This is a genomic window from bacterium (assembly GCA_013360195.1).
Classification (GTDB): Bacteria; Electryoneota; RPQS01; order RPQS01; family RPQS01; genus JABWCQ01.
In genome coordinates this window covers 57672-167035 of the sequence record JABWCQ010000006.1, presented here as the reverse complement: position 1 = coordinate 167035, position 109364 = coordinate 57672, and the positions used below count along the sequence as shown (strand labels likewise).

87 protein-coding genes (1 of these 87 only partly in view) are annotated in these 109364 nt (G+C 54.1%); 40 read left to right on the top strand and 47 right to left on the bottom strand.

Features of this window, described 5'->3' with window-relative positions; all coding sequences use genetic code 11:
- From HUU59_06435 to HUU59_06420, 4 genes are all read right to left on the bottom strand, one after another.
- A partial coding sequence (locus HUU59_06435) for a hypothetical protein (GenBank protein ID NUO19072.1) occupies window positions 1-252 on the bottom strand: 252 nt, incomplete at its 3' end.
- Window positions 253-345: 93 nt separating this feature from the next.
- Window positions 346-1947 carry a CHRD domain-containing protein gene (locus HUU59_06430; protein ID NUO19071.1) on the bottom strand — a complete coding sequence of 534 codons (1602 nt, stop codon included), beginning with the start codon at window positions 1945-1947 and terminating at the stop codon, window positions 346-348.
- Between the two features lie 277 nt (window positions 1948-2224).
- Window positions 2225-4240, bottom strand: coding sequence for a T9SS type A sorting domain-containing protein (locus HUU59_06425; GenBank protein ID NUO19070.1), 2016 nt, complete (start codon window positions 4238-4240; stop codon window positions 2225-2227).
- Window positions 4241-4354: 114 nt separating this feature from the next.
- Window positions 4355-4960 (bottom strand): T9SS type A sorting domain-containing protein, encoded by a 606-nt coding sequence (locus HUU59_06420; protein NUO19069.1) that lies wholly within the window; start codon window positions 4958-4960, stop codon window positions 4355-4357.
- A gap of 350 nt (window positions 4961-5310) precedes the next feature.
- On the opposite strand from HUU59_06420, the gene HUU59_06415 reads away from it, so the two are divergent.
- Window positions 5311-7896, top strand: a complete 2586-nt coding sequence (locus HUU59_06415; GenBank protein NUO19068.1) for a SpoIIE family protein phosphatase — start codon at window positions 5311-5313, stop codon at window positions 7894-7896.
- A 72-nt stretch (window positions 7897-7968) separates the two neighbouring features.
- Here the strand turns inward: HUU59_06415 and HUU59_06410 are convergent, their stop codons facing one another.
- The 9 genes from HUU59_06410 to HUU59_06370 form a co-directional block, all read right to left on the bottom strand.
- Window positions 7969-8484 carry a T9SS type A sorting domain-containing protein gene (locus HUU59_06410; protein ID NUO19067.1) on the bottom strand — a complete coding sequence of 172 codons (516 nt, stop codon included), beginning with the start codon at window positions 8482-8484 and terminating at the stop codon, window positions 7969-7971.
- A gap of 10 nt (window positions 8485-8494) precedes the next feature.
- Window positions 8495-12073: a hypothetical protein gene (locus HUU59_06405; GenBank protein NUO19066.1), complete on the bottom strand. Its 3579-nt coding sequence runs from the start codon at window positions 12071-12073 to the stop codon at window positions 8495-8497.
- Window positions 12074-12257: 184 nt separating this feature from the next.
- Window positions 12258-13046 carry an acyltransferase gene (locus HUU59_06400; GenBank protein ID NUO19065.1) on the bottom strand — a complete coding sequence of 263 codons (789 nt, stop codon included), beginning with the start codon at window positions 13044-13046 and terminating at the stop codon, window positions 12258-12260.
- An 86-nt stretch (window positions 13047-13132) separates the two neighbouring features.
- Complete coding sequence (locus HUU59_06395) at window positions 13133-13687, bottom strand: hypothetical protein (GenBank protein ID NUO19064.1); 555 nt, start codon at window positions 13685-13687, stop codon at window positions 13133-13135.
- Between the two features lie 14 nt (window positions 13688-13701).
- A complete protein-coding gene (locus tag HUU59_06390) occupies window positions 13702-15240 on the bottom strand; it encodes a hypothetical protein (GenBank protein ID NUO19063.1) in 1539 nt (512 codons plus the stop codon).
- Window positions 15241-15289: 49 nt separating this feature from the next.
- Window positions 15290-15901: a TIGR04282 family arsenosugar biosynthesis glycosyltransferase gene (locus HUU59_06385; protein ID NUO19062.1), complete on the bottom strand. Its 612-nt coding sequence runs from the start codon at window positions 15899-15901 to the stop codon at window positions 15290-15292.
- 41 nt (window positions 15902-15942) lie between these two features.
- Entirely contained in the window at window positions 15943-16974 is a 1032-nt protein-coding gene (arsS, locus tag HUU59_06380) for an arsenosugar biosynthesis radical SAM protein ArsS (GenBank protein NUO19061.1), read from the bottom strand.
- Complete coding sequence (locus HUU59_06375) at window positions 16971-17687, bottom strand: DUF547 domain-containing protein (GenBank protein ID NUO19060.1); 717 nt, start codon at window positions 17685-17687, stop codon at window positions 16971-16973. Before HUU59_06375 ends, arsS begins: the two co-directional genes overlap by 4 nt.
- Window positions 17680-18429, bottom strand: coding sequence for a TIGR04283 family arsenosugar biosynthesis glycosyltransferase (locus HUU59_06370; protein ID NUO19059.1), 750 nt, complete (start codon window positions 18427-18429; stop codon window positions 17680-17682). Before HUU59_06370 ends, HUU59_06375 begins: the two co-directional genes overlap by 8 nt.
- A gap of 85 nt (window positions 18430-18514) precedes the next feature.
- Here HUU59_06370 and HUU59_06365 point away from each other — a divergent pair, with 85 nt between their 5' ends.
- Window positions 18515-19198 carry a TVP38/TMEM64 family protein gene (locus HUU59_06365; GenBank protein ID NUO19058.1) on the top strand — a complete coding sequence of 228 codons (684 nt, stop codon included), beginning with the start codon at window positions 18515-18517 and terminating at the stop codon, window positions 19196-19198.
- Window positions 19195-20700 carry a mercuric reductase gene (locus HUU59_06360; protein NUO19057.1) on the top strand — a complete coding sequence of 502 codons (1506 nt, stop codon included), beginning with the start codon at window positions 19195-19197 and terminating at the stop codon, window positions 20698-20700. Before HUU59_06365 ends, HUU59_06360 begins: the two co-directional genes overlap by 4 nt.
- On the opposite strand, the gene HUU59_06355 is transcribed toward HUU59_06360, so the two are convergent.
- Window positions 20677-22053, bottom strand: coding sequence for an MFS transporter (locus HUU59_06355; protein NUO19056.1), 1377 nt, complete (start codon window positions 22051-22053; stop codon window positions 20677-20679). The two genes, HUU59_06360 and HUU59_06355, sit on opposite strands and share 24 nt — an antisense overlap.
- Window positions 22054-22156: 103 nt before the next feature.
- Entirely contained in the window at window positions 22157-22600 is a 444-nt protein-coding gene (locus tag HUU59_06350) for a MarR family transcriptional regulator (protein NUO19055.1), read from the bottom strand.
- Between the two features lie 723 nt (window positions 22601-23323).
- Here HUU59_06350 and HUU59_06345 point away from each other — a divergent pair.
- On the top strand, window positions 23324-25609 hold the full coding sequence (locus tag HUU59_06345) for a lamin tail domain-containing protein (GenBank protein ID NUO19054.1): 2286 nt from the start codon (window positions 23324-23326) through the stop codon (window positions 25607-25609).
- A gap of 78 nt (window positions 25610-25687) precedes the next feature.
- Here the strand turns inward: HUU59_06345 and HUU59_06340 are convergent, their stop codons facing one another.
- The gene (locus HUU59_06340) at window positions 25688-26716 is read right to left on the bottom strand and encodes an Ig-like domain-containing protein (protein NUO19053.1); all 1029 of its coding nucleotides are present in this window, start codon (window positions 26714-26716) and stop codon (window positions 25688-25690) included.
- Window positions 26717-26954: 238 nt separating this feature from the next.
- On the opposite strand from HUU59_06340, the gene HUU59_06335 reads away from it, so the two are divergent.
- A complete protein-coding gene (locus HUU59_06335) occupies window positions 26955-27647 on the top strand; it encodes a Crp/Fnr family transcriptional regulator (protein NUO19052.1) in 693 nt (230 codons plus the stop codon).
- A 95-nt stretch (window positions 27648-27742) separates the two neighbouring features.
- On the opposite strand, the gene HUU59_06330 is transcribed toward HUU59_06335, so the two are convergent.
- The 9 genes from HUU59_06330 to HUU59_06290 all read right to left on the bottom strand — a co-directional run bounded on the left by HUU59_06330 (window position 27743) and on the right by HUU59_06290 (window position 39910).
- Window positions 27743-28267: a hypothetical protein gene (locus tag HUU59_06330; protein ID NUO19051.1), complete on the bottom strand. Its 525-nt coding sequence runs from the start codon at window positions 28265-28267 to the stop codon at window positions 27743-27745.
- Between the two features lie 337 nt (window positions 28268-28604).
- The gene (locus tag HUU59_06325) at window positions 28605-29363 is read right to left on the bottom strand and encodes a hypothetical protein (GenBank protein NUO19050.1); all 759 of its coding nucleotides are present in this window, start codon (window positions 29361-29363) and stop codon (window positions 28605-28607) included.
- A gap of 353 nt (window positions 29364-29716) precedes the next feature.
- Window positions 29717-30583: a 3-hydroxybutyryl-CoA dehydrogenase gene (locus HUU59_06320; protein NUO19049.1), complete on the bottom strand. Its 867-nt coding sequence runs from the start codon at window positions 30581-30583 to the stop codon at window positions 29717-29719.
- Between the two features lie 15 nt (window positions 30584-30598).
- Window positions 30599-31141: an ankyrin repeat domain-containing protein gene (locus HUU59_06315; protein NUO19048.1), complete on the bottom strand. Its 543-nt coding sequence runs from the start codon at window positions 31139-31141 to the stop codon at window positions 30599-30601.
- Window positions 31142-31414: 273 nt separating this feature from the next.
- Window positions 31415-32890, bottom strand: coding sequence for a redoxin family protein (locus HUU59_06310; GenBank protein ID NUO19047.1), 1476 nt, complete (start codon window positions 32888-32890; stop codon window positions 31415-31417).
- A 35-nt stretch (window positions 32891-32925) separates the two neighbouring features.
- Entirely contained in the window at window positions 32926-33711 is a 786-nt protein-coding gene (locus HUU59_06305; protein NUO19046.1) for a hypothetical protein, read from the bottom strand.
- Window positions 33712-33766: 55 nt separating this feature from the next.
- Complete coding sequence (locus tag HUU59_06300; GenBank protein NUO19045.1) at window positions 33767-35755, bottom strand: T9SS type A sorting domain-containing protein; 1989 nt, start codon at window positions 35753-35755, stop codon at window positions 33767-33769.
- A 123-nt stretch (window positions 35756-35878) separates the two neighbouring features.
- Window positions 35879-37870: a carboxypeptidase regulatory-like domain-containing protein gene (locus tag HUU59_06295; GenBank protein NUO19044.1), complete on the bottom strand. Its 1992-nt coding sequence runs from the start codon at window positions 37868-37870 to the stop codon at window positions 35879-35881.
- Between the two features lie 39 nt (window positions 37871-37909).
- On the bottom strand, window positions 37910-39910 hold the full coding sequence (locus HUU59_06290; protein ID NUO19043.1) for a T9SS type A sorting domain-containing protein: 2001 nt from the start codon (window positions 39908-39910) through the stop codon (window positions 37910-37912).
- A 246-nt stretch (window positions 39911-40156) separates the two neighbouring features.
- Here HUU59_06290 and HUU59_06285 point away from each other — a divergent pair, with 246 nt between their 5' ends.
- From HUU59_06285 to HUU59_06165, 25 genes are all read left to right on the top strand, one after another.
- The gene (locus HUU59_06285) at window positions 40157-41131 is read left to right on the top strand and encodes a hypothetical protein (protein ID NUO19042.1); all 975 of its coding nucleotides are present in this window, start codon (window positions 40157-40159) and stop codon (window positions 41129-41131) included.
- Between the two features lie 5 nt (window positions 41132-41136).
- On the top strand, window positions 41137-44763 hold the full coding sequence (locus HUU59_06280; GenBank protein NUO19041.1) for a right-handed parallel beta-helix repeat-containing protein: 3627 nt from the start codon (window positions 41137-41139) through the stop codon (window positions 44761-44763).
- A gap of 9 nt (window positions 44764-44772) precedes the next feature.
- Window positions 44773-46068 carry a dicarboxylate/amino acid:cation symporter gene (locus tag HUU59_06275; protein NUO19040.1) on the top strand — a complete coding sequence of 432 codons (1296 nt, stop codon included), beginning with the start codon at window positions 44773-44775 and terminating at the stop codon, window positions 46066-46068.
- Window positions 46069-46322: 254 nt separating this feature from the next.
- Complete coding sequence (locus HUU59_06270; protein NUO19039.1) at window positions 46323-49643, top strand: hypothetical protein; 3321 nt, start codon at window positions 46323-46325, stop codon at window positions 49641-49643.
- 225 nt (window positions 49644-49868) lie between these two features.
- On the top strand, window positions 49869-52628 hold the full coding sequence (locus HUU59_06265) for a hypothetical protein (protein NUO19038.1): 2760 nt from the start codon (window positions 49869-49871) through the stop codon (window positions 52626-52628).
- Between the two features lie 253 nt (window positions 52629-52881).
- Window positions 52882-54420: an aldehyde dehydrogenase family protein gene (locus HUU59_06260; GenBank protein ID NUO19037.1), complete on the top strand. Its 1539-nt coding sequence runs from the start codon at window positions 52882-52884 to the stop codon at window positions 54418-54420.
- A 79-nt stretch (window positions 54421-54499) separates the two neighbouring features.
- Complete coding sequence (locus tag HUU59_06255) at window positions 54500-54976, top strand: hypothetical protein (GenBank protein ID NUO19036.1); 477 nt, start codon at window positions 54500-54502, stop codon at window positions 54974-54976.
- Window positions 54973-55443: a hypothetical protein gene (locus tag HUU59_06250; protein NUO19035.1), complete on the top strand. Its 471-nt coding sequence runs from the start codon at window positions 54973-54975 to the stop codon at window positions 55441-55443. Before HUU59_06255 ends, HUU59_06250 begins: the two co-directional genes overlap by 4 nt.
- Window positions 55444-55458: 15 nt before the next feature.
- Entirely contained in the window at window positions 55459-55878 is a 420-nt protein-coding gene (locus HUU59_06245) for a DUF937 domain-containing protein (GenBank protein NUO19034.1), read from the top strand.
- 81 nt (window positions 55879-55959) lie between these two features.
- Window positions 55960-57303: a hypothetical protein gene (locus tag HUU59_06240; GenBank protein NUO19033.1), complete on the top strand. Its 1344-nt coding sequence runs from the start codon at window positions 55960-55962 to the stop codon at window positions 57301-57303.
- Between the two features lie 2 nt (window positions 57304-57305).
- Window positions 57306-57794, top strand: a complete 489-nt coding sequence (locus HUU59_06235; GenBank protein NUO19032.1) for a DinB family protein — start codon at window positions 57306-57308, stop codon at window positions 57792-57794.
- Between the two features lie 4 nt (window positions 57795-57798).
- Window positions 57799-58272 carry a DinB family protein gene (locus tag HUU59_06230; GenBank protein NUO19031.1) on the top strand — a complete coding sequence of 158 codons (474 nt, stop codon included), beginning with the start codon at window positions 57799-57801 and terminating at the stop codon, window positions 58270-58272.
- A 4-nt stretch (window positions 58273-58276) separates the two neighbouring features.
- A complete protein-coding gene (locus HUU59_06225) occupies window positions 58277-58561 on the top strand; it encodes a helix-turn-helix domain-containing protein (protein NUO19030.1) in 285 nt (94 codons plus the stop codon).
- 38 nt (window positions 58562-58599) lie between these two features.
- Complete coding sequence (locus tag HUU59_06220) at window positions 58600-59049, top strand: hypothetical protein (protein NUO19029.1); 450 nt, start codon at window positions 58600-58602, stop codon at window positions 59047-59049.
- Between the two features lie 8 nt (window positions 59050-59057).
- Window positions 59058-59876, top strand: a complete 819-nt coding sequence (locus HUU59_06215; protein NUO19028.1) for an alpha/beta hydrolase — start codon at window positions 59058-59060, stop codon at window positions 59874-59876.
- 128 nt (window positions 59877-60004) lie between these two features.
- Window positions 60005-61354 carry an L-lysine 6-transaminase gene (locus HUU59_06210; GenBank protein ID NUO19027.1) on the top strand — a complete coding sequence of 450 codons (1350 nt, stop codon included), beginning with the start codon at window positions 60005-60007 and terminating at the stop codon, window positions 61352-61354.
- An 88-nt stretch (window positions 61355-61442) separates the two neighbouring features.
- On the top strand, window positions 61443-62159 hold the full coding sequence (gene rsmI / locus HUU59_06205) for a 16S rRNA (cytidine(1402)-2'-O)-methyltransferase (GenBank protein ID NUO19026.1): 717 nt from the start codon (window positions 61443-61445) through the stop codon (window positions 62157-62159).
- Between the two features lie 22 nt (window positions 62160-62181).
- Window positions 62182-62925 carry a TIGR04255 family protein gene (locus HUU59_06200; protein ID NUO19025.1) on the top strand — a complete coding sequence of 248 codons (744 nt, stop codon included), beginning with the start codon at window positions 62182-62184 and terminating at the stop codon, window positions 62923-62925.
- Between the two features lie 79 nt (window positions 62926-63004).
- Complete coding sequence (locus HUU59_06195; GenBank protein NUO19024.1) at window positions 63005-63412, top strand: hypothetical protein; 408 nt, start codon at window positions 63005-63007, stop codon at window positions 63410-63412.
- A complete protein-coding gene (locus HUU59_06190) occupies window positions 63412-63783 on the top strand; it encodes a HEPN domain-containing protein (GenBank protein ID NUO19023.1) in 372 nt (123 codons plus the stop codon). Before HUU59_06195 ends, HUU59_06190 begins: the two co-directional genes overlap by 1 nt.
- A 12-nt stretch (window positions 63784-63795) precedes the next feature.
- Window positions 63796-64614: a prolipoprotein diacylglyceryl transferase gene (gene lgt / locus HUU59_06185; GenBank protein ID NUO19022.1), complete on the top strand. Its 819-nt coding sequence runs from the start codon at window positions 63796-63798 to the stop codon at window positions 64612-64614.
- Entirely contained in the window at window positions 64604-65221 is a 618-nt protein-coding gene (tmk, locus tag HUU59_06180) for a dTMP kinase (protein NUO19021.1), read from the top strand. The genes lgt and tmk overlap by 11 nt, the downstream gene beginning before the upstream one ends.
- A gap of 24 nt (window positions 65222-65245) precedes the next feature.
- Window positions 65246-66925, top strand: a complete 1680-nt coding sequence (locus HUU59_06175; protein ID NUO19020.1) for a S41 family peptidase — start codon at window positions 65246-65248, stop codon at window positions 66923-66925.
- 6 nt (window positions 66926-66931) lie between these two features.
- Window positions 66932-67729: a sulfite exporter TauE/SafE family protein gene (locus HUU59_06170; protein ID NUO19019.1), complete on the top strand. Its 798-nt coding sequence runs from the start codon at window positions 66932-66934 to the stop codon at window positions 67727-67729.
- Between the two features lie 44 nt (window positions 67730-67773).
- Window positions 67774-68637 carry a phosphoribosylaminoimidazolesuccinocarboxamide synthase gene (locus HUU59_06165; GenBank protein ID NUO19018.1) on the top strand — a complete coding sequence of 288 codons (864 nt, stop codon included), beginning with the start codon at window positions 67774-67776 and terminating at the stop codon, window positions 68635-68637.
- A 51-nt stretch (window positions 68638-68688) separates the two neighbouring features.
- On the opposite strand, the gene HUU59_06160 is transcribed toward HUU59_06165, so the two are convergent.
- Both HUU59_06160 and HUU59_06155 read right to left on the bottom strand, forming a co-directional pair.
- Window positions 68689-69093, bottom strand: coding sequence for a DUF1569 domain-containing protein (locus tag HUU59_06160; GenBank protein NUO19017.1), 405 nt, complete (start codon window positions 69091-69093; stop codon window positions 68689-68691).
- Window positions 69094-69144: 51 nt separating this feature from the next.
- The gene (locus HUU59_06155; GenBank protein ID NUO19016.1) at window positions 69145-69582 is read right to left on the bottom strand and encodes a DUF1569 domain-containing protein; all 438 of its coding nucleotides are present in this window, start codon (window positions 69580-69582) and stop codon (window positions 69145-69147) included.
- Window positions 69583-69747: 165 nt separating this feature from the next.
- Between HUU59_06155 and HUU59_06150 the strand changes: the two genes are divergently transcribed.
- A complete protein-coding gene (locus HUU59_06150; protein NUO19015.1) occupies window positions 69748-73068 on the top strand; it encodes a VWA domain-containing protein in 3321 nt (1106 codons plus the stop codon).
- 201 nt (window positions 73069-73269) lie between these two features.
- Here the strand turns inward: HUU59_06150 and HUU59_06145 are convergent, their stop codons facing one another.
- Window positions 73270-73707: an Hsp20/alpha crystallin family protein gene (locus HUU59_06145; protein NUO19014.1), complete on the bottom strand. Its 438-nt coding sequence runs from the start codon at window positions 73705-73707 to the stop codon at window positions 73270-73272.
- A gap of 396 nt (window positions 73708-74103) precedes the next feature.
- Between HUU59_06145 and HUU59_06140 the strand changes: the two genes are divergently transcribed.
- The 6 genes from HUU59_06140 to typA all read left to right on the top strand — a co-directional run bounded on the left by HUU59_06140 (window position 74104) and on the right by typA (window position 81152).
- On the top strand, window positions 74104-74871 hold the full coding sequence (locus tag HUU59_06140; protein ID NUO19013.1) for a hypothetical protein: 768 nt from the start codon (window positions 74104-74106) through the stop codon (window positions 74869-74871).
- 9 nt (window positions 74872-74880) lie between these two features.
- Window positions 74881-75975, top strand: a complete 1095-nt coding sequence (gene corA, locus HUU59_06135) for a magnesium/cobalt transporter CorA (GenBank protein ID NUO19012.1) — start codon at window positions 74881-74883, stop codon at window positions 75973-75975.
- A gap of 77 nt (window positions 75976-76052) precedes the next feature.
- Window positions 76053-78080: a S9 family peptidase gene (locus HUU59_06130; GenBank protein NUO19011.1), complete on the top strand. Its 2028-nt coding sequence runs from the start codon at window positions 76053-76055 to the stop codon at window positions 78078-78080.
- A 45-nt stretch (window positions 78081-78125) separates the two neighbouring features.
- Complete coding sequence (locus tag HUU59_06125; protein NUO19010.1) at window positions 78126-78719, top strand: DNA-3-methyladenine glycosylase I; 594 nt, start codon at window positions 78126-78128, stop codon at window positions 78717-78719.
- Between the two features lie 25 nt (window positions 78720-78744).
- Window positions 78745-79308, top strand: coding sequence for an NAD(P)H-dependent oxidoreductase (locus HUU59_06120; protein NUO19009.1), 564 nt, complete (start codon window positions 78745-78747; stop codon window positions 79306-79308).
- Between the two features lie 2 nt (window positions 79309-79310).
- A complete protein-coding gene (typA, locus tag HUU59_06115) occupies window positions 79311-81152 on the top strand; it encodes a translational GTPase TypA (protein NUO19008.1) in 1842 nt (613 codons plus the stop codon).
- A 76-nt stretch (window positions 81153-81228) separates the two neighbouring features.
- Here typA and HUU59_06110 read toward each other — a convergent pair whose 3' ends face one another.
- Genes HUU59_06110 through HUU59_06095 form a run of 4 tightly spaced genes read right to left on the bottom strand, consistent with a single transcriptional unit; the run spans window position 81229 to window position 86041 of the window.
- On the bottom strand, window positions 81229-82563 hold the full coding sequence (locus HUU59_06110; GenBank protein ID NUO19007.1) for an ABC transporter permease: 1335 nt from the start codon (window positions 82561-82563) through the stop codon (window positions 81229-81231).
- Window positions 82560-83489 (bottom strand): ABC transporter ATP-binding protein, encoded by a 930-nt coding sequence (locus HUU59_06105; GenBank protein NUO19006.1) that lies wholly within the window; start codon window positions 83487-83489, stop codon window positions 82560-82562. The genes HUU59_06110 and HUU59_06105 overlap by 4 nt, the downstream gene beginning before the upstream one ends.
- On the bottom strand, window positions 83473-84918 hold the full coding sequence (locus tag HUU59_06100; GenBank protein ID NUO19005.1) for a DUF853 family protein: 1446 nt from the start codon (window positions 84916-84918) through the stop codon (window positions 83473-83475). Before HUU59_06100 ends, HUU59_06105 begins: the two co-directional genes overlap by 17 nt.
- 13 nt (window positions 84919-84931) lie before the next feature.
- Window positions 84932-86041 (bottom strand): WG repeat-containing protein, encoded by a 1110-nt coding sequence (locus HUU59_06095; protein NUO19004.1) that lies wholly within the window; start codon window positions 86039-86041, stop codon window positions 84932-84934.
- A gap of 285 nt (window positions 86042-86326) precedes the next feature.
- Here HUU59_06095 and HUU59_06090 point away from each other — a divergent pair, with 285 nt between their 5' ends.
- Window positions 86327-88987: a T9SS type A sorting domain-containing protein gene (locus HUU59_06090; GenBank protein ID NUO19003.1), complete on the top strand. Its 2661-nt coding sequence runs from the start codon at window positions 86327-86329 to the stop codon at window positions 88985-88987.
- 278 nt (window positions 88988-89265) lie between these two features.
- Window positions 89266-91023 carry a VCBS repeat-containing protein gene (locus HUU59_06085; protein NUO19002.1) on the top strand — a complete coding sequence of 586 codons (1758 nt, stop codon included), beginning with the start codon at window positions 89266-89268 and terminating at the stop codon, window positions 91021-91023.
- 72 nt (window positions 91024-91095) lie between these two features.
- Here the strand turns inward: HUU59_06085 and HUU59_06080 are convergent, their stop codons facing one another.
- The 15 genes from HUU59_06080 to hemC all read right to left on the bottom strand — a co-directional run bounded on the left by HUU59_06080 (window position 91096) and on the right by hemC (window position 108107).
- Window positions 91096-92619, bottom strand: coding sequence for a cytochrome c biogenesis protein ResB (locus tag HUU59_06080; GenBank protein NUO19001.1), 1524 nt, complete (start codon window positions 92617-92619; stop codon window positions 91096-91098).
- Between the two features lie 77 nt (window positions 92620-92696).
- Window positions 92697-93938, bottom strand: a complete 1242-nt coding sequence (gene ccsA, locus HUU59_06075) for a cytochrome c biogenesis protein CcsA (GenBank protein NUO19000.1) — start codon at window positions 93936-93938, stop codon at window positions 92697-92699.
- Window positions 93939-94272: 334 nt separating this feature from the next.
- Window positions 94273-95415 carry a hypothetical protein gene (locus tag HUU59_06070; GenBank protein NUO18999.1) on the bottom strand — a complete coding sequence of 381 codons (1143 nt, stop codon included), beginning with the start codon at window positions 95413-95415 and terminating at the stop codon, window positions 94273-94275.
- Between the two features lie 2 nt (window positions 95416-95417).
- A complete protein-coding gene (locus tag HUU59_06065) occupies window positions 95418-96125 on the bottom strand; it encodes a response regulator transcription factor (protein NUO18998.1) in 708 nt (235 codons plus the stop codon).
- Window positions 96118-97245 carry a HAMP domain-containing histidine kinase gene (locus HUU59_06060; protein ID NUO18997.1) on the bottom strand — a complete coding sequence of 376 codons (1128 nt, stop codon included), beginning with the start codon at window positions 97243-97245 and terminating at the stop codon, window positions 96118-96120. Before HUU59_06060 ends, HUU59_06065 begins: the two co-directional genes overlap by 8 nt.
- Window positions 97246-97266: 21 nt before the next feature.
- Window positions 97267-98586 (bottom strand): glutamate-1-semialdehyde 2,1-aminomutase, encoded by a 1320-nt coding sequence (gene hemL, locus HUU59_06055; GenBank protein ID NUO18996.1) that lies wholly within the window; start codon window positions 98584-98586, stop codon window positions 97267-97269.
- On the bottom strand, window positions 98579-99565 hold the full coding sequence (gene hemB, locus HUU59_06050) for a porphobilinogen synthase (protein NUO18995.1): 987 nt from the start codon (window positions 99563-99565) through the stop codon (window positions 98579-98581). The genes hemL and hemB overlap by 8 nt, the downstream gene beginning before the upstream one ends.
- Window positions 99549-100847 (bottom strand): glutamyl-tRNA reductase, encoded by a 1299-nt coding sequence (locus tag HUU59_06045; protein NUO18994.1) that lies wholly within the window; start codon window positions 100845-100847, stop codon window positions 99549-99551. The genes hemB and HUU59_06045 overlap by 17 nt, the downstream gene beginning before the upstream one ends.
- The gene (locus HUU59_06040; GenBank protein ID NUO18993.1) at window positions 100844-101662 is read right to left on the bottom strand and encodes a hypothetical protein; all 819 of its coding nucleotides are present in this window, start codon (window positions 101660-101662) and stop codon (window positions 100844-100846) included. The genes HUU59_06045 and HUU59_06040 overlap by 4 nt, the downstream gene beginning before the upstream one ends.
- 1 nt (window position 101663) lies before the next feature.
- The gene (gene hemG, locus HUU59_06035) at window positions 101664-103082 is read right to left on the bottom strand and encodes a protoporphyrinogen oxidase (GenBank protein ID NUO18992.1); all 1419 of its coding nucleotides are present in this window, start codon (window positions 103080-103082) and stop codon (window positions 101664-101666) included.
- Window positions 103066-104019: a ferrochelatase gene (gene hemH, locus HUU59_06030; GenBank protein NUO18991.1), complete on the bottom strand. Its 954-nt coding sequence runs from the start codon at window positions 104017-104019 to the stop codon at window positions 103066-103068. Before hemH ends, hemG begins: the two co-directional genes overlap by 17 nt.
- A gap of 9 nt (window positions 104020-104028) precedes the next feature.
- A complete protein-coding gene (gene hemN / locus HUU59_06025; protein NUO18990.1) occupies window positions 104029-105423 on the bottom strand; it encodes an oxygen-independent coproporphyrinogen III oxidase in 1395 nt (464 codons plus the stop codon).
- Entirely contained in the window at window positions 105420-106484 is a 1065-nt protein-coding gene (hemE, locus tag HUU59_06020) for a uroporphyrinogen decarboxylase (protein NUO18989.1), read from the bottom strand. Before hemE ends, hemN begins: the two co-directional genes overlap by 4 nt.
- Window positions 106477-107184, bottom strand: a complete 708-nt coding sequence (locus HUU59_06015; protein ID NUO18988.1) for a uroporphyrinogen-III synthase — start codon at window positions 107182-107184, stop codon at window positions 106477-106479. The genes hemE and HUU59_06015 overlap by 8 nt, the downstream gene beginning before the upstream one ends.
- A gap of 17 nt (window positions 107185-107201) precedes the next feature.
- Window positions 107202-108107 carry a hydroxymethylbilane synthase gene (gene hemC, locus HUU59_06010; protein NUO18987.1) on the bottom strand — a complete coding sequence of 302 codons (906 nt, stop codon included), beginning with the start codon at window positions 108105-108107 and terminating at the stop codon, window positions 107202-107204.
- Between the two features lie 662 nt (window positions 108108-108769).
- On the opposite strand from hemC, the gene HUU59_06005 reads away from it, so the two are divergent.
- Window positions 108770-109364 carry the 5' portion of a hypothetical protein gene (locus HUU59_06005; GenBank protein NUO18986.1) on the top strand. Its footprint extends 281 nt past the window's final position, so only the first 595 of its 876 coding nucleotides appear in the window; its start codon is at window positions 108770-108772; the stop codon falls past the right edge of the window.

The window sequence follows — 109364 nt, the reverse complement described above, 5'->3', positions numbered from 1 at the left end:
CAGAGGCATCAACTGCATTTCAGTTGTATCGCGCTTCGCCACTCCGGCAATTTGACTTATCGTCTCTGAATCGACCAACAGCCACTCTTTCGGCGCATGAAAGCGAACTCCGCCTGTCTCAACAACTTCACCCAATTTACTTGAGTCCACTTTGAATTCGAGTTTCTCGAACATGGTTTCGCGCGGTGCCTTCTGCTTGGAGCATGAGACCACAGTTGTGAGTAAAATCAGCATTACTACGACAGTTTTCATATTCAGATTATACAAAGTTCCGGCAACTCATGCAAATACAAAGCGGGGCGAACCGTTCGGTCCGCCCCGTCTGATTTTCGAGAGACTTGGAGCTTACTTGATCAAGACCATCTTCTGCTGTGCCGTGAAACCATTGGCTTCCAGTCTATACAGGTAAACACCGGAGGCCAATCCACTGCCGTCGAAATTCACCACATGGCGGCCGGCGGCAAAATTACCGCTTGCCACCACTGCGATTTCCTGTCCGGCCACGTTGAATACCTTCAGGTTGACCAAAGCGGCTTCCGCAAGGTCGAACGTAATGTTAGTTGTCGGGTTGAACGGGTTGGGATAGTTCTGATAGAGCTCATAGCTTGTCGCCACACCCGCCGCCTGCGGAGTCGCCGACTCAGTCACAAGAGTCTCGCGCGAACCGTCCAGGTTTACGGCCACGAGAGTGTAGCTGTAAGTCGTGCCGTTGGTCACACCGTTATCCACCCAGGAATAGGCAGCGCCGCCTGCGTTGTTCTCAGCCACTACCTGAGTCATCGTTTGGCCGTCGCGCAAAATTTCGAATCGGTCGAGATTCGTTTCCGACGCTGTGCTCCAATTGACGGTAACCATGCCGTCTCCGGCAATCGCGTCAAACTCGTTGAGTTCGACCGGCAATATGTCGTCGAACGTCACGCAGATGCATCCGTCCCCGCGCACTTCGAGCCAGAACACGCCGTTGGTGTATTGCCATTCGCCGCCGAAGAACTCTTGAATGTAAGTCGCCGGATCGCAATCAAAGTTACAGGGTGTCAAACAGCCAAGTCTCTTGGTCACCACCGGGAACAAGCCTTCGGGAATGTTGGTCACACGAATCCGTGAGGACTGCGTCGGACACAGCGCAATACACTGCGACGTGCCGGCATCGGTGAGCGCATTGAATGTCGCATTCTCAGGAATGCACACACAGATAATCTGACCGCGAATTTCGCCGCCGGGGAAGGTCGAGCTGTGCACGTTCACATAGAGACTCTCTGCTTCAAGCTGAATCAAGTTCTGTGCCGTCAGCGGTCCCCAGACACCATTTGCCGAGTTCGGAGTCAGATTCTGCAGTCCGTGTACCACTGGACCGTTGACTCCGGCAACCGCACGATGAATATGTGCAGCGGTCAGCGGTGCAACAAGATTGCTCCATGTGATTGCATACTGAAGCGTGTCATCATTCGCGTCCAAGCGGAACCAGCCAAATCCTTGCGACGGCGACGCGTTCGGCGGAACTTCGTTTGCTCCTCTCAAGTGAGCAATGCAGGTCCCGCGCGTCAAAACCTGACCGCGAATCTCGCCGCCGGGAATCGCCGACGTGTGAATATTGATGTAAAAGCCGTGTGCCTGCAGGGTCGCCAATTGCGCGGGGGTCAAATCCGACCACACACCGAATGCGCCAGTGCCGGACAGGTTTTGCAGGCCATGAACAACGCCGCCGTTCTGCCCGATATTGGCCATGTGAAAATGACCTGCGGTCACCGCAGCCGACAACCCTGAAAATGAGACGCTGTAGTGAAGGTCATCGCCAACCAATTCGATGACGGCCAGTCCTGAACCGGTTGTGCCGTTCGGTGGGACTTCCTGATTCGGAGTCAGAACCGCAAAGTGCGTGTACGGCCCGGCGTGAGCGGCCAGTACAATTACCGCAAGAGAAAATAAAATCAATAACTTACGCGACATGTTCTCTTCCTCTTTGTAGACAGTGTCAAAACTTTACCATTTCAGTCAACTTATTATAACATGACCACAGTCAGTTGTCAACACACCCCCGCACAGCCAAACGAGATTTGTTGATAATGAATTCGACCTAAACTTAGTCAAAACAACCCTACAATGCTGTGCAATTGAAGAAGGAGGTATTACGGGAAGAGTATAGTGAGTTTGTCACTATAATAAGTATAAAGCAAGCGGGCTGGTCCATGACCAGCCCGCTTGTTAGAGGAATACTAAGATGTGGCTATTTGATAAGCAGCATCTTCTTCTGAGCCGAGAATTCGCCGGCCTTTATCGAGTAGAAATAGATACCCGATGTCAAGCCGCTTCCGTCAAACGTCACCGAATGCAATCCGGCCTCAAACGTGCCCTTCGTAACCACTGCAACTTCCTGGCCGACTGCATTGAATACTCTTACCTCAACATTGGCCATTTCCGGCAAAGTAAACGAAATCGTCGTTTGTGGATTGAACGGGTTCGGGTAATTCTGCAACAGTGCGAACTCATTCACAACGCCTGCCCCTTCCACCGGAGTGGCGGACTGGGTTGCCAGCACTGACCGCGAACCGTCCATGTCCACCAATACCAACGAATAGCTGTACGTGGTGCCGTTGTCCAGCGCCCGATCGACCCATGCGTAAGTTCCACCAGTCGCGCTATTTGTCGCACTGACTTGGGCAATCGTCGCGCCATCGCGGACTAACTCGAAGCGGTTTGCATTGGACTCTGAGGCCGTGCTCCATTCCAATGCTACCTGTCCGTCTCCGGCAACTGCTGTGAAGCTGTTCAGCTCGACCGGCAACACCCGTTCGACGCAGAAACAGTAGCAGCCGCCGTCATAGGAGTAAAGATCAAGACACCAGAGCTGACGGTCCGGCAGATAAACCCAATCCATATAGAGTTCCGGATAGGCTGGTGAGCACTGCGCTTCGCAGCCTTCCTGCGGAAACTCACCTGCAGTGCCGCAACCGTTTGACCAAACAGCCACCGGGCGCTGTGCTTCGCTGGCCGGTCCCACAAAAATCTTCTGAATCTGATCTTCGCATATCGTGAGACACTGACAGAAGGGAACCTGTTCGAGTGTGAAGTAGTAATCCGTTACTTCGCACGGTGTGCAGGGTTCGCCGGAATCCTCAACCGTCAGCCCGAAGCATCCGGTAGACCCGTCATAACCGCTGACAAAGATGTAGTAATCCTCGCCTTCAACCGAGCACCACTCCACATACGAGGCAAGATGGTACAGAGTGCAGAAGGATTCCCACTGGCCTGTTTCTTCGTTATAGACGTACGGACCGTCATCGTTCGAGGTCACACACGTAAGGTCCGTGCAGCTTCCGGTGAATACAAAGAGCTTTGTGTCAAAATTCGTGAGCTCATCGCAGGTCGTCGCGGACATAGTGTTTCCTGTTCCCGTCACGTGATACCACACACCGCAGGCTTCGATATCGTCTTCGCACAATGTCTCAAGATCAAAAGGGAAACTGCCGTCAGAGGTGCAGCCGGAAGCGAATGCCGCGTCGCCGTCGAAGATCAGCGATGCTGCCGTCTCACAATACGAATTCTCAGACAGACCGCTGCAATCGGTCGAGATTAGGCCGCAGCCGTCGCCCGAATGCATACTCAACTCGTATTCACCGTAATCTCCGCAGTATCCATCGAGAACGATATAGTACGTTCCCGGGACGGTAAGCGACAGGCTGATGCAGCTCGAATATCCGTAATCGTCGCCGCAAACATAGTCATCGTCATCATTATAAGCATCGTCATTGCAATCCACGAAGGATGCTTCCTCGCTGTCCGGGCAGTTGCGCCACAGGTGTATCACCGTGTCGAACCAGGAGCCGCACGTCGAAATCGTATAGATACCTCCCGGCAACCCGTTCTCACCGATCGTGAAAGTATAGACGACGTCTCCTCCGTTGCAGCCGCAGTAGATGAGGTCATCGCCGTAATCATCTTCCGCTTCGTCCGACAGCACTCCCGAATCATGAAACGGCAGTGATGCGATTGTCGTCGCGCCGGCGCAAGTTTCCCCTCCGTCATCAAGCCTCGGTGCGCCGTTCCGCGCGTCAAACTTGCGCAATTCAGCGGCCAGCCTGGCCAGCTCGCTTTTGAGTGCGCTCACGTCCCCATTCTGCGTGCGTCCCAGCTCGATAGCCGCACGTTTCGCCTGAATCTCCGACTTGATCTCTTGCGGACTGCGTGCCAAAGCCGCCCCCGCGAAGACACACAAACACAACAACACGATAAATCTCTTCATGCACATTCTCTCCCTTGTTCTGTAAGAATTGATCGTTTCTTGGTCAAACTCCTGTTCATGAAACAGGGCGGATTTGTTAATCTGCCCGCGTATAGACTCATTCCCGACTGTCTGTTACTTCAACAGCACCATTTTCTTCTGATCAACAAAACCTCCTGCCCGCAGCTGATAGAAGTACACACCCGACGGCAGGTCACGGCCGTCAAACAGCACACTGTAACGTCCCCGCGCATAGTTTCCGCTAAGAGGCGTTGCCACAATCTGTCCCAGCACATCAAACACGGTCAATTCCGCCAACCCGGTTTCGGCAAGGTCAACTTCAATTGTCGTTTCCGGGTTAAACGGATTGGGGAAATTCTGGTGCAATCTGTACTCCTGCACCACGGTGGCGTCATACGCCGGAGTAGCCGTGACCGTACCGAAGTCGCGCCGGGAACCATCGTTCATCACAGCAATTAAAGAGTAACTGTACTCCCGGTCATTCTGAACCTCATTGTCCACCCATTCGAACGTCCGGTCGCCGAGTGTCACCGGAATTTTGTAGGCCACCAGTCCATTCCTCAGCACATCAAACCGGGCAACGGGCTCGTCCGATGTAAGTACCCATCGCACAAAGACCTGCCTCGACTGCCCAACCGCCGAGAATGACATCAGAGGAACGGCTTGAGTTACGGCAGCAAAAGTTAGCGTAAAAACAGTGGCAGATATCAGCTTTTTCATTCGCAGCTCCGTGCAAAATCATCTCTCCCACAGGGAGACTCTTCTTAATTCGTGCTCAAAGATAAGTGCAGAGGGATGCAATTTCAACGAATATGTCTAGTCTCATGAAAGTTTAAGTGGAGTATTTGCCTGTCTTTAGGTGTAGTAAGTATAGTTGCGGAACGGCAACCGGGTCAATAATAAGAAACGGCTCGTCCGAAAGGGAGAACGAGCCGTTCGCGCGATTGCAGATCCCCGGGACCCACAACCTGCAAAATGAGATTTTATAATCAGAAAACTAAGAGATTCCTTGCCAAAAGCAAGAGCTTTTCATTGATTCTCCGGGTCGGGTTGGTTATTTTAGGTAAGTAATGGAAACGCTGTCTCAAGCGAAAGCACCTCCTGAAAAGCCGTCCAACTGGGACGCCTTCGCACGGGCCGCCGCCGGTGTGGCAGGGTTGACTCTGCTCATAATCCTGACCTTGTTAATCATTCAGGAACATTCGGCCATCAAAGCCTACCGAAGTTCGGGCGTGATTCAATCCGAATTCCAGACGGTCGTTGCACCGTCCGGCGACTCGCTTCGGGTGTTCAACGTGGTGCAGGAACAAGACTTCCCCGGCGGAGCCATGCCTCTCCGCGGCGACACGGTCATTCTGCTCGGCCTTGACACCGCCCGTGCGGAATTCTGGCGGCAGACTTTCCATCGCGTTCTTCCTCCCGATACCCAGTTCTATATCCGCGTGAGCGGCGAACAGGGTGTACATGATTTCGTCATGCAGGCGCGTCCCGAGGCTTCGTCAAGTCTCTTGATGCTGTTGTTGATTGACGTCTTGCGCTTTCTCATCGCGCTCGGCTTCATCGGTGTCGGCCTCTGGGCCTTCTTCGCGCAGCCGAACTCCGTACAGGTTCGTGTCTTTGCATGGTTCTGTTTCGCCATGACCTCCGTTATGATTTCCGGGGTCAGAATCATGCCCACGTATTACGCGTCCATTCAGATTCCCTATCTGGATTCGATTCGGAATAACCTCGGCATCTTTGCCATCGGACTAAGTGTCTTCTGGCTGCATCTCCAGCTTCTCTTTCCCCGTCCGCTTCCATTCCTGCAGCGGCATAAGCGCTGGCTTTTGCCGCTTATCTATCTCCCGTGGCTGATTTTTGTCCTTGCGGCCACTGCCACTGCCGTCGGACTGCTGGACACGGCGATTGCCGAGCGGCTTTCTGCTCTTGTTGTGATACCAATGGGGCTGTCCCTGCTCATCGGTTTTGTCATTCTGAGCCGGCGCTTCGCTCGCGCGGAAGACCGGCTCGAAAAACGTCAGCTCCGTCTTGTCTTCTGGGGAACGGCAACGGGATTGGGCGGTTTCGTCGTCCTGCTCATCGCCCTGAATCTCTTCCGCGAGTACTTCGCCAGTACCATGATGCAGCTCGGTGCGATAGTTGCCTGTTTCTCTTTGCTGCTCATGACTCCGGTGACGTTCGCCTATGCCTTTGGCCGCTACCGGCTGCTCGAAGTGCAAGGCAAATTGCGTCGCGGCACGCGCTATATTCTCATGAGCGGCGCGGTGTTTGTCGTCTTTCTTGGTCTGATCTATGTCACGGGTGAGTTCGCGCTCGCTAAACTCGGCATCACGGGCAACATGCCCACCATGGCACTCGCCCTGCTGATTGCGTTGGGAATCGGTCCGGCACGCAAGAAGTTGCAGGCCGAAGTCGAGCGCAGATTCTATCCTGAACGGCAGCAGTTGCGCTCGCGACTTGAAACCGCTCTCGAGCGCTCTTCGTCCGTGGGTGACTGCAAGGAATTCTGGCGGCAAATCACCGAAGATTTCCGGCAGGGGCTGAGTATTCAAACCGTTCACCCTGTGCTTGCAGGGAGCAACGGTCACCGCTTCGCCCTGCACAATGAGCAGGAGACTCCCTTCTCTCACTCCAGCGAATTCGTCGGTCGCTTAAGCCGTGAACGCCGCCCGATTCTCGTGGACGAGTTGGTTGCCAGCGGTCGTGCACATATCTCCGATGAAGAGATGCAATGGCTCTCGGGAAACAACGTCGCTCTTGTGCTTCCCTTGATGACTCAGCAGCGCATGACCGGATTTCTTGCACTGGGCTTCAAAACAGAAGAGGAAGACTACGCACCTGAAGAGCTGAGCGTCCTGACCATGCTCGCTCCGCAGGTCGCCATGGCAAGCGAGAATCTCCGCTTGCTTGAGGAGAACGTGGAAAAACGGCGGCTCGAAGAACAAATGCAAATGGCACGGCGCATTCAGGAGGGTTTTCTCCCGCGTGAGTTGCCGCACACGATAGGACTCGAAGTGGCCACCCACAACCGTTTTTCATTGGAAGTCGCGGGCGATTACTTTGATATCCTTCCGCTTCCCGACGGTGAAACGCTCATTGCTATCGCCGACGTCTCCGGCAAGGGTGCGGGCGCCGCGCTGCTGATGGCCAATTTGCAGGCCTCCTTACGCACGGCCGTCGAAGTCGGCATTCCGCTTCCCCGCGCCATCGCACAGGTGAACAACCTGATTCACCGCAACACGCCGCCCGAGCAATACATCACCTTTGTGGCCGCACTTTTTGACCCGCGCACGTCGAAACTGACTTTCGTAAATGCCGGTCACAATCCGCCGCAGCTGATTCGCGGCAACGGTGACGTCTGTGAATTGCCTCCGACCGGATTGATTCTTGGCGCACTTCCGAATGTCAGCTACGAGGAACAGTCGATCGAATTTCGCTCAGGCGATACGCTGGTGCTCTATACTGACGGTGTCAGCGAAGCCATGAACGACAGCGAAGAAGAGTACGGGGAAACCCGCATCAAGGAGCTTGCAACCCGGCTGCGGCACGAGCCCGCCATCTGTATCATTGAGGCTATCGAGAAGGATGTTGAGCGCTTTTGCGGTCGCATTCCCATGGAGGACGATTCCACCATGGTCATCGCCAAACGCCTCTAAGCGTCCTCACCCTGAGAATACGCGGGGCGAACCGAATGGTTCGCCCCGTTTACTTTGGTCATGTCGAGAACTCTATTTCATCAGCAGCATCTTTCGCACCTGTTGAAATTCTCCCGCGCGAAATACGGCAAAATAGATTCCGCTCGACATGTGCGCTGGCGAATTGAACTGCACGGAATGCGTTCCTGCGGCAAGTTCACGCTCGAACACCGTCCCGACTGTTCTGCCCAGTTCGTCATATATCACCAGACTCGCCAGTGCCGTTCGCGGAAGAGAGAATCTGAATGTTGTGGAGGGATTGAACGGATTGGGGTAGTTTTGTTCGAACGCGAACTCGGTCGGGAGTGAGACCGCCTCTTCCGGAACATCAAGTGAAATGACAGTCTCTTCAAAAATGGACATCATCCCTCCGCGCGTGCCGAATGCACCGCCGGAAGCGTCGCCCACCACCGGTTGTCCGGCCAGCGCAGTTGAGGACAACACCGGAGAACTTGCGCTTCCCGCGACCGAGCCGCTCGAACCGGAGAGTTGCCTGAACTGTGCGCATGCGCAGCTCGCCGACAACAGGAGTACGATGAGAGTTTTCATGGGTCACCTACTATTGTAATGTGACCATAACTTTGATTTCACCCGTTCCGCTCTCCAGCGATTCGAGTGCCTTGCCGACAATCGTTCCCAACTTCGGTTCATTTGCAACCATCGCGTGGCCTTCCGTCGGTGATGTCGTCAGCAAGTCTCCTCTGCGAATCGCACCGTACTTCGCGTCCGCTTTGACACGCACAGGAACTTCTAATGGACGTTGGCTGCCGTTGCTAACCCATGCGGTCGCGCCGTATGTAACGGTCATCACTTCTCCATCTGAGTTGACGGTATCGGCAGGCGATACAATTCCTATTACGGACGTCTGATATTCCGCGAAACACGGAACAAAATCATCTGAGTTCGGATCGATTACAAGCAACGTGCCCGGCGCAGGACGGCCGGTGCCGCCGGAAGGAAGAAAGTCGCCAACTAAGCCCGGAGCTCCTGGGAAGTTGTCTGCGCTAAAGAAACCGTTAACCATCAGATTACCAGCCAACTGCACATAATCCGGGTCAAATGACCAAAGGAAGTTTCCCATTGCCATACATGTGTAAAGACGCAGGTAAGTATCAGCAGCAATGCCAAGTATCTGGGCGCCGTTCATTCGTGCGGTCATTTGACCGTTATTTAGAAACGTCCAGCCGGCGTTTGGTGTACCATTGATCAGCGTTTGCGTCCGCATGTAACCCGGTGCAAGATCAGAGGCTAACTGCGTGTTCCCGCTCACGCTGCTGGAATACACCGTCGTTGCGCCAAACACATTCGCTGCCGACACCGTTCCGCTTGGCAGCGTGATTTTGCCGACTCCGCCTTCGATGTACAAGTGGCCTTTTATCGGGCCGCCCGCCGAATCACGCACTTCAAACGACTTCGCATGGATTTCTCCATTGGGCTGAAGTCCTGCGACGGTGACACCGTTCTGTCCCGCTTGCCATGTGCCGTCTTGACTCAAGGAAACACCGCTGTTCCCGCCGCTGACGGACAGATCGCCTGCGGCAATCGATGTTGTGCCGTCGCCGTCAAACACGGCAACGCCGCCCGCGTTCATCAGCGTGTTCAGATTATCATCCGTGAAGTGTATCTCGTCTCCGATACCTCCTCCGCCAATCGGCACACCCCCAACAGTGATTTGCGCTCCGTCAGGCAATGCAAGATTACCGTCGTTGTCAAGATGAGCCACCATGTTGCCATCGCCGTCAATCGTATAAAACGACTTCGCGAAAATTTCTCCGGTTGAATCAAGGCCGGCAACCGTTACACAGTCCTGCGTGGCAGTCCAGGTCCCTTCCGTATCAAACAAATGTCCGTCGGTCTGCGCAAAGGCATCCCCTTTGGAGATTTGAAATTCTCCGTCGGTAAGCACTGCGCTGCCGTCAGGCCCTTCTAAGATGACATAGCTCGAACTGATGGTTGACCGATCACCGAAGACTTGATCGATCATCTCTATTTGTCCATTGCTTTTCAAGTGTATCAGCGTATCACCTGTAGAGGGATTCCACACATAAAACGACTTAGCGAAAATCTCGCCTGCCGAGTCAACTCCTGCTACCTTCTGCCCGTTCTGAAAAGACTCAAAGCAACCGTCTGCTCGCAGCACAGCCCGGTCCTGACCGTCTCTCGAACCTGTCCCCAGACTCTCAGCAGATGCCCAGCCTTCAAACAGGCCATCAAAGATGTTCGCACCAAAACTGCCGAACAAACTCGAATCTCCTCCGTTTGCGCGTCGAATTGTATCGCCTTCGCCACCCCCAATCGGAACTCCGCCGACGGTGATAGAAGCGCCCGCAGGCAACTCGAGATTACCGTCATTTGACAGGTGTGCCTTCAACTCGCCTGTCAATGAGTCGCGGACTTCAAAGGATTGGGCGTACATTTCACCATTGAAGCCGTTTAGTCCTGCGAGCGCGGTGCCGCCGGATAGTAAGGCGACGTTTCCAAAGTAATCAACCACGACACCGCTTTGCCCTGCGGAGTCACCGACAAACAGGCCGCCTGGACTGAGGTCTGCAACGAAGGCCCCATCCCGCATGTATAAACCACCATCGCTGTCCAAGTGCGACAGCGTGTCCCCTGTTTCCGGATCAATCACCATAAACGATTTGGCCGCGAATTCACCGTTTGGGTCGAATCCGCCAACGACTTCACCGTTCTGCACCATAACCATGGTTCCGTTTGGATTTAGATATATGCCGCCGTCCTCACCCAACAACTCAAGACCGCCTTGATTGTTCAAGTGTGAGAGCGTGTCTCCCGTCTCCGGATCGATCACCATGAATGACTTGGCGTAATACTCGCCGTTCGCGTCGAATCCACCCACAGGAACGCCATCCTGCACGACGACCATGGTTCCGTTCGGATTGATATACACTTCATTGCCCTCACCATCCCGCATTTCCAAACCGCCGTCGTTACGCAAATGCGCCGCCGGATCTTCCACCGTTCCGTCACCGATAACCACGAACGACTCTGCATAAATCTCCGTGTCATAAATCGAGTCCACACAGGCTGGATCTACGCTGACCGTCCAGTCACAGGAGACATCGTCATACTCTACTTCAATGCAGTTGCCTGCAAAGACATCAAGATCGCTGGAAAGCTGATAGGAGCATGTGGCGGGATCATACACGACGCGGATACACGAATCTCCGGCGGTCAATGTCATGGTGTTGTTGATAACCGTTCCTGCAAGCTCGATGCACCTCCCGGCGCTGTATCCTCCTCCCCCGCCCGTTGCCGCGAACGTAATGGTATTGGCCGAATCGTTGGGAACGATTACAATGTTCTCGCCTGCGATAAGGTCAATATTCCCGCCGTCATTGACCACTCCGTCGACACTCGAAACAATATTCGTCAAAGCATCCGCAGCGGTCAGCGTGTTATCCTGAACCTTTGCGGAGTTAACGGCATCGTTCGCAATCTTAGGCGACGTCACGGCATTGTCTTCAATTTCGGCGGTTGCGATTGATGTGCCAAGCGTCGCACTCACCTGATCCGCGCTCACCGTAATACCGGTACCCGCTCCAACGTTAATGGTCAATCGCTCATCCAGCGAGTTTCGTCCGCGCTGCTCCGGAGCCGCCGGAGTTCCCGTCAATCCCTGCCCCGCGATAATTGAATCCAACGTAAACGGCAACACCGACTCCGGAAACTTCCCGTCCGCACCCAGCGGCACAAGATGATTTGGTGTCGGCGTCGCCCGCGCTGCGATGTGATTCACCGAGTCCGCATTCTGTGCGTGACGCGCCTCAATTGCCCTGAAGTCCGCAGTAATCGGAAGTCGCGGAGTCAGTACCGTTCCCTCGACAGTAATTTGCAGCCAGTTGCTCGCTCCGATTGAGTCCGGCAACGGAGTAGTCTCTCCCAGCAAGACCGAATACACTCCGTTCTCCACCGCCACATCATTGTGTCCTTCCGTCCAGCGTGCCGTTCCGCCCGTTGCTGCCGGAAAAATCGAAAATGAAAAATCATAACTCCCTGTCAGCAGGCTGTCACCGCCCGCATTAGTCAGAATTCCCTGATAACTCACCTGGTTCGCCCATGCTGCCATTCCGAACCAGAGGCACGCCGTTGCCAGAACACTTACGAATCGTCTCATGGTCTCCCTCGTTTCTTGAGTCGATGCTCAGTTAAACTAACGACTTATAACAAATGTGAATTTTCAGAAATATGACTCCTTTTGTAATAATACGATGAAATCAGATTGTCAATAGCAACGCCTGACAAAAAAGAACCCGGGTCGGCGCCCGGGCTTTCGCAAATTCGCAGGTTACGTCCGGATTTTACATCTCATAAAACTCGGTTCGCCGCGTTCCAAATGTGTCGTTGTACTTGTTAATCGTCTTGTCGTCCGCAAGCTTCGGATCAATCTCCACCGTCATCACATCCGTTGCCGTCATTGCTCCCGAAGCGAGCAGCTCACCCTGCGTGCCCATGATAACGCTTCGTCCGGTGAACGATACCTTGCGGCCGTCGCGTTCTTCCACGCCGATACGGTTCGCTGTAGCGGCAAAAACATTATTCTCAAACGTGCGGGTCACCATCGCCGCCTGACAGAACGGCAGCACGAGATTAGACGGATGCGCTATGACCTGCGCTCCTCGCAGCGCCATGGTTCGCATCACCTCCGGAAATCTCCAGTCAAAACAGATCATCACACCGACCCGCGCAATTCCAATATCATACACATTGAACGGAATATCGCCCGGATCGAATCGTTCAACTTCTTTATCATACAAATGCACTTTCCGGTATCGCCCCACAATCCCCTTTGGCCCCATGAAGACGGAACCGTTATACACCTTCTTCCCTTCGCGCTCCACCATTCCCATGACCATGTAGCAGTTCCGGTCGCGGCAGAGTTGCGCCAGCCATTTCGTCGTCGGCCCCGCCGGCAATTCTTCCGACAGCTGCAGACTCTCTTCACGGCCGCGCATTTCATATCCCGTCAATGCCAATTCCGGCAATACCCATAAATCAGCGTGCCGGTCACCCATCAAATCCTCGATTTGCTTTTGATTGCGAGCGATTTCCCCGAATGCGGGGTGTGTTTGCACAATTCCAAGTACCATGATTTTACTATCCAAATCAGTTTACAATCCCGATATGACAAACAGAACCGAACCCCTATCGTCGAGTGTCCGGCTTCTATAAATAACTATCCTCGTGCCTTCCCGGCGTTCTCTGCGATATACTTCGTCAGCTCCGGCGGCGATTTCAAACTCCACGTCGTCCGGCCTGCTTCAAGCAGCTCTACTCCCTCCAATGAGCCATCTTTGTTCAAGATAGGACTTCCGCGCAACAACAGCAACTCTCCCGCGTTCAGCTTGACCGGCTTGCTGATGCCTCCGGCATAAGGCGAATTCTTGCGCACCCACGCCTTCGCATCCACCGTATACTCTCCCGGCGGTATGTTGAGCACCGTGACCGAATGTGAACTCGCTAACGGAATTCGCGGGAGCAGTTCCGTTTCTCCCGGCCCGTGCAGCGTCACCATCGATAGCCAGTCTCCCGCTGCAGCCGGTTCCGGAAACGCCACGAGCAGCGCTGCGTAGCCAGCCTGCAGCAGCACTCCCTTCGTATCCAGCTTCGGCACCTCTTTGGGAGTCTCGGCTGTGCCTTCAGCGGTGGCCGTGCCGCCCGGTTTGTCGGTTTTCGAACAGCCGAACATTACCGTCATGCAGCATAGCGCCGCGAGAATGCGAAAAGTCATGTGTCTTTTGCCTGTCAGTAGTAATATTGAATCTGCGAATAGCTGCGCGGATAATAAAGGTCACTTACCCGCATACCGCTTCTCGGAATGTATCGGCTGGAGCTGTACCACGGATTCGAACCCGAGAAAATGTAGGAAAGTCCCATGCGCAGCGAGTACGACGTCGAGTGCCGCTGATAGTGCGAAAGACCGTCGTTCGGCACAAAATCCCAAGCCCGGCTCTGATAGTGCGACATCGACAAGCTCGCTTCAATGTTGTCCTCAATATAATAGGCCAGCGACGCGCTGTGATACAAATTCCACATCTGCCCGTTATGCAGATTCCTGTCCTTTGGGTCGTGTATCCACCGCTCGTGAATAAATGTGTAGGCCAGCTTCCACCGGTCGTGCACCGCATACTGGCCGTTCAAGAGCGTCGTCCAGAAAAATCCGTCGTCCGCCGGGTCGACTCGATGTTCAAGTCGCATGTCGCCCGTCAACTGCACATGCCAGTTCAAAGGAATATTCACCTCCACTCTCGGCCCGAACAGCATCTGTTCCCAATGCGTGCGACCGGAGTATGACCCGACGGACGAAGTGTCTGTGCTCGAAGTGTCCGTTACTTCATGCCGCGTCCATTCGCTGTGCGTCTTGTAAATATCGTTCTCGTGCACACCTGCGATATTCATGGACACTCTCCAGCCGCTCCATCTCGCCATCGTGGACGGCACCACCTCTTCGTTGATGCGGTAGAGTGCGAACGCGTCCAGCTCGCCCGTCATCGCGGCATCACTCTTCAATATCGCTTCAACATCTCTCCAGAATAACCGCGCACTCCGCTCATTTCGTTTCTCATAGGCCGAACGCTGATACAGCAGCTCGGCCAGCTTCTGCCGCGTCTCCTGAGACAATTCACCGCTTAGCCTCCCCATTTCCGCCAGCCGTGCTTCCAGTATGTACGCGTCGTACACCGCCGACGCATTGCGGATTCTCCCCCACCCGAGTCCCGCCTCACCTCGCGCATAATACCTGAAACTGCTCGTACGCATCTCCGACTCACCGTTTGACCGCAGCGTATCGCTATCGCGTCTCCACTCGCTTTCACGGTGAGATTGCCCGATATCGGCACTGCCGCTTCCCGAAAACTGCACGGAAAATGCCGTTTGGGTCGGGAAACAAACTCCGCTCACAACAGCGTCTGCACTCTCATACTGGTTCAAATAATTTTGCTTCGAAAAGCTGTAATAGCTGGAACCGTCGCGGTCCCTGTCTTTGCTTCCGTTCGCCGCCTCACTGTAACCCGCCTGAATCGCCGTCTCAATGCCCAGTCGTTCGCTGTCATACAGCCAGTAACCGCTGCCGCCGATATCGCCATGCCGGTACCAGTCGCGGTCATGTGAGTCATCATCCACGAACGAACCGCCGTAAATATCCATTCCGCCGTCTCCGACCAGTGCATACACGCTGTACGTCGGAATCCTGAAGGCGCTTAACTCAAACCCATAAGACCAATAATTAACCGTCAATAAGCTCGTCAATAAACAAATCGCGCGCATGGCCAGTCTCCTTTTCAAGTTTACTCTCAATGCCAAACTGTGCGCGTGTAAGGATAAATGTAATTGTTTATGCCGTTGCCTGTCTCCTGCTGAACTCCTCCCAGTCTTCAATCGTATCAATATCACCAAGCTCAGGCAATAGTCCGTGCGGTATGCCTGCTTCCGTCAATCGTGCAATCGTCTGCTCAAGCAGTTCGCTCGTGCTCCACGGCAGTTCTGCGAACAGTTCGGGCACCACCCGCGTCATGCCAAGCAAATAATATCCCCCGTCCTTCGCCTTCCCGAACACAACCGGAACTTCATCCAGAATCCGGAATGCCTGCTTCACATATTCCGCGGGCAGCTCCGGACAATCACTTCCAATCAGCACCACCTTGCGCGCACCGCTTTGAAATCCTCGAATCGCCGCGACACACATCCGTTGACCCAAATCCCCGCCCGCCTGCTGCGAAAAAAACGGCCGCGTCCCGAAAAATGTCTGCCCTTTCACAAAGTCAAACGGCTCCGCAAACGACACTTCCACCTCGGTCGAATCATCCAGCGACTCCAGCAGCGCCCGGCACCGTTTCACAAGCTCCACATAGATTTCATAGGCGCGCGCATGCCCCGCCGCGTCGGCAATCCGTGTTTTCACCTTCCCCGGTTCCGGCATCCTCGCCAGACAAATCAATGTGTTCATCTCTGGTCAATTCCCGTCAATACCGCTCACGACCGCGGCGTTCAGGCAAGACTGCCTCCGCACGAACTCCCCGCGCCTGCCGTGCAGCCGTAGCAATGATTTCTCGTCACGATTTCCCGTGTATGCAATCCCGCCTGCCACTCCGAAATGTGCTTCGGCATGCCGTGATTCACCCGCAAGTCAAGCATCTGATTGAAATCACAATCGTACAAATACCCTTGCCAGTCCACCGATATCAGCGTCTTGCACATCACTCCCGCCGCCGCATGCGGATTGAATGCGGTCACCAGCTTCTGCATATACTCCTCGTATCGCCCGCTCGTCAGCAGAAAGTCCAGAAATCTACCGATAGGCATATTGGTAATGCAATACAATTCGTCAAACACGATGCCGTGCTCGCGCAGCAATATCTCCTTGTATTGCTCCTGCAACACAGACTGGTTCGGCGCAATGGACGGTCCTCCCGGATTGTAAACCAGATTCAGCTTCAGCCGCCCCCCATTGCCGTAGCCCAGTGAGTTCAATAGCTTCAGCGCCGTGATGGATTTCTGAAACACTCCCTCCCCGCGCTGCTTGTCTGTGTTTTCCTGTGTGTAGCACGGCAGCGAAGCGATGATTTCCACCTCATGCTGCGCCAGAAAACCCGCCAGCTCTTCCTGCGGCCGTGTCAACAGTATCGTCAGATTACATCGGTCCATCACGTGCCGTCCGCGCACCCTGCACTCCTCGACAAACCACCGGAAATGCGGATTCAGCTCCGGCGCGCCGCCCGTGATGTCCACCGTTCCGATTTCCTGCGTCTCATCCAGCACCCGCAAACATTGCTCGAATACCTCCCGCGGCATCACCTCTTTCCGGTCCGGCCCCGCGTCCACATGACAATGTTCGCACGTCTGATTGCACAGCCTCCCCACATTGACCTGCAGCGTGGTTATCCCGCTCGCCCGCAACTTCCCGTCACCGAGCACCGCCAGCCGCCGCTCAAACCGCTCCCAAGGCACATTCTCTTCCAGAATGCGCAGTTGCTCTCTTGTGTCCGCAAGCGGATTCTTGACAGCCAGCATACTCTTCATTGCCCGTTCAAACTCCAATCATAATTCGTGTACTCAATCCTCGTATCCTTCTTCACCTCCGGATAATACATCTGAAACAGCGTCCGCACCCCGTCGTTGTCGTCAAAATCCTCCTTGAACCACTTGAAGATGGGAGACACATGCAGCACACCCTCCTCAATTCGATTCTCGTCCGGACGCTGCGTCAAAAACTGCCGCTCCTGCTCGGCCAGCTGCTGATTCAATCTCATATCCACGTACACCTCCTGCCGCAGCGTCGGACATCCCTTCGCCGCGCACACAATCGCAAAATGGATTCGCGGCTCCTTGAAATCCGCCCGCAGGATGTCGTGCTCAATCATCCCCAGCGAAGCCTCATGCTCGAACAGTCTCACGAATTTCTTGTTCCACGGACTCGAGAACAACCCACCGATATCCTGGATACTCTCCACCGGCCAATGATTCAAAATGAGCTGGATCGCCGCTGCGTTATAGAGATTGATCATCAGCGCCAGCTTCTCGTTCTTCGTGAACGCGCGATACTGCTCAAAACTCACTTCGCCGATAGACTCAATGTATGCGTCCAAATCCTCCCTGTCCTTCACCAACTCCGAATAATTCACCCGCCCGTCTTTCACATATTGGTCATACACCCCCTGCAGCCGGGAATGCGTATGGTCAAATGCAAACGCCTGCGCGCAGATGAGCACAACCATGCACACCAGCCTACACATCCGCTCCGCCTCCCTGCTCCTCCAGCGGACGGAATTTCTTCTGCATCTCCTCCGCGCTCTTTCCCCGGTAATACCACCACAGCGTGTTAAAGTTCATCGCCATCGCCTTCATCGTGCCCAGCTTCTCATATCGCCGCGCCGACGTGACCAGCGGCTCTTTCATCAACGTTGTCTTGCCGTGCTTGGCAAGCTTCCTCTGAAACGCGAAATCCTCCATTACCGGCCAATCCGGAAATCCTCCCAACTCCATGAACACCGGTTTCCGAACAAAAAGACCCTGGTCACCCCAGGGCATCGAAAACACTCGCGACCGGATGTTCGCTCCGTATGCAATCGCCCGCAAACTCAAACTCGAACGGTCGAATTTCAACCGGAACGCTCCGCCCGACAGCTCCGGACGATTGTGCATCACCTCAAGAATCTTCGCCACACTGTGCCGCGGCGGCTCGCTGTCCGCATGCAAGAACCACAATATGTCCCCCCGTGCATGCTCCGCACCCAGATTCAACTGCCTGCCCCGTCCCGCACCCGTCACAAGCACCTTGTCCGCCCAAATCTCCGCCTTGTCTCGCGTATGGTCCAAACTTCCCCCGTCCACGACAATCACCTCCGGACGCGGCTGCTCCAACGCCAGAAACTCCAGCAGCTTCGGCAGCCGCTTCTCCTCGTTCAGCGTCGGAATGATTACACTCACCGACTCACTGAACGGCATCGCAGTGACATTTATCCTTGCAGCGGCCATTTCGGTTCACTATCTTGCATAGACAAGTAATATACCCAAACGCAAACGAAAGCTCAAACGTATTATCGTGCACAATCGCCGCCGAATGACTTATGTGAGATGGTTACTCACCGCTCTGGTAATAACCTCCTTAATCTATGTTTTCACGGCATTTCCCGTTGGCGATTGGTTGAAACATGAGCTCGACAAAATCTCCCGGTTGGGTCCACTGGGCTACCTCTGGTTTACCCTGTTGTATATTCTCGCGACCGTCGCCGGATTTCCCGGCTCCATTCTCACACTCGGTGCCGGTGCCGCCTACGGGGTTCTCATCGGCTCCGTCTTGGTTTCCGTCGCCGCCACCCTCGGCGCCGCAGCCGCATTTCTGGTCGGCCGCTATCTTGCCCGCTCCGTCGTCGAACGTCGCGTCGCCCAAAACCCCCGCTTCCGTGCCGTGGACAAAGCCGTCGGCCACAAAGGTTTCAAAATCGTCTTTCTCACCAGACTCTCGCCCGTCTTCCCCTTTGTGCTGCTCAACTACATGTTCGGAATCACGCGCGTTAAATTTTCCGACTACGTTCTCGCGAGCTTCCTCGGCATGATTCCCGGCACAATTCTCTATGTCTATCTCGGCTCCATTGCCGGCTCCCTTGCCACCGGAACTCTCCCGGAGTCGCCCGTGCGCAAAGTGTTTACCTTCGCCGGATTGTTCGTCACCCTGCTTGTCACGTTTTACGTCACCAAAGTCGCGCGCACCGCCCTGCGCGGCGTGGAAGGACCTGCCTCATGAACTCCACCGCACAACTTGTGTCTCCTGCCGATACACACAACCTCGAGCTGCTCGCCCACCTCCGGCCTGAAACCTACCTCAATCCCGTTCCGCAGAGCAAATACAATCTCGTCGTCATCGGCGGCGGCACTGCAGGCTTGGTCACCGCCGTCGGAGCCGCTGGTCTCGGAGCTAAAGTTGCGCTCGTCGAAAAACATCTGCTCGGCGGTGATTGCCTGAATGTCGGTTGCGTCCCGTCGAAAGCTCTCTTGCGCTCCGCTAAAGCCGCTTACGAAGCTCGCCGCGCCGCCGAGTTTGGTGTGAAAGTTTTTTCACACCAGATTGACTTCCCCGCCGTCATGGAGCGTGTCCGCAGACTCCGCGCGCACATTGCTCCCCTCGACGGAATTCACTCCCTCACCCAAAAGGGAGTGGATGTCTTTCTCGGTGAAGCGAGATTCCTTGACTCCTCAACCGTTGAGGTCGCGGACCGCAAACTCACCTTTGCCCGCGCCGTCATTGCCACCGGAACCAGCCCCGCGATCCCCGATATTCCCGGCCTGAAAGATTGCTCTCCACTCACCAATGAGTCGCTCTTCGATCTCACCGAACTTCCACCCTCTTTGGCTGTCCTCGGTGCGGGTCCCGTGGGCTGCGAAATGGCTCAAGCCTTCGCCCGTCTCGGCAGTAAAGTCACTCTCTTTGAATTGAAAGACCGTCTGCTCCCGGCGGAAGACCCCGAAGCGTCGGCTCGGCTGCTCGAGTCCTTCACCCGCGACGGCATCACCTGTCATCTGGGCTGCGCCAATCTCTCCTTCTCTCGCGCTGAAACCGGAATCGTTGCGGCGTGTGTTCTGAACGGTCAAAAAATTACCGTCGAAGTCAATCAAGTTCTCGTTGCCGCCGGACGGACACCCAACACCGGTCACATGCAGTTGGACAAGGTCGGAGTCCACACGACTCGCGATGGCATTGCAGTCAATGAGCAGCTGCGCACCACCAACTCCCGGATTTTCGCCTGCGGTGATGTCTGCTCGCAATACAAATTCACACATGCCGCCGATGCGCTCGCGCGCTTGGTCATTGGCAATGCGCTCTTTTTCAGCAGTGCCAAACTCTCGGACCTCAACATTCCCTATTCCGTTTACACCTCTCCCGAGGTCGCGCACGTCGGACGTCATGCGCACACTGCCGGAAACGAATGCTCCGTCATTCGCTTTGAGTTAACTCACCTTGACCGCGCGCTTCTCGATGGCTCACCGGAGGGTTTTGTCAAGATTCTGCACGACAAGCAGGGGCGGATTCTCGGTGCGACCATTGTCAGCGAACATGCGGGCGAGCACATCGCGGAATTCGTCCTGGCCATGAATCACAATATTTCTCTGTCTAAACTCGCATCCGACATTCACCCCTATCCCACGTACTCTGAAATGATAAAAAAATGCGGTGACCTCTATCGCCGCACTCTGCTCACTCCCACCGTAGCCAATTTGCTCTCCTCAATTCTTAAGTGGCGCCGCTAACTCGCGGTTCATGCTTCCCTCGCCTCGCCGCCACCTGTGCGCGTAAACGATAAAAATCGCGATTGGCATCAATGCTCCCGCGACCGCAAACGTGACCCGCATGCCGCGTGCAACCGCGTCAGGTGCTGTTGCGATCGAGTCCTGTATTCCCGAGGCCAGCGCGAAGACAGCACCTATCATCGAAGCTCCCGTGATAAGACCGAGATTGCGCGACAAGTTGAGCATTCCGGACGTAACTCCCCGCACATCTTCCGCCGCGTCCTTCATCACAGCGGTCGTGTTCGCCGTCTGAAACAGCGCGTATCCAAGAGTAACGACGATGATGCCGCCGATAAATCCGCTTACCCCGAACGTCATCGGAAGCAGAGACAAAATCAAGCAGCCCGCCGCGATTCCTGCAAGCCCGGTAACCGTCAGCAAATGTGTACCGGCTTGGTCAACAAGCCGTCCGGCCGGCACACTGCATAGCGAAACAACGATGGGCCCGACTGTCATGGCCAAACCGACTTGCCCCGCCTGAAGTCCGAGCGCCAGCGAAAGGTAAAAGGGTCCAACCACGAGCGTGGCCATTAATACCGTAGACACCAGCGCGCTGGTCGCGAGTGCTGCGCTTAACTGAGAGCCTCGGAGAAGGGATAGGTTGATGAGCGGCTTTTCTGCCCTCTTCTCTGCGAGCAGGAAGAGACCGGCTCCCAATACCGTGCAAATCACAAGCGCCAAGCCGAACACGATGTCCTTGCCCGTGCCGATTGTCATCGCCAGCGCATAAGCGGCAAGAGTGAACGCAAGCAGTGAGCTTCCCAAAACATCAACTCGCATGCGCGATTTGGATTCTCTTCTGCTGTCTGCGGGCAGATTGCGATAGGTGAGAAACAAGGCTAAAGTTGCTCCGGCTGCGGTGACATGAAATATCGCCCGCCATCCGAGTCCGCTGATCAAGACTCCTCCCAAAGTTGGGCCAAGTGCGGTGCCAAGCGCGGACATCGTGCCGAGCAAGCCTATCGCACTTCCGGTTTTCTCTTTCGCGATACTTCCTCCTGCAAGTGCAAGCGAGACTGCCATCATGATGGCAGCACCAAGTCCCTGCAATCCTCGAGCTGCTATTAAGATCCATAGCGAAGTCGCGGCACTGCATAGCACTGAGGCCACCGCGTAGAGGCACAGTCCGGCCAGAAGTAATCGTCTGTGACCGAACATATCTCCCAACCGCCCAACACTGACGATGAGAACCGTAATCGCGAGGAGATAGGCCAGAACAACCCATTGGATTCCCTGAAACGTCGCACCGAACGATTCGGCAAGGGTAGGCAAGGCAACATTGGCCACGCTGGTACCAAGTGAGGAAAGCAGCATTGAAAGGGACAGGCTCGCGAGTGCCCGTCGGTTGGTTTGTGTCCCATCAACCTGCAAGTCTCCGTTGACACTTCCGCGCGCGCTGCTCGCATTTATGCCGATGTTACTTCGGTTTGTTTTCAAGCGCCTTTCTCAGCAGGGTCACCGCTTGTGTTGCTTCTTCTATCGTGAGGCTGCCAAAGAAACTCTCCGTCATCTTCTCCCGCAGAGCGTGAATCTCACCGGCCTTCTTCTCTCCCTTCTCTGTCATTTTTACACCGTTCCTGCGTTTGTCAGACCCGCCTCGCTGCCGTTCAATGTAGCCTTCCAGCTCGAGCCGTTTCAACCCTCTGCCTGCATTGCTTCTGTCAACATGAAGGTAAGATGAGAGCCGCTCCTGCTCGCAGACTCCTTCCTCTTCATACAGCGCGTTAAGCAATCGCGCCTCAGTATGATTCAGTCCGATGGTGGAGAACAAGCGTTCGCCGTCCTGGTATTTTCGCCGGGCCAATTCGCTGATAAGCTCGAAGAGTTGAGAAAAGCTGTTCACGTCCGATTGCGTTTTCATATCAAGTGAATGATTTGCTGTCTAAATTAAATGCGTGCGCACGCATATATTATAAGAATTCGAATCGTCAAATGCAAATGTCATTAATTATAAATTATTAATATGCTTACGCCAATTGTGTTTTCCAATCGCTTCGGACTTCCCCCTTCCTATTCCGTACCATGCCTCTTCAGATTTCCTTACCACTTCCTAAGTCCAATGCCACTTTCTCGTATCTTATAATTGCACATATGTTTACAACAATTGCGTTTTTGAGACACAATGACTTGACAGATGAAAGAATATATCTTATATTATGCACAGCTAAACACAAGCCCCTTCCCTCGGAACCCGACGGACATCGCGAACCGTGGCCGGCCCATCAATGAGCTGGGGAGGAGTGTTTCTCCGCAACCAACTGGCCTCTTCGCCTATATCAAGTAACCCCGAACGGGTGAACATGATCCACTGCGCGTACAGCCACCGGTTTATTGTTTTGCCGGACTATCGGGGGAAACTTCCTGCATCCCGAACAAAACAATTCGCTCTGCACCAGCTGCCAGCCTCTTACAATCGCTCACAATGTGAGTTAGTTGTAGGCTCATTCCGAAAACTTTCGAGAATTCAATTAGTTGACCTAACGGGTCAATTATGATGATGTTCTCACAACGGTTGTCACTCAGCAACGGTTTAACTATATTTAACCGACTTGCTATGGTTTTATCCCTGACAACCGGAGGTAACATGTCCCGTTTCTGGATGATTTTGGCGGCCCTGTGTTTGACCGCATCGCTCTCGTTCGCACAAGTCCCCGGCTCCGTCGTCATCACCGAAGTGATGTACGATGATACGGCCTCGACCGACTTCGAATGGGTTGAAATTCACAATACGACCGGCGCACCAATCAATCTCACGGATTGGGTGCTCCTCGATGACAGCGTCTATCCCGCCGACGGCGGCGAAGGCGCCATCATGATTCCCGTCGGCACGACGATCGGCGCGGGAGATTACATGGTTCTCGCCCGCGATAACACCGGAATTCCCGGTGCCGTCGTCTGCGTTCAAATTTCCAATACGTGGACTCTTGGCAATAGCGGCGACAATCTCGCTCTTTATTCCGCAGCTACGAATGGAACTTTGATTGACGGTTCTTTGACAGTCCAATTCCCCGATCTTGCCGGAACCAATCTCGGCAACTCGATTGAAAAGTGTGATCCCAATGCCATGTGGACCGGCGATGCCGCCGCTTGGCACGAATCCACAAACATCTATTCCGCCACCGGCCGCTACCGCAAGTGCACTCCCGGTTTCGCCAACAGCGCGTGCGCCGACGCGATTCCGCCTACGGTAGTTTCCTGTGTGTCCGTGACCAACACCACGATTGACGTGCTGTTCAGCGAGTCGGTGGAAATCACCTCCGCTGAAACCGAAGCCAATTACGATATTACTCCGGGAATCGGCGCGCCGCTCTCTGCTCTTCGTGACGGAACAAATCACGCCTTGGTTCATCTGACTGTTGCTCCGATGCCGAACAACAATTACACCGTGACGGTGAATGATGTCGCGGATTTGTGGGGCAATCTGACGGTGGACGGAATCTGCCAATTCACGGTGAACGTGACCGTGAATCCCGGTGATGTCGTCATCACTGAAGTCATGTATGATGACACCGCTTCAACCGATGCTGAATGGGTGGAAATTCTGAATCAGACCAGCACAACGCTCGATATTTCGGGCTGGGTGCTTTCCGATGACGATGTTTATCCCGGCAATGGCGGTGAAGGTGTCATTCAAGTTCCGGCGGGAACATTCCTTGCCGCCGGTGCGCGCGCGATTCTCAGCCGGGTCGATTTGCCCGTTATCACTGGAGAAATCATTTGCGCACCGGTGATTGGCTCCTGGACTCTCGGCAACAGCGGCGACAACCTCGCTCTGTTCACCGCGGCCACAGGCGGTCAGTTGGTGGATGGTTCGTTGACGGTTTTCTATCCCGACCTTGCGTTCGGCAATGCGGGCAACTCCATTGAGAAGTGCAATCCGGATGAAGGCTGGACGGGCGACCCGGCAGCATGGACGGAGACTCAAGTTTCTTTCGCACTTGTTGGCCAGTATCGTCATTGCACTCCATATGATCAAGGTTTCTGCTGCCCGGATCCGGCAGCGGGAACGATTTCTGTTTCCACGTTTGGTCCGCCGTGGTGGGAATACACTCTGACTCATGTCAGCGGCTGTATTGACGAAGTTGTCTTCACCAATTTCTGTGCGGGCACGGTTGGTTCTGTGACGGGCGAAGCGACGACTTTCTGGTCGGTGCTTCCGGGTGGAGACGGCAATGACGGTGATTCGATAATTTTCGTCGCGGCTCAACCGCTCAATTACGGCACGGTGACAGGTTTTGTTCTGTATCATCCGTGGTGCGATGACATTGTGAATTGGACGGCAGGCGGAAATTCGGGTTCGGTGGACGGCCCGCTGCCGGTTGAGTTCGGCAATTTCAGCGCAGTGGCCGGAAACGGTGAAGTGCTGCTAAACTGGAACACGATTTCGGAGTCAGAGCTTGAGAAGTTTGAAATTCGCCGTGACGGCATGCTGATTGCCAATGTGAATGCCCGGAACAGCGAAACCGGAGCGACCTACAGCTACACGGACGAAACCGTTGTCAACGATGTTGATTATACCTATGAGCTGTCGGTCGTTGGTTTGAACGGCGAGCGCAATGTGCTGGCCACGCAGTCGGCGACTCCGCGCAGCGGAAATTCGATTGTGACGGAATTTGCATTGCATCAGAACTATCCGAATCCGTTCAATCCGGAAACTTCGATTCGCTTTGACCTGGTTGAGAATTCGCTTGTGAACCTGACCATTTACAACGTCGCCGGACAGGAAGTCGCCACGCTGGTGAACGGCAACTTGACTGCCGGTTCGCACACCGTGAATTTCGACGGCGCGAATCTGACGAGCGGAGTGTATCTCTACCGCTTGACCGCAGGCGAGTTCACTTCGACGATGAAAATGGTGCTGCTGAAGTAATCAGCGAAGCTGTTAAATGAGCGGGGCGAACCGAAGTGGTTCGCCCCGTTTTTTGTTGCGGGCATTTTCCTCGGGAAGTCAGGGGAGATATTCGACGGTCACTTGCGCGGAATCCGTGGCCGTGATGCCGTGATGCTCGATTTCGGCAGCAAGCATGAATGTGCCGAATTCATTGAAGAAGTCCCAGTTGAGGGAGGTTTCGCCGTGCATGTCTGTGGGTAAGGGTTCGGTGAGAACGCCGCCGGAAAAGGAGAGTACGGGAAGAGTTCCGAGGATGGGTTGACCGAAACCGTCGCGCGCGATGAGAGTAACTCTGGTCATGCAGCTTTCATTGCTGTCCGCCCAGAGAACCGCGGGTTCAAGATAGACATGCAGTAAAGGCGGTTCGAGATAGGGAAACACTTCCACGTTGACGGAATCGCGGAGAACTCCGGAATTGGCGACGAGCCAGAAGGAGCCGAAATGGTCATGGAATGACCAGTTGAATTGAATCAGTCCGGTTGAGTCGGTTAGCGGAATCGCAGGAAGCACACCGGCATTTACGGAGATGTTTATGGATTGATTCGGGATGCCGCGATTGGCATTATCGACAAGCCGGACGGTTATCGAGCTGTAAACGGTTTCATCGGCGTATGCCTCAAGCTGCTGAGGAACAGCAGTGAGACTGAGAGCGGTACCTTGAGGCGGAGCCTGCCGGATGGAAAGGAATCGAGTCGCGGAGATATTGCCGACCGAGGCAAAAATGAACTGGTCGCCGACTTCACCGAAGGACCGGAAAATGAGATAGACACGCCCGAGGAAGTCAGTCGTGTTCAGAAGCAGCGAGTCGGAAAATTCCAAAACACCTAAAGTCGGGTCGTGGAGTGAGATGTCCACGGCTACACCGGACATGGCCGTTCCATTGTTACTCGATAAGATGATGATGACGGGAGTTGAAGGCAGCAATTCCGGGCCGATGAAAAGTGTATCATTCGGCACTCCGGTAATAATTTGAATGGAGCCGGGAAACGGAGCGGGGTCGCCGCAATCACAGGTCTGCGGATCTTCGCAGCCGATGAAACAGGTCAAGACGAGGAAAAGCGGGGCAAGCAGAAAGCGGGCAGTCATGATTCCCTCCAGAATCTGAATTGTCAAGCACTCTCAGGAACAGTGTGGCCACTACAAGTGAGGGGGCTCGGCTGATTTCAGGCGGAATCAAATACAAAGTATCGTTTTTGAATTTGAGTCACAAGTGCTTGTCCGGGTCAACGAAAGTGCGGGCTGCACCGAACTTGCAGGTCGAATCAGGAGTGCTATATTGATAGTGTAATTGAAGATGGCTATCCAATGTGCAGGATTGGAGACAATGGAAAAGAATACAATGCAGTTTGATGAGAGGTGCCGGATATGCAAGGGGCTTGCAGGCGAGCCGCTTTGTCAGGGATTTCTGGCGGAATCAGAACGAAGCCGTCAGCCGCGAGTGCACCGGCAGTATGCGGCGAGGCAGAAGCTGTTTATTGAGGGTGATCCGTCCATCTATGTGTTTTACATTCACGCGGGAACGGTGAAGCTTTCAAAGATGGGACTGGGAGAAAAGCCCGTGGTGCTGCGGCTGCTGGGTGCGGGTGACATGCTTGGCTACCGGGCTGTAATCACAAATGAGGAGTATGCGGCGACCGCAGAGGCGCTGCAGGATTGCACGGTTTGTGCGATACCGCGGGAGAGTTTTCTTGCCGCGCTGGAAACAAATCAGCGTCTTGCTTTGCACTTCGTCAAGCTATTGTGTTCGGAGCTTCGGGAGTCTGAGGAGTTGTGGCTGCACGATTCACAGGAGACGGCCCAGAAGCGGACGATGCGAGTGCTGGAGCGGCTTGCGGATGGCAACGGTGAAATCGTTACGGGCGGGAACAACCATACCAAACCTCTGCAGCGGTCGGAGATTGCGGAAGTGATCGGAATATCGAGCGAGACTTTCTCACGGATGCTGAAGAAACTTTCCGACCGAGGAATTGTGACGGTGGATAGAAATGTTATCCGGTTTGCGAAACCGTTGAAGTAAGCGAAGGGATATCAAATGCAAGCGGGGCGAACCGAAATGGTTCGCCCCGCTTTTTACTTCATGCGAACGGGCACAACATGTTGCGCCCCTATGAATCACTTTTTGGATTTCTTCCAGTTGTTGTATTGTTCGACTAAGTTACGAACATTTTCAACGTCTGAAGTGACTTCCGTCTTGTAGGTGATCTCCTTGGTGTCGGCAGTCCATTCGATGACTTCGGCATCACCGAGGGCCACGCCGGTGCCGTTGTGTTCCACGAGGGTTTCGTCAATGGCACCGGGAAGCAGGAGAATCGGCGCGGCGCCCATGTTGCTGAACGTGAACTCGACTTTGCCGCAGAGAACGCCGTCCTGCTCGAAGAGATCTTTCTTCGTGATGGTCCAATCGGGATTTTCACCTTCAAACGTTTGGCCTTCGAGGTAGTCGGTCACGAGTGTGCCGAAGTCTTTGAAAGAGACATCGCGCTCTTCTTCATCACTCGAATGAATGTTGTAGAAGAAGATGGAGCCTGAGCCGGTGCCGTCAGCATTGAGCTTGAAGGTGTAGGTTTTGTTCTGCACGTTCAGGCAGCCGACGGAGAATGCGGCAATCAGGAGAAGGATGGGGAGAAGTTTCTTCATAGGACCTCGGTATCTAAAATTGGAAAAAGGAAATTTGAAAGAGGAAAAGGGGCACCCGCGGCGGGTGCCGCCGCGGAGAATTCATAACTCCCTCCGGAATCTTGGTGAAGTGCTCTCGTCAAGGGCAAGGGTTTGCCGTTGGTGAGGGGGCTTCTTGGGGGAGGAAGTCAGAAGTCAAAGATCAGAAGTCAGAAAGCAGATTCCGGTCGGGTTGCGGCGGACCTTAACCCGACTCGGCGAGATTACTCTTGATGTTGTCAAGTTACTTGGGAGTTTACCCCCCTTTGTCCCCCCAGAGGACTGGGGGAAATCGGAACGGGCGGATTGCCATCCGCCCCTACATTCTTGCTGCGCGGCGTAACAGCGGGGTGGCTCGGTAGCGGTCTTCGTGGAACCAGTTATAGAGGCCGTCCATGATGGCTTCTACACGGGCAAGGCCGATTTTTTGTCCCCACGCAATCGGGCCATGAGGGTAGTTGACACCGAGCTTCATGGCGGTGTCAATGTCTGCGGCCGGGGCGACGCCTTCTTGCAAAGCATTATAGGATTCGTTGACCAAACATGCAACCGCTCGCACCAAAACTCCGGCAGGAGCATCTCCGACGGTGGCAATTTTGAGGCCGATGGACTCGAAGAGCGATTCGATTGTCGCGAATACTGCGGGATCGGTGCTGTCGAGCTTGACGAGTTCGGCTAAAGTGGTTTCGGAGAACGGCGGCAGCATCGACACGCCGACAAAGCGCTCGGGCGCGACGGCATCCGTGAGTAAATCACATAACGCGCTGGTTAACGTGAGGGTGACAATCGGAGCGTCACCGGGGAAGGCATCTTCGAGATATTGAATTGCCTCGTATTTCGAGGTGACGTCCGTGGTGTAGCACTCGAAGGCGATGTCGAACTGTTCGGCGTCGGCGTGCTCTTCGGCGGCAAGAATGCGAATCTTCGTGCGCTTACGGCCTTCTTCAATTTCAGCGGGCGCGAGCAGCAACGTCGGAGTGTGTCCGGCTTGTTTGGCACGCTCGGCTAAGGGGAGCACGTCATCGAGCGGGCCGACGAAGAGAATTTTTTCGATGGGATAGAGTTCGAGTTCGGACATCGCGGAAAATTAGAAATAGGAAATTGGAAAGCGGAAGCAGATTCCGGCGGGGAACCGCTTCGCTTGCGGGGAACCGCTTCGCTTAATCCCCGCTCGGCGAAGCTCCTCTCAGATTCCGGCGGGGAACCGCTTCGCTTAATCCCCGCTCGGCGAAGCTCCTCTCATATTCCGGCAGAGAACCGCTTCGCTTAATCCCCGCTCGGCGAAGCTCCTCTCATATATTCCGGCGGGGAACCGCTTCGCTTAATCCCCGCTCGGCGACGCTCCTCTCATATTCCGGCGGGGAACCGCTTCGCTTAATCCCCGCTCGGCGGAATAGGGGCACCCGCGGCGGGTGCCGCCGCGAAGTTCCATTATTTTTCGTTGGAGTAGTCGTAGAAACCGCGGCCGGATTTTTTGCCTAAGAAACCTGCATCGACCATCTGTTTTTGAATCGGATGCGGCCTGTAGCGGCTGTCGCGGAAGTAGGCTTCCCAGACGGAAGACGTGGCGGCGAAGTTGATGTCAATGCCGATTAGGTCCATGAGTTCGAAGGGTCCCATCTTGAAGCCGCCACCGTCGCGCATGATTCTGTCAATCGTTAAGTGGTCGGCCAAACCTTCACCGAGCGCGCGCAAGGCTTCGCCATAATAGGGACGCGCAACGCGATTGACAATAAAGCCCGGCGTGTCTTTGGTCACGACGGGAGTTTTCTCAAGTTCGATGCTGTAAGCGACAACGCGTTCGATGGTGCTCTTGTCGGTTTGGTGCGCGGCAACCACTTCGACAAGCTTCATGCGTGTGGCCGGATTGAAGAAGTGAAAACCGCAGACGCGATGGGGAAAGCGGGTGCGCGCGGCAATCTGCGTGACGGAGAGAGAGCTTGTGTTGGTCGAGAGAATACAGTCGTCACTAACACGGCCGTCAAGCTGACCGAAGAGTTCGACTTTGATGTCAAGCGATTCTGACGCGGCCTCGATAATCAGATCCGCGGACTTGCATTCTTCGAGGAAGTTAATCGGCTTGATACGCTCGACAATGGCTTTTGCGCTCTCTTTTGAGAGCTTGCCGAGTTCGACGCCTTTGGCGAGGTCTTTTTCGATTTTTTGCGGGGCTCGTTTGAGCGCATCGGGGAAGGCATCAAAGAGAAAGACCGTGCTGCCTGCTTGAGCACAGAGTTGAGCGATACCGCTCCCCATTGTGCCCGCGCCCAGAACGGCCACGGAAGAAAAAGTTGGCATGGTCAGATGTTGAGATTATTCCCTTGCGCCGTGCGCCTTGAGGAAATCAATGGACGCCTGATGTTTTTTCCATTGGGCGACGCGGAGAGCCGTCCACTTGTTTTCATTCATGAAGTTGACGTCGGCTCCGGCGGCGATGAGAGCCTTGGCGCTGGAAATGTTGTCACGCAGAGCGGCGAGGAAGAGCGGCGGCATCATGTTGTTGTCCATGGCGTAGATGACGGCACCGTGGTCAATGAGCAGTTTGACGGTGGCGCTGTCACCGCCCATGGCGGCATTGTGCAGGGGGATGAATCCGTCATCGTTGACGGCATTGACATCGGCGCCTTTCGAGAGCAGGAATTGGACGACGCTGTTGTGACCTTGCCACGCAGCGAGATGGAGAGGCGTATATCCGTTATCTCCGATGTCGTTGACATGGGAACCATTTTCAAGATACCATTTGACGGCGTTCAGATCGCCAGCTTCGGCGGCCTTGAAGACATTGGGTTGAGCGGGATGTTCCGCCAACGCGACTGAGCAGAGTCCCAGCAGGGCGAACAGGAAATAGCGTTGCATCATATTAATCGAGAATTGTCTTTCGTATTCTGAGCCATGGCGGCCTATCGGCCCGTATCCAATTTCGTGCGAACTTCGCGTATCACTACAGGTTTGAGTGCCTGTGAATAATTGTGCAAAAACTTCTCCACTTCCTTGCGGTTGGCGGAATTGCCGATCTCAAGCCCCACGAGACCGCTTTGAACATCATGGGGTCGTGGTCACGGGCTAAATCACGCCCTACGCGTGAACAGTTCGGCGGCAAAGTGACCTGTGCGAACCGGACGGACTCGTTCACTTCAGGAGTTCTTCGGTTTGCGCTTTCAGAATTTGGCCGATTTGCGGATTGTATCCGACGTGCCGGTGCGCGATTTTGCCGCTTTTGTCAATGACGAACATGGTCGGAATTCCGCGCACACCATACTTTTCGGCAAGTTCATTGGGGCCGAAGAGTATGGGGAAGGTGTAACCGTTTTTTTCAATGAACGGGCCGACACCAGCGGTGCCGCTGCGTTCCCAGACGTTCACGCCGAAGACTTCGACGTCGTCGTGGCGGTTTTTGTAGAATTGGTCGAGCTGCGGCATGGTCATTTTGCAGGGGCCGCACCATGTCGCCCAGAAATCGAGAATGACGACTTTGCCTTTCAGGTCAGACAATTTGACGGTTCCGCCGCCGAGTTTTTCAAGCGTGAAATCCGGAGCGGGAGTGTCTGAACGATTTTCTGTGACCAGTTTTTTCTGTTCGGCGGGCATTTCGCGCTGCACGGCCTGTGCGAGAGCGCGCATTTCCTGAGTGTGACTTTCCTCGACGGCAACGAGCAAATCGCTCCATCGCGCATCATCGCGGACGGGAATCAAGTCATCGTCTTCAGTGTATTGCGAGGCATCGTTCATGCCGAGTTTTGCGGATTCGAAGAGATGCGCGTAGGCAGAATCCTTCTGTCCGGTGATGGAAAAGCCGCAGGCGAGGTTGTAGTGATTGACGGCATCGGGAGCTTCGGCGACGGCTTTCTGCATGGAAGAGATATAGCAGTTCCAGTCACCGAGTTCGCGACAGATGCGGGCGCGGATATCGAGCGCCATGACGTTTTTGGGGTTCTTTTCAAGAAAGCTATCGACGATGTCGAGATGCTGTTTGAATTCACCGGGATGCAGCATGAGACGCCGCTGCACGGGTTCAAAACTCCCCGGGGACTGCTTGCTCATTTCGACGAAGAGTTTTTCGGCGGCCTCAGTCTTTCCGGAGCGCGCCCAGAGTTCACCGAGGAGGGTTGGCGCGTACGGCAGGGAGTTATTGATGTCTATGGCGCGCAGCAGAGCGGCTTCGGCTTTGCTGAAATCGGAGTCCTCTTCGGCGGGATATGCGGTGGCCTGCAGTAAAGACCCCCAATAGCTTTGGGGGTTGAGAGCGAAAATTCTACTGACGTAGGCTTGTTTATCGGCGATGACGGAGGAATAACGTCCGGCGATGTAGAGGTCGAGCTCGGAATTGGGATTCACTTTGGCGCGGTCGGCGTAGTAGGCGACAACCTGCGCGGCATCTTCGAGGACGAGCATGTCCGCGGCGCGGATTTGCACGCCCGCATCGGCAGGATAGTTTTTCTGGAATTGCCGGGCGACGGCGAGCCGAGCCATAAAGGTCGAGCAGGTGTCGAGTGCGGCAACAAATTGTGATTCAGCCTTGCTCTGCTCATAGGACGAGAGTTTAACGTCCGCGGCAAAGCCGAGCTGTGCGGCGAGTGCGAGCGAAATCCAGAACGAAAGTTTCATTTTACTTTGATAAGATTCAGACGGCAAAAACGTGATTATTCCTGAGCGGGTTCGTCCTGCGAGTCGAGCTTCAGATGAGGCTCAGTTTGCTGCGGGACTTCCCGTTCGGTATCGAGATAGACGCTATCCACCAGCCCGACGCCTTCGGATTCGACGGCAATCAGCTCGCGGATGATTTTCACTTCTCCGGGGGGACCGATTTGCTCTTTGACCAAACCGACACCAGACGCGAACCAGCGCACGGTTTGCCAGTTGGCAACTTCACGCTCTTTGACATAGAGGTCTTCGCCGGACTCGCCGCGCTGATAGCGTGCTTCAATGGAGTCCGCAACTTCGGGCAGCGGCGTGGTGACGGTTTTGAGACACTCTTCGAAAGTGCCTGCGGGCACGGTGACGGTTTCATAGCCCGCGACGAGTGTTTCGGTACCGGTCGATTCATCGCGCCAGACGCTGTCCACATTAGCACCTTCGTCCACCCAGACTTGATTGAACGCGCTGACACGCTTACGTGACTCGAGGGAAGTCAGGGAAATCAGTGCAGCCGCTTCAACGATGTTGCCGTTTGAAGTAAACTCAATGCGGCCGTAGGGTATGTTTTCGTCATGGGTCGTGTAAACTTTCCAGACCCTTCCCCCGATGTATTTTAACGAGAGAGTGTACTCATAAGTTTCCTGTTCGCTTTTTTCGCGGTAGCGGAGAACACGGCTGTCGAGCAGGGGCATGTGTTCCGTCCCGCCGCGATAGACTTTGCGAACAGGGGGTTCACCGCAAGCAGCGAGAAGAAGTGCGAGGAGGAGCGGCAGCGAGAGGAAGCGGGGCATCCAGAGTGGATGCCGCCGCTTCACGAGATTCGAGGCAGGAGATTGGTATAACAAGTTATTTCAGCAGAACGAGTTTTTGTGTGGCCACATGTGCGCCAGTGGTGACGCGGAGGAGATAGACTCCGGTGGCGAGGTAGTCGGCCGAGAGCGCGAGTTCATGAGTGCCGGCATCGAAGACGCGGTCGGCGAGTGTCGCGACTTCTCGGCCTTGAATGGAATAGAGCTTTGCCGTGACGAGCGCGGTTTGCGGCACGTCGAAGGAAACGCGAGTTACGGCATTGAACGGGTTTGGATAGGCCGGGTGCAGTGTGAAGGTCTCCGCCGGAGCAGGCCGCTCGGGTGAATCGAGCGCGAGCGTGTAAATACCGATTTCATTGACGGTATCGGGGCAGGCATTGTGATGAATGCGCGCCTGACCATAAAGCTCAATTTCGGGAAAGGCGGACTGCGCACCCACCGAGACAATAATTTCCGCAGAGGAATTGGGCGGAATTTCACCGGATTGCGGCGAGACACGCAGCCATTCGTAGGTGGTCGGGGAAAGCTGCACGGGTTCGGTCCAGAAGTGGAGCGCGCCGTTGCCGTCGTTATACACCGTCAGCGTGTCGTGTTCCCACATGTCGAGAGTGACGACGCGATTGATGCTGGTGACGGGATTGTCAAAGCGCGGGATGCCGAGCGAATAGTTGCGCACGTTTTGTCCGCCTTCAATCAGAGTCACCGTCTCCTGCAGCGGAGTGGTACAGGGGCTTGTGAGCCGCAGTGTGCCGGTCGTCAGACTGACATAAAGATTGAAGATTCCCTGCACATCGGAGACTGCATACTCTTGCGATTCGAGCAGTTCGACGCGCACGCCTTCAAGGGGAGCATTGGACCCCGCGGCGCGCACGAAACCCTGCACGGTGGTGGTCGGTCCGAAGCGCATGAGGTATCCGTCATTGAAGCCGCTTTCGAGTCCGACCGAGCCGTAGATAACGGCACCGCGCGGTCCGTCATTGGACATGCCGAGAAACTGGGAGGGAGTCGGAAGCTCCATTTCGAGTGTCGGCTCGCCTGATGCTTCCACCGAATAGATTTCGGATTGAATAAAACCGAAATCAGGGAAATTGGAACCGCAGTAGACTGCTCCGCCGTCCGGAGTAGCGCGAATCCCTACGATTCCGATATCAAGATTTTCCTGATTGACGAGGATCCAGCGCTGAGACCCACCGGGGGTGAGGCCAATCGCCCAAGGTCTTGAGAACCACCAGAAATTCCCATCGGTTCCGCCGGCTACGATATTGCCGGCGGCATCGAAGTCAAGCGAGTTTACGGTGAGGCCGATGTCGGTATTGCTATCATACACATTCGTCCAGACGGTTGAGCCGTCGGCATGGGTGCGCATGACAAATCCGCGGTATTGGGAATCAGCGCTATTGACGTTACCCCCAAGCAGAAGGTCACCGTTCGGTAGTTCACGGACAGCTCTGCCCATGACGGAGAATTCATCCGGTCCGGTGTGCCGTGTCCAGACGGTATCGCCGTGGGAATCGAATTTGACAAGCAGGGGAGTCGCCGTACCGTTCGCCGTCCAGTAGTACGAATAGAGCAGAATCGAATTGTCAGCCGTGGAAGTCAGTCCGACAAAGGAATCGTATAACTGCAAGGGATAGACATCATCGCCGAGGTCGACTCCAGCTTCGGAAACGCGTTTCACATGAAGGAAGTTACCGGAATCGCCGTTGGAGGAGTAATAAATTCCGAGCAGCGCGATTTGCCCGTCTACGTACTGCTCTATTCCGACAAGATAGATGTAGCTACTGGGAAAGTCGACCGAGCCGGACCATTCGATTTCTCCGAAGAGACCGAACCGCCAGAGGTTTACGGAGCCGCCGTCGGAGCGCGATGCGGCGGCCATAACGGCACCGCTTTGCAGAACCGTGGCCACATCAATTGCCCAGTTGTTGTCGGTGATGTCCACCTGATGAGACCAGAGCGTGTCCAATTCGGCACGGGCAGAGAAGCAGAGACAGAGGAGTAGTGCGAGACAACCAAATGACTTCATGGCGAATCCTTTCTGAGATGCGGTGACAATGAAGAAGAACATTTGGTCCGGGCGGGACCCATCCCGGGCCGGCCGCCGACTAGGCGGTATTCAGAAGAGCGAGATTACGAAAGAGCGGAGCCTCTACCGGACGTAGAGGAGTTTGCGGGTAGCAGAGAAGCTTGGCGAATGTGCCCGCAAGAGATAGAGGCCGGACGCTTGACCGGTTAAGTCAATGTTAATATTGTAGCTGCCGGCAGGGATTCGACCATCTTGTACGGTTTTTAGCCATCTTCCCTCAATGTTAAACACATCGAGACGCAGCTCGGTTTCCAGAGGAATGCTTAAAGTTAGAGTGGCTGAGCTGTTGAAGGGATTCGGGTATGGTGTCGAGAGCGCAAAATTTCCGGGGAGAGCCGCGGGGTCGCCGGTTTCGAGTACGGTGACGAGGACGGGCAAGGTGACGGCGGTGTCGGGGCAGGCATTGGTGTGCACGGTGACTTCACCGAAGAATTCGTAGATGCCGTCGTTGGTGGTGTCGGCTTCGACGATGACGTTGACCTGTATTTGCTCGTCCGGGGCAATGGTGCCGACGGAGGGTTGGACGGAAATCCACGAACCTACGGGGGCAAGCGCGACGGCTTCAATGGAGTAGGACATGACACCCGTGCCGGAATTTCCGAGCAGGAGAGTTGTACCGCCGACGGTTTCGTTTTCGGCGATGATGTTAATGCTTGATTGGAGAAAATCGTAGGCGGGCTGTCCGACTTCGAAGCTCGCTTCAGCGAGCTGATTTTCCACGGTGGTGACACCGAATACGGTGTCGGATTCGATGCAGTCCCCGGTGACGACGATATCGTAGGTTCCTGCCGCAAGTTCGAGACGGTATTCGCCGTTGACATCGGTCAGGGTGTAGCGGCTGTCCCCAGCGGCCTTGACACGCGCTCCGATAACCGGTTCACCGTCGCTCATGCCGGTGACGGTTCCCTGCACACCCGCAGGCGGAGCAATGGTCAGGACATATGCGGAGACCACGGACGTGTCTTCGGCAAGCGCCAGTGAACCGACGGCGACGGCTCCGCCGTTGGGCAATACGGCCATAGCATTGAAGCCGACATCGGTTCCAGCCGCGCCGTAGCGCCATGTCCAGATGGACTGATTGTCTTCATCGATGGAGCGCATGAAGGGCGAGGAGTAGCTGGCCTGATTTCCAGAGCGGCCGGCGAACATCATGCCGCCGAACCACGGAATACCGTCGAAGAACTGGTCGGCGAAACCGTTGGAGGCAAAGGTCAGGGAATAGTTTTGGCCGGTCGCTGGAATTACGGAAACGTACCCAGCACCTCCGCTGGAGGCGGTGCGGCCGATGAGCCAGAAGTTTCCTTCGGGGTCGAGGGAGACGTTATACACGAAATCATCACCGCCGGTGCCGAAAAAGACATCGGTGCCGACGATGTTACCATCGAGGTCGTAGGTTCTCACCCATTGGTCGTAGTCGGACGTGGGAATCTCACGCCAGAGCGCAGCGATACGGATATTGCCATTGGGGAGTTGGACCAAGGCATTGCCGATATCTGTGGCGGTGTTGCCGGAAGAGCGAGTGAAGACGGTGTCGCCGTCGCTTTCGCAGACCACGAACCAAAGGTCGGAGCGGTTTTGCGGACCGAGTTTGAAGCCCGTAATAGCAAAACCGCCGTCAGCAAGCTTGATAACACCGCGTGCCCGCGAGAGTCCGGCGCCTGTGTAAGCACGAGTCCAGAAGGTATCACCGGACGACGCGCTGAAGGCGAAGATATTGAGAATATCGTTTTGCACATCGGTTGCCCCGACGGCAATGACGGTATCTCCGCCCAGCCAACAGAGTCCTTCGAGCAGTTCGGTGTTGTTGGATTCGAGCAGGGTGTGCGCGTAGAGGAGTTCTCCGGAGAGGGAGAATCCGGCGATGAGAAAGTCGCGATTGACTTCGTTTCCGTTGACGGTCTGTGAGTTTCCGCAGGCGACGATAACGCTGTCATTGACGACGATGACATCGTAGAAGTAGGAGCGGTTGTTGAGACCGACGGTCTGCGACCACGTCGTGTCGGGCTGTGCGAAGGCAAGACAAGGGAGGAGCAACAGAAGAAGCAGTGCGGGCATCATGGTTACCTCGTTGCGTGAATGAAGGTGCGGACGACTCTAACGAATATAGAGCAAGCGCTGCGTCTGACTGCGCGAGTTATCGTTAAGATTCACGAAATACAGACCGGACGCGAGGTTCCCGGCTTGGAAGCGCAGGTTATGTTCGCCTGCGGCAAGCCGCTGGTTGTTGATGAGCGAGGCGACCTGTCTTCCCGTGACATCGTAGAGAGTCAGGGAGACGTTGGTTTCGCGGTCAATTCCGAAGCGGATATTCGTCGTGCTGTTGAAGGGATTCGGATAGGCCGGATAGAGGGCGAATTCCGCAGGCAGTGCGGGGGTTTCACCGGCATCGAGAATTACGGCAAGCACTTCGACAACGATCAGTGTATCGGGGCAGGAGTTTGAATGCAGGCGGATTTGCCCGAAGTAGTCGTAGGTTCCATCATCGGTCGTATCCGCTTCGACGATGACCTGTGCGACCAGTGAATCCCCGGGAGCGACGCGGCCGGCGGGCGGATCAACGCGGAGCCAATCTTCGGCGGGATACAGGGGAATGGACTCGAAGGAATAGACCAGGTCACCGCTGCCTGCGTTGTGGACGACCAAGTCGCTGTGACCGATGCTGCGGTTTGGTGCGAGGACATTGATGGTCGAGTGGAGCATGGTCATGTGCGCAACACCGACGGTGATGTCGGACAGAGTGTTTTCGTTGGCAATGACCTCAATGTCGTGCAATGTATCGCCGGAGAAACAGGGTCCGCCGGTGAACAGGGTGTAATTACCGGCAGGAAGCGAGAGAGTGAATCGACCGACGGTGTCGGAGAGCGAGTACTGCGGAAGTTCGGCAGCCTGAACACGAACACCGGCAACGACTTCGCCGGTGACGCGGTCACGGACAATTCCGGAGATACCTGACGGCGGGCTGATTCTCCAGATGAGTCCTTTATCGAAGCCGCCGATGAAGGCACGTCCGCAGGCAATGAAGCCGCCGTCGGCAACACGAATGAGGTCTTCGAAGTTTCGGCCGGTTTCCGTCCCTGTCCACGTCCAGATCGTATCACCGCTGGAGCCAACGGACATGAGCCAGAGTTGGGAGGAACTGACGCTGCCGCCGGTCTGTCCGGCATACATCGCTCCGCCTTCGAGATAGGGTGCGACTCCACCGATACGCTCACTGAGGCGACCGCCGGAATATTCGCGAGTCCAGAGTTCTTCGCCGGCGAAGTTGAGCCGCACAGCGAGGGCGTTGCGGTCTGCTCCTACGGTGTCGCGGATTTCGCCTGTAATCAGGATATCACCGGTTGTCGTGTCGTGAGTCGCGGCAAACGCCTGTTCCCACCGTGGTCCGCCGATGACGTTCTGGCGGATGAAATTTCCGTCCAAGTCGGTGGTGACTTGATAGAAGCTGTAGCGGTCGTTGGTGGTGTCGCGGGCGCTGCCGATGAGCTCAATCGTATTGTCGAAACCGGGCAGGATTTCATCGGGGATGTCGAAACCGGGAGTTCCGAAGGTTCTTGAGAAGAGGCTGTCGCCGTTTTGGTCGCAGCGGATGAGCCAGAAATCGAGCTCGTTGCCGCTGACGTTTTTGCGAGCCAGGACCCAGAATCCACCGTCCTCAGCGGGCAAAATAGCGCTGGCCTGACTTGCTCCGGGGGGGTCGAAGTTATTGGCAAAGAGCTGTTCCCCGTTCGGGGTATAGCCCGCCACAAAGCTCGAAAGGGTGGACAGGCTGTAGCCGCAAATGACCAGCGTGCCGTTGTTAAGTTCTGCAATATCAAAGGCTCGCTCGCCTGAACCGACTTCTCCATAGATTTGAGCCCAAGAAGAGTCACCGAGGGGGTCCACTTTGAGGATGACTGCGTCATCGTAGGATCCATTGAGTTTGAATCCTGCGGCGGCGAAGCCTCCTGACTGAAGCTCGGTGGCGGCGTAGAAGCTTGAAGCGGTACCGAAATTGTAGGTCCTCGTCCAGAGGGTGTCAATTTCGGCAATTGCGGACTGGAAAACCCCTGAAAGAATCAGGCAGGCGAATCCACAAATTACAATGAAGTGGCGCATGGGGTTACGGGATCGTTTACTGTGATTGACTGACAGAAGTTGCTCAATGGCAAACAGTTAATATACCATAGTTGAATGGGGACTTCAAGGGTCAGGAAATTCTTAGGAGATTTGGGAGGGCATCTAAAACAGGGTCTGCGGGCAATCTTCGCGAATTGCCGAAAGTGCTTGAGAATTGTTTTCTTTTGGTTTATATTGAAATCATTCAATTTATCACTCCTGGAACAGAGCCAAACTGGAGGCTTTATGATTCGCCGACTCAGGATCGGACTTCTCGCTTTGTTGCTGCCGCTCAGCATGAGCCATGGTTTTGAAGTTTCCGGAACCGTGACCGGGCAGTCGGGATTTTCACTGGTGTTTGTGTATACAGTGCCGGTAACGCTGGACACATTTTACATCACGCTGGCGAATCTTTTCAACGGGAACTACTCACAGGGAAACCTGGATGAAGGCAGTTACTTTTTGTTTGCCTTTCAGGATATGAACATCAACTTGCTGCCTGACCTTGACGAGCCGCGCGGATTTTACGGGGGGGATTTCCCGCAGGCGCTTGAGGTAGTGGAGGACCTTGAGGATATCGATATTGAGTTGTCGGCACCGAACACAGGCGGATTCTCGGGCACGGTGACGTATGCGGGTGAGGAGACGGGCGCGACCTACGTTTTTGCGCACCGCACGAATTCGTTTGAGGGTCTTCCGAGCGGCGGCGGCGTCCTGTTCAACAACACAGGTAACGGGGATTATACGGCGATTGTTGACAGTTTCGGTGTATACTATGCGTACGCATTCATGGACTTGAACACGAATCTTCAGTTTGACGAAGGAGAGCCGTACGATGTGTATGGAGACGACCTTGAGCCGGAGCCGATTACAATCGAGCAGGGCGAGCAATTTCCGGATGAGATAGATTTTGAGCTTGTCGCAACCTCAGACGTTGGAACGAGACCTGTTGTAATCGGCGATTTCCGATTGGGCTCGCCGTATCCGAATCCATTTAACGCGGTCACCACGATTCCGTTCACGCTGAGCAGTCCGATGGAGATAGAGCTGGTGGCACACGATATTCTTGGCCGGACAGCGGCGGTGATCGCGCGCGGGCATTACTCAGCGGGCGAACACGTCGAGCAATTCGGGCACGCAGGACTTGCGAGCGGACTCTACATGATTGAGCTGCGCGCACAGGGCATGAAGGTATGCGCACCGGCCGTGCTCGTCAAATAAACCGGTTGGCACTTTTGCTTCTGCTGGCGATTGGAGGAGTAGTTTCAATCGCGCGCAGTGAAGCTCTCTCCGTTCGCGGCGCTGTGTCAGGTGTATGGGGCACTCCGGCGGATACGGTGGTGATAGACAGTTTTGCGTGGGTTCCCGCTGCTGAGACTTTATGGATTTCGCCCGGAATGGTTGTGGCCTTTTCCGGGCGATTTTCGTTGGTAATCAACGGGACGCTGCTGGCAATCGGCGAAAACGACGACTCGATCCGTGTGCATCGATTGCCGTATCATGCGAGTGACGGACATTTAGGACTTCGGTTTCGCAACACGGCAACGGTGTCACGATTGAACAAGGTGGTGTTCGAAGACGGCTTTGCCAATTCGGGCAATGAAGAGCGCTACGGCGGCGCACTTGAGCTGTATTTTGCCGAAGTTGAAATGGACTCGTGTTCGTTCTTCGGGAATCGGGCGCGCATTGACGGCGGCGCAATCTACTCGCGGGAAGCGGGGACTCTGACGATACGGGATTGCGAGTTTATCGGAGACAGCACGCGGTTCGGCGCGGGGGGTGCGGTGCTGGCGCGGACGAGCGGAACGGTGACGATTGAGCGGTGCAGGTTTGTTGACAACAAGGCGATTACAAGCGGCGGAGCAGTAGTGACGGAGAGCGGAGTGACCCCGCGAATCAGTGAGTGTTACTTCGCGGACAATTTTGCGTTTCAGCGCGGCGGCGCACTGTGGCTGCGCTCAGTTCCAGCGGCGGGTTACGTGCGCGGAAGCGTGATAGAGAGCAGCACGGCAGACCAAGGCGGCGGAATCTATCTTGATAACGCCAGAGGAGTGATCGAGTCGTGCTCCATTCGAACATGCACGGCGCGAGTGGGCGGAGGGATTGCAGCGCGCGGGACGAACAACACAACGACGATCTCCCGCACGGTGATTACGGGAAACGCAGCGACCGAGGATGGCGGAGGTTTGTATTTTGTCGAGAGCGCGCGGAGCATCACTGCAAATTCGGTGGTGAGCGGGAACAGCGCAGTGCGGGGCGGCGGCGCATTCTGCGCGAGCGGAACTGCTCCGGAGTTTCGGTTCGAGACAATAAGCGGAAACTTCGCGGATGAGGGCTCTGCTTTACATTTCGCGGGAGCCGGACGGGTGATAAGTTCCATTATCACAGGCGGGGATTCGCTTATACATTTTGCGCAGTTTGCGGTACCGCAGCTTTCGTTTACAAACGTGTATGCCGTTGGCGGCCTCGAATTGACGGGCTTCGTGCCGGACGGACTATTGGATGACTCGCAACTCAACGTTGCGCTCGTGCCGTGCGACTCGCTGCGAAATATCAGGCAAGACCCTGACTTTGCCGATGCAGGCGCGGGAGATTTTCGACTCACGAATGAGAGTTCTTGTTTGTTCGGCGCGGACACGAGTTTTGCCGGAGGTTTGGATTTTGCCGGAGCCGCGCGGATATCACCGGACGGAAGCTGGCCGGATATGGGAGCTTTTGAGAGTGACGCGGTATTGCCGCATGGCGAGCATTGCGGACCGCAATGGGGTGTTTGGTATCCGGGAGACTATATCATTGGCTGCACGGTGCGTGTAGAGCCGGGTGACACGCTGGTGCTGATGGGCGGGTCGCGGCTGCTGTTTGCACCGGGGGCGGGGCTGGAAATTGAAGGAACACTGTTGGCCTTCGGAACCGCGCGGGATTCAATTCTGTTTGACAGATATTTTGAGCTGCCGGGCTCGACGTGGGAGGGAGTTCGCATCGCGGGCAGCACGGTATCGCATCTTGATTACTGCACAATACAGGGCGTAGCGGGTGAGCCTGCACTTGAGATTTCAACGGGCGGCGCGGCAATAGAGAATTGCAGATTCACGAACAACACGAATCCTGACGGATGCGGCGGAGCAATCTGCTCGCGGACTTTGATGGCTGTCACACTGGAGGAATGCCGATTTGACGAGAATACGGCGAAGCATGGCGGCGCGGTTTGCATCAGCGGCGGAAGCGGACGGATTGCGAAGTGTGAGTTTGCAGGAAATTCTGCGGTTGCGGAATCGGATGACCAGGAGTCACTGGGCGGCGCGCTGCATTGCACAGGCGGAACCATTATCGACAGGTGCAGTTTCACGAGGAATCAGGCGGAGGGCGGCGGAGCGGTGTACAGCGAGTGCGGGATAATCTCGAACAGTTCATTTGACTCGTGCAGCGCGGTCATCGGAGGTGCGATTCTGCAGCGAAATTCTCCGGCGGTATTTGAACAGCTGGAGTTTCGGTTTAACAGAGCGAGTGAGGGCAGCGGCGCGGTGTACATTGACGGGACAGAGTGCAGCGACTTCGGAAGTGTCTACAGGGGAAACAGCTCGTTTTTTGGCGGAGCAATCGGTGTTGACAGCGGCGTGTACTCGGGAGACTCGCTTCTTTGTCTTGACAATAGCGCGGACGCCGGCGGCGGTGTGCTGTGGATTGGCGGCAGCGGATTCGCGCAGCTCTCCAACTCTGAATTGTACCGAAATCGCGCGGAAGACGGCGGCGCGGTCTATGCGGACGGAGGCGGAATCGACTTTGAGTATTGCTTGCTGGACAGCAATAACGCCACGCGAGTCGGCGGCGGAGTGTACCTGGCGGGCAGCGGGATGATAGCCAGGAAATGTACGTTCGTCAACAACACGGCACCGCCCCTTGGTGGACTCATTCACGCCAGAGGAAATGCATTTGTGACCGCGAATTCGTCTCTGTTTGCAGGGAATGAGGACTTCGTTCTCGTTCCCAGTGATGAAACGAGTCTGGAGTTTACGTTTTGTCTTAGTGACGGCAGCTTTGGAAGCGCCGTGGATTCAATGGGAATGCCGCAACGAGTGAATTTCAACGGAGACTCTTGTGATTTTGGATTCAATCTCATCGGGGAACCGGATTTCGTGGACTTCGCCGCAAGGGATTACCGCTTACTTGAGAACTCGCTTGCCGTGCACGCGGGAGATTCGATGCTTCCTAACGACAGGGACGGAACGCGGTCTGATATTGGATTGTATTCGGGAGAGAGACCTTACGCGCTTCCGCGTCCGTTCAATTTGACCACGCCGCTTCAAGCGCAACGCATTCACACGAGAGATGTCGTTGAATTTGCGTGGAACGAATCGCGGGACGATGACCCGGGCGACCGGGTGACCTACCAGCTTCGTCTGGTCGGGGAGTCGATAAACATGACTTTTGACACGCAGGAGGAACGCACGCTTCCGATGAATATAGAGGCAGGCGAATACACGTGGTGGGTGGTTGCCTCGTCACTGCGTCCGGACACGAGCCGCGTGAGTTTCGAAGTGCGGCAACTGGTGGTTTACGATTCGATTGCAGCGGCGACAGAGAGCGGTCTGCCAATGGTATTCGGTGTGGAGTTGAACGGCCCGAATCCGTTTAACAGCACGACGCAATTGCGGCTGGCTCTTCCCCGCCCTGCCCGTGTCGTTGTGGAGGTTCATGATGTTCTGGGACGGCAAGCGACTCATGGTGAGTATGAGTTCAGCGCCGGTGTGCATTATGTCGGGATTGACGGAAGCCATTGGGGTTCCGGGGTCTATTGGGCAACGGTAACAACGGTGGAGAACCGGTCGCGGGTGAAGCTATTGCTGGTTAAATAAGGAAACGTCATGTCATTGCACAAGAAGATATTGATCGGCTTAATCGTCGGCATCGTCGGCGGAATGATTGCAAATCTGACGATAGGGGACTCGGCGGGTCTTGACAAGGCCATCCGTTATTTTTTCTCCCCTGTCGGACAGATATTCCTGCGGCTGATTTTCATGACGGTGATACCACTTATCTTTTGTGCATTGGCGCTGGGAGTTGCCGAGCTGGGAGACGCGAAAGCCCTGGGTCGAATAGGGATACGGACGTTTGCATTTACGGTTGTGGCGACGTCAATTTCCGTGCTGGTGGGGATAACAGCGGCAAACTGGATAGAGCCGGGTGCGGGACTGGACGAAGGTGCGCGGGAATCCTTGATGCAGGCAATGACAGGCAAGACAGTCACGTCGGCAGTCGAGAACGCGGGCAAGAGCAAGGATTGGGTGCAGACGATACTGGACATCATACCGCGCAATCCGTTGGCCGACGCAGCCATGGCGTTTGAAGACGGGTATCAAGGCGGCGGGATTCTGGCACTGATGTTCTTTGCGCTGTTCGTGGGCGTGGCGTTGGCCTTGGTGCGCTCGGAGCGGACAAGAGTATTTGAGGAGTGGCTGAGCGGATTCTATGAAGTTGTGATGAAGATGATTACACTGGCGATGAAGCTTGCGCCTTACGGCGTGGCGGCGCTGGTGTTCAGTGTGGTGGCAAAACTTGGCGTGGATGTGGTGTTTATCCTGGGGAAATTCGTGGCCGTTGTACTGGGAGTGCTGGCACTGCAGTTTTTCGGAGTCTACGGATTTGTGCTGCGGTTTTTCGTGAAGGTGAATCCGTGGAAGTTTTTTCACCGAATGCGGGACGTGATTCTTACGGCATTCTCGACGAGTTCATCCAATGTGACTTTGCCGACAGCATTGCGGGTTGCGGAAGAGGAGTTGAAGCTTCCGCCGAAGATATCGCGATTCGTGTTAACACTCGGCGCGACGGCCAATCAGAACGGAACGGCGCTGTACGAGGGAATCGTCGTGTTATTTCTGGCGCAATTTTTCGGAGTGGATCTGTCCATCGGCCAACAGGCGACGGTCGTGTTTGCAGCGATTATCGCGGGAATCGGCACTGCCGGAGTGCCCGGCGGATCCTTGCCTGTAATAGTCTTGATACTTCAATCGGTGGGAGTCCCCGGTGAAGGAATCGGCATCATCCTCGGTGTGGACAGAATTTTGGATATGTCAAGAACCGTCATCAACGTTACGGGCGACATGACGTGCGCGGCCTATGTCGCCAGCGCAGAGGGAAATCCGGTGATGAAGGACGAGTGAAGGCAAACAGAGAGTATAATTCTGGACGAACCCCTCGAGAATTCGAGGGGTTTTTGTTTGCCTCTCTTTTTGTCACAAGCGGTACAAAGTCGGCGGGACCGGGTTAGAACTGACATTTCAAGTGCCATAGATATCAAGGGGTTTACGCAAATGACACGAATTTGGATATTTTTTTCGTTTTGCCCTGAATGGCTTGCGAATTCATGGAAGTGCGGCTATTTTTCAATATCGATAACCTAATGGGGAGAGCGGTCATGAATTCTCGGATAATTTGGCTGGGAATGATGGGATTGCTGCTGGGTCGCGAGCCTATGATTCAGGCAGAGCAGTCTGCGGATAGCCGGACACAGCAGGTGAAGCAATTGTACCAAGAAATGGCCGCGGCAAGCAGCGATGCACTGTACAATGACCTTCGCACGCAGCTTAATGAGTTACTGCAGGCAGACAGCAGGCGGCAGCCGCAGGGTCGGCTTGACCAGGGTGGTGAAGGCTGGTGGGATGCAACGCTACTGCCTCCGGATCCGTCCATTTCTGCAAGCGGCACAACGGTTGGGTATCAAAATGATTTCAACGTTGCGGATTTGGAATATCCGCCGAATCCGTGCTGGGAAGGATATTTCGACCAGTTTGCGACTTGTTCCGGTCCGGATGTAACGTATCTTTATACAGCGCCGTCAACGGGAAGTTACAGAATATCGCTTTGCAGTTCGGATTATGATACCGGGCTGCTTATCTATGTTCCGAGCCCCGGTCCGCCGGAAAATCCAACGGATTTGCTGTGCGGAAACGACGACTTCTGCGGTGTGACCGGATTCCAGTCAGAAATTCCTGCGCTTCCACTGATTGCAGGTCAGCAGATTTTGATTGTCGTGGACGGCTGGGGGGGCAATGAGGGTATTTACGAACTTGTCATACAACCGGCAGAACCGGCTCCGCCGAACGATTTGTGCGCCGACCCTTTGTTCCTGGAACCGTGGACGGCCGTAACAGGATTCACAACCGACGCAACCTATGACGACGTGCCGGACTGCGGGACGTCTATTTCCGCTCCGGGTGTTTGGTATGTGACAGTTGGAACAGGTAACACGATGACCGCGCACACATGTTTTGGTGCGGACTATGACACGAAGATCAATGTGTTTTCCGGGACGTGCGACGCACCGGTTTGTGTGGCCGGAAACGACGACGTTTGCGGCCTGAGCAGCTCGGTTAGCTGGTGCTCGGTTGCGGGTGAACAGTACTTGATACTGGTTCAGGGTTTCGGCGGGCAGACCGGAAGTTTCACGCTGATGCTGGAAGACGACGGCGTGCCGTGCACGGGCGTGGATGATGTCTACACCATTCCGGAAGTTTATCTTGAACGCGACATACTGGTCGGGCAGGAAATCACGCTGCTTGCGTTCGCCACTCCGGAAGGATCGTTAGTGCATGACTTTCAGATTTATACCATAACGCGGAAGCAGCCGCAGTTCCATACGATGGTTCTTGATGGCGGGATTTCCATCGACCCATTTCAACAGCAAGGCGCCTGGCTTGAACTGCGAGGAATCGTTGGTGAACAGCTTACAGACCCGGTATTTGGGTGGGATTTGCTGTTTACGCCGATAGCAATAGCCGTTTTATCGCCGGCGCTCCCTACCTTGATCGATAACTGGCGCGACTCAGTGGCTTGGACACCGAGTGCGACGTGCGATACATGCAAGTTTGCAGTTTTGATATCAGGCGGCTGGCAAGGCCGAAGTGCGGTAACGCGCGGTTCAACAGGTGGTTCAAACCGTGCAGACTATTGGGACGACCTGGCGGATTTTTATTGCTACAAGCGTTCCCACGAATGGTGCGAGAACCGGACGAAAGTATTTTATTATAAAGGTGCCCGCCCGACAGGCCATACACGAATGAATGACATTCCGGCGGGAGTTGTTGACTCTTGCTGGGAAGCGAAAATCAAGGCGCATTTCACCGCCCTTTCGTCTCAGATAGCGGCATGCAAACGCGCGGGCAAGTGCCCGATGGTGGAGGTAGTCGTCTCGAATCACGGTGATCCGAACAATGGAGGAAATCAGGGGGGAATCACAATGGTTCATTCAGCGAACGGCGGAGACACCCTGTACACAGGACGCGAGTTCCGGCAGAGCATGCAGCAGCTGGTGGATTCGGGGCTGTGCAACCTGGATGTGGAGTTTGGTCAGTGTTTCAGCGGTATTATGGTGAAGGAAATTCAGGACAGTTTGGACACGAAAGGCTGTAATGTCACAGCATCCGCAGCGACAAATGACCAGAATTCCACCATCAGCAATCCAGGAGACGGAGGCTATAATTACTGGCTTAATGCAAAGTGCTGCGCGCTTAGCATGGGCAGAAGTCTTCAGGAAGCAATCAACATTGCAAATCGCACCTATGACCAGGTGCTGCGCAATGACGCATCCGCTTCAGGGGCAACGGCTCAGGCGCAAGATGCAATTGCGGCTGATCCGACGAAGTCTCCCCGCACACGTGCACGCGCCGCCGCCGCGGCTGCACAGGCGAGAGCCGACTCCGCTGAATCCGCGGGATGGGTCGGAAAGCAGACTTATTTCCGGTCTTTCAGTTTGCCAAAACGCTGCAAGTCCGATACAATTCAAGTAACACCGGGCGGGCGCATTGATCTAAAATTCAGCGGTCCGGCCAGAAGTTGCGGGAATTGCGAAGTTCTGTGCCAGGATACGACCGGCAAGTGGATACGATTGTCGCAATGGAATTGGAATGTCCCGGGTTCCGCAGGCTACGTGAATGGACAGAATCAGCGGCGGATTGACTCAGGTGGGGCGAGCAACGGCATCTATGTTGTACACAGCCGCAGTGATTCGTTCAATGTCAAAGCGACATCAACCAATCCGCCCTTGCCACCGGCGCTCGACACCAGTCCGTCAAATCCGGAGACGTTTGCGGGATTCGCCGTCGGATGGACGTCAGGGAATTCGGATGAATTTGGTTCGATAGTCGCCAATAGTCACACGATTCAGAATACCGATGACGACGGATTCGACCTGACCACAGCGCCGAAGTTCATAGGTTCCGGGGGAGTGGAAAACTTGTTTGCCGAGTACACGATTCCTGTTGTGACCTATTGGTGGGAAGATATGCAGGTATATGTCGGGATTGTCAATGGAGTCGCGGGAACAGAAATTTTCGTCGAGTCTCCCGGCTATGAACACACAACCCACAATGCGTTGCTGTCGGGCGGTGCAGAGGAGATTGTGTTTGGACTGGGCAGCCCCTCATCAGCGGGTGACTACAGCCTGCACTTGTTTGCCAGCGGTCCGATAGAACTGGACTATTGGGGGCTTGAGTCCGCGCGTTCGACGGGCATTCCACCGGCGGTGTCGGACCTGACCATCCTGCGAATTGGCGACGACATTCATCTGTTCTGGAGTGCTGTTCCTGTTGCGGTGAGCTATATCGTGCAGCGGTCGCCTGATTTTGGCGGACCTTGGAGCGATGTGACCACAGTCAATACTCCGGGATATGTTCACGCGAATCAGGCAAACGCACCGGAAACTCAAGTTTACTATCAAGTGATTGCGGTCGGACCGTAATCCGAGAAGACTGGGGAGAGGCAACGGGGCGGCACTCCATCGGAGTCCGCCCCGATTCTGACTCTTGCCGACTATCAAGCACCGCATTTAGGGGCATATTGGAAGGAAGATTGGAGAATCATTCACAGATAGAGGACCATTTGCAGGCGCTTCAACGAAAAGGATGGAGTCACTAAACTGCCAGTGCTGGGGCCTCCGCACGGGCAAGAAAGACAGGGGCATGTTATGGCAAGTCTCAGGAGGATTTTGGGGCTGGGCATCGGCATTCTGATTTTGATGGCGCCTTTTTTCAGCAAAAAAAACACAGTTTGCGTGGGTTACTTGGAAACCGCCGCGGCCAGTCAGGCCAAGGCGGTTTTTCAATGGAATGCGGAGGGACTCTTCGAGGCGGGAATCCAATCGGCCGAAGACACACGAATAACCGAGATTCTCGCGTTGAAGGCGCAAGGTCAATCGGATGCTATCGCGGCACTCTATGCAGAGCTGCACGAGCAAATCCGGCAGCCCGAGCACAGGCTTGACCAGGGAGGCGAAAATTTTGTCAGCGCAACACTGATTCCGGTCATACCGTATAACGACGCCGGAAGCACCGCAGGGGCAATTCATGACTATGATACGAATTTCGGCGGCTGTCCGGTGTCGGCAGCTCCGGATGTTGTGTATCGATACGTTCCGCCCGTTGCGCAGCAGGTGGTCATAGAGCTGTGCGGCTCAAGCTATGACACAAAACTGATGGTGTTCCAGAACAGCAGCGCGAATCCGGTTGCCTGCAACGATGACGCGTGCGGGCTAAGTTCGCGAGTGGTTGTTGGGATGTTACCCGGAATCAACTACTACATCGTCGTGGACGGGTTCAGTGCATCTTCGTTCGGCCCGTATGTCATCCAAGTGCGCGAAGACACTCCCTGTGATGTTGTGGTACCGCCGCACGCGATTACCGAGTGCGCTTTTGAAACTCCGGGACCGACGCATTACAAAAAGGACTGTAACGGCGGCTGCAATAACGAGACTGTGGATGGTCAATACAACCTCGATCGCTTCGACGGAATATGCTCGGGGGCGATGGTGTCAGGACGGAGTTTTACCTATGTGTCCGACGGCGGTTTGAATTATCGCGACACCGATTGGTTTCTGTTCAAGATGACCATGCCGGGACCTGTGAACCTGATGGCACAGACGGAGTTTCCGGCGACGATCGGCATTGTGAATTTGGATGACTGTGTCGCGCCGTCATTTGTCCAATCCACAAACACTCCTCCCTGCACACCGGCGAATCTCGCTGTTCCGTTGCTGAATCCGGGAACATACGCAGTCTTCATGGCACCTTCGGTGTTTACAGGAGTTGAGACACCGCTCGAATACACACTCGAGGCAATTTATCCGACACAGCCGCCCGTATGCGCGTGTCCGAATCAGGAGGCGGAGCCGAACGACGATGCCGAACGATCAACAGTGATACCGGGACCCAGTATCACACTTTGCGGTGAGATTGCCTGTCCGATGGACGGCGACTACTATGTATTTCAAGTACCGTTTCCGTCGGCACTTCGAGTCCATTTGCGGGGCAGCGCGGCGAATGGCAGTTGTCCGGCGGGTCAAGGGCTGCATCCATACTGCGAAATTGTAACTGAAGATGGCCGCGAAATCGCGTTGTGCGGAGATCAGACCAATCAGGCCACGTGGTTTGATTCGGATTTCAAGTTCGGACCCTATCGGTATTACTTTCATGTCGGGGGCGCGAACTATACAACAGGGCCGTACGAGATAGAAATCGAGATGATTCAGTTGTCGCTGGTGTCCTGCAATCCCATTACCGTTACGGCTCAGCCCGACAACGGCGGCGTGCGGCTGCGCTGGTTTGGCGGCCTTCTTCCGTCGGACATGGTGCGAATAGAATACCGCGACAACGCCTTCGATCCGTTTCAAACGCTGGTTGATGTACCACCGATTCCAGCCGACTTCTTCGATCCGGGCAGCGAACCGTTCAGGGAGTATCAGCTGCGAGTGCTTGGCGGTCGCGAGCCCGAACTTGTGCGGCCTTGGGTGGGATCGACGATCGGACTCGGAGAATCCACCGGACCGAACGGGGAATACGCTGAAGTTGGCGAATACACCGTGGACCAGATCGAGTGGGCTGTCGGGCCGGACAATGTCGCAATTCAGACGGTGCTCAATGCAACCGGTATTGGTCCGTCCGCGGGAAACATGCTGCTGCAGGATCGGCGCGATCTGTACAACCAAGGTTATTCTCCCATCAACGGATTCGCAGGACACTGGATGCATATTGACGGGCGGAAGGTGTTTGTTGAGCACGCAGCTTTTGCTCGTGATCCTGTGCAAGGCGACGTTGGAGTGATTGACGGCCGCGGCTGGAATGAAACGATGGACACGCTGATGTTCTTTGGCAATCAGCAGGTCTATTTGGAGCCGAACAACGGCGGAGTTTCCGCGGCATGGTTTGGCTGGCTGTGGTGGGGGTGGTGGGACGACTGGTTCTGTCCGAGCATCTGCTGCCGTTTGAAGAGCATTGCGTTCTGCACGTCAACGGGAGCAGGTGCCCCGCCAGCGTGTACCTCGCCGCCACTGACGCGGTGCCCATGCAATCCGGCCTGCTGGCTGGGCTGCCCGTGCGACCCGCCTGTACCTCCTGACCCGGCCTTCTGTTGCCCGCCGATTGGACCCCCGACGCCCTCATATCCGACGGGGTGCTCAGGATGTACGTTCGTCCCGTTTATCGCTCCGGTGTTTACGATTATCTATTGTCAATGCGCTGCCGAGCCTTCACCGCCCATGACAGGCAGGTGCTTCTTCATGATTTTCGTGAAGTGCAAGACCTATTGCCCGTGCCCTGACCTGTTCAACATCTGCGGTTGTGCAGTGACACCCTGTCCCGGTCCTTCGGCTTGGACGCTGGTGCCATTCGTCACCTCTGCCATGCGGGCGGCCTGCAAGACGAATTGCGTCCTCGGCGGTCCCGGCTGCTAATCACGACGCAGTTTTCAACCAAAACGGGGCGAGCCGGAACGTGGTTCGCCCCGTTTCTGTTTTGCGGGGTTGGCCTCTGCCTCGCCACGGGGCGTGAATTTGAACGTAAGCTACTGTTTTTATAGTTATAAAGGAGGTAAATGCGGGTTGACTCTGGGGGTTTAATTTCGTAGTATTTAGAGCTATAGTCAGCTTTGAATTATCCGGGAGGTTCAGGACTTCCCTTCAAGAATACAGGTCAGGAGAAATTAGCGTGGCAACAGCGACAGATAAGAAGAAGAAGGTCAGCCCAAACGGCGGCAAGAGCAAAACGAAAGTTTATCAGAATTTTATCGCGGGCAAATGGTGCGACGGTTCCAACGGCGAAATCATTGAGAATCGGAATCCGGCGCAATGGTCGGACTTGATTGGCACATTTCCCCACAGCCCGAAGGAAGATGTGGACCGTGCAGTGAAGTCGGCGCAGAAGGCTTTCAAGACATGGCGGCTGGTTCCCGCACCGCAGAAGGCCAAGCTGTTTTACAGACTTGTGGACATTCTGAACGAGCGCAAGGAACAATACGCGTTTGACATGACGCGCGAAATGGGCAAACCCATATTCGAGACTCGCGGCGATGTTCAGGAGGCGATTGACACCGCAGTGTACGCCGTGGGAGAAGGTTACCGCATGTTCGGGAAGACGGTACCGTCGGAATTAAATAACAAGTTTAACATGACGATTCGCATGCCGATTGGGGTGTGTGGATTGATTTCGCCGTGGAATTTCCCGATGGCCATACCGTCCTGGAAGATTATTCCGGCGCTGATGTGCGGGAACACCGTGGTGTTCAAGCCGGCCGAAATGACTCCGCTTTCCGCGCACAATTTGGTCGAGGCAATTCTGGACGCGGGCTTCCCGCCGGAAATCATAAACATCGTTCACGGCTCAGGCAAGGAAGTGGGCACACGTATCGTGTCTCATCCGGACATTCCGGTGATTTCGTTCACGGGGTCATCGGCGGTGGGCAAGGTGATTGGCCGGGAAGCCGCGGGCATGTTGAAGCGGGTTTCGATGGAGCTTGGCGGCAAGAACGCGCAGATAGTCATGAACGACGCCGATATCGATCACGCGGTGGACTGCGCGATTTGGGGCGGCTTCGGCACGACGGGACAGCGCTGCACGGCGACGTCGCGCGTGATTTGCGAAGAGGGAATTCACGATTTGTTTGTTGAAAAATACATCAAGGCGGCCAAGAAACTGAAAATCGGCTACGGCAATGACGAAGGCATCACCATGGGGCCGTGCGTGAGCGAAAGCCAGCGCAAGACGGTGATGGAGTATGTCGAAATCGGCAAAAAGGAGGGCGCAACCCTCGCCTACGGCGGCAAGGCTCTGACGAAGGGTGAGCATGCGGACGGCTGGTTCCACGAGCCGACGATTTTCACCGATGTCAAGCCGACGATGCGCATCGCGAAGGAGGAGATATTCGGGCCGGTGGTATCCGTGCTGAAGATCAAGACGTTTGACGAGGCTCTGAAGGTCTGCAACGACATCGAATACGGCTTGTCGAGCGCGGTGTTCACGAAAGACGTTGACCGTGCGTTCCGTGCCTTCCGTGATATCGAGAGCGGCATAACGTACATCAATGCGGCGACTATCGGAGCGGAAGCGCATATGCCGTTCGGCGGCATGAAAGCCACCGGCAACGGCCACCGCGAAGGCGGCTGGGAGGTCTACGAATTCTATTCAGAGACCAAGGCCTGTTACATTGACTACTCAGGCAAGCTGCAAAGAGCGCAGATTGACGACTGACCAGCGCAGGCGCTGGACCCAATGATTCCCTGCGGCGCGTCTGCGCCGCGGGGAAGAATGCAACCGATAACCGACACGAATGCTTGTTGCCTACTACCTTCGACTGTTCCACTTTGATCATTGGGCAAACCTTGAGGTTGTTGCTTCACTTGGGACGTGCCCGCAGGTTCCGGAGAGTGCAGTAGCCCTCTTAAGTCACTATTTGCAGGAGCAATGGGTTGCTCACGGACTGCTGACCACCGGAGAAGCCGCCGACCGCAATGGATTGAAAGACCTTTCTCTGAGCGAGTGTATCGCAGAGATTGGAAAGCTCGAACGGACGTGGAGAGAATATCTGACCGGAAAGTCGGACGCCGATTTTGAATCGAGCTTTGAGTATATCAATGCCGCCGGGAAGCCGACACAGCGCTTTGTGAGCGATTTGCTGACGGACATTGTGGATCACGGGACGTATCATCGCGGGCAGATTGCAACTCTCGTGCGCGCAAGCGGCGGCGAACCGGCGAAAACGTGGTTTACAAGATGGGTCAAGGAAACCGCGCGCGGAATGAAATGAAGGAATTTCTGCTCGACCTCATCACTTTCAGCACATGGGCGAACGGCAAGGCTGTCGAATCGTTGAAGTCCTGTCCGGAAGTACCGGAAGCCGGTTTGATCCGGTTGTCGCACATTCTGGAGAACAACTGGTATGTGTATGACATCATTCACGAGCACGATTTGCAGAGATGGAATGACGACAGGAACTACACGCTTGCGGAATGCATCGATGAGATCCCGAAGATAGAGGCGGCCTACAAGCAGCTGCTTAGCGGAGCGACCGGGTCCGACTTGAATCGAACGGTTCGGTATACGGACATCCGGGGCAACAACGTAGAGCGCAGAATTTCGGATTTGATATTTCACACGTTTGATCATTGCACCCACCACCGCGGGCAGATCGCGATGATTGTCCGTCAGGCAGGCGGCGAACCTGCGCGGACGTGGTTCAACAGGTGGATTGCAGAGACCGGTTCGCGGTCTTAATCAAAGGAGCACGGTATGGATATGATGGATTTGCTGAAAGGCGCGAACAGCATTCTTGGTGATAAGTCGGGTGAGGTGAACATTGGCAACCTCGCGGGTTCAGTTTTAGGCATGATGTCGAAGGACAAAGGCGGCATCGGCGGACTTCTGGAGCAGTTTCAGAACAACGGACTGGGCGATGTGGCCAAGTCATGGGTGAGCACGGGAAACAATTTGCCGGTATCTCCGGAGCAGTTGCTCGGTGTATTCGGTCAGGAGAAGGTCAGTGCGCTGGCCGAAGAGTCCGGGATGGACTTACAGAAGTTCCTGCCGATTTTGACGGCGGCGCTGCCGGTAATTGTTGACAAACTTACTCCCGACGGAGAGGTCAACGACAAGAGTGCAACAATGCTCGAACAGGGATTGGGACTGCTGAGCATGTTTGCAAAGAAATAGGCTTCGCGGTTTGCTGACCGTAAAACAGCGCTTTATTTTTGGCCTTATTTGTCTTGTTACTTTGAAATTATGAGGGCCGCGATGCGTACGATTATCTTGCTTGCCGTGATGTTGGGAAGTACGCTGATTGCCGTGGGCGAGGAAGTAGCCGTGCCGCTCGATTCCACAGGGAAGATCTTTGTCATAACGACCGAATTGGAGAACAAGCTTGGCTTATTTCCCGATTATGCCGGATTTCTGGAAGCAAGAATGTATCGGGGCAGCGACGGCACCTATGTTCTCGAAGTGCTGGAGCAAACGGATTCGAGCATTGTACGCAAGCGGATTCCGCAAACACAGCATCAAGTGGATGAATTGCGGAAGCAGGTCAGCATCGCGATATCGCAGCGTTCGCCGCAATCCATGTTTGACCAGAGCGGCCGCGGCGGGCTGATTGTCAATAGCGCGATACTCTCGGCCGGATTTTACGGCTGGTCGGTACCAGTTGCCACAAAAGCAGATGGTTCGGGAGCCGCCGCGACATATTTTTTTGTGACGGCACTTGGAGTGCTCATCCCTTATTTCGCGAGTGAAAATGCGAACGTCACCCGCGCGACGGCAATGATGGATTTCTACGGCGGTTCGCGCGGCATTGCACACGGCGTGGCGCTCTATTATGCCACAGACCCGAGAATTGACAGCGAGCGCGCTCCGTACGGCTGGGCAACGTTGGTCAGCATTGGCGAACGGCTTGCTTTGAATCAATGGGCCGCGAAAACAAATATGACAGAAGGCAAAGCCGCAGTCATCGGGGTTTGCGGAGACTTCGGGCTGGGGCTTAGTGCCGCATTGGCCGCCGGTCATGACTTGTGGAACGGCGAGCATCAGAGCGAAGCGGGCACGCTGGTGCTTGGCGGTTCGCTCGCCGGAATGATTGCCGGAACACAGCTTGCCGACCATGGTCATTACACCCGCGGCGACGCCTACGTACTGCGCGGAGTGGGAATTCTGGGAGCGGCGATACCGGCCGCGATAGCCGATGCCACAGATCAGAATGGCAAGACAGCGGCAGATTTGGCGATTGCCGGCTCAGTGTTAGGTTTAGGAGTCGGAGACTATTTGCTGCGCAACAGGGATTTCACCAATGCTCAGGGTTTGACGGTTTTGTTCGTTGAGTTTGGTGTTGCCACGCTGGCCACCGCGGCGGTAATTGCCGGCGAGCCGAATGACTCTGCTCCTTTTTCGATGGCGGCGGCATTCGGCGGAGCGGCGGGTTTTGCGCTCGGTTATGCCAATGCGAGCCGTTCAGCGCGCACCATCCGGCATTCCGAGAAATTCGATTTTCAGATCAATCCGCTGCCGCTGATGACCGAGCTTCCCGAAAGCGAGGATGCGGCGGTGAATCATCGTGCACATATGGCCGTGCATATCAGCTATACATTCTGACCATGAACGAACTGGCATCACACCTGAAGCAAATTCAACGGGCATTTGAAGGTGAGGCGTGGCACGGACCGTCGCTGATGGAAGCATTGGACGGCGTGGATTGTCACATGGCCAAACGCCATCATGTGCAAGGTGTTCATTCGATTTGGGAAATTGCGCTGCACACGGTCGCTTGGAAGCGCGCCGTGACACATTGGCTGGAGAGCCGGGAGTTCACAGTTGACGAGGCGGACAATTTCCCGAAACCTGAAGAGGGCGACGACGCAGAGTGGGAGCACGTCTTGAACGCACTGCGGGTTGCGCAGGCGGAGCTTTTGGCCGTAGTGGCGCGTTTAACGAATGAGAAGCTCTATCAATCTCCTCCGGGGCGCGAAACGGTCTATTCGGATTATCTGTTTGGCATCGTTCATCATGATTTGTATCACGCGGGGCAGATTTCTCTGTTGAAGAAGGCCGCGCAGGTCGAATTCAGCGGCGGAGGCATAAAGTAGTATCATGACGGAAGTACAGCGTCAAATCGAGCTGATGCAGCTCACGTTTGAAGGGGACGAGACCGGCGAAGCGCGTTTCGGCCCGGCATTGATGCATCTGTTGAAGGATGTGGATTCGGCGCGCGCACTGCATCGACCGTTGCCGGACGCGCACACGATTTGGGAGCTTGTACTGCATGTCGTCGCGTGGAAGCGCTATACGGCCATTCGGCTGCGTGACCAAAGGGCGGAAATGAACGAGTCCCTCGATTGGCCGAAACCGACGGAAACCAGTGAAGCGGACTGGCAGAGAACGGTACGCGATCTTCGCGATATTCAGGCCGAACTGATTTCCGCTTCTGCCGCTTTGAAAGACGACCAGCTTGAAACACCTGTAGCCGGCGGCCGCGTTCCGCGCTATCTTGTTTTGCAGGGAATCATGCAGCACGACATTTACCACGCCGGACAGATTGCACTTCTGAAGAAGGCGGCAAAATAGAGACATGCCAAGCGAAGAATATCACACAACCGCCGAAGCGGCCAAACTGCTGAAGGTAAGCCGCAGCACAGTGCGAGTGCTGGCACGGGAAGGGCGGCTTCCGGCAATTCGTGTCGGCAAGCAGTGGCGGATACCCTACGAAGCTCCTGAGCTGTGGCTCTATCGCCAGAAGCAGGCAACGATTCGGGGCAAAGCAAGCTCGAAGAGCGATAGCGGAGCGAAAACAAAACGGTCCGGCTTTGATGATTTACTCAAGGTTGCGGCAGCAATCGGGCTGAAACAGAAGTAACTTCCTCTTCTCCGCCGCGAGCGGGGAAAGGTCTGAACATGCTGAAGTGCATTGATACGTCCCTCCTTTTGACAGCAACGGACACGACACATCCGCTGCATCCTCGCGCTGCCAAATATTTGAAATCGTGCGCCGCCGAGCCGTGGGTTACATGCATCTGTGATGCGAGTCTGGTCAAATGGAGCGAGAGCATAACATCAAGCGTGCTGTGCGCCGCGCCGCTACGGGCAGCCACGGTGCATGCAGCAATTGAATCAATGCTGAAACGCCGCGAGCCGCTAATCCTGTACGGCGATGAGAATATCTTAAAGCGAGCCTTGAAACTTGTGGACAAACATCCCGCATTGAAGGACCGTTTGCACGAGGCGTACATCGCCGCGACAGCGCTGGCGCATGGGGTGAATACGATAGTGACCGCGGACTCCGCTCCGTATCTTGCAGTGCGCGAGTTGACGGTTGAGAATCCCTTTGAAACTTTATTCGCCTGACCGCGCGCGTGGCGAGCTGGTTTGACGTCGCGGGGTTTGCGTTTCAGGAATTTTCCGCTGGAGGCGTGCGCACATTTGCGGTGGTGGAAGGCCGAGCGGGCAGTTTCCCTCTGCTATTGCTCCACCCCACTCCGGCAGCTTCGTTCGTATGGTCCACAACGATACAGGCAATCGGCCGGAGTCGCAGAATCATCGCACCGGACTACCCGGGGTGGGGGCGTTCCCGCAACCGGATTGAGTCGTTGAAACTGCGGTTGACGCGGGATGGACTTCGCAAATGGCTGATAGAAACAGCCAACGCTCAGCAGTGCGACAAATTGGACATCATGGGGCTTGGCGATGGCGCGTGGCTTGCACTTGAGTTTCTGCTTGCGGAGCCTGAACGGGTTCGCCGGCTGGGGCTGTTGAATTTGCCTCTGAAGCGTCATACGGCAGTCAAGCATCTGTTGCCATGGCGAACCGGCGATTGGAATAAGCACCGGCTCGGCAAATGGCTGGAGCGGGAATCGGGGCTGTCTGAGACCAGCCGGCAACTGTTCAAGCCGATGTTCAGCGAACTCCTGGGGGGCGGATGGCACGCTGAGCGTTCGCCGGACTTTCCGCTGAGTGAGTTTCAGAATGAAGTTCAGACCTACCGCAAGATATTGCGCAATTTTGACGGTGAAGTGCTGTTGGGTTGGGGGGCGAAGTCTTCAGGCTACGACGAGCGATTGGCGGCAGAGTTTGCGAACGGCCGGCAGATACTCCTCTGGCACGAGTCAACCAATTTTCCGATGTGGGAGCAGCCCGAGCAGTACGAGCGTGAGATTACGGAGTTTTTAAGATAACATGATATTCGTGCGAATTGATTACCGTGCGCTGACGCAGCGCAACACTGGCTCCACGGACCCTCCGCGGTGAACGGTGGTCTATTGTTTTAGAAGCAAGAACCGTTTAACTGAAAGGAAGGTTTACCATGTCGCACATCACACCGAAAAACGTCCACGAGACGCTGTCCAAATATATGCTTGCCGACGGATTTGATCTGGTCTTTGACCTGGAGAATTCGAAGGGCTCGTACTTCATGGATTCGCGGCACAACCGCAAATTCATGGACTTCTTCAGTTTTTTCGCATCAAGTCCCGTCGGATTCAATCACCCTCGGCTGACGACGCCGGATATGATTGAGAAGCTGGGCAAGCTGGCGGTAAACAATATCACGAACTCCGATCTTTACACGGTGGAGTTCGCGGAATTCGTGGACACATTCTTCAAGATTGCCATCCCGCCGTCATTCAAGCACTCATTCTATGTCGCCGGCGGCTCGTTAGGCATTGAGAATGCGCTCAAGTCCGCGATGGACTGGAAGGTTCGCAAAAATTTCGCCAAGGGCTATCGCCGCGAAATCGGGAATCAGGTGATGCACTTTGAAGAGTGTTTCCATGGCCGCACGGGCTACACGGTGTCCATGACGAATACGGCGGATCCGAACAAGTATAAGTACTTCGCCAAATTCGACTGGCCGCGGGTGGTCAATCCGAAATTGCGCTTTCCATTGACGGAAGGGCACCTCGAAGAAACCGAACGCAAAGAGAAGCTCGCAATTGCGCAAATGAAGCAGCATTTCCACGAACGCAAGGATGAAATCTGCGCCATCATAATCGAGCCGATTCAGGGCGAGGGCGGGGACAATCATTTCCGCACCGAGTTCTTCCAGTCACTTCGCAACCTTGCCAATGAGAATGATGCCATGCTCATCTTCGACGAAGTGCAGTGCGGTGTCGGTTTGACGGGCAAGATGTGGGGCTGGCAGCATCACGGTGTCGAGCCGGATATGTTCTGTTTCGGCAAGAAGAGTCAGGTCTGCGGTTTCATCGCCGGGCCGCGCATTGACGAAGTGGAGGATAACGTGTTCGCCGTGTCTTCTCGTATCAACTCGACCTGGGGCGGGAATCTGATTGACATGTACCGCTTCAAGGTCTATCTTGAGATTATTCGCGACGAGAATCTCGTTGATCATGCGGCAAAGACGGGCGAGAAGGCGCTGTTTATGCTGCAAAGTATTGCAAATGACTATCCGCAGATGGTCTCCAACGTGCGCGGCAAGGGACTCATGTGTGCCTTCGACCTGCCGACGACGTCGCTTCGCAATCGTCTTGTGGACGCACTGTATGAGAACGGATTGTGCATGCTGCCGTCGGGCACGCATTCGATTCGCTTCCGTCCCGCTCTGAATATCTCCGAGGCGGAGATTGCGATGGGCGTGGAGGTCATCCGCAAGTGCACGGGCGAGATTCTCGATCAGGTGCATCTTCAACCTGCTTGATTCGGGCTTTGACAGATTCGAATCGCAGTAACCGTGGAACAGGCCGGGGGCACGCGCGGGCGTGCCCCGGCCTCGTCTTTTTTTCGTTGTGAGCGAGACTTCACAATTTCCTGCCGGCACATTGGCAGTTGTCGCCACACCGATTGGCAATCTGGGAGACATCACGTTTCGCGCGATTGAGATTCTGAAAACGGCGGATGTGCTGTTGTGTGAAGACACGCGGCACTCGAAGCGGCTGCTTGACCACTATGGGATTCAGGTTCCAACGACGAGCTACGGCGCGCACAATCTGAGGACAAAAATGGTCTGGGTGATTGAACAGTTGGCACTGGGCAAGCGCATCGCGCTCATTAGTGACGCAGGAACACCGGGCATCAGCGACCCGGGCACACTGTTGGTCAGTGCGGCACTTGAAGCGGGTTATAACGTGATGACAATTCCCGGTCCGGCGGCCTTGATTCCGGCGCTGGTGCTCTCCGGACTGCGAACCGATAAATTTGTGTTTGAGGGTTTTCTTCCCCACAAGAAGGGCAGGCAGACGAAGCTCAAACAGCTTGCCGACGAACCGCGCACAATAGTGTTGTACGAGAGTGTGCACCGGGTACAGAAAACGCTTTACGAACTTCACGAATATTTGGGCAACCGCAAGGTCGCCGTTTGCCGCGAGCTGACGAAAGTCTTTGAAGAGATTGTGCGCGGGCATTTGAGTGACGCGATTGCGCATTTCGAAAAGCACGAACCGCGCGGCGAGTTTGTCGTGGTTGTTGCGGGTACGGATGACAGTTCTGATCAAGGAAATAACTGATTTATCTCTGAGGCACTATTAGATGGCAGCAAAAGTGGTTTATAGAAAGTCTCCAATTCAGGAAGCAATTATTGAAATCTCTTTCGAGATTGATAGTTCTTGGGATCAAACCGTACCAGGGGTATTGTTTTCCCAAATTGCTGATCGGTACCCGCAACGAAAACAAACTAATCTCTTGAATTTTGAAGTTCGAAAGAGCGATATTGGAATCGCTCCAGTAATGAACCAGCAATCAAGGATACAGTTCTGGAGTGAGGACGGCTTGAATGTAATTCAAGTAGGCGTCGGAAACATCATATTCAACCGACTTCGGCCATACGACGATTGGAGTTCATTTTTAGGACGATTTGAGAAAGATTTCCCTACATTCGTTGAAGTTGCACGACCACTTTCCGTGAAGTCTATAAAGCTGCAATATTTGAACAGGCCTCAAATATTGGTAAACTGGAGCACCGCGAGCGACTATTTTCGAGTCGGCCCTCAGAACCCGTATGAGGCAGCGAAAAAAATGAGGTCGTTCTTATGGGGAGTCGAGTTAGATTGCGAGAGCGACACAATTCTTACGCTTGAGTGCGGAAATGTAGATAGCACCGAGAGTGAGTATAAGTTTAGATTAGATGTCACAGTGGAATCGTCCAAGCCGCGCCCAGTTGACATTAATCAGATAATAGAATGGCTGAACTTTGGACATTCAGAAGCGGAGCTCGCGTTCGAATCTTCTATAACTGAAAAGGCCAGAAAGGAATTCGAATACAATGTATTATGAAGCGACCATAGCTCGACAAAACACCTCTTTGTCGCATGACGTCCAAAAGGCTAAGCGGACACCTGAAACCACTACACGCATGTCTCCGATTGGAAGTAGAATCCGTTCTTCATCCCTTACAACCTCGTCCGTGCTTGGGATAGTAAATACAGCATTTTTGCAAGTTGACTTTGAACCAATTGCATTAAGTACTGCTCACCTTCATTGGGTGGACTATGAATTCATATCATTTTGTACCACCAAAGGTTTGAGCGTAAACGAACTATACTCAGTATTAGATAGTGTAAATCGCTATTTCCCAGGAGCAGTTTCTAAAGAGGCACTACTATATGACCCAGAAGATGAGACCACGCATGCAGTTATATCTGTCCATCTTGACACAAATGTCATTGAAGCGAGAAGAAAGTTGCGAGCTTTTGACAATGAATGGTGGCTACATCAACCTAACAATATTCGCAATACTTTAACAGTAAAACTTGAGTTCTGATGACATTCGATTGGTTACAATATTACTTTTTCGCTCAAGAGCTAATTGGCCAAGACCCTTTAATCGCTATCGGGAAGGAATGCGATAATCGGAACGCTATAAGTCGCGCGTATTATGCGGCATACAATATTGCAAAAAATAAGAGGAGTATTGTATACAAGAATGGAAAGTTTAGCCATGCTCTTGTCATAGAAGAATTCAAGAACTCCTCAAATCCGATTGAAAAGCACGTTGGTGATGAGTTAAGTCGCCTTATTGCAGATCGTGTTGCTGCTGATTATTTTGACTGGAAAAATATCTCCGATAGAAAAGCTGAGAACGCTGTACTAACAGCCGAAGAAATCTTGCGTTCACTTGGTGAGTTGAAGTAGGTAATTTCCCCTTTGCATCCAGAACTATTTAAGATTGGCCCGTTCGCGCTGCACAGCTATGGTTTGATGCTGGCGCTGGCGTTTGGCTTTGGAATTTGGATTGCATCCAAGCGCGCACCGAAACGGGGTGTCGCGGGCAATTCAATTGTTGATATATCCGTGGCCTCACTCTTGTTTGGACTGGCGGGCGGGAGACTGGCCTATGTCATCACGCATTGGGATGAGTTCGAGGGGCGGTTGCTCGACATCATTTCACCAATCCAGAGTGACGGCACCATCGGTATTGCCGGGCTCGTACTTCTCGGCGGAGTCGTAGCCGGGTTCGGCGGAGCCTATTGGATGGCCAAGAAACGCAATGCCGGATTTCTCAATGTCACGGATATCATGATTCCCTCCCTTGCGTTGGGAATCGCGTTCGGCCGGCTTGGCTGTTTCTTGAACGGCTGCTGCTTCGGGAATGTCTGCGACGTGCCGTGGGGAGTAGTCTTTCCGGAATCGAGTTTGGCCGGCTCAGTCTATCCGCATCAGCATATTCACCCGACACAGCTTTACGAAACTCTTGCCATGCTTGCACTGTTCGCATTCCTGCTGTGGAAGGACAAGTCTCCGCTCAAAGTCGGAGTGCTGACCGGATATTTCCTGACGCTCTACGGGGTCTGGCGCTACTATGTCGAAGGACTGCGCTGGTACGAAGAAGGCATGATATTCGGGAATCTTGACGGACACTTGCTGACTTTTTCGCGCATCATTTCGGTTGGCATGGTTATCGCCGGTATGTATTTGATTTTCCGCAAGACCGCACCAGAACCGCCCGCTCCTCATGTTCATTAGTTTTGAAGGTATCGACGGCTCCGGCAAGTCCACGCAAATCTCGCGGACAGTTGCCTGGTTGGAAGGATTGAAATATGATGTATTGGTGACCCGGGAGCCGGGTGGAACCGCGGCTGGCGAAAGAATTCGCGAGCTGCTCCTGAACCCTGCCAGCCATCTCACCGGGCGGGCTGAGTATCTGCTTTATTCGGCCTCGCGTGCACAGCTTGTGGAGGAGGTATTGCTGCCTCATCTCAGGAATGCCCGAGCGGTCGCGCTGGTGGACCGATACGCTGATTCTTCAACGGTTTATCAGGGCGCAGGTCGTGAGCTTGGGGTTGACGAGATTGAGGCGGTGAACATGTTCGTCACCGGGAACCTTCAGCCCGATTTGACGCTCTATTTAGATGTGGATTACGAGACTTCCATCGCCCGCAGAGCGGCCACAGGTGCCGCTCCAGACCGGTTGGAGCGGAATCCGCAGGAGTTTTTTGAAGCTGTCCGGCAGGCTTACTTGGAGCTTTGCCACCGTCATCCGGAGCGGATGCGACGGATAGATGCGCGCCGGAATGAAGACGACGTGTTTGCGCAGGTGCAGGCGGCCATTGCCGCGCATTTGCCGATGTAAATCATAGTAACAGGACGTGCCCGAATGCACAAACGATTGCTTCTCTTGCTGGTGTCCCTTTTGCCGCTTTCGGTTTTCGCGGAAGCGCGCAGCATGTCTGCCGACGAACTATATGCGAAGATTCACCACAACATGGGGTTGTTTGGTGACATCTATCGCGAAATCAGCTTGCGCTATGTGGATCAGATAGATCCCGATGAATTTGTGCAGGCTGGAATCAACGGGATGCTCGAAACACTCGATCCGTACACGGTGTATATCCCCGAGGAAGATACCGACGATCTCGATGTCATCACCTTCGGCAAGTACGGCGGAGTGGGGATTGAAATCGGCGTGCGCGGGGAGGCGAAGTTCCTGACCGTCATCAGCGCCATGGAAGACTCCCCTGCACAGCGTGTCGGCATTCGCTCCGGTGACCGTGTGGTCGAAGTGGACGGGCACCCGACAGTGGGGATGTCCACGCGCGACGCGTCGCGCTTGCTGCGCGGGGAGCCGGACACGCAGGTAAAGATTGTCGTCGAACGTCCCGGCGCGGAAGAGTTGATAGAATTCGAGCTGACTCGACAGATTATTGACGTGAAGGACGTCGCATACAGCGGCTTTATTGAACCGGGCATCGGCTATATCAAGCTCGCACACTTTTCGACGCGCGCTCAGAACGAACTTGACGCGGCGTTAAACGATTTGCAGAGCAAGGGAATGGAAGCGCTGGTGCTGGACATGCGCGGAAATCCGGGCGGTCTGATGAGTGCGGCGGTTGGAGTGCTGCAGAAGTTTCTTGACAAGGGAGAAGTTGTCGTCTCCACAAAAGGGCGCACACCTGACGCGAATCGCACGTTCAAGCTTGCAAGTGACCCGGTCGCAAAAGACTTGCCTCTCGCGGTGTTGATCGACGGCGGCTCGGCATCGGCTTCGGAAATTGTCGCCGGCGCCATTCAGGACCTGGACAGGGGAGTGCTGATAGGCGAGCCGACTTTCGGCAAGGGACTGGTGCAGTCTGTTATCTCTTTTGAAACGGGCGAAGCGCTAAAGCTCACGACCGCGAAATACTTCACGCCGTCGGGACGCTTGATTCAGAAAGTGGATTACTTCGGTGAGGAAGACACCACGCTTTTCATATCGCCGATTGAGGAATCCTTGGACTCGGCCTTTACCACGCGCAATGGCCGCAAGGTCGAAGGAGGCGGAGGAATTGTGCCCGACATTCTCGTTGAGAGTCCGCAGCCCGGACAGCTGGGCGTGGAATTGTGGCGGCAAGGCGCATTTTTCGATTTCGTGACGGAGTATCAGTCGCAGCACAGCGAGCTGACCGACGCGACGGTGACGGACGAAATGATAGCGCAATTTTCCGACTGGCTGGTTGAGAACAATTTCACTTATGCGGTGGACGGCGCGAAGGAACTTGAAAACCTGCGTTCGATTCTGAAGACCTTTGAATTGGAGCAGGAAGCCGAAGCGGATTTCGCACATCTTGAGCACTTTCTCGACATGGTTCGTGACCGGGATTTCGAGAAGGAGCGTGCTTTCATCAAGAACAGCTTGCAGACCGAGCTTGCCAATGCGCTCTACGGCAGCACCGGCCGGATTGAAGCGAGTTTCGACCATGACCCGCAGATATTGCGGGCAGTAGAAGTTCTGAACAACGGTACGGAGTACGGCAAGCTGCTTGCAGTGACCGACAGCACGAATTCGAACGGAGAGTAATCGCTCTTGTGGATTGAACTCAGCGGGCTGTTCTTGCTGGGGGTGTTGGCCGGGGTACTCGGCGGATACCTTGGCATCGGCGGCGCGCTGATTATTACACCGGTACTGCTCGCGCTAAGCGCGGCACAGCAGATTCCGGAATCGGTGCGCTATCCGCTGGTATTCAGTTCCACGCTGTTCGCGATACTTGGCACGTCCATTTCGGCGGGATATACGTATGCGCGTGCCAACCGTGTACACTGGGCAGGGTTCAAAGCCATTGCCATCACGGCGTTTCTGCTTTCATTTGTCGGTTCGTGGGCTTCGTCGCAATCGTCGCCCGACGTGTTGCGTGTGTTTTTTGCAATATTCGCTCTCGTGAGCGCCGCGATATTCGTATCGCCGCTCAGGGGACACGCGGGGGGAGAGTTTCATTTTCGGGCTTGGCCGTTTCTGCTGCTGGGCGCGGCGACGGGATTTCTGTCGGCCTATATTGGTGTCGCCGGCGGAGTACTGATGGTACCCGTGATGCTGTTCCTCATTAAAGTGCCGCCAGAATATGCGGTCGGCACGAGCAGCATGGTCGGTATTGTCACGGCCTTAACCGGAGTCATTGGCTACGTCATCATTGGCTGGAATGTCACCGAACTTCCGCAGTGGACCTTTGGCTATGTCTATCTCGTCTATGCCGTTCCGATTCTTATTGGCTCGCTGCTCGGCGGACCGTTTGGCAGCAAGCTCAATCAAGGAAGCAGTGTCAAGCTGTTTCGCCTGCTGTTTGCCGCTTATCTTGTCGGCGTCGCCGTCAAGATGCTCTTGAAGTAGTCCACCTTTTCCCGCAATCCCCTTTTCCACTCTCTTGTAAATTTATGAACACAGTTGCTCTGCCTCTGCTCGGTCGCGGCAAGGTCCGTGACATTTACGAATTTGACGACCGTCATCTGGTGTTTGTGACTTCAAATCGCGTCTCGGCGTTTGATGTTGTTCTGCCGACACCGATTCCGAACAAGGGCTCAACTCTCAATGAGCTTACCCGTTTCTGGATGACGCGTTTCAAATCGCTGTGCGGGAATCACATCGCCGACAAGGATTACAGTGACTTTGCGCGCGAATTTTCCGCTTCACTGAGCGACACGTCGCCCGGACAGGTGGAAGTGGTGAAGAAGGCCGAGATGCTGCCGGTGGAGTGTGTAGTGCGCGGATTTATCACCGGCTCAGGCTGGAAGGACTACAAGAAAACGGGCGCGGTGTGCGGACACAAGTTGCCGGAAGGACTCGAACACTGCGCGCAGTTTCCCGAGCCGCTGTTCACCCCCGCCACGAAGGCAACTTCGGGGCACGACGAAAACATTGATTTCGCGCGGATGTGCGACATTGTTGGAGTGGAAATGGGCACGAAACTGCGCGACCTGTCTATCGAGATTTACTCATCCGGCCGTGACTTTGCGCGGAAAAGGGGAATCCTGATAGCGGACACGAAGTTTGAATTTGGTATTATCGACGGTGAATTGTGTCTGTGCGATGAAGTGCTGACTCCCGACAGCTCGCGCTTCTGGCCTGCGGACGATTATGCACCGGGACGCGACCAGAGAAGTTTCGACAAACAGATAGTGCGCAACTACCTTGAAACACTCGATTGGGACAAGACGCCTCCGGGGCCGCAGCTGCCGGCCGATATCGTACAGAAGACGGCCGCAGCCTACGAGGAAATCGCGCGCAAGCTGATGGCGTAGTTCGTCACGTTCTTTCATTCAAAACCCGCAGTAAAATGCGGGTTTCTTGTTTTACAAACCAAACTGTTTCAGGTGATGGTCCAGATGACGATAGTGCAGTCTTGACCACTGGCCGGGTGTTAGTTTGCCGAGATAGGGGCTTGGGCCAAAGGTCTGATTGGGGCCTTTTTCAAGCCGCTTGATGTATTCAATGACGCGCTGTTTATCGTGCAGAAATTCCCCGGGCTGTGTCACAAACAACTCGGGTGAAGTCGGTGCTCCCTTCGGCCAGGGAACGGGGCCGTCGATGACCATCCAGCGGCCAATAACGGTGTTGAACATGTTCTTGCTGACCGTAATTCTTCGCTCTGCAAAACAGGCTTCAAAAGTATCAATCACATGGGCGAGCATTCGACCGGCATCGAACTTCCCCCATTTCGCCTTGGAGTCCGCATGCAGGTTTTCCAGTCGTCTCAAAATTTCTTCCCTCGGCTGACTGTCAAATAGTGATTTCATGGTGTGGCAGAATCAGAGATTAAACTGCTTAAGGTGATGCGCCAGATGCGTATAATGGGATTTAGCCCATTGCTCGGGTGTCATTTGTCCGACCCATGGACTGGCACCGAAGGTGAATTTTTCGGGTGCCGCAAAACGTTGAATGTAGTCTTGCACTTTCGCTTTGTCCTGCTCAAAATTACCCACGGGTCGTTTCAGATATTCGGGATCGGTTTTCGCGTTTTTTGGAAGCGGCATGGTGGACAGCATCCATCTGCCGAACGCGGAGTTCATCAAGCCTTTGCGCACGGTGACAGGACGCTCGGCAAAAGTGACTTCGAACAGGTCTATCAGATGCGCGAGCAAATGTCCGGGAGTCATTTTGCCCCAGAGCGGTTTGGCATCCGGTGTTAGTCGGGCAAGGCGGTTGCTGAGTTCCTTGCGGTCGGACTCATTCAGTAAGTTTCCCATAGCAGCTCCTTGGTTTGGTAGCCGAAATGTACACCTGTTTGGTCAGATTTACAAGGGCACAGGTGCGGGTCACTGCTTTTGAAGCAAATGCCGCCATGCAAGTTTCTGCTTGACTCTCAGCGTAGATTAGCTGTACCTTATTGCAGCAGAAACTTGGAGGGCAGGATGGACGGGCTATTACGGTTTGCATCTTGGCTTGGTACCGGATTCCTCTGCGGCATGATGTGTCTTTGCGGCTCACTGACGGCGATTGCCGACAATGCTCAGGTTATATACCCGGGTGAAGACAATGAGCAGGCGGAAGACGAAATCATTCCGGTCGAAATTCGTTTTTATGACGGTGACGGCGAGATAGAGGCCGGGGACGGCTCTCGTCCTCGCTTTGGCCGTCGTTTGCCCTCTTCGGTGAAGGGCGGAACGTGCGGTCAGGGGAACGATTGCGGCCTTCTGGCAACGGAAGATGTCGTGTTGGCTTTGGAAATTCCGACCAGTGGTAACTGGTCGTTTTCGCTCTGCGGCTCATCGTTCGATACGTATATCTTTGTCGGATATTCCCCCTGCGGTTCGGAGATAGGCTCAAACGACGACTTTTGCGGCACGAATTCACTTGCGGGCTGTCTGTGGGTTCAAGCCGGGCCGGTGTATGTGACCATAGAAGGCGGAGCGAACACGTGCGGAAAGTTTCTGTTCACCGTCCAGCCGTGTGTGCCGGGACGTTGCTGCTACATGCAGGGGGACTCGGCGGCCTGCGAGAACACGACCTTGGATGATTGCGCAGCAATCGGCGGATTCTGGGACGCGGAAGCGACATGCGAAGCAAATCCCTGCCCGACCGGCCGCTGTTGTTACCGGGAAGGGAACATCTCGAATTGTGTGGAGAATCTGTTGCAGAAACCGTGTCTGTTCACTCTTGAAGGCGAGTGGACGGAAGGCGGCTCGTGCGCTGATCCTTGCACGTTTGAGGGAGACAGTTCGGCTTGCGGTCCGATGGATTTGGTATTGGCGATTGACGTAACCGGCTCAATGTCCTATGAGATTGACGCGGTGCGCGAAGAGTCGCATCAGATACTTGCCACGGCGGCGGAAGCCGCGAATCAGGATTTGCGGGTGGCTTTAGTCGTTTTCCGCGATGTTGTCACTGTTATTCATCCGTTGACAGATAATCTCGAAGCAGTTGACGCGGCCATCGGCACACTGGATGCCGGTGGAGGCAACGGTTCACCGGAGGCCTCCGATATTGCCCTTGAAGAAATCATCTCGGGGAATGGAACATGCGTGAGCGGTGCGGGATTTTCCGTGCCGTTCCGGCCATCGGCCTCAAAAGTGGTTGTGCTAATAACCGATGCTCCGAACGGCGGTTGTGATGACGCACATCAGGCAGCAGATTCTGCATTCGCGCATGAAGTCGCACTGGAAGCACTCAGTGCCGAGGTGTACATATCACCTGTTTACGTGTACTCCTCTGCAATAAATCCGGTAACGAATGCGGTAATGCGGGACTACGCTGAAACGACCGGCGGATTGTATGTGTTGTCCCATAACGGTGCTGGTATTGCCGAATCCATCGGGGACATCATTCAGCAGTGCGGACGGATGCGTCTGGCGATGGTGGACGATTCACTACCGGACATCACGTGCTTTAACGATGAGATAACTCCATCAACTTTTGACATAACGGTTTCGGTGGTGAACCGTTCTGAAGTTGCCGTGGCAGACGGCGGGCTGGCCCTAAGTGAAGGCTCCGGTCCGGGCGGCACGGGAACGGTGAACTCGGTTAATCCGTTCAGTCTTGGAGTCGTCCAGCCCGGTGACACAGTGGACGCGAGCTTTACGGTCACAATCACTCCGGCGGAAGCGGGCGGCTGTATCCACTTCACGGCCTATTTATTGAACGGCGCAGATACCGTAGGCACGCGCACGGTGTGTGTCAATATTCCCGTGACCTCACTTGTTTTCAGTCAGGCACACGTCCCGATTCTTGAATGTGACGGGGACGGAGTCACGCCAACGACATTTGAAATCGGTGTCACGGTTCGCAACGATTCAGAGTGCGCGACATCGCTGGGCAGTGTGGTCATGGCCAGCGGCTTCGGGCCTGGGGGAACAGGCACCGTGGAATCAGCAGCGCAGGTGAGCACCGGCATGCTTGAGCCGGGCGATTCGACCATGGTCTATTTCACGGTGGACATCTCACCGACACGGGTCGGCGGGTGTATCAATTTCCGAGCCTTTTTGCTGCTGGACGGTGATACACTTCTCAGCCGGAATCTGTGTGTGAATGTGCCGCAGTTCAGCGTCGTGATGACAAGCCATAGTACGCCGCAGTTGAGCTGTGTGAATGACGAAATTGTGCCCACAACGTTTGACATAATGGTTGTCGCGTTCAACAATTCCGCCTGTGACGTGACGGGTGCAAGAATGCTTCTTGGAGGAGGAAGCGGAGCTGGCGGTTCAGGCTTTGTTGTAGGATCGCAAAGTGTGGACTTAGGTTCACTATCCCAAGGCGAACAGCGAACCGTGACATTCACGGTAACGATCGATCCCAATACTCTTGGGGGACTGATCCGGTTTACAGCCTTTATTGCCGCCGATAGCGACACGGCCTCAAGTCGCAACATAGATATCTCAGTTCCCGCATGCGGCTGCGAGTCAAGCGATGGGATTTTCCGGGAAATCAGCGGCTATTATTATTGGGAGTGTATTTGTGTCCAGCTCTGCGATACGGTGCCTGTTCCAGTTTCCATCTGCAGACCGAGTGGAGCTTTTTCGACACCGCCCGCCGCAGGAATTTATGGCCAATGTCAGGGCGGATGTGCCCCGGGACAGGGGGTGCTCAATCCAAACGGGTGGGTTCGCAATGGCGAATGCTGGGAGAATGAAATCTACATGACCTTGCCGGGCTGCGTACGGCTGTGCATGGATTATGTGTTTCCGGTCGAGCTGGCAAGCTTCGATGCCATTCCGGAATATGAGCAGGTGCGAGTGGTTTGGAGTACCGCATCGGAGTCACAGCTTGAGCGATTCGAGATATTGCGCGACGGCGCGCTGATGAGCGTTATCCCGGCCACGAATGCTCCTACCGGCAGCAGTTACGAGTGGCTTGACACCTATGTCGAGCAAGGCCGCGTGTACCGGTACTCGCTGGTGGTCACAGACATGAGCGGATCGCGCGAAGAGTTGGCATCGGCAACCGCGATGCCGCTTGCGCAGCCCGAAGTAAGCAGCGGATATGCGCTGCTGCCGAATTATCCGAATCCGTTTAACGGCACAACGACAATTGGATTTGATTTGCCCGAAGCGAACGACGTTGTGCTGACGGTTTACGATGTCAGTGGCCGGCGGGTTGCGGAACTCGTGAATGGGCGATTTGACGCTGGACGGCACGAAGTGTCGTTTGGCGGAGAGGGGTTGGCCAGCGGAGTCTACTTCTGCCATATGGTCGCAGGAGTGTATGCGACGCGGCAGAAGATGTTACTTCTGAAATAGCCAGGAATCAGAAGTTTATCTTCGTTTCTTGCAGGAGACAGGTGTGAAAGAATTTTCGCACCTCGGTGATGGGTTTTGGCGCGCCGGTCCCCCCTCGGGCCGGCGCGCTTATTTATGTGGAACCTCTCCCCCGCCGGGAGAAGGCAACTGTGTTCAGAGTCAGCCGCCGCAGGTCCTTCGACACGCGACGGCGACAGGAGATTACTTGGATACCTTGATGGTGCGGCTCTTGGCCTCTTCCGCCTTGGGAAGGGTGATCCTCAAGACGCCATCGGCGTAGTTGGCCGCAACGCGGTCTCCGACGATATTGTTGGGCAGGCTGAAGCTTCTTTCGAAGCGGCCGTAGCTGCGCTCAACGCGGACGAAGTTGTCCTTCTCTTCCTTGACTTCACGCTTTTTCTCGCCGGAAATGGTGAGGACATTGTTGTTCAACGTGATGTTGATGTCCTCTTCGCGCATGCCCGGGAGCTCCGCATGGATTTCATAGCTGTCATGATTTTCAGCGATGTCCACATCGGGTGCCCAACTGCGCATGACACTGCCCTTGTTCCAGCCCATGAGGTCACTCAGGACTTCATCAAGGTTGTTCAGGGGGAACGACTGTTCCATCGTACGGGGAATGTACTTCGTGATTTTCATGGTTTTCTCCAGTTCTTCAGCTGTTATTTGATTGATGGTTTCTTGAAAGTTGCTTACACTGACCCATTTTGCAACGGCAGTGCCAATTTTTTATATATTTGATTTATATTTATTTACGCAGAAATTGATTCAAGATGACTCTGTTGAGTTGGCAGAGGAGTTATGCTGAATTGGCAGAGAATGTGCGATTTTGGCAGGCAGAGTTGGCAGATTTGTGTGTTGGCGGATCGCATGGAAGGGTGGCGTACTCTGAGGTATTTGAAATCCCGTGAACCACCCTCACCACGACTAATGCTGAGGGACAGATGGAATTTGCATATTCGGCGCGGAGTGGCTATTTTATTTAATTCTAAGCTCCTCTGAGAGTTTCAACCGCTCACATTGCCCCTGCGAACCATGTCCTCCAAGAAGCTCTGCCCACATTGCCTGAAAGTCATTCCCTGGAAGCACCGATTCAAGTCGAAGTGTCCTCACTGTTTTCGACCGCTTCGCCGCAAGAGCGAGAGCGAGCGCGGGACATTGTTGTTGTGGTTTGAGGACCGTGGAAAGTGGTGGTGGTTTTTTATACTGCTGGTTGTCAGTGTGGTTGGGGCCATGATCGGTCAGTTGGCAGGCCGACACTCGTCATTCTTGAATTTCATCAGCGCACATCCAATCATGTTCGCGCTGACGCTGTATTATCTGGCGGCATTTGCCTCCATCATCTCGCGGATTTATGTACCGTTGATGCTGGGAGCACCGCGCATATTGCGTCGCGAACGGCCGCAGATTACTCAGTACAAGATTTTCACGGTCATTGGCATGGTTCTCGGACTCGGGCTTGCGCTGTTTGTGATTGGAGCCGACCAGTTCTTTGTCATGTTCCCGGCCAGTGTGCTGTTGTTCACGCTGCCGATTGCGATATTGTGGGCTTATCTGGCGCTCGTATTACAGGAGCCTGATTACGAAGACGAGCGGGTATGGTCGTTCTTGACGGAAATCGGCGCGGGCGAACGACTTGACCATCGTCACCACGGATATTATGTGCTTATCATGGTTCCTGTGGCGGCATTGATTTTCTATTGGATGATGCAGAATCAGTGGCTTTATTATTGGTTCGCGGATTCGACCTTGGTATCGATGTTCAAGGAACTGTATATGCGGGCAACCGGCCGGGCCGGTTAATGGCACGCTATGTCGCAGCAGAAATCACACGGCAAACATCGTAGAAAGCACACCCGAAGCTCGCATAAGGCGGGATTGCCGCCCGGCAGCGTGGTGTATGGCGGAGTGGAGCGCAAGGTTGGGCCGATTCTCCGCGCGATACGGTACGACACGGGGAGTTTCGAGGAGCGGATTCTACACAGCCCGCAGGAGATTGCACCGTTTCTGGCTTTGCCGGGGGTAAAGTGGATTGACCTTGAGGGACTTGCTGACACGAAACTGCTGGAAGCGGTGGGGCATGCTCTTAAACTTCATCCGCTGCTTATCGAAGACATTGCCAACACAAATCAGCGGACGAAGCTCGAGGAAGACGGCGAGCAGCTGATCGTGTTCGTGCGGGATTTTGAGCGCAACAAGGAAACCGGAGTACTCGATGACGCACAGGTGGCGATTGCACTCGGGTCGGGTTTCATTTTCACATTTTGCGAGTTGCCGCCTTCAGAATTTGCGGTGATTCGGGAGCGGCTGCGGATAGGTCAAGGCTTGACGCGGCAAAACGGCGCGGACTATTTGCTCTACCGGATGCTGGATATGCTTGTGGACCAGTATTTCATCGTGATAGACGACGTGAATGACCGTCTTGAGGTGCTGCAGACAAAAGTTCTCGAAACACCGGGTGACAAGGAGATTTTGCCGGAGATATTTGAGACACGGCAAGAGCTTTTGCTGTTACGAAAGAGTATTCTGCCGCTGCGGGACGTCTTAAGCGCGCTTGAGCGGCGCGAATCGCCGTTGATGCACCCGGTGACCAGAGCCTATTTTCGCGATGTGTATGACCACACGCTGCACGTGGCCGAGTCGATTGACACGCTTCGTGATCTTGAGACGGCATCGTTAGACGTGTATTTGTCGCGGTTGTCGCTAAGGCAAAACGACGTTGTGCGGATGCTTACGGTCATTTCGACAATCTTTCTGCCGTTGACATTCCTGGCGGGCATCTGGGGAATGAACTTCGATGTCATGCCTGAACTTCGCTGGCAATACGGATACTTTGCCGCGCTGGGGGTGATGGCCGTGCTGGCCGTCATAATGATGATATACTTCAAGCGTCAAAGATGGCTTTGACGAAATGAGCTGCACGTTTGCAGTGTGGTCAGATATTTTCGACTCTGTTTTTTCACTAATTCCTCTTTCATCCTTCCATGTCCAAGACAACTCGCACTCCCAAGAAGGTCCCGGTTTCGATTCATGATTTCAAGAAATTCACGACGCCGAAGTCGTTGGCTCTGTCCCCGGACGGGCGGCTTCTGGCATACACCCGTTCATGGACAGACGAAAAGCAGAACAAGAGCTTTGCAAACCTGCACGTACTGGATTTGATGACCGGCCAGAGCAGGCAGTGGACAAGCGGTGAGCATACGGACAGGGGACCGTGCTGGTCACGCGACGGAAGAAAGCTGTCATTTTTCAGAAATGAAAAGGGCGAAGACAGAATTTATTGTTTTGATCGTGACGGCGGAGTGCCCAATTTGCTATGGAAGGGGCGGGGCAGTCTGGCAGGCATGGAGTGGGCGCAGGATGACACGACACTGGTCGTAAAATTCCGCAAAGCAGACCCGGACAAAGAGGCGGAGCAGGCAATTGCGGAAGGAAAGACTCCTGAATCGAAAGCGCCTGTCGCGCGGCGCATCACGAGACTTTTCTATCGTCTGGACGGAGTAGGGTTCTTTCCGGAAGACCGCTATCATCTTTACAAACTGGACATCAAATCGAAATCGTGGACACAGTTGACCAAGGGGCCGGCGGACGACAGTGCATTTGCGATTTCGGCGGACGGGAATGTGCTGGCCTATGTCGGAAACTCGCACAGAGACCCCGACCAACATCCTTATGACAACGACATCTGTTTCATCAATTTGAAGAGCGGCAGACGAAGCGTTCTCGACGGACCTCAGGGAGAGAAGCTAAGTTTGAGTTTCTCGCCTGACGGGAAGTGGCTCGTGTATCTCGGGCATCACAACAAGAAGGATGCATGGGGTGTGGAACCGATTCATCCGTGGCGGGTCGATTTACGGACGGGCAGAATAAAGAATCTCACGCCGGACTATGACAGACAGGCAGGAGAACTGTCGCTTGCGGATATCGGTTTTGAGTTTGAGTCGTACGACGTGAAGTGGAGCCGTGACAGCAAATTCATGTATTATGTTGTGTCAGACCGCGGCGATTCCGCGATAGTGAAGACTCCTGTCGGCGGCGGCACGCCGGAGAAATTCTGGAGGACGGCGGGGATTGTCGGGTTGTTCGATCTAAAGAACAACAAGATGGCAGTGCTGCACGCGGATTACAAGTCCATCGGTGATTTCCATGTTTGCGATGACATCACCAGGAAAGGCGCGACGTTCCGGCGGGTACTGTCGCACAATCGGGAATATCTGAATTCGGCGGCATTTGCAAAGGTGCAGGAGTACTGGGTTTCTTCGACGGACAAGACGCGGGTTCATACTTTGATGTTTACACCTGCGGATTTTTCGCCGCGCAAGAAGTATCCGGCGATCATTTACGTTCACGGCGGGCCACGGGCTCAGTATGCGAGAGTGTTCTTCCATGAGATGCATGCGCTGGCGGCGCAGGGATACGTGGTGGTACTGCCGAATCCGCGGGGAAGTCAGGGGTACGGCAAGAAACACGCGGAGGCGATTGTCGGCGCGTGGGGGACGAAGGATTGGGAAGATGTCGAAGCGGTAGCGGATTGGCTGGACTCGCAGAAGTTCGTGCAGAAAAACAGGGTGGCGATTTGCGGCGGCAGCTATGGCGGTTACATGACAAACTGGGCTCTGGGCCACTCAAGAAGATTCCGCTGCGGAATAACCGACCGGTCGGTGGTGGATTTGAAGGCCTTTGCGGGTTCGTCAGATATTGGGTATCTCGATCATCTTGAGTTCGGCGGATACTATTGGGCGAATCCGGAGGGATACTCGAAGATGTCGCCGCTGACCTACGCGCACAAGATCAAGGATCCGCTGCTAATTGTCCACAGCGAGAATGATCTGCGGTGTGCAATAGAGCAGGCGGAGCAACTGTTTGTCGCGCTGAAGGTGCGAGGCAGGACAGCGGAGTTCTTGAGATTTCCGGAAGAGTCTCACGGCCTTTCGCGTGGCGGCAGACCGGATCGCCGCGTGGTGAGAATGGAAGCCTATCACGATTGGTTCAAGCGGTATTTGAAGAAGTAAACAGGCCGCGGAAATTGCAGCATACCTAAAAATAAGCGGGGAACAATGCCCAAGATGATCAAGCGCTGCGCGTGGCCGGCCAATGACGAATTGATGATACAATACCACGACGAGGATTGGGGCGTTCCGGTGACGGATGACCGGAAGCACTTTGAATATCTAGTCCTGGACTGTTTTCAGGCCGGACTGTCGTGGCGAACGATTTTGTACAAGAGAGAGAATTTCCGCAAGGCGTTCGCGAACTTTGATTACAAGAAAGTAGCCAAGTTCGGAGACAAGGAGTTTGAGCGTCTGATGAATGATGCGGGGATAATCCGTAACAGACAGAAGATTGCCGCAACGATTCAGAACGCAAAGATGCTGATTGAAGTTCAGAAGGAGTTCGGAAGCTTTAACGAATATATCTGGCAGTTCACGAAGGGGAAGCAGGTGAACAGCCGGATTGGAACCATCAAGGATATCCCCGCAAAGTCGGCGCTGTCAGACTTGATGAGCAAGGATTTGCAGAAGCGGGGTTTCAAGTTTGTGGGATCGACGATTTGCTACGCGTACATGCAGGCGGCGGGCATGGTCAACGACCATGAAACGAGTTGTTTCCGGCACAAAGAGTGCGCGGCACTTGCGAAAGCGATGAAGTAGATTTCCGTATTAAGATATGAGGCTTATGAGGATCGCTATTATACCCGGCTCGCTCAGAGCCGGTTCTTACAACCGGAAGCTTGCACACGTTGCCGAAGCGATTCTGCAGAAGCATCAATGCGAGACGGACTACGTGGATTTGAAGGAGCATCCGCTTCCTCCATATGACGGCGATTTTGAAACAGAGAGCGGAGTTCCGGACGCCTGCTGGAAACTGAAGGCGCGGATCGCGGCTGCCCACGCGGTCGTGGTATCTTCTCCGGAGTACAATGGCGGAATTCCGGGGACTTTCAAGAATGTGCTTGACTGGACGACTCGCGGCGGATCGAATCCGTGGAGCGGCAAGGTTGTGATGCTGATGGGAGCGACGGACGGTCCATGGGGGACAAACCGCATGATGCCGGCCTTGAAGCAGGTGTACTCAATAATAGGTTCATTAGTCATACCGCAGACGGTGACGATTCCGCATGCGGAGAAGGTATGGGATAAAGACGGCAGACTCGTGGACGAGTCCTTGCCGGGAAGAGTGGAAAAGGTGATAGCAAATTTGTTGAATGTGACACAGAAGATGACGGCGGAGCGGTTGTAGGCATGGCGAAGAAATTCCGGGAGAACATAAGAAACGTGGCGATCATCGCGCACGTTGACCATGGCAAGACGACTCTTGTGGACGCCATGCTTCATCAAGCGGGTGTATTCCGTGACAATCAGCAGGTCGCGGAACGCGTCATGGACAAGCTTGATCTTGAACGGGAGAAGGGGATTACGATTCTCTCGAAGAACACGACGATCAAGTGGCAGGACAACTTAATAAACATTCTGGATACTCCTGGCCACGCGGATTTTGGCGGACAGGTACAGCGAGTTTTGAGAATGGTTGACGGGTGTCTGCTGTTGGTCGACGCGAGCGAAGGGCCGCTGCCGCAGACGCGTTATGTGTTGTCCAACGCGTTGGAGCTGGGGCTGTCGCCGATAGTGGTGATTAACAAGATTGACAGGCCGGACGCGCGGATTGGCGAGGTACTGGACGAGGTGCTGGAACTGTTTCTTGACTTGGATGCAAGCGAAGAGCAGTGCCACTTCCCGGTCGTATACACAAACGCGAAAGTGGGCACGGCGACGATGGATTTGGGGACTCCGGGCGAGAATCTCATGCCGCTTTTCCGGCTGATATTCGACAAGGTTCCGCCGCCTGAATATGACGACGAGGCGCCGCTGCAGCTGCAGATAACGACGCTTGATTACAGCGACTATGTCGGCAGAATCGGTATTGGGAGAATTGCCAATGGAACGATCAAGCAAGCAGAGCAAGTGATGCTGATCAAGAATGACGGCACGCGATCTCAAGCCAAGGTGACACAGCTTTACACCTATGAGGGGTTGTCACGGGTGGATGCAAAGTCCGCTTGGGCGGGCGAGATCGTTGCGGTGGCCGGACTTGAGAACATGGATATCGGCGACACCGTAACTTCGATGCTTGATCCCCGCCCGCTGCCTCCGCTCAAGATTGACGAGCCGACACTTGAGATGGTTTTCAGCGTGAATACGTCACCGTTCCAAGGCCGGGAGGGGAATTTTGTCACAACACGGCAGATTCGCGACCGGCTCTTCAAGGAGATACAAGGGAATCCGGCGCTGCGCGTAGAAGATTCCGAGACATCCGAAGGCTATCGCGTTTACGGCCGCGGAGAGTTGCAGATGGCGATCTTGATTGAGACGATGCGCCGTGAAGGCTATGAACTTGCGGTGGGCAAACCTCGAGTGCTGTTCAAGACCATAAACGGCACGCGGGTCGAGCCGTATGAGCAGGTGTTGATGGATTGTCCGGAGGAGTTCGTGGGAGTCGTAACGAGCACGCTGGGCATGCGGCGCGGCCGCATGACACATATGACGGATCACGCGACAGGCTGGGTCCGGCTGACGTTTGAGATTCCGATGCGCGGGTTAATCGGGATTCGCCCGATAATGCTGACGATGACCCGCGGCACGGCGATCATGAACACTCAATTTCTCGATTATCGACCGGTGGAGGGCGAGGTGAAACAGCGCGCGAACGGCGTACTGATTGCCGACCGCGAAGGACGGGTGACGGAGTATGCCCTGAACAGCTTGCAGGATCGTGGTGAAGTGTTTGTGGGACCGGGCACGATGGTGTACGAAGGAATGGTGTGCGGAGAAAACTCACGCGACAATGATCTGGTCGTGAATATCGTTCGAGAAAAGAAGCTCACCAATATGCGCGCGTCAGGCAGTGATGAAAGCTACAAGATTGCACCGCCGCGGCCGATGTCGCTTGAGGAAGCGATCGCATTCATCAATGAAGATGAATTAGTGGAAGTGACTCCGCAATCCATCAGGCTTCGCAAATATTATTTGAAAGAGGAAGAGCGCAAGCAGGCCGCAAAGCGGGCAGGCATGGCAGGCATTGTGTAACTCGAGATCGAATACAGATTGAAAGCGCCCCGGCGGAATGGCCGGGGCGCTTTGTTTAGCGGTAAAGCCGATGTCTCTAACCCAGTTCGGTTGCCAGTCTTCGCTTGAAGATCAAGATAGAGATTACAGTCATCGCGGCGGCCATGGCCAGTGAAATGCCGCATTCGAACAAAATACCTGCTATGCCTTGATCACGCCAAAAGATGTCATTGAAACCCTGCATAGTCCAGAACACAGGGGTAATCTTGCTGATCGTTTTAATGATATCCGGCAGAAGGAAACTCGGAAACATAGCTCCACCGATTGCGGACATGCTCAAGATGATGACAACTTGCAGCCCTCCGGCCTGTTCCTCAGTTTTGGACAAGGCTGAAATGATCAATCCGACCGAACTCATGGTTACGGCCGTCACAACAATCATCACAAGCATGGCCGGCAAGTGCTGCCAGATTTGCAGATTGAAGATCAGCCAGCCGTAGACCATCATCACAAAAAGTTGAAAGCTTCCAAGGAAGACCGAGTAGAGCAGCTTCGAGAGCAGAATCTCTCCGGCAGTAGCGCCCATTAGAAGCAGCCGTTGAGCGGTGCCGGAACGCATTTCACGCAGCAGCGAAGCCGCGATGGCACCGACTCCGAAGAGCATGAAGGTAACGGCAGTTCCGGCAGTTGTATGCGACACGGCGGGATTGACGACTTTCTGCCCGACAATTGCCGTGCGCTCAATCCTATTAATCTTGTCAAACGCCGCACCCATGCTGAACCCGCCGCTGTCAGAAGACATGTCATCACTTCCGATTAACTCTTCTTCAGGGATCAAATCTTTGAAGGACATGCCGCTGTCCGGCAGTTCAACACCAAAGTTTCGCTCAATTGCTTCAGTAAGGTCACTATTGAAGCCAAGGGTTGCGGCAGAATCGAACATGCCAGACATCATTGCCGACGGCATCAGGAGCGGGAATGTCTCGAAGGACGTTTTCTGCATCAATCCGATGAGGACACCTGTTGTGACTGGATCGCGGGGGTCTTCAAGAACATGGGCTCGCAGCTCACCATTTTTGACTCCATCCGTGAAATTGCCGGGGATAATCAGAGCCGCGGAGTAGTCACCCTTTTCAACGAGCGAGGCCGCTTTTGTGCTATCGAGCTTTGTTGAGTCTTTGCCAACGGACTGAATCATCCGGAGTTCGTCAAGCCTATCCAGTCGAGTTACAAATCTTTCACCGGCCTTTCCCCTGTCGAGATTTACGGTAAGGACTTTGAGTTCGGCAAGGGATTCCTTGCCTTGACCGCCAAAGACAAAACCGAAAACAAGAATCATCACCATCGGAACGATAAACGCGAGTCCGATTGCCACTGGATCGGTCATGAAGATGGCGAAATCCTTGCGGGCAAGATGCCAAATGCGTCTCATGCGTCGCGCAGCTCCCGTCCGGTTAATTCAAGAAAGAGCATTTCAAGATTTGGCGAAACCACTTCAACACGCTGCGCTCCATTGAAGCCCGCGAGCTTCGCGAGAATTTCCGTCAGACCATCATTTGATTCGGGAATATAATCCACTCTCAAGCCTGACTGGTGCCTGGCAGCAGCCGGAAGATCAGGAGCGTATTCGTGTTCCGAGCGCAATATAAGCCTTACGAAGCGCGGGGTTTTGACGAGATTGACCAGCTCTTCGAGTGATCCGAGTCCGAGCAGCCTGCCGTGGTCAAGAATGGCAATTCGCCTGCATAGCCGTTCCGCCTCTTCCATATAATGTGTCGTATAAACAATCGTCAAACCGGTTTGATGGAGAGACTCAAGCAATTCGAAAATGCTTGCTCGCGACTGCGGATCCACACCTACAGTCGGTTCATCGAGCAGAAGCACGCGCGGTTCGCTGAGCAATGCGACTCCGAGATTCAGCCGTCTTTTCATGCCGCCCGAGAATCCCTTAACCCGTGACTTTCTGCGATCTGAAAGACCTGTCAAGGCAAGCACTTTGTCAACCCGCTTATCGAGTTCGCTGCCGGAGAGTCCGCGCAGTTTGCCGAACAGTTCGAGATTACCTTGCGCTGTTAGCATGTCATAGAGGGCGATGTCCTGCGGGACGACGCCCATGGCGAAAGGAATCTGCCAGCGTTCAAGCTTGCTGTCAAGGATTCGCAGCTCACCGGAGTCCGGCGAAAGCAGTCCGCACATGACTCGCATTAGTGTGGTCTTACCGGCACCATTCGGACCGAGCAGACCGAAGAAGTCACCTTGGTGAATTGAGATTGAAACATCCTTAAGCGCTTGCACGTCCGTGAAGCGCTTGGACACATTCCGGACATCTATGGCTGTGTGATTAGCGGCGTTTGCCACCGAGTAATCCTCCAAGAATGCCGCGAATCAGGGAACGTCCCGCTTGCGAAGCGGCGGCACGCGCGGCGGATTTCATAACGGTGGTCATGACATCTTCAGGCTGTCGAGTGGACGCTCTTGTTTTGCGAACCTCTTCTGCGGGTGGAGACGCGGCCGCCTTTTCCGCTTTGTTCTTCAGCATCTCGTAGGCCGATTCACGATCGAGCGATTTCTCATACACGCCCGCCACGACGGAAGTTTGCAGTATTGTGAGACGCTCGTTGGTCTCGATCGGACCAATACGGGAGAACGGCGGCATAACAAATGCGCGCTCGGCGGGGCGCGGCGCACCTTTTTCATCCAGGAAGCTCACGATGGCCTCGCCGATACCCAGTTCGGGAATCGCCTTATCAAGATCGAGTCCGGGGTTGGCGCGAAATGTTTCTGCAGCAGCTCTGAGTTTCTTCTGTTCATTTGGAGTAAACGCACGCAGCGCATGCTGCACACGGTTTCCGAGCTGGCTCAGGACTTTTTCGGGAATATCGAGCGGATGCTGAGTGACAAAGAAAACACCGACGCCTTTTGACCGGATAAGTCGGACAACCTGCTCGATCTTGTCGAGAAGCGCATCGGGGGCGTCGTCGAACAAAAGGTGGGCTTCATCAAAAAAGAAAACTAGTTTCGGTTTCTCGACGTCGCCGACTTCGGGCAGTTGTTCGAATAATTCGGAGAGCATCCAGAGCAGGAAAGTAGCATAAACTTTGGGTGAACGAACGAGCTGTTCGGCATGCAGAATATTGATTATTCCGTTGCCGCTGCTGTCAGTTTGCAGCAGGTCGCCTAACTCAAACGCGGGTTCGCCGAAGAATCGGTCACCACCCTGCTCTTCAAGTGTTAGCAGGGCACGCTGAATTGCCCCGATGCTGGCAGGCGACACGTTTCCGTATTGGGTGGTGAGCTCTTTTCTCAAATCGGCGACGTGCGCGAGCATCGCTCTAAGATCCTTTAGGTCAAGGATGAGCAGACCCTCATCGTCGGCGTAGCTGAACACAATTTGCAGTACGCCGGCTTGAGTTTCATTCAGATTCAGCAATCGCGAGAGCAGCAGCGGGCCCATTTCGGAGATAGTGGTGCGCACCGGATGGCCTTTCTGCCCGAAGACGTCCCAAAGCACACAGGAGTTCGCGCTGAAGGCATGTTGTTTGATGCCAAGTATATCGAGCCGTTTCTGGAATTTCTCGGAGGATTGACCGGATGCTGCGACACCTGCCAGATCTCCTTTGATGTCGGCGGCAAACACGGGAATTCCGGCACGTGACAGGCGCTCGGCGATGACTTGAAGCGTCACGGTTTTGCCTGTACCGGTGGCTCCGGTGACAAGTCCGTGGCGGTTCAGCATTTTAGGCAGGACAGAAATTTCCTGACCGTTTGTGATAGCAATGGGAAGCATTGAATAGGGTGTGCTAATCTTCAGTTTCTACGTCGCCGGAGCCCATGCTGAATCCGCCGGGGATTGCGGATTCCCAGACACGTTTACCAGTTTGGTCAATATAGCCCCACTTGCCTCCGGGCCATGTGACACGGGCTAAGCCGCCTTGAAATTCTTCGGCGACATGGTGCTCGATATTAATAACCAGTTTGTTGTCATGATTGATATATCCCCAGCCGTTCCCGACTCGAACCGCGGCGAGACCTTCGCTAAAATCATAGGCAGCATCATAGGTGGGAGGAATAACCATCTTTCCGGTGCGGTCAATGAATCCCCACTTTCCATCCAGTTCGAAGCGCATGAGGCCTTCGCTTGCGGTTTTGCAATGCAGTGTTTGCAGGCGGAATTTGACATCACCTTTGCGGTCAATCAACGCATAGTCCGCATGCGGCGGAAGTCCGATACGAACGAGGCTGTGTCCATCAACGAATTTGTCCGCCCAGACATAATTGGGTGCCAAGACCCAATTGCCGGTGGTGTCAATGAATCCCCATTTATTTTCGTACTCCACCGCGGCAAGACCTTCGGAAAACTCATGTGCATTAGAGAACTTGTGAGGAATGACTTTCTGGCCTGTGACGCTGACGTAACCGAACTTCTTTGTTGAATCAGGAACAGCGGCCAAACCCTCGGAAACCGCTTGAGCGAGTTTTGAGAATTGAGGTTGCACGACAAACTTTCCGGTCTTATCAATGTAGCCAAACTTCCGGTTGACTCGAACTGCCGCCAACCCGGACTTGAAATCTCGCGCGCGTTCGAATTGCGGTTCAATGACAACCTTGCCGGTCGCGTCAATGTATCCCCATTTATCTCCTTTTCGGAAGCGGGCCATTCCGTCAGAGAATTTCATGGCCATGTCAAAATCCGCGGAAACCACAGTCTTGCCGTTTACATCAAGATAGCCCCACTTTCCGGCTTCGGTGCCGTACGGATACAGACTTGCCTGTGACTCTGACTTTCCTGTAACTTCAGTCTTTTCAATATTCTTTGGTGGTGAAGTATCTTTGTCTTTGTTTTTACAAGAGATAATAAACGCGCTCAGGGAAAACACTAAGACAGCACCGACTCGTGCAATAAATGACATGTTCATAAGACTCCGGTTTGGTTAAGCCAATTTGCGGATAAAGAAGCCAGTTGTCAAGTAAGTCGCCAGATGAGACGGGGAGGCATGAGGGTCAGTGTCGCTTAAAATCGATATGTAAAATACGACAATTTATAGCAACTTTACGTAGGACTTACACTTACGGGTTGTCAGAAATTTCATTCAAATGCAATGATTTCTTGGCAGCCTAATGTATTCTTGATTTGATATAAGTAGATTGAATATAGAGAAGATAGTAACCCAAATCCAAGAAAGTGCAGGGAGCCTATGAAGAAGATTTTGATTTTGTTGTGCTGTGTTGCGCTGGCCGTAAGTACGGCTTTCGCGACCGAAGGGACTGTTGAAACTCAGAAGAAACTGGATGTTAAGAATTCGACTCCAGGGATTCGAGATTTTTCAGCTATGTCTGATCTTGAGCTTGAGCAGATAATTGCAATCCTGAAGCTCGAAGGCAAGTCTCTGTCAGAGGATGCCACTTTTGCAGAGTGGGAGCGGCGGATGGCTTTTAAGTCCACCCGCGGAGAACAAGATCGACTGGACAACGGCACCGACGGGTGCCCCGGAACGGTGATTGCCGGTTTGCCTTATACGGACAGTGGTACAACGACGGGAGCTGCCAATGATTTCGCATGTGATGGGAATATTGCCCCGGACGTTGTTTACAGCTACACTCCAGCGGTGAATCAGACGGTAGTTATCACTGTTTGCAACTACTACAGCTATGATACGAGACTTGAGCTTTTGGAAGGCAGTTGCCCGGGGGTGTCCATTGCGTGTAATGACGACTGGTGCGGCCTGGGGTCCTACATTACCGCCAACTTGACCGGCGGCATGACGTATCAGATTATTGTTGACGGTTACTACAGTGGCTCGGGCGATTTTCAACTCGACGTTTACGAATACACACCGCCTGTGGTTGGCCGTTGCTGTTACAACAACAACGTGTATTGCGTGGACAATATCACTCAGAATGATTGTATCACGTTCTATAATGGCGTGTGGGACCAAGGATTGGACTGCAGTTCTGCTTGCCCGCCGCCGCCGCCACCACCCGGCGCACTTCGCGTAATCACCGTTCCTGTGCCGTCCGGTTTGGGTGTATCTATCTCGGCCGATTGCCGCGGTGATTTGTACTACACGAACTATGGCGAAGGCGTCCTTCACCGTATGGATGATTTCGGCAACCTCATTAGCTCAACGCCGATTCTGGACGCCAGCGGCGCGCAGCGTTTCATCGACGAATTAGGTTGGGACGAGAGCCGCCAAGTATTCTGGGGCGGCGAATTGAGCACCAACGCAATTTGGACAGTTGACCGGAATGGTTTGGCGACTTATCAGTTCGCAGGACAGTCGGGCATTGGCTTGACCGACGGTTGTGACTATGACGGTACGGACGGCACGATTTGGCATTCAACGGACGTAAGCTCGGATATTGCTCACTTCTCTTCAACAGGTTTGCTGCTCGGTAGCTTGACCTTGCTGGATGAGAACGGCAATCCCGAAGGAGCTATTTCCGGTGTTGAGATGGGCGCAGGCGGAACGATCTGGGCAGGAAACAGCCCGATTGACGATGTTCGCCGCTGTGACAAGACCACCGGCGTCTTCGTGAGCCGTTTTGATGCAGGTCAGGTTCGCTGCGAAGGTATGGAGTGCGACGCTATCAACTTTGCTCCGCAGACGGTACTGTGGGTGAAGGACGCTTATAATAACACGGTTACGGCATTTGAAATAGAGGCCGGAACCTGCGTTTGCGCAGAACTTCCTGACACCTGCCAGTTCCCATACGAAGAAGTTGATCATGGTGATTTGAGTGCCTGCAACTATCCGACATTGGTAAACAATCCTGCCCACGGATTGTCAGGAGTCGCCTGGCTTGGACAGCAGATTGACGGCGAACCGTCGCCGGATTATTTGAATCAGGATCAGCTTCCTGAAGACGACGGCGTGTTCTTTGTTGGACTGCCGTGGACTCCCTGCACGATTGAAGACCTTCGCGTGGTTGTTACGGCAGGTCCTGAGTACGGACGCTATGCCGAGTGCGGCGGCCGCTTGTACCTGAACGCTTGGAAGGACGGCAACTACGACGGCGACTTCTGCGACGAACTCGAATGCGGTCCGGCAGTTGCCAGCGAATGGATTATTCATGACGTGTTGGTCACACCGGGCGCCCACTCGTTCTCGGTGCTTGATCCGGGCGTTCTGGATCTTGGCGTATATGATGGCGTATTCCGCTTCCGTTTGACTTCGACACCTGTTGGCCGATTTGGTTTCGGTCAGGCAGTAGTCGGCGCTTGCACGGATCAGTGCGGAACATTTGCTTTTGACTTCCTTGGCGAAGTTGAAGACTATATCATTCCGGATGGACAGTTGGATGTCGAGTTGTCCAGCTTTGAACTAGTTCCGGGCAATGGCCGGGTAACGATGAACTGGACCACCGCCAGCGAAACGGACAATCATCACTTTGTCGTGCTTCGTGACGGTGCTCAGATGGTTGAAGTTGCCTCACGCGGCAATTCGGCTTCCGGATTTGACTATTCGTGGGTTGACGCGAATGTGGAAAATGGTTCCTCGTACAGCTATTCACTGGTGGCAGTTGACGTGAACGGTGCGCAGGAAGTTCTGGCATCCGAATCGGCGACTCCTCGTGCTGAGAGCGGCGTCGTGACCAACTACGCATTGCATCAGAATTATCCGAACCCGTTCAACCCGACGACAACGATTCGCTATGATCTGCTTGAAGCAGGCCAGACGACCTTGAAGGTTTACAACGTTCAGGGCCGCGAAGTGGCAACACTTGTGAACGGCGTCCAGTCGGCTGGAACGCACCATGTCACGTTTGAAGCGTCGGGTCTGCCGTCGGGCGTGTACATGTACCGTTTGGAGGCAAACGGCTTCTCCGCTGAGAACAAGATGCTTCTTCTGAAGTAATTCGTTCGCATCTTGCGAAAAATCAAGCAGGCCGGTCCGAAAGGACCGGCCTGCTTTTATTTAAAAAGTTGTTTCGTGACCGTCCGAGCACTTGACCTCTCGAATTCATTTTATTAGTTTCTGGGAGCTGACACTGGCATTGCAGCGGCAGTCCATCTCGCATCATCTTCAGTTTCGTCCCTCCGTCAGCCGTAACCACGGCTCCGCACTTCCCACTTTGCGCGTTTTCCAGAGCCGTCCGATTGTGAAACTTATCACTATCAGACGGAGATACACGCATGCACATTGTTTACTTGTTTACCATTCTGGGGTTGATGACCCAGTATGCGATTGGCCAGACTTTTGAAGAAGTCGGTCTTTCGCTGGGAGTCACTGCGACGTACGACAATCCCGGACAGTTCGGGGGCGGCTGCGCAATAGAGGATATCAACGGCGACGGCCTCATGGATATTCTTGCGGCATCGGGCACCGGCCATCCGCTGATGATCTATCTGCGCACCGGCAACGAGTACACACTCGACGCGGGGCTTGGCTGCGGTATCACGAGCGCGGCGCAAACATCTCAGATTCTGTTTGGTGATTATGATAACGACGGTCACCGAGACGTGTTTGTCGGGAATTGGGGGTCGGAGAATTTGTTGTTCCGTTCGAACGGAAACGGCACATATTCCGATGTTACGTCATTTACCGGAGTTGATGGCGGCAGCGCACAGACATCCGCCGCATGCTGGCTTGATTACAATAACGACGGCTGGCTTGATTTGTATGTGACAAACTATGACATTTCGTCCGCCGGCAGACCGGACTACCGGAACGTACTCTATCGAAACAACGAGGGCGTAAACTTCACGGATGTAACAGAGCAGGCCGGAGTGGCGGATAGCGCAGACCGAGCACCGCTGGCAGTCATTTCATTTGACTTTGATAATGATTTGGATGCGGACATCTATATTGCAAATGACCGTAATCAGCGCGGAACTCTGTTTCGGAATAACGGAGACGGAACATTCAGCGACGCGGGAGATGAAACCGGTATAGAGCCGAGGATGTTCGGAATGGGTTGCGCGATATCGGATTTGAACCACGACGGCTGGTGGGACTTGTATGTGACCAATGATCCAATAGGAAACCTACTCTTTGAAAGCAATGGCGACGGCACTTGGGAAGAAGTCGCGAGTCAACGAGGTGTGACGGTAAACTACGGATGCTGGGGCACGGAATTTCTTGATTTTGACATGGACGGTGACGACGATCTTTATGTCGCGAATATGGCGCCCCCGATGCCTCGTGACTATCTCTTCGAGAATACGGGCAACGGGTATTTCACGGATGTTTCGGTGGCGGAGGGTGTCAACGATCAAGAGATGACGTTTGGATTCGCAAAGGGGGATCTTGACAACGACGGCGACATGGACATGCTGGCATCCAATATCGAGGATCGCCCATATGTCTATCTAAACAGGTCAAGCGGATTCAATTACATCCGGGTTCGCACTCAAGGAGTTCAAACAAACCGGGACGGCGTGGGAGCAAAGGTGGTTGTCTATGCAGGGAGTCTGGTGATGCAGCAGTTTGTCTGCGCCGGACAATCCTATGCTTCATCGAGCGATCCCCGGCTGCTCTTCTCATTAGGCACGCAAAATTATGCCGACAGTATAGTAGTACTCTGGCCGAGCGGCGTGCGTGACACGTGGCGGAACCTGGACGGAAATCGCGATTATGTTCTCGAAGAGGGTGTGTCGCTTGATGTTCCGACTCTACCGCCGTTGACGATAAGTTTTGAATTGAGGCAAAACTATCCGAATCCTTTCAATCCGGTCTCGACGATTGAGTTTCAGTTGAACACGCCGTCCGAGGTGGAGTTAAGTGTTTACAATCCACTTGGACAAAGAGTGGCAACCTTGGTGGACGAGCCGATGTCCGCCGGATTACATCGTGTGCAGTTTGACGGCACAGAGCTGACAAGCGGGAGCTATGTTTACAGATTGACCGCAAACGGTCATTCCCAAAATCGAGTCATGACGCTTCTGAAGTAGAAGTCGACGGTATACAAAGTCAAAGGGCGGCCCAAACGGGTCGCCCTTCGTATTTTTCGTTTTGAGCGGTGTCTAATAGAAGACGATATCCGGCTGAACGGACATTTTGACTTCATGGCCGGGCTGCTCGGCAACTGCGGCAATATCCCGTTCAAACGCACGAACCATTTTCTTGCTGAAAGCATAAGCGCGAGTCAGCGGTTGTTCAGCCGTCGGATACTCGACGTATACGATCCTGTGTGTCATGTAGAAACAGAGAACAAGTCCGATTGAAGAGACAAGGAAGCCAAGCCACAGGAACTCCGTTCCGGCAGATTTGCGGACATCAAAGATTGTTGCAATATCCATTCGTGCGTTCGTGCCGGTGACATCCACAGCCTCAAAGCGGAATTTTCCGAATGACGCCTGATGCCCTTTCATCTGAAGAAACGACCACATAGGCTTACGGAAGCCACTTGGACCTTCAGCAATCAATTCGAGTGCCGGGTTATTGAACTTTGCGCTGGCCGAATATGCGCTTCGGCGGGAATCGAGTTTGAAGTCCGGCAGAAGTCTTCCTGCTGTCAGTTTCACCGTATCACCGGGAACTTCGACCATTTGGTTTTGCTTAAGCTGCAGTCTTTGCAACTCTGCACCGGAGGAATCAAAAACCGCGACAGTCAGTTGATCGTAGGAAGCACTTACACGGGGAGCAGTCGGGTCATAGGAGCTTTGGTAGAGCCGGTAACCGCTTCGGCGCAATGGAGTGTTGACAGAAATCTGCCGTTCATCCACCTTCTCTCCATTTTCGAAAACGGTGACACTGCTTATGTATTGTTTGATATTCCCCGATGCACGCTGAATATCCCAATCATTTTCAATCCACGCTTCCTCCATGGATACAAGTTCGACCTCGTTGTTCTCGTTAAAGCGCTCGATTAACCAAGTTCCGGGGCTGTCCTCCCTGACCAAGCGGCCAAACCACTCGCCGTCGACGAGCACCCATTGGCGCGGTTGAAGGGGATAGAATTCGACGCGGAAGCTGTCAATGCGAACCTCGAAGGGCATATCGTCGACTTCAATAGTGTCACCGGGATATCCGCCGGCGCGGGAATCCTTGTCACCGAAGGAGCCCACCAAGCCGCCGACAGCAAGCAAGAGCAGACCGAGGTGAGTCAATAGCGGACCCCACAGCGCGAGTCTTCCGGACTCTCCCACCCAATACGACTCACTTGAATACCGCTGCGAGAGTTTACTTCTCATTCTCTCCACGAGGGAGTTCGGAGTTTCGGTAGTCGTCAGGAAGATTGGCGCAGTACGATCGTTAATCGAGCGATGATCAAGCTCGGGCTTTTTGCTCCATTGACGCCAAACTATCGGCGTGCGCTCAAGGATGCAGGCAAAAAGCGAAAGCGACAGGATTCCGATGAGTCCTCGATACCACCACGACCGGAACGGGTCGTGCATTTCGAGCATGCGATAGACGAGCTGGCCAAAGGCTGCAGCGGCACCTGACGGCTCTTGCTCCAGCCAACGAGGGTCAACTAATTCACCGCTGAAGAGCGAAGCAAGCGAAAGTACGCCGACGATGATTAGAATCCAGATGGCAAACTTCATAGTGGAGAGCATTGCCCACCATTTAGGTTTGCGGCTGACGTGAGTGCTTGTATTATTGTTGGAATTCATTCGTGAACTTATGCGTAAGCGTGCAAACCGCCGAAGAAGTAGTTGCCGAAGAGTGACAACATCATCATCGCAAACCCGATGAGCGACAGTACAGCGGTGCGCGGTCCCGACCAACCGCGTTGATAGCGGGCATGCAGGAAGGCGCTGTAGAAAAGCCAAATGATAAGGGCGCCGACTTCCTTTGGGTCCCAGCTCCAGAAGCTTCCCCACGCGCTTTCCGCCCAAATCGCGCCGGCGAAGAGCGCACCCAATGTATAGAGCGGATAACCCAACGCAACGGAGCGATAGTTAACCTCATCGAGTAACCTGCCATCGAGGTGCAATTTTCCGGCAACGCGGCCGAAACCGAGAGCAGTATGAAGCAGAAACGCGCCGAGTGTACCAAAGATGAGTGTGACACCGAAGAATTCGAAAATTCTCAGTGGGCTGTCGGAGGTTAACGAAATTTTTCCCCCGCTTAGTAGAATACCACCGGCAAGTGCGCCGAGGAACAGGCCGGAAAATGCAATGGCAGTCCAATAGCGAGTTTCCACGGAAGGTGTGCTTTTGAACAGATAGTTCCAGACGAACCCCGCCGGGACTAGATAGATTCCGAGTAAGACAAGCACGTTCCCGCCGCGCATAGGCGCACCGAATAGCTGCATGGCGGACTGGCTGGCGAATGCATCGCTGACACTTCCAAGCAATGCGATAATGGCAGGAATAAAGATGAGCACTTGCAGAGGGATCTTCATTGAGGGCTTGAAGGTCTTCTGTGCCTCTTCCTCGCTTCTGACCGCCAGCAAGTACACAAAAGAAACAGCAGCCGCGACGGCAAAGGCACCGGCCCCGACTGACGCAAGTGTGACATGGATAATCAGCCATGAGCTGCGCAGCGCAGGCATCAACTGTTGACTTGGATCTTTCGGGAGAAGCGATGCTGCGACCATCAGCATAATGACGACAGGAGAAATCAGCGCGCTGATTATCCAGTTGCGATACCGCCATGTCAGGAATGCGAAACTCACAACCGCCATCCAACTCATTACCGCCATATACTCATACATATTGGACATCGGGAAGTGTCCCTGATAGTCCCAGCGGAGGAAGAAGGCGATGGTTTGCGGGATGAAACCTGCAGCAAAGCTAATGGAACCGATTTTTGTCCAAATCGGTTTGCGGGCGGCAAGCCAAATCGTGAAGGAGATCCAGCCTACTAGATACGCCCAAAAAGCGAACCAGAAAAGTTGTACATCAAGTGAGGGTGTCATACTCACACCTGCTCGGGTTTTGTTGAACGAGACAAAGAAAAAAGTCCGCACACGGCAATGCCGCATGCGGACAGTCTAAAGTCATGCATTTGGGGTAAGGAGGTTTCCCTCCATAAATATGTTGTCGAAGCCGACATAAAGGGTGCGCCTGAGGCGCGATACAATAAACTCTACAGTAATAATTTCGCAAAACGTTTGTGCATAGTCAAGCACAATTAATGCTTATTTGTCACATTGGCTCAAGATTAGCAAATGTGTCGATATCGCCATATTCAGCGATTTCAGCAAATGAGACTAAATTAATCCGATTAAGTGAAGAGGAGTGGCTTTCCCGCTATTTCGCCGGACGGGCAACTCCGGTCGGCAACGGAGTCGAAGTTTCAAGTTCACCTCTGTGACAGGCCACGCAGGCTTGGTCGAATCCATGGTCGCGAGCCTCCGGCTCGTGACACTTGACACACAGCTGCCGCTCAATCGTACCAGAAGAATAAGGCGACGGAAGTGGAAAAGAACCAGAGACCACACCGTCCATCCTCAAGTTTAACACCCTGAAGTCCCACCTACCCAAGTCGACGGCGCTTGACCCGTGCGCACGGTGGCACGTGATGCAGGCAATTTCACTTCGCTTGTCAGGACCGTTCGTGGAAGTAGTAGTTATCGAAAGGCTTTGAAACGGCACTTGTGGAATGTACGCATTCAGAGGCGTTCCTCCAGTAGGATCACCAGTTCCATTGTAACGGTCATAAGAAGTCATGACATCCGCGCCGAGCGTGCCACGGACTGGGTGAGCGAATCCAAATGCCTGATTCTCGTGAAAGAATCCGTGACAATTCGCGCACCAATTTGTCCAACCGCTTCGATAGGCGGTGTGATTGGCTCGCGACTCAGCCGCACCGTTCAACGGCAAACCATCAGCTTGAGGAGCAGGATACATGAAATAGAAATCGCCTGCTTGAACGTGTCCGGCACCCCAGAGCATTCTAAAGTTTTCATTGCCATGAGGATCGTGGCAGCTCGTGCAACCGAGTGAGGCCGACGGATATGTTCCACCGGGAGCAACGTTATTCAGGGGGTCTTGAAACACACCATTCGAGAGCGCAATGCAGTTATGAATCCCGTGGCTGCCGGCAAGCGGATGCATTGCGCCATCCGGACCATCATTTAAATTGGGAGCCGTACCGAAAATGAAATTGCCTCCGCCCCGCTCCGGCGCCGGAGTCAGTGGATTCACCGACCAGACCGCACCGTTTTCGCTTGAGTGGCAACTGAGACACAAGTCCGTTGGGGTCTCGCTGAGCAACAAGAAGTTGTTCTCGATTGTCGGGGGAACTTCGAACCCTTCAGAACCCCGATGCATGATGTGGCACATTGAGCAGCTCGCAACGCCACCGTCATGGAATGCCAAGAGGTCATTCGGAAAAACTCCAATGCATATGCTCGACCAAATTGCCAAACCTGTCAGTTTAATCGTTGTCATGTCTATTCCGGCGTGGCCGCCTGCGTGAATTTGTAACCCGCCGCATACACCGTATGCAGATGACGCGGGCTTCGCGGGTCAGGCTCGAAAAACTTTCTTAGGCGTACAATCAAATTGTCGATTGTTCTTGTCGAAGGATAGCGGTCATAACCCCAAACCTTTTCAATAATCTCGTCACGCGAGACCACATTTCCTTCGCGTTCTGCAAGCAGTTTGAGAATCATGCATTCCTTCTGGGTGAGGCTGATCCTTCCCTGGGGTGTATCTGCCGAATAAGCGGAGAGATCAACTTTACAATTTCCGAAGGCAAGGAGATTCCCTTGCTCGGGAGGCTTTCGATACCATTCGTTGCGACGAAACATCGCGCGGATGCGGACAATGAGTTCGCGGATGCTGAACGGTTTGGTGATGTAGTCATCTCCACCAAGTTCCAGACCTCTAACACGTGCGTCATCGCTGTCGCGTGCGGTCAGGAAAAGTATTGGGATGTGAATTCCCTTTGCGCGAACCGTTTCACATACGTCAAATCCGCTGGCACCCGGAAGCATGACATCAAGCAGTACCAGATCATGGTTTCCGCTTTCGATTTCGCGAATAGCTGTCCATCCATCCGCCGCATGATGCGTTTCAAACCCCTCTGCTTCAAGATTGAGCTTCAGTCCGGCAGCAATATGCTGCTCATCCTCCACGATCAGAATCCGTTCAGGCACTTTGAGTATCCTTAAGAGCGGGAATTGTGACGATGAATTGTGATCCCTTCCCCGGACCAGGACTTCGTGCCGCAACAGTTCCGCTCATGGAGGTGACGATTTCCCGCACCAGGTACAAACCCAGTCCGACACCTTGAGCCTTGCGAGTATCTTCGTTCCCGATACGGTAGAAGCGGTCAAAAATACGCGATGCTTCGTCCGGATTAAACCCCTGTCCTTCGTCACTCACGGTTAACTCGATTTTGCCGTCCCGATGTGAAAGGAAAACATCTATCATACCGCCATCTGGAGAATACTTCACTGCGTTGTCAACCAGATTTTTTACGACAAGCTGCCAGCGGCGCGGATCAGCCATCGCCATTAACCCGAACTCCGTGTCCACATTCAAGCGATGTTTACCCGCAAATTCGATTCTGTGCGAGAGCTCTGTGACCGCTCGAACCGTCTCCTCGCTAATATCAGTCTTTTCCAGGGGGAGCGAAGAGCCGGGCGAGAGAACTTTTTGCGCCTGAAGCAAACGGTCGATCAAATCGTTCAACCGGTCTAGATCGACGGACATCGTCTCAAGAATCTCCAGTCGTTTTGCCGGAGGAAACTCGCGCGCACTCAACGTGTCAACATACATCTTTAGTGAAGTCAAGGGTGTCTTGAGTTCATGAGACATCGCAGCGAGAAAGACGGATTGCCGGTGTTCCATGTCAATTTCCTCACGCAATGTTCTGAGCATGTAGAGCACCCCTATCAGCACAAGAAGGCCAAAGAACGCGCCTTCAGAAATGAACATGCGTGTGCGAGAGTTTACAAATTTGTTCAGTTTCACACGCGCCGTGCTTTTCACCTGAATCATGTTGTCTGACACAACCTCAAGATCGGGAAAGGTTTTGCCAAGCCACTCTTCGAAATTGCCGTCACCGGACGCACGCTGAACATAGGCCACGACGATTTGCTGCTGCCAGTACCCCTCTTGAGTTTCAATCAATCTGCGGCCTTCCTTGGCTTGATAGATAGACCACCAGACAAGCTGCGCCAGCGCAAAGACGGAGATCAGAGCAAAGATGACAAAGTGCCGCCGAAACGGCAGTCTTGGACTTCGCCAGGCATTGCGCAACCAGCCAATCATGTTATCTGCACTATCTCCAATCTATAAGGTTTCGGCGAGCGCCTCCTTCGCAATCTCGATGGTGCGCTCGATTTGAGAATCGGTATGTGCGGTCGAAACGAACCAGCATTCGTAGCTTGAGGGCGGCAGGTGCACACCACGTCTAAGCATCGCATGGAAAAACTTCTTGAAGCGAGCATGGTCGCAGCACTGAGCGTCTGCAAAGTTCTTCACTTCCGTGCCGGTAAAAAACAACGTCATCATTGACCCGACCCGCTGAACCACAGCAGGAATACCGAGTTCGTCGCAAGCTGCGAGCAGACCGGTTTCAAGCCTCGACGCCTTTCTCTCAAGCGTGCGGTAAGCAACTTCGTCAAGCAATACAAGAGTTGCTAATCCGGCTTTCATCGCCAAAGGATTGCCGGAGAGTGTACCAGCTTGATACACCGGGCCTTGTGGCGCGACCAAAGACATCAAATCCTTCCTGCCTCCATACGCGCCAACCGGCAGTCCACCGCCGATAACTTTTCCAAATGTCGCCAGATCGGGCTTCACGTTATAGCGCTCAATCGCGCCGCCTCGTGCAATTCGGAATCCGGTCATCACTTCATCGAAAATCAGCAGAGCGCCAAATTCATCGCACAAAGATCGCAGTCCTGCCAGAAAGCCGTACGCTGGTGGAATGCATCCGACATTTCCTGCGACCGGTTCGACGATGACAGCAGCAACATCCTGTGGTTCCGCTTCGAAGACAGCGCGAACCGAATACAAATCGTTGATCGTTGCACAGCGCGTGTCCTTTGCCGCGCCCGGCGTAACACCCGGGCTGTCAGGAAGACCAAAGGTCGCGGCCCCCGAACCTGCTTGAACGAGGAACGAGTCGGCATGGCCATGATAGCCGCCGGAGAACTTAATGATGACATTTCGCTTTGTGGCGGCGCGGGCAAGGCGCACCGCGCTCATCGTTGCCTCAGTACCGCTGTTCACGAATCGCACCATTTCAAGTCCAGGAACTCTGGTAATGATTTCCTCGGCAAGGCTGATTTCAGGTGTTGAAGGTGCACCAAAGCTGAAACCGACTTCCACGGCGAGGTGCATGGCCTCCACCACGGAGGGTTCCCGATGCCCGACAATCATTGGTCCCCAGCTTCCAATGTAATCAATATACTCGTTTCCGTCAACGTCCACCAGAACGGCACCTTCCGCATAAGCAATAACAGGCGGTTGACCACCTACCGACTTGAAGGCACGGACAGGAGAATTGACCCCGCCGGGCAGGACTTTGCGTGCGCGTTCAAACCAAGAGCGGGAAATCGTGGTGGATCTATCCAAATCACTGTTTACTGTGGCTGGTTCATTCATGATTGCTCTCCTGAAGCCATTCCGCCGCCTCGGCGGCATAGTAAGTTAAGACGAAGTCAGCCCCGGCTCGTTTGAAGGCCAGAAGTGATTCGAGTACAACACGTTTTCGGTCAATCCAACCGCGCTCAGCCGCCGCTTCGATCATTGCATATTCGCCCGAAACTTGGTATGCGGCGGTGACACGGTTGTACAGCGCTTTAACGGTGTGCAGAATGTCAAGATAGGCAATACCTGGTTTGACCATGATCATGTCGGCACCCTCCTCCAAGTCAAGTTCCACCTCTCGCAGGGCCTCCTGCGAATTGGCAGGATCCATTTGATATCCCCGGCGGTCACCGAACTGAGGTGCAGAGTCCACTGCGATGCGGAAAGGGCCATAGTAGGCGGACGCATATTTCACGGAATAGGACAAGATTGGAATGTGCTCGAATCCACCATCATCAAGAGCGTTTCGAATGGCAGCAACACGGCCGTCCATCATGTCCGACGGAGCAACGATGTCCGCACCTGCACGTGCGTGACTCAATGCGGTCTTTGCCAGCAACTCAAGCGTTCTGTCGTTGTCAACATCGCCTTCGAATACGGCTCCGCAGTGCCCATGACTTGTATATTCACAGAGACATACATCGGTTATGACGAGCAGCTCTGGCACCGACTTCTTGATTGCACGGACGGCGGCTTGTACCTCGGCGTGATCATCGTATGCTTGACAACCGATCTCGTCCTTGTGAGTCGGAATTCCGAACAGAATGACGCCCGGTACGCCAGCCTTGCTGCAGCGCTCCGCCGCTTCAACGACGCGGTCAACCGACCAGTGAAACTGTCCGGGCAGGCTGGAGATCTCCAGTTTAATGTTCCTGCCGGGTACGACAAACAGAGGTTGAATGAAATCGGACGGCGCAAGACGATTTTCGCGCACCAGCCTGCGCAGATTTTCGGTTCGACGCAGCCGTCGAGGGCGGTCAATGGGAAAGCTCATGGTTCAATTTTTCGAGTATCTCGTCAATTGCGCGCTGGTCTTTTCCAGCAAAGGCAACTGTAACGGCGCGCGCAAGGGTAAGGTCATTGCCATCAGCGGCGGCGCGGCGCATGTTGGCAATGATAAGACTCGTGACTTTCTTCATCATCGAGCGCGAGAATTTTTCAACTTCTTCCCGGTCCTCCGGCCGGAAGTGGCGGGCTTGTTGCTCGACTTCGTTCGCACGTATACTTTCGAGAGCGGCTTGAAGCTGTTGGATGCTCGGCGCAATCCGGTTTTCCTTGTACCACTCGGAGAAGATTGCAACTTCCTTTTCGACCAACTCTTCCGCTCGAACGGCTTCTTTGTGACGTGCCTTCAAGTTTGCCGCAACCAAGTCCTGAAAGTCGTCAACAGTGTATACATAGACGTCATCGAATTCTGCAAACCGACTCTCTACATCACGCGGTACTGCCAAGTCAAGAAACAGCAAAGGACGGCGACGGCTTTTCAGCGCAGAACTGCTCGCTTCGCATCGGATAATCGGCTCTGGAGACGAGGTTGCACTAACAACGAGATCTGCCCACGCGATGTCTTCAGCCGCAGGCGGAAAGTTCGTAATCTGTGCACCAATCTGTTCGGCCAACTCAGCCGCATGCGCGGCTGTCCGATTACTTACTCTCCAACTACAGACACCCGCATCGACAAGGTATTTTGCCGCAAGTCTGGATGTTTCACCGGCACCAACAAGCAAAATGTTTTTTTCCGAAAGTTTTGAAAACAAGCGCTGAGCCACTTCAATCGCCGCATACGCGACTGAAACGGCGCCTTGCGAAATGGCGGTGCGAGTTCTCACCTGCTTTCCGCAGAATATGGCCTGAGTAAATAACTTATTCAAAATACCACTCGTGCAGGCCAATTCCAAGGCGGTGGAGTAGGCATTCTTCACTTGTGCAAGGATCTGTATCTCGCCAAGCATTTGCGAATCCAAGCCAGACGCAACTCGAAACAGATGCTTCACAGCCGCGGCGTCACGATGCACATAAGCGACTTCACACTCATGACCATCAAGACCAAAGATATCAGCATAAAGTGACCGGAGTTCCGTTTCGTCAAAATGAAACGTTGGCGAAAGGTAAAGTTCGGCACGGTTACAGGTTGAGAGAATTGCCGCACCTTCCACATTTGAGTGCCGCACAAGGCGATCAAGAATGGCCGGCATGGCATCCGGAGCGATAGCAGCCCTCTCTCGCAGTGACATCGGTGCATTGCGATGGTTCAGTCCAATCATCTCCAGTTTCATGACTGTCCTCCAAAATAAATCTGAAGAACAGAGCCTGCAATGATGAGAAGGAAGAGGACAGACGCAGCAACAGCAAGGCGCGCCCTTTTGTGGTCACCCAGCCATTGAAGTTTCTCAGACAGCGCCAGAAATGAGGAGATTATCCACAGGCCGAACATTTCGTGTAAATGCCGGAATGAATTTGGACTTCCCGCGTTTTCAACAAACATGAAGAGCACGGCTGTTACAAAGCTGACCGTAATTAGGAGCCATCCGTGATATACGGCCACTGTGCGCAGCTTATGCATTACATCCATGGATGGCAACGTGGAGAACAACCGACCAAACTTCCGGCCAACAAGCTCACGCCGCAGAATGAGCGAACCAGCCCCGTACACACCGCTTCCGAGTAGCATGGCGATACCAGCCATTGACATGAAGATGTGTATTGCACTCCACGCCGAGTGAAGAGTGTCGGGTGCAGTCGTGTGACGAAGACCGCCTGCGATGCCGATCATGAGGAGGAGGACGACTGTTAATAGCGGAAGGATCACGAGCATTCGCTGTGACACCCGACGTTCCACAAGCGACTGGTCCATCCAAATCAGGAATCCAAGAAATATGCTGATCTGACCGGCAGTAAGAATGGGAATTTGTCGTTGTTCGGCCGTAAGCAGAACCAGCCAAAACGCGTAGACGGCCAACGTGATCCAGCCGATACGACGCGTCATTCGCTCCAGCAGTTCATCCGGTCTGTGATAGAGCGTCAACCAGAGCGCTGCCTGTCCACCAAACAGGAGCAGCATAATTGCAGGCAAGAGCGTGTAGATCAGCATCCTAGTTAAACCTCCACACATCAAGCAGTCTGTCTGCAATTCGAAACGCGTCTTTCATGCAAGCGTTCACCGACACGCCTCTGTAGGAGGCACCGGTAAAAAGAAGTCCTGGCAACTGTTTCTCAAGCAGATCAATTTCCCGAACCCGCTCCAAATGGCCGCGTGTGTACTGTGCTATGCCTTTCTCGTGCCGAATCAGTTTCCGAAATACGGGTTCACTCTTGGTGTCGAAGAGCCGCTTGTGCTCATTGCTTACGATTGATTCCAACTCCACGTCTGTAAGTGTCGAAATCATCGGGTCATGTGCACCACCCACCATCGTCCGCAGCAGGTGCGTACCTGGCGGAGTTTGGTTCGGGAAGATTGCATCGCACCAGAGCGAGCCAAGTGCACGGAAATCTTCACCACGTGGAATCAACACACCAAAGCCGTCAAGTGGATGGCCAACATCTTCAAGTTTATGGCCATGCGCCACAACATCAACCGGCGCAAAAGGTATTTCCCGCAAACACTCGGCGGCATTGTAGGACACACCCGACACAAGTTTTGCCGCCGCATAAGATGGGCACGCTACAACAACGGCATCGGCCTGAAATGTGCGTTCATGGGAAACCACTTCATACATTTCGCCTCGTACCCGGATCTCACAGGCGGGCGCGTTCGTTATGATGTTGTTCCGCAATTCGGACGCAAGCGTTGCCGTAAGCTCGCCCATCCCGTTTACAAAAGTGGTAAGAGTTGCAGCGGTTCCGGCGGGGCCGCCTGTGTCTGCGCCGTTTCGGCGTGCCGCGCGTTTCTTTGCAATCATTGCCCTCACGAGTCCGCCATACTCAACTTCCATTTCAACCATTTTGGGGAATACCGCACGCAATGACAATTCCCGTGCATTCCCAGCAAAAATCCCGGACACCATGGGATCAATCATGTATTGCGCGAATGACTCACCGAGCCTTCGCTTTGCGAAGTCATAAACGGTCTCGTCCGCTCCGTTACGTTTGGCCGGGATTACAGGCTCGCAGGCCATTCGAAGTTTCGCGCTTGCCGGAAGTATGTCAGACGTCAGGAATGCACGCGGACTGAGCGGCACTTCGCGCATGCTCCCATGATGATAGATGTAGCGCTTTTCGGCATGTTTCGAGGCTTTAACCAAGCGGCTTGTCAGTCCGAGGCGCGAAACAATATCAAGTGTGGCTGGTTCGTTGTCAAGGAATCCGTTTGGACCCCATTCGCATGTGAATCCGTCGACTTTTTCCGTTCGCGTGGAGCCGCCTACTTCGGGTTTTGATTCAAGCACTGTGAGGGCAGGGTCATAACCGCGCTCATTAGCAAGTGAACGAATCAGGTAGGCGGACGCAAGTCCGGCCACTCCCCCGCCGATTACGATTACGCTCGGACGCAAGGTTTCAGCAGCATTCCGCATAACACTTCTCCTGCCAGACGTCTATCAGCGCCTTGGCAAATTCAGGGTCATCATTGAATACACGTGCGCGCACATACTTCTTTGCCCCGTGCTTTCCCGCGAGGTGTTTGGCAACATCATCAAGATCGTACAGGGTTTCAAGGCAATCTGCAACAAAACTGAGTGGCATCATCACTATCGGGGCGGAACTCTTTGACCATTCTTCGAGCACGTCTTCCATGTAAGGCTTCGTCCACTCGAGCGGACCGACTTTGCTCTGGAACGCAACCGTCCACTCTGTGCTTGCCGGCAAGAGTGAGCATAGTTTTTGTGCCGACATTCGAACACGCTCAGGGTAGTCGTCACCCCGGTTCACGTAGATTTGAGGGATTCCGTGTGCAACAAACATTACGCGCGCACCGTTCCCGGCTTCTAAGACTGCGTTACTGAGGTATGTTCCCCACAGCTCCAGTATTTGTGTTTCCTGTCCCCAATCTTCAATATACTCGTACAGCAGTTTCGTTCGTTGAGCCGACCGCTTGACTTCTTTCATGACTGATCCCGTCATCGTATGAGTGTAATGCGGAAACAGCGGCAGCACATGAACCTTTTCCACACCTTTGGAGGACAGGACACTCATCGTGTCGTGTATAGACGGGGACATGTATCGAAACGCCCAAGCAACATCCATATCTATTCCACGTGTATTCAGTTCGCGCAGAATGTTCTGCCTGAGCGCTTCGGACCAATGAAAAAGCGGGCTGTATCCACCTAATGCCTCATAGCGGTCTGCGACTTCCTCTTTTCGCTTCATCGCAATCAGACTTGCAAGCGGTTTGCGGATGAATGCGGGCAAATCAATAATTGCCGGATCGCTGAAAATCTCCCGCAGATAGGGCTCGACATCATTCCGTCTGGAAGGTCCACCCATGTTTACAAGTAGTATGGCTTCTTTCATATCGATGCCCTACACCGTTCTTGAAAACAGAACATTGGACTGCTCTCTGAGGTATCTGTCAAACGGCATTGCAAGGTTCCTTACGAACAGTTGGCCTAGCTGTGTAACGTGATAACCGGAGCCGTTCTTCGTAACCAAACCAAGTGGTTCAAACGAACCAACACAGCCCATGGCGTTCTTCATGCGAGCGAAGAAGTCTTCATCGTTGACTTCCGCCGCGTCCGGCACATGCACTTCAAGATTGCACATGAGGTGATTGATAATCTGCTTTGTGACACGGTCGTCCGCGCTTAGCTCGTGACCGCGTTCCAAGGGCAGATGTCCTTGCTCAATCGCCGCTGCATAAACTTCCGGTGACGATATGTTTTGTGCGAATAGATCTGTAAACTCGCTGATGCCTGAACATCCCAATCCGAGCAATTCCAAGCCGCGTGTTGTAGTGTATCCCATGAAGTTGCGCCATAATCTGCCTTCATCCTGCGCAACCGCAAGGTCATCTTCCGGCAGCGCAAAATGGTCCATACCTATTCCGACGTACCCTTCTGCGCCGAAGATGCGGTGTGCATCGAACAGCATCCCCAGCCGATCACGGGACGTTGGCAGATCTTCTTCATGAATTGCCTGCTGATGCTTCATTCTGGCCGGAAGGTGCGCATACCCAAAGCAGGCAAGCCGGTCGGGTCTAAGTGAAGCCACGGCTTGCACCGTGTCTTTCCAAGTCCGGCGCGTCTGCATCGGCAGGCCGTATATGAGATCAATATTGACACTCAGGAAACCGCGCGAGCGCGCTCGCTCTATAAATTCACTGATCTCGAGGAACGTGTACTCACGCCGTACTGCGTGCTGGACATCGGCATTCAAATCCTGCAGGCCGGCAGATATTCGAGTGAAACCCCGTTCAGCCAGCAAGTCGAGATGCTCATCCGTTGTAACTCGCGGGTCAACCTCAATCGAGCGATCTGAACTCTCTGCCCCTGGAATTCTCTCAATTACCAAGTCAAGCAGCTTTGCCAGCCGCGATACCGGCACGTAAGTCGGTGTACCGCCGCCAAGGTGCAGTTGACTGTGCGTCAACGGATGCTTGAATTCGTCGGTTACCTTCCTGACCTCGGTTTCCAATGCATCCATGTATCTATGGATGCGCGCTTCATCATGCGTAATGTGTGCATTGCAGCCGCAGTACAGGCAGCGCTGGCGGCAGAACGGCAAATGCACATACACGGCTATCGCCTTGCCTTCCTTTCCAAGTCTGCGCAGCGAATTGGTGTAAGCCTCGCGATTGAGCGGAGCCTTCCATACCGGCACTGTTGGATATGACGTGTAGCGCGGACCTCGTGTGTCAAGCTCCTCAACCATCGCAAAGAGCTGATCTTCAGGAATGTCTATCCAGTTTGTCTTTATCATCTCGATGCTCCCCTGATTTCATCGAGGAGCACCTCAACGTGGTGAATCGGCGTATCGGGAAGAATCCCGTGACCGAGATTAAAAATGAATCCGCGATGTCCTGCCTCATTGAGGATCGATCGGGCGCTTGTGCGAATGGTGTGTTCGTCCGTAAGCAGCAGCACAGGGTCAAGATTACCTTGCAGTGCGGTGTCATGTCCGAACCGCTGCCGGGCTTGAGAAATGCTCATTCTCCAGTCCAAGCCATAGACACTTGCACCGGTTTCAGTGGTTGACTGTAAGTGCATTCCGTTGAGGACAAAGTAAATCAAAGGAACGTCAAGAGAATTCAATTCAGAGAATACTCGCTGCAGCACCGGAAGATTGACCGCTCTGTATTCATTGTCTGTAAGAATTCCGCCCCATGTGTCAAACAGCTGAATTGCGTCTGCACCCGATTCGACCATGGCCTTCATGTACTCGATTGTCATGTCCGCGAGTTTTTCGAGCAGGATTGAAAAGCTCTGCGGATCGCTGTACATCATCTTCTTGGTATGCCGGAAAGGATCCGGTTTCCCGCCTTCGATCAAGTACGTCGCCAATGTAAACGGTGCGCCGGCGAAGCCGATTAGTGCTTTATCAGCACTTAGTTCGCTGCGAATCATTGCCACCGCATCGAGGACATCTGCAAGCTCTTCCCGGGGCTCAAACTCCTTTAGTGCCTCTACATCCCTGCGGCATCTCACTGGCCGGTCGATGACTGGCCCATGTCCGGCATCAAAATGCAACCCTGCTCCAAGGGGAATCGCAGGAATAAGAATGTCGCTGAATAGAATAGCCGCGTCAAAATCAAACCTGCGAATCGGCTGCAGGGTCACTTCGCAGGCCAAGTCAGGTGTCCTGCATACTTTGATGAAGTCATTGTTGGCACGAACGGCAAGGTATTCAGGCAGGTAACGTCCTGCCTGACGCATTAACCACACCGGTGGTATTTCGAGCGTCTCTCCGCGTGCGGCGCGAAGGAACCGATGTGTTTCAACCTCGCCGCTTTTTCTTTGCCGAGCCAGCGTGATGTCAAGCATTCTGCGTCTCCCATTCCATACTATGAATTCCGTGAATCGCCAGCACAATAGAGTGCGGTTCAGTTGATTCTGAACGAACTACTACAGCCTGGCCGGCGTCGTGCAGTGCCCGTTCAGTCGTTTGACCGATTGCAATAGCTCTGAAAGGCCAAGGTGCCGGCAGTGCTTTCTGAAATGCATTGACAGCCGAAGGTGCGTAAAAGATCACTGCGTCGGGTTCAACACTTGCGGACAATGCCAACCTGATTGTATCCGGATCCACTTCTACCGTGCGATAGACCGGCAGGGGATGAACATTTAGTCCGAATGCGCGGCACCGGTCTGCAAACTCGGGATTGTGCCCGCCGGGGCACGGATAGAGGATCTCCGTGCCGGCGGGCAGCTCTTGACAAAGTAAGTGTGCGAGCGAAGCACCAGACGCATTCTCTGCCACAATGTCAGCATTGCGGCTGAAGAGTTCATGAATCGTGTCGGCAGTTGCTTTGCCGACCGCGGCAAGGCGAGTGTTAAGTGGAAGGATATGTGCCGAAGATTCAAGTGCGCGAAAGAGTCCTCTCACGCCATTGGAGCTTGTAAACGCAATCGTAGAGAATTTATTGATAGGGATATAACCTGGGTGAATGAACTCTGTGCGCGTTACAGGAAGGCACGCGAAGTCAACACCGTCCGACTCGAGCAGATTAATAAGCCGGTCACTCAATTCGGGACTACGGAGAATCAACACGCGCATTCGCATGAGCAGCCCGCCAGTTCGTTGTAGAGTTGATTTGCAAGATCTTCATGTGACTCTCCGCGCACGGTCGCGCGTACAGGTCCGGTACAGGCACTGAACCAGAATCCCTCAAGAACCCACTTGCCATCCTTGCGACAGGCGTGAGCCCCGAGTGGAAGGCCGCAACCACCTCCGAACCGGGCTTGAACTTCCCGCTCAATTCGCGTTGCAATCCAGCTCTCCTCATTGTGAATAGCATTCCTCACAAGCGGAATACGTTCGTCATCAGCGCGCATTTGAATGGCCAGCGCGCCCTGACCAGGCGCGGGAACAAATAGGGAAGGTGGCAGCTTTTGGACATTGAACTCTGTGAGATCGAATCCCAACCTGCGTACACCAGCGCTTGCGAGCAGAATCGCATCAAACTCACCATTGTGCAGTTTTGTAAGTCTTGTTGGCACATTGCCACGCAGGTCCTTTGTCCGAAGATCTGGCCGCAGAGCTTTAATTTGTGCCTCACGACGTACTGCACTTGTTCCGACCAGGGCTTCTTCCGACAGCCAAAAGTCTTCTGCTGGCATGGTAGCGACCTCGCTGCGCATGATAAGCAGGTCGTTGGCCTCTTCGCGAGCAGAGACCGCGGCAAGCACAAGCCCGTCGGGACATTTTGACGGCATATCCTTATATGAGTGAACGGCCACATCGACTCTGCCATCCAAGAGGGCTTCCTCAAGCTCCTTGGTGAAGTATCCGCTGCCTTCAAGCTCTCTAAGGGGCCGGTCTGTGACTCTGTCACCCTGAGTAGAAATGGTTTGAACCTCGATTGACGTGCCGAGAGCCTGTTCAAGATACTTCCTAACCCAATCTGTTTGCGTTCGGGCTAACGCGCTGCCTCTTGTGCCGATTCTCATGTGTCCGTTCCGTTTTTTTCGCTTTCTTTTGGTTCTTAAAGTAACGAACGGAGCACAAATGAGTGTCACGCAATTGTCACGGAAACGTCATGTAGCAAAGTCACAGAAGAGTCTGAAGAGAAGTTGACAAAATTGGTCTGATTTGAGAGTAGCGGAACGGCTTAAATAAACTCATAGACTTAGTGTGAAATTTTTCACAATAGACTGCCGCGGGCGATGCACAAGTCTAAATATGACAAGGAGGTGCAAGTTATCCTGTGCCTCCGTATAATTTCATAAATGCACCATTGTCACTGACCCTTTTCTAATTTTGCAGGTCGGTTTCGCAAGATATAACAATCGGTTAGCCGGAAGAAGTGGGCAAAAAAGTTCACAGGTTGATGTCAACCAGTCACGTTGCGTTTTCTCGTCCTATGTGGTATCTTTGCACCAAGCTTGAGCACGCGAAAGTCCGTGTTAAATCTGATAAATGAAGTAGGATTTCGCGCTCGACTGACTAAAAAAACGGAACTGGGCTGGCGAACGACATCGTCGATCGCGATATGGTCTTAGATAAGGCAATGAGGCCTTGCAAAGAATATAGCACGCTGCACTTGAGGTTCGCGATACGGGCGACTCAAGCTGCTGTTGTGCTTTTTGTTTTTCTTTGCGTCGGAACAAGCGTGGCACAGGAATATGATATATCCTTGTCGCTTCGCTACCCGGCCGGTGACAAGACAAGCCTACTCCCTACCTCTTTATATGTGGATTCGCACACGGGCGACATATACATCACGGACGCGTCCACTTCCCGTATTGCGATTTACGATTCACAGCGCAGGTATAGCTTCGAATTTTCCACCCGCGATCGCGTAAGCAACCCGCAGCAAGTGGCCGTTGATTCCACCGGCAGAGTTTACGTACTGGGTGACACTCGTGAGCATACTTTGGCGGCATTTGACTACAACGGCGACTTTCTGAAGTATCTCGATCTTGAAGCTAACGGTGAGCGGATTGCACCCACAGGAATCGCCATTGACCGCACCGGCAGCTTATACGCACTTTGCGTAGAGCCGCTAAGGGTTTATGTTTATGACATGAACGGAGCGCCGCTGCGGAATTTTCCGATATTAACCGAAGCCGGCGAAGAGACCCGCAATACCCCTTTCATTGGCAACTTTTCAATTCACGCGAACGAGATGCTTGTCACTCTCCCGATAATCGGTCAAGCAGCTCGCGTTGGATTTGACGGTAAGCTGATTCGTATCTTCGGTGTCG

What these genes read in the sequence shown, in the direction of transcription:
- HUU59_06245 (NUO19034.1), top strand. Translation starts at nt 55,459, where the DNA reads ATGGATATGATGGATTTGCTGAAAGGCGCGAACAGCATTCTTGGTGAT.
- HUU59_06330 (NUO19051.1), bottom strand. Translation starts at nt 28,267, where the DNA reads ATGAAGAAACTTCTCCCCATCCTTCTCCTGATTGCCGCATTCTCCGTC.
- HUU59_06345 (NUO19054.1), top strand. Translation starts at nt 23,324, where the DNA reads ATGTCCCGTTTCTGGATGATTTTGGCGGCCCTGTGTTTGACCGCATCG.
- HUU59_06090 (NUO19003.1), top strand. Translation starts at nt 86,327, where the DNA reads ATGAAGAAGATTTTGATTTTGTTGTGCTGTGTTGCGCTGGCCGTAAGT.
- HUU59_06315 (NUO19048.1), bottom strand. Translation starts at nt 31,141, where the DNA reads ATGCAACGCTATTTCCTGTTCGCCCTGCTGGGACTCTGCTCAGTCGCG.
- HUU59_06305 (NUO19046.1), bottom strand. Translation starts at nt 33,711, where the DNA reads ATGCCCCGCTTCCTCTCGCTGCCGCTCCTCCTCGCACTTCTTCTCGCT.
- HUU59_06415 (NUO19068.1), top strand. Translation starts at nt 5,311, where the DNA reads ATGGAAACGCTGTCTCAAGCGAAAGCACCTCCTGAAAAGCCGTCCAAC.
- HUU59_06405 (NUO19066.1), bottom strand. Translation starts at nt 12,073, where the DNA reads ATGAGACGATTCGTAAGTGTTCTGGCAACGGCGTGCCTCTGGTTCGGA.
- HUU59_06375 (NUO19060.1), bottom strand. Translation starts at nt 17,687, where the DNA reads ATGTGTAGGCTGGTGTGCATGGTTGTGCTCATCTGCGCGCAGGCGTTT.
- HUU59_06360 (NUO19057.1), top strand. Translation starts at nt 19,195, where the DNA reads ATGAACTCCACCGCACAACTTGTGTCTCCTGCCGATACACACAACCTC.
- HUU59_06320 (NUO19049.1), bottom strand. Translation starts at nt 30,583, where the DNA reads ATGCCAACTTTTTCTTCCGTGGCCGTTCTGGGCGCGGGCACAATGGGG.
- HUU59_06250 (NUO19035.1), top strand. Translation starts at nt 54,973, where the DNA reads ATGAAGGAATTTCTGCTCGACCTCATCACTTTCAGCACATGGGCGAAC.
- HUU59_06110 (NUO19007.1), bottom strand. Translation starts at nt 82,563, where the DNA reads ATGAGACGCATTTGGCATCTTGCCCGCAAGGATTTCGCCATCTTCATG.
- HUU59_06400 (NUO19065.1), bottom strand. Translation starts at nt 13,046, where the DNA reads ATGGTACTTGGAATTGTGCAAACACACCCCGCATTCGGGGAAATCGCT.
- HUU59_06385 (NUO19062.1), bottom strand. Translation starts at nt 15,901, where the DNA reads ATGAACACATTGATTTGTCTGGCGAGGATGCCGGAACCGGGGAAGGTG.
- HUU59_06365 (NUO19058.1), top strand. Translation starts at nt 18,515, where the DNA reads ATGACTTATGTGAGATGGTTACTCACCGCTCTGGTAATAACCTCCTTA.
- HUU59_06225 (NUO19030.1), top strand. Translation starts at nt 58,277, where the DNA reads ATGCCAAGCGAAGAATATCACACAACCGCCGAAGCGGCCAAACTGCTG.
- HUU59_06145 (NUO19014.1), bottom strand. Translation starts at nt 73,707, where the DNA reads ATGAAAATCACGAAGTACATTCCCCGTACGATGGAACAGTCGTTCCCC.
- hemG (NUO18992.1), bottom strand. Translation starts at nt 103,082, where the DNA reads ATGCGGAATGCTGCTGAAACCTTGCGTCCGAGCGTAATCGTAATCGGC.
- HUU59_06045 (NUO18994.1), bottom strand. Translation starts at nt 100,847, where the DNA reads ATGAAACTGGAGATGATTGGACTGAACCATCGCAATGCACCGATGTCA.
- HUU59_06150 (NUO19015.1), top strand. Translation starts at nt 69,748, where the DNA reads ATGGACGGGCTATTACGGTTTGCATCTTGGCTTGGTACCGGATTCCTC.
- HUU59_06265 (NUO19038.1), top strand. Translation starts at nt 49,869, where the DNA reads ATGGCAAGTCTCAGGAGGATTTTGGGGCTGGGCATCGGCATTCTGATT.
- HUU59_06395 (NUO19064.1), bottom strand. Translation starts at nt 13,687, where the DNA reads ATGACTTTTCGCATTCTCGCGGCGCTATGCTGCATGACGGTAATGTTC.
- HUU59_06255 (NUO19036.1), top strand. Translation starts at nt 54,500, where the DNA reads ATGCTTGTTGCCTACTACCTTCGACTGTTCCACTTTGATCATTGGGCA.
- HUU59_06060 (NUO18997.1), bottom strand. Translation starts at nt 97,245, where the DNA reads ATGATTGGCTGGTTGCGCAATGCCTGGCGAAGTCCAAGACTGCCGTTT.
- HUU59_06085 (NUO19002.1), top strand. Translation starts at nt 89,266, where the DNA reads ATGCACATTGTTTACTTGTTTACCATTCTGGGGTTGATGACCCAGTAT.
- HUU59_06275 (NUO19040.1), top strand. Translation starts at nt 44,773, where the DNA reads ATGTCATTGCACAAGAAGATATTGATCGGCTTAATCGTCGGCATCGTC.
- HUU59_06175 (NUO19020.1), top strand. Translation starts at nt 65,246, where the DNA reads ATGCACAAACGATTGCTTCTCTTGCTGGTGTCCCTTTTGCCGCTTTCG.
- HUU59_06165 (NUO19018.1), top strand. Translation starts at nt 67,774, where the DNA reads ATGAACACAGTTGCTCTGCCTCTGCTCGGTCGCGGCAAGGTCCGTGAC.
- HUU59_06235 (NUO19032.1), top strand. Translation starts at nt 57,306, where the DNA reads ATGAACGAACTGGCATCACACCTGAAGCAAATTCAACGGGCATTTGAA.
- HUU59_06100 (NUO19005.1), bottom strand. Translation starts at nt 84,918, where the DNA reads ATGCTTCCCATTGCTATCACAAACGGTCAGGAAATTTCTGTCCTGCCT.
- HUU59_06355 (NUO19056.1), bottom strand. Translation starts at nt 22,053, where the DNA reads ATGCTGCTTTCCTCACTTGGTACCAGCGTGGCCAATGTTGCCTTGCCT.
- HUU59_06080 (NUO19001.1), bottom strand. Translation starts at nt 92,619, where the DNA reads ATGAAGTTTGCCATCTGGATTCTAATCATCGTCGGCGTACTTTCGCTT.
- hemH (NUO18991.1), bottom strand. Translation starts at nt 104,019, where the DNA reads ATGAAAGAAGCCATACTACTTGTAAACATGGGTGGACCTTCCAGACGG.
- HUU59_06325 (NUO19050.1), bottom strand. Translation starts at nt 29,363, where the DNA reads ATGTCCGAACTCGAACTCTATCCCATCGAAAAAATTCTCTTCGTCGGC.
- HUU59_06040 (NUO18993.1), bottom strand. Translation starts at nt 101,662, where the DNA reads ATGCTGATCTACACGCTCTTGCCTGCAATTATGCTGCTCCTGTTTGGT.
- HUU59_06190 (NUO19023.1), top strand. Translation starts at nt 63,412, where the DNA reads ATGACATTCGATTGGTTACAATATTACTTTTTCGCTCAAGAGCTAATT.
- HUU59_06270 (NUO19039.1), top strand. Translation starts at nt 46,323, where the DNA reads ATGAATTCTCGGATAATTTGGCTGGGAATGATGGGATTGCTGCTGGGT.
- tmk (NUO19021.1), top strand. Translation starts at nt 64,604, where the DNA reads ATGTTCATTAGTTTTGAAGGTATCGACGGCTCCGGCAAGTCCACGCAA.
- HUU59_06120 (NUO19009.1), top strand. Translation starts at nt 78,745, where the DNA reads ATGAGGATCGCTATTATACCCGGCTCGCTCAGAGCCGGTTCTTACAAC.
- HUU59_06340 (NUO19053.1), bottom strand. Translation starts at nt 26,716, where the DNA reads ATGACTGCCCGCTTTCTGCTTGCCCCGCTTTTCCTCGTCTTGACCTGT.
- HUU59_06420 (NUO19069.1), bottom strand. Translation starts at nt 4,960, where the DNA reads ATGAAAAAGCTGATATCTGCCACTGTTTTTACGCTAACTTTTGCTGCC.
- HUU59_06310 (NUO19047.1), bottom strand. Translation starts at nt 32,890, where the DNA reads ATGAAACTTTCGTTCTGGATTTCGCTCGCACTCGCCGCACAGCTCGGC.
- HUU59_06335 (NUO19052.1), top strand. Translation starts at nt 26,955, where the DNA reads ATGGAAAAGAATACAATGCAGTTTGATGAGAGGTGCCGGATATGCAAG.
- HUU59_06200 (NUO19025.1), top strand. Translation starts at nt 62,182, where the DNA reads ATGGCAGCAAAAGTGGTTTATAGAAAGTCTCCAATTCAGGAAGCAATT.
- HUU59_06220 (NUO19029.1), top strand. Translation starts at nt 58,600, where the DNA reads ATGCTGAAGTGCATTGATACGTCCCTCCTTTTGACAGCAACGGACACG.
- HUU59_06295 (NUO19044.1), bottom strand. Translation starts at nt 37,870, where the DNA reads ATGCCCGCACTGCTTCTTCTGTTGCTCCTCCCTTGTCTTGCCTTCGCA.
- HUU59_06300 (NUO19045.1), bottom strand. Translation starts at nt 35,755, where the DNA reads ATGAAGTCATTTGGTTGTCTCGCACTACTCCTCTGTCTCTGCTTCTCT.
- HUU59_06130 (NUO19011.1), top strand. Translation starts at nt 76,053, where the DNA reads ATGTCCAAGACAACTCGCACTCCCAAGAAGGTCCCGGTTTCGATTCAT.
- arsS (NUO19061.1), bottom strand. Translation starts at nt 16,974, where the DNA reads ATGAAGAGTATGCTGGCTGTCAAGAATCCGCTTGCGGACACAAGAGAG.
- HUU59_06425 (NUO19070.1), bottom strand. Translation starts at nt 4,240, where the DNA reads ATGAAGAGATTTATCGTGTTGTTGTGTTTGTGTGTCTTCGCGGGGGCG.
- corA (NUO19012.1), top strand. Translation starts at nt 74,881, where the DNA reads ATGTCGCAGCAGAAATCACACGGCAAACATCGTAGAAAGCACACCCGA.
- HUU59_06070 (NUO18999.1), bottom strand. Translation starts at nt 95,415, where the DNA reads ATGACAACGATTAAACTGACAGGTTTGGCAATTTGGTCGAGCATATGC.
- HUU59_06125 (NUO19010.1), top strand. Translation starts at nt 78,126, where the DNA reads ATGCCCAAGATGATCAAGCGCTGCGCGTGGCCGGCCAATGACGAATTG.
- hemC (NUO18987.1), bottom strand. Translation starts at nt 108,107, where the DNA reads ATGAGAATCGGCACAAGAGGCAGCGCGTTAGCCCGAACGCAAACAGAT.
- typA (NUO19008.1), top strand. Translation starts at nt 79,311, where the DNA reads ATGGCGAAGAAATTCCGGGAGAACATAAGAAACGTGGCGATCATCGCG.
- HUU59_06230 (NUO19031.1), top strand. Translation starts at nt 57,799, where the DNA reads ATGACGGAAGTACAGCGTCAAATCGAGCTGATGCAGCTCACGTTTGAA.
- HUU59_06430 (NUO19071.1), bottom strand. Translation starts at nt 1,947, where the DNA reads ATGTCGCGTAAGTTATTGATTTTATTTTCTCTTGCGGTAATTGTACTG.
- HUU59_06370 (NUO19059.1), bottom strand. Translation starts at nt 18,429, where the DNA reads ATGGCCGCTGCAAGGATAAATGTCACTGCGATGCCGTTCAGTGAGTCG.
- HUU59_06285 (NUO19042.1), top strand. Translation starts at nt 40,157, where the DNA reads ATGATTCGCCGACTCAGGATCGGACTTCTCGCTTTGTTGCTGCCGCTC.
- HUU59_06195 (NUO19024.1), top strand. Translation starts at nt 63,005, where the DNA reads ATGTCTCCGATTGGAAGTAGAATCCGTTCTTCATCCCTTACAACCTCG.
- hemE (NUO18989.1), bottom strand. Translation starts at nt 106,484, where the DNA reads ATGCTTGACATCACGCTGGCTCGGCAAAGAAAAAGCGGCGAGGTTGAA.
- HUU59_06290 (NUO19043.1), bottom strand. Translation starts at nt 39,910, where the DNA reads ATGCGCCACTTCATTGTAATTTGTGGATTCGCCTGCCTGATTCTTTCA.
- hemN (NUO18990.1), bottom strand. Translation starts at nt 105,423, where the DNA reads ATGATAAAGACAAACTGGATAGACATTCCTGAAGATCAGCTCTTTGCG.
- HUU59_06155 (NUO19016.1), bottom strand. Translation starts at nt 69,582, where the DNA reads ATGGGAAACTTACTGAATGAGTCCGACCGCAAGGAACTCAGCAACCGC.
- HUU59_06350 (NUO19055.1), bottom strand. Translation starts at nt 22,600, where the DNA reads ATGAAAACGCAATCGGACGTGAACAGCTTTTCTCAACTCTTCGAGCTT.
- HUU59_06210 (NUO19027.1), top strand. Translation starts at nt 60,005, where the DNA reads ATGTCGCACATCACACCGAAAAACGTCCACGAGACGCTGTCCAAATAT.
- HUU59_06240 (NUO19033.1), top strand. Translation starts at nt 55,960, where the DNA reads ATGCGTACGATTATCTTGCTTGCCGTGATGTTGGGAAGTACGCTGATT.
- ccsA (NUO19000.1), bottom strand. Translation starts at nt 93,938, where the DNA reads ATGACACCCTCACTTGATGTACAACTTTTCTGGTTCGCTTTTTGGGCG.
- hemL (NUO18996.1), bottom strand. Translation starts at nt 98,586, where the DNA reads ATGAATGAACCAGCCACAGTAAACAGTGATTTGGATAGATCCACCACG.
- HUU59_06140 (NUO19013.1), top strand. Translation starts at nt 74,104, where the DNA reads ATGTCCTCCAAGAAGCTCTGCCCACATTGCCTGAAAGTCATTCCCTGG.
- HUU59_06410 (NUO19067.1), bottom strand. Translation starts at nt 8,484, where the DNA reads ATGAAAACTCTCATCGTACTCCTGTTGTCGGCGAGCTGCGCATGCGCA.
- hemB (NUO18995.1), bottom strand. Translation starts at nt 99,565, where the DNA reads ATGAGCTTTCCCATTGACCGCCCTCGACGGCTGCGTCGAACCGAAAAT.
- HUU59_06095 (NUO19004.1), bottom strand. Translation starts at nt 86,041, where the DNA reads ATGTCATTTATTGCACGAGTCGGTGCTGTCTTAGTGTTTTCCCTGAGC.